119 protein-coding genes and 1 riboswitch (1 of these 120 only partly in view) are annotated in these 115,343 nt (G+C 38.0%); of the genes, 94 read left to right on the top strand and 25 right to left on the bottom strand.

From position 1 onward, the window contains the following. The 3 genes in view from AC1VNJ_RS05985 to AC1VNJ_RS05975 are tightly spaced (at most 39 nt apart) and all read left to right on the top strand, a layout consistent with a single transcriptional unit that may run on beyond the window. On the top strand, positions 1–5 hold the 3' portion of the coding sequence (locus AC1VNJ_RS05985) for an urease accessory protein UreF (RefSeq protein ID WP_482640454.1). It extends 682 nt beyond the left edge of the window; the window shows 5 of its 687 coding nt (coding positions 683–687); its start codon lies beyond the left edge, outside the window; the stop codon is at positions 3–5. Positions 6–44: 39 nt separating this feature from the next. After that, positions 45–659 (top strand): urease accessory protein UreG, encoded by a 615-nt coding sequence (gene ureG / locus AC1VNJ_RS05980; RefSeq protein ID WP_028412821.1) that lies wholly within the window; start codon positions 45–47, stop codon positions 657–659. Continuing rightward, positions 656–1,465 (top strand): urease accessory protein UreD, encoded by an 810-nt coding sequence (locus AC1VNJ_RS05975; protein ID WP_328141255.1) that lies wholly within the window; start codon positions 656–658, stop codon positions 1,463–1,465. The genes ureG and AC1VNJ_RS05975 overlap by 4 nt, the downstream gene beginning before the upstream one ends. Before the next feature lie 254 nt (positions 1,466–1,719). Here the strand turns inward: AC1VNJ_RS05975 and AC1VNJ_RS05970 are convergent, their stop codons facing one another. Further along, on the bottom strand, positions 1,720–2,358 hold the full coding sequence (locus AC1VNJ_RS05970) for a HoxN/HupN/NixA family nickel/cobalt transporter (protein ID WP_033579443.1): 639 nt from the start codon (positions 2,356–2,358) through the stop codon (positions 1,720–1,722). Positions 2,359–2,630: 272 nt separating this feature from the next. Between AC1VNJ_RS05970 and AC1VNJ_RS05965 the strand changes: the two genes are divergently transcribed. The 17 genes from AC1VNJ_RS05965 to AC1VNJ_RS05885 all read left to right on the top strand — a co-directional run bounded on the left by AC1VNJ_RS05965 (position 2,631) and on the right by AC1VNJ_RS05885 (position 19,427). Next, on the top strand, positions 2,631–3,092 hold the full coding sequence (locus AC1VNJ_RS05965) for a hypothetical protein (protein ID WP_033579442.1): 462 nt from the start codon (positions 2,631–2,633) through the stop codon (positions 3,090–3,092). A gap of 232 nt (positions 3,093–3,324) precedes the next feature. Beyond that, positions 3,325–4,092, top strand: coding sequence for a carotenoid biosynthesis protein (locus tag AC1VNJ_RS05960; protein ID WP_033579441.1), 768 nt, complete (start codon positions 3,325–3,327; stop codon positions 4,090–4,092). Continuing rightward, complete coding sequence (locus AC1VNJ_RS05955) at positions 4,089–4,802, top strand: lysophospholipid acyltransferase family protein (RefSeq protein WP_034266744.1); 714 nt, start codon at positions 4,089–4,091, stop codon at positions 4,800–4,802. The genes AC1VNJ_RS05960 and AC1VNJ_RS05955 overlap by 4 nt, the downstream gene beginning before the upstream one ends. After that, positions 4,778–5,905, top strand: a complete 1,128-nt coding sequence (locus AC1VNJ_RS05950; RefSeq protein ID WP_376185589.1) for a glycosyltransferase family 2 protein — start codon at positions 4,778–4,780, stop codon at positions 5,903–5,905. The genes AC1VNJ_RS05955 and AC1VNJ_RS05950 overlap by 25 nt, the downstream gene beginning before the upstream one ends. Continuing rightward, positions 5,902–7,362, top strand: a complete 1,461-nt coding sequence (locus tag AC1VNJ_RS05945; protein ID WP_482640453.1) for a phytoene desaturase family protein — start codon at positions 5,902–5,904, stop codon at positions 7,360–7,362. Before AC1VNJ_RS05950 ends, AC1VNJ_RS05945 begins: the two co-directional genes overlap by 4 nt. 132 nt (positions 7,363–7,494) lie before the next feature. Beyond that, positions 7,495–8,223 (top strand): hypothetical protein, encoded by a 729-nt coding sequence (locus AC1VNJ_RS05940; protein WP_028412829.1) that lies wholly within the window; start codon positions 7,495–7,497, stop codon positions 8,221–8,223. Positions 8,224–8,380: 157 nt separating this feature from the next. Next, positions 8,381–9,124 (top strand): sugar phosphate isomerase/epimerase family protein, encoded by a 744-nt coding sequence (locus AC1VNJ_RS05935; RefSeq protein WP_221818069.1) that lies wholly within the window; start codon positions 8,381–8,383, stop codon positions 9,122–9,124. Beyond that, positions 9,121–10,080 carry a sugar kinase gene (locus AC1VNJ_RS05930; RefSeq protein ID WP_482640452.1) on the top strand — a complete coding sequence of 320 codons (960 nt, stop codon included), beginning with the start codon at positions 9,121–9,123 and terminating at the stop codon, positions 10,078–10,080. Before AC1VNJ_RS05935 ends, AC1VNJ_RS05930 begins: the two co-directional genes overlap by 4 nt. A gap of 2 nt (positions 10,081–10,082) precedes the next feature. Then, entirely contained in the window at positions 10,083–11,363 is a 1,281-nt protein-coding gene (locus AC1VNJ_RS05925) for an MFS transporter (protein ID WP_013083743.1), read from the top strand. Positions 11,364–11,389: 26 nt separating this feature from the next. Further along, the gene (locus AC1VNJ_RS05920; protein ID WP_482640451.1) at positions 11,390–12,034 is read left to right on the top strand and encodes a bifunctional 4-hydroxy-2-oxoglutarate aldolase/2-dehydro-3-deoxy-phosphogluconate aldolase; all 645 of its coding nucleotides are present in this window, start codon (positions 11,390–11,392) and stop codon (positions 12,032–12,034) included. 101 nt (positions 12,035–12,135) lie between these two features. Continuing rightward, positions 12,136–13,146: a LacI family DNA-binding transcriptional regulator gene (locus tag AC1VNJ_RS05915; RefSeq protein WP_034266759.1), complete on the top strand. Its 1,011-nt coding sequence runs from the start codon at positions 12,136–12,138 to the stop codon at positions 13,144–13,146. Positions 13,147–13,248: 102 nt separating this feature from the next. Further along, complete coding sequence (hxlA, locus tag AC1VNJ_RS05910) at positions 13,249–13,884, top strand: 3-hexulose-6-phosphate synthase (protein ID WP_049165308.1); 636 nt, start codon at positions 13,249–13,251, stop codon at positions 13,882–13,884. Continuing rightward, positions 13,884–14,432: a 6-phospho-3-hexuloisomerase gene (hxlB, locus tag AC1VNJ_RS05905; RefSeq protein WP_033579433.1), complete on the top strand. Its 549-nt coding sequence runs from the start codon at positions 13,884–13,886 to the stop codon at positions 14,430–14,432. Before hxlA ends, hxlB begins: the two co-directional genes overlap by 1 nt. Before the next feature lie 336 nt (positions 14,433–14,768). Beyond that, positions 14,769–15,740: a DHH family phosphoesterase gene (locus AC1VNJ_RS05900; RefSeq protein WP_482640450.1), complete on the top strand. Its 972-nt coding sequence runs from the start codon at positions 14,769–14,771 to the stop codon at positions 15,738–15,740. A 21-nt stretch (positions 15,741–15,761) separates the two neighbouring features. Next, a complete protein-coding gene (locus tag AC1VNJ_RS05895) occupies positions 15,762–16,511 on the top strand; it encodes an SDR family oxidoreductase (protein WP_033579431.1) in 750 nt (249 codons plus the stop codon). A 270-nt stretch (positions 16,512–16,781) separates the two neighbouring features. Continuing rightward, a complete protein-coding gene (locus AC1VNJ_RS05890; RefSeq protein WP_033579430.1) occupies positions 16,782–17,429 on the top strand; it encodes a nitroreductase family protein in 648 nt (215 codons plus the stop codon). Between the two features lie 426 nt (positions 17,430–17,855). Next, complete coding sequence (locus AC1VNJ_RS05885; RefSeq protein ID WP_028412838.1) at positions 17,856–19,427, top strand: APC family permease; 1,572 nt, start codon at positions 17,856–17,858, stop codon at positions 19,425–19,427. A gap of 58 nt (positions 19,428–19,485) precedes the next feature. On the opposite strand, the gene AC1VNJ_RS05880 is transcribed toward AC1VNJ_RS05885, so the two are convergent. After that, positions 19,486–20,049, bottom strand: coding sequence for a YdcF family protein (locus AC1VNJ_RS05880; RefSeq protein ID WP_033579429.1), 564 nt, complete (start codon positions 20,047–20,049; stop codon positions 19,486–19,488). A 147-nt stretch (positions 20,050–20,196) separates the two neighbouring features. Continuing rightward, a riboswitch (cobalamin riboswitch) is annotated at positions 20,197–20,376 on the top strand. Positions 20,377–20,468: 92 nt separating this feature from the next. On the opposite strand from AC1VNJ_RS05880, the gene AC1VNJ_RS05875 reads away from it, so the two are divergent. The 3 genes from AC1VNJ_RS05875 (at position 20,469) to AC1VNJ_RS05865 (ending at position 24,540) form a co-directional block, all read left to right on the top strand. Further along, positions 20,469–21,995 (top strand): cobyric acid synthase, encoded by a 1,527-nt coding sequence (locus tag AC1VNJ_RS05875; protein ID WP_034266776.1) that lies wholly within the window; start codon positions 20,469–20,471, stop codon positions 21,993–21,995. A 206-nt stretch (positions 21,996–22,201) separates the two neighbouring features. Further along, complete coding sequence (locus tag AC1VNJ_RS05870; protein ID WP_028412841.1) at positions 22,202–23,260, top strand: FecCD family ABC transporter permease; 1,059 nt, start codon at positions 22,202–22,204, stop codon at positions 23,258–23,260. Further along, positions 23,257–24,540 (top strand): ABC transporter ATP-binding protein, encoded by a 1,284-nt coding sequence (locus AC1VNJ_RS05865; RefSeq protein ID WP_033579427.1) that lies wholly within the window; start codon positions 23,257–23,259, stop codon positions 24,538–24,540. The genes AC1VNJ_RS05870 and AC1VNJ_RS05865 overlap by 4 nt, the downstream gene beginning before the upstream one ends. 17 nt (positions 24,541–24,557) lie before the next feature. On the opposite strand, the gene AC1VNJ_RS05860 is transcribed toward AC1VNJ_RS05865, so the two are convergent. From AC1VNJ_RS05860 to AC1VNJ_RS05830, 7 genes are all read right to left on the bottom strand, one after another. Next, positions 24,558–25,376, bottom strand: a complete 819-nt coding sequence (locus AC1VNJ_RS05860) for a hypothetical protein (RefSeq protein WP_028412843.1) — start codon at positions 25,374–25,376, stop codon at positions 24,558–24,560. Between the two features lie 44 nt (positions 25,377–25,420). Further along, the gene (locus AC1VNJ_RS05855) at positions 25,421–25,846 is read right to left on the bottom strand and encodes an Hsp20/alpha crystallin family protein (protein WP_028412844.1); all 426 of its coding nucleotides are present in this window, start codon (positions 25,844–25,846) and stop codon (positions 25,421–25,423) included. Between the two features lie 89 nt (positions 25,847–25,935). Beyond that, positions 25,936–26,439, bottom strand: coding sequence for an Hsp20/alpha crystallin family protein (locus AC1VNJ_RS05850; protein WP_028412845.1), 504 nt, complete (start codon positions 26,437–26,439; stop codon positions 25,936–25,938). Positions 26,440–26,490: 51 nt separating this feature from the next. Next, the gene (locus AC1VNJ_RS05845) at positions 26,491–26,733 is read right to left on the bottom strand and encodes a spore germination protein (protein ID WP_013057626.1); all 243 of its coding nucleotides are present in this window, start codon (positions 26,731–26,733) and stop codon (positions 26,491–26,493) included. Positions 26,734–26,840: 107 nt separating this feature from the next. Next, complete coding sequence (locus AC1VNJ_RS05840; RefSeq protein ID WP_013057625.1) at positions 26,841–27,083, bottom strand: spore germination protein; 243 nt, start codon at positions 27,081–27,083, stop codon at positions 26,841–26,843. A 143-nt stretch (positions 27,084–27,226) separates the two neighbouring features. Further along, positions 27,227–28,006 (bottom strand): STAS domain-containing protein, encoded by a 780-nt coding sequence (locus tag AC1VNJ_RS05835; RefSeq protein WP_028412846.1) that lies wholly within the window; start codon positions 28,004–28,006, stop codon positions 27,227–27,229. A 182-nt stretch (positions 28,007–28,188) separates the two neighbouring features. Beyond that, positions 28,189–29,394: a TcaA 3rd/4th domain-containing protein gene (locus AC1VNJ_RS05830; protein WP_430052422.1), complete on the bottom strand. Its 1,206-nt coding sequence runs from the start codon at positions 29,392–29,394 to the stop codon at positions 28,189–28,191. A 198-nt stretch (positions 29,395–29,592) separates the two neighbouring features. Between AC1VNJ_RS05830 and AC1VNJ_RS05825 the strand changes: the two genes are divergently transcribed. The 3 genes from AC1VNJ_RS05825 (at position 29,593) to AC1VNJ_RS05815 (ending at position 32,331) form a co-directional block, all read left to right on the top strand. Then, complete coding sequence (locus AC1VNJ_RS05825) at positions 29,593–30,738, top strand: acyl-CoA dehydrogenase family protein (RefSeq protein ID WP_430052424.1); 1,146 nt, start codon at positions 29,593–29,595, stop codon at positions 30,736–30,738. Between the two features lie 90 nt (positions 30,739–30,828). Next, positions 30,829–31,383 (top strand): GrpB family protein, encoded by a 555-nt coding sequence (locus tag AC1VNJ_RS05820; protein WP_482640449.1) that lies wholly within the window; start codon positions 30,829–30,831, stop codon positions 31,381–31,383. A gap of 15 nt (positions 31,384–31,398) precedes the next feature. Next, positions 31,399–32,331: an alpha/beta hydrolase gene (locus AC1VNJ_RS05815; protein WP_033579421.1), complete on the top strand. Its 933-nt coding sequence runs from the start codon at positions 31,399–31,401 to the stop codon at positions 32,329–32,331. Positions 32,332–32,486: 155 nt separating this feature from the next. Here AC1VNJ_RS05815 and AC1VNJ_RS05810 read toward each other — a convergent pair whose 3' ends face one another. Continuing rightward, positions 32,487–32,639 carry a YflJ family protein gene (locus AC1VNJ_RS05810; protein ID WP_080754441.1) on the bottom strand — a complete coding sequence of 51 codons (153 nt, stop codon included), beginning with the start codon at positions 32,637–32,639 and terminating at the stop codon, positions 32,487–32,489. A 149-nt stretch (positions 32,640–32,788) separates the two neighbouring features. Here AC1VNJ_RS05810 and AC1VNJ_RS05805 point away from each other — a divergent pair, with 149 nt between their 5' ends. The 14 genes from AC1VNJ_RS05805 (at position 32,789) to AC1VNJ_RS05740 (ending at position 48,505) form a co-directional block, all read left to right on the top strand. Beyond that, positions 32,789–33,652: an alpha/beta fold hydrolase gene (locus AC1VNJ_RS05805; RefSeq protein ID WP_033579420.1), complete on the top strand. Its 864-nt coding sequence runs from the start codon at positions 32,789–32,791 to the stop codon at positions 33,650–33,652. 434 nt (positions 33,653–34,086) lie between these two features. Beyond that, entirely contained in the window at positions 34,087–35,430 is a 1,344-nt protein-coding gene (locus tag AC1VNJ_RS05800) for a hypothetical protein (RefSeq protein ID WP_033579419.1), read from the top strand. A 106-nt stretch (positions 35,431–35,536) separates the two neighbouring features. Then, on the top strand, positions 35,537–36,499 hold the full coding sequence (locus AC1VNJ_RS05795) for a class F sortase (protein WP_033579418.1): 963 nt from the start codon (positions 35,537–35,539) through the stop codon (positions 36,497–36,499). Between the two features lie 230 nt (positions 36,500–36,729). Continuing rightward, positions 36,730–38,268, top strand: coding sequence for an AbgT family transporter (locus AC1VNJ_RS05790; RefSeq protein ID WP_328141245.1), 1,539 nt, complete (start codon positions 36,730–36,732; stop codon positions 38,266–38,268). A gap of 264 nt (positions 38,269–38,532) precedes the next feature. Next, on the top strand, positions 38,533–39,759 hold the full coding sequence (locus AC1VNJ_RS05785; RefSeq protein ID WP_028412855.1) for an ammonium transporter: 1,227 nt from the start codon (positions 38,533–38,535) through the stop codon (positions 39,757–39,759). Between the two features lie 14 nt (positions 39,760–39,773). Then, a complete protein-coding gene (locus AC1VNJ_RS05780) occupies positions 39,774–40,136 on the top strand; it encodes a P-II family nitrogen regulator (protein WP_013057611.1) in 363 nt (120 codons plus the stop codon). Positions 40,137–40,302: 166 nt separating this feature from the next. Beyond that, positions 40,303–40,440 (top strand): hypothetical protein, encoded by a 138-nt coding sequence (locus AC1VNJ_RS05775; protein ID WP_168760963.1) that lies wholly within the window; start codon positions 40,303–40,305, stop codon positions 40,438–40,440. A 488-nt stretch (positions 40,441–40,928) separates the two neighbouring features. Next, on the top strand, positions 40,929–42,104 hold the full coding sequence (locus AC1VNJ_RS05770; RefSeq protein ID WP_033579416.1) for a branched-chain amino acid ABC transporter substrate-binding protein: 1,176 nt from the start codon (positions 40,929–40,931) through the stop codon (positions 42,102–42,104). 81 nt (positions 42,105–42,185) lie between these two features. Beyond that, entirely contained in the window at positions 42,186–43,172 is a 987-nt protein-coding gene (locus tag AC1VNJ_RS05765; RefSeq protein ID WP_033579574.1) for a branched-chain amino acid ABC transporter permease, read from the top strand. A gap of 9 nt (positions 43,173–43,181) precedes the next feature. After that, positions 43,182–44,468, top strand: a complete 1,287-nt coding sequence (locus AC1VNJ_RS05760) for a branched-chain amino acid ABC transporter permease (RefSeq protein ID WP_482640448.1) — start codon at positions 43,182–43,184, stop codon at positions 44,466–44,468. A 12-nt stretch (positions 44,469–44,480) separates the two neighbouring features. Then, the gene (locus AC1VNJ_RS05755; RefSeq protein WP_033579414.1) at positions 44,481–45,278 is read left to right on the top strand and encodes an ABC transporter ATP-binding protein; all 798 of its coding nucleotides are present in this window, start codon (positions 44,481–44,483) and stop codon (positions 45,276–45,278) included. Next, positions 45,275–45,982, top strand: a complete 708-nt coding sequence (locus AC1VNJ_RS05750) for an ABC transporter ATP-binding protein (protein WP_049165268.1) — start codon at positions 45,275–45,277, stop codon at positions 45,980–45,982. The genes AC1VNJ_RS05755 and AC1VNJ_RS05750 overlap by 4 nt, the downstream gene beginning before the upstream one ends. A 527-nt stretch (positions 45,983–46,509) precedes the next feature. Then, positions 46,510–47,190, top strand: a complete 681-nt coding sequence (locus tag AC1VNJ_RS05745; protein ID WP_223546143.1) for a hypothetical protein — start codon at positions 46,510–46,512, stop codon at positions 47,188–47,190. A gap of 217 nt (positions 47,191–47,407) precedes the next feature. Then, positions 47,408–48,505: an acyltransferase gene (locus tag AC1VNJ_RS05740; RefSeq protein WP_482640447.1), complete on the top strand. Its 1,098-nt coding sequence runs from the start codon at positions 47,408–47,410 to the stop codon at positions 48,503–48,505. Between the two features lie 134 nt (positions 48,506–48,639). Here AC1VNJ_RS05740 and AC1VNJ_RS05735 read toward each other — a convergent pair whose 3' ends face one another. Beyond that, complete coding sequence (locus tag AC1VNJ_RS05735; protein WP_028412858.1) at positions 48,640–48,927, bottom strand: hypothetical protein; 288 nt, start codon at positions 48,925–48,927, stop codon at positions 48,640–48,642. 222 nt (positions 48,928–49,149) lie between these two features. On the opposite strand from AC1VNJ_RS05735, the gene AC1VNJ_RS05730 reads away from it, so the two are divergent. The 3 genes from AC1VNJ_RS05730 (at position 49,150) to AC1VNJ_RS05720 (ending at position 50,805) form a co-directional block, all read left to right on the top strand. Further along, positions 49,150–49,638, top strand: a complete 489-nt coding sequence (locus AC1VNJ_RS05730; RefSeq protein ID WP_482640446.1) for a GyrI-like domain-containing protein — start codon at positions 49,150–49,152, stop codon at positions 49,636–49,638. Positions 49,639–49,731: 93 nt separating this feature from the next. Beyond that, entirely contained in the window at positions 49,732–50,022 is a 291-nt protein-coding gene (locus AC1VNJ_RS05725; protein WP_013057601.1) for a hypothetical protein, read from the top strand. Between the two features lie 324 nt (positions 50,023–50,346). Further along, positions 50,347–50,805, top strand: coding sequence for a hypothetical protein (locus AC1VNJ_RS05720; RefSeq protein WP_033579407.1), 459 nt, complete (start codon positions 50,347–50,349; stop codon positions 50,803–50,805). 41 nt (positions 50,806–50,846) lie between these two features. Here AC1VNJ_RS05720 and AC1VNJ_RS05715 read toward each other — a convergent pair whose 3' ends face one another. After that, a complete protein-coding gene (locus AC1VNJ_RS05715; RefSeq protein WP_033579406.1) occupies positions 50,847–52,067 on the bottom strand; it encodes a DUF418 domain-containing protein in 1,221 nt (406 codons plus the stop codon). 165 nt (positions 52,068–52,232) lie between these two features. Between AC1VNJ_RS05715 and AC1VNJ_RS05710 the strand changes: the two genes are divergently transcribed. The 6 genes from AC1VNJ_RS05710 (at position 52,233) to odhB (ending at position 60,573) form a co-directional block, all read left to right on the top strand. Continuing rightward, positions 52,233–53,129 carry an NAD-dependent epimerase/dehydratase family protein gene (locus AC1VNJ_RS05710; protein WP_154992094.1) on the top strand — a complete coding sequence of 299 codons (897 nt, stop codon included), beginning with the start codon at positions 52,233–52,235 and terminating at the stop codon, positions 53,127–53,129. Positions 53,130–53,250: 121 nt separating this feature from the next. Then, positions 53,251–53,697 carry an OsmC family protein gene (locus AC1VNJ_RS05705; RefSeq protein WP_033579404.1) on the top strand — a complete coding sequence of 149 codons (447 nt, stop codon included), beginning with the start codon at positions 53,251–53,253 and terminating at the stop codon, positions 53,695–53,697. Positions 53,698–53,836: 139 nt separating this feature from the next. After that, positions 53,837–55,381 (top strand): MDR family MFS transporter, encoded by a 1,545-nt coding sequence (locus AC1VNJ_RS05700; protein ID WP_028412865.1) that lies wholly within the window; start codon positions 53,837–53,839, stop codon positions 55,379–55,381. Between the two features lie 66 nt (positions 55,382–55,447). Continuing rightward, positions 55,448–56,035, top strand: coding sequence for a PadR family transcriptional regulator (locus AC1VNJ_RS05695; RefSeq protein ID WP_028412866.1), 588 nt, complete (start codon positions 55,448–55,450; stop codon positions 56,033–56,035). A 364-nt stretch (positions 56,036–56,399) separates the two neighbouring features. Beyond that, positions 56,400–59,261, top strand: a complete 2,862-nt coding sequence (gene sucA / locus AC1VNJ_RS05690; protein WP_033579402.1) for a 2-oxoglutarate dehydrogenase E1 component — start codon at positions 56,400–56,402, stop codon at positions 59,259–59,261. A gap of 16 nt (positions 59,262–59,277) precedes the next feature. Beyond that, on the top strand, positions 59,278–60,573 hold the full coding sequence (gene odhB / locus AC1VNJ_RS05685) for a 2-oxoglutarate dehydrogenase complex dihydrolipoyllysine-residue succinyltransferase (RefSeq protein ID WP_014459542.1): 1,296 nt from the start codon (positions 59,278–59,280) through the stop codon (positions 60,571–60,573). A gap of 41 nt (positions 60,574–60,614) precedes the next feature. Here odhB and AC1VNJ_RS05680 read toward each other — a convergent pair whose 3' ends face one another. Beyond that, positions 60,615–61,223 carry a TetR/AcrR family transcriptional regulator gene (locus AC1VNJ_RS05680; RefSeq protein WP_482640445.1) on the bottom strand — a complete coding sequence of 203 codons (609 nt, stop codon included), beginning with the start codon at positions 61,221–61,223 and terminating at the stop codon, positions 60,615–60,617. Positions 61,224–61,416: 193 nt separating this feature from the next. On the opposite strand from AC1VNJ_RS05680, the gene AC1VNJ_RS05675 reads away from it, so the two are divergent. From AC1VNJ_RS05675 to AC1VNJ_RS05640, 8 genes are all read left to right on the top strand, one after another. Next, entirely contained in the window at positions 61,417–62,592 is a 1,176-nt protein-coding gene (locus AC1VNJ_RS05675) for a YhgE/Pip domain-containing protein (RefSeq protein WP_482640444.1), read from the top strand. 35 nt (positions 62,593–62,627) lie between these two features. After that, positions 62,628–64,139, top strand: a complete 1,512-nt coding sequence (locus AC1VNJ_RS05670; protein ID WP_482640443.1) for an FAD-dependent monooxygenase — start codon at positions 62,628–62,630, stop codon at positions 64,137–64,139. A 152-nt stretch (positions 64,140–64,291) separates the two neighbouring features. Further along, on the top strand, positions 64,292–64,483 hold the full coding sequence (locus AC1VNJ_RS05665) for a hypothetical protein (protein WP_165573212.1): 192 nt from the start codon (positions 64,292–64,294) through the stop codon (positions 64,481–64,483). A 121-nt stretch (positions 64,484–64,604) separates the two neighbouring features. Next, a complete protein-coding gene (locus AC1VNJ_RS05660; protein WP_028412871.1) occupies positions 64,605–65,297 on the top strand; it encodes a response regulator transcription factor in 693 nt (230 codons plus the stop codon). Next, the gene (locus tag AC1VNJ_RS05655; RefSeq protein ID WP_028412872.1) at positions 65,294–66,763 is read left to right on the top strand and encodes a sensor histidine kinase; all 1,470 of its coding nucleotides are present in this window, start codon (positions 65,294–65,296) and stop codon (positions 66,761–66,763) included. Before AC1VNJ_RS05660 ends, AC1VNJ_RS05655 begins: the two co-directional genes overlap by 4 nt. Positions 66,764–66,788: 25 nt before the next feature. Beyond that, positions 66,789–67,856, top strand: coding sequence for a TolB family protein (locus AC1VNJ_RS05650; RefSeq protein WP_028412873.1), 1,068 nt, complete (start codon positions 66,789–66,791; stop codon positions 67,854–67,856). 156 nt (positions 67,857–68,012) lie between these two features. Next, complete coding sequence (locus AC1VNJ_RS05645) at positions 68,013–68,774, top strand: M15 family metallopeptidase (protein WP_155017362.1); 762 nt, start codon at positions 68,013–68,015, stop codon at positions 68,772–68,774. 115 nt (positions 68,775–68,889) lie between these two features. Beyond that, positions 68,890–69,561, top strand: a complete 672-nt coding sequence (locus AC1VNJ_RS05640; protein ID WP_482640442.1) for a DUF421 domain-containing protein — start codon at positions 68,890–68,892, stop codon at positions 69,559–69,561. A gap of 28 nt (positions 69,562–69,589) precedes the next feature. Here the strand turns inward: AC1VNJ_RS05640 and AC1VNJ_RS05635 are convergent, their stop codons facing one another. The 3 genes from AC1VNJ_RS05635 to corA form a co-directional block, all read right to left on the bottom strand. Then, positions 69,590–70,324 (bottom strand): polysaccharide deacetylase family protein, encoded by a 735-nt coding sequence (locus tag AC1VNJ_RS05635; RefSeq protein ID WP_482640441.1) that lies wholly within the window; start codon positions 70,322–70,324, stop codon positions 69,590–69,592. A gap of 83 nt (positions 70,325–70,407) precedes the next feature. Next, on the bottom strand, positions 70,408–71,685 hold the full coding sequence (locus AC1VNJ_RS05630) for a polyamine aminopropyltransferase (RefSeq protein WP_482640440.1): 1,278 nt from the start codon (positions 71,683–71,685) through the stop codon (positions 70,408–70,410). A gap of 431 nt (positions 71,686–72,116) precedes the next feature. Then, positions 72,117–73,079 carry a magnesium/cobalt transporter CorA gene (corA, locus tag AC1VNJ_RS05625; RefSeq protein WP_033579393.1) on the bottom strand — a complete coding sequence of 321 codons (963 nt, stop codon included), beginning with the start codon at positions 73,077–73,079 and terminating at the stop codon, positions 72,117–72,119. A 130-nt stretch (positions 73,080–73,209) separates the two neighbouring features. Between corA and AC1VNJ_RS05620 the strand changes: the two genes are divergently transcribed. The 15 genes from AC1VNJ_RS05620 to AC1VNJ_RS05550 all read left to right on the top strand — a co-directional run bounded on the left by AC1VNJ_RS05620 (position 73,210) and on the right by AC1VNJ_RS05550 (position 81,793). Next, positions 73,210–74,085, top strand: coding sequence for an STAS domain-containing protein (locus tag AC1VNJ_RS05620; RefSeq protein ID WP_482640439.1), 876 nt, complete (start codon positions 73,210–73,212; stop codon positions 74,083–74,085). Positions 74,086–74,303: 218 nt separating this feature from the next. Beyond that, positions 74,304–75,374, top strand: coding sequence for an FMNH2-dependent alkanesulfonate monooxygenase (gene ssuD / locus AC1VNJ_RS05615; protein ID WP_033579391.1), 1,071 nt, complete (start codon positions 74,304–74,306; stop codon positions 75,372–75,374). Positions 75,375–75,495: 121 nt separating this feature from the next. After that, the gene (locus AC1VNJ_RS05610) at positions 75,496–76,269 is read left to right on the top strand and encodes an alpha/beta hydrolase (RefSeq protein WP_482640438.1); all 774 of its coding nucleotides are present in this window, start codon (positions 75,496–75,498) and stop codon (positions 76,267–76,269) included. Positions 76,270–76,348: 79 nt separating this feature from the next. Further along, a complete protein-coding gene (locus AC1VNJ_RS05605; RefSeq protein WP_013057578.1) occupies positions 76,349–76,549 on the top strand; it encodes a DUF6501 family protein in 201 nt (66 codons plus the stop codon). Between the two features lie 279 nt (positions 76,550–76,828). Then, the gene (locus AC1VNJ_RS05600; RefSeq protein WP_013057577.1) at positions 76,829–77,068 is read left to right on the top strand and encodes a YiaA/YiaB family inner membrane protein; all 240 of its coding nucleotides are present in this window, start codon (positions 76,829–76,831) and stop codon (positions 77,066–77,068) included. A gap of 124 nt (positions 77,069–77,192) precedes the next feature. After that, a complete protein-coding gene (locus AC1VNJ_RS05595) occupies positions 77,193–77,714 on the top strand; it encodes a hypothetical protein (protein WP_028412881.1) in 522 nt (173 codons plus the stop codon). Between the two features lie 109 nt (positions 77,715–77,823). Beyond that, the gene (locus AC1VNJ_RS05590) at positions 77,824–78,042 is read left to right on the top strand and encodes a spore germination protein (RefSeq protein WP_013083687.1); all 219 of its coding nucleotides are present in this window, start codon (positions 77,824–77,826) and stop codon (positions 78,040–78,042) included. A gap of 8 nt (positions 78,043–78,050) precedes the next feature. Then, a complete protein-coding gene (locus AC1VNJ_RS05585; protein WP_028412882.1) occupies positions 78,051–78,284 on the top strand; it encodes a hypothetical protein in 234 nt (77 codons plus the stop codon). 155 nt (positions 78,285–78,439) lie between these two features. Beyond that, positions 78,440–78,781 (top strand): DUF1033 family protein, encoded by a 342-nt coding sequence (locus tag AC1VNJ_RS05580; protein WP_013057574.1) that lies wholly within the window; start codon positions 78,440–78,442, stop codon positions 78,779–78,781. An 89-nt stretch (positions 78,782–78,870) separates the two neighbouring features. Next, positions 78,871–79,410, top strand: coding sequence for an RNA polymerase sigma factor SigY (gene sigY / locus AC1VNJ_RS05575; RefSeq protein WP_482640437.1), 540 nt, complete (start codon positions 78,871–78,873; stop codon positions 79,408–79,410). Beyond that, complete coding sequence (locus AC1VNJ_RS05570) at positions 79,407–79,727, top strand: YxlC family protein (RefSeq protein ID WP_028412884.1); 321 nt, start codon at positions 79,407–79,409, stop codon at positions 79,725–79,727. The genes sigY and AC1VNJ_RS05570 overlap by 4 nt, the downstream gene beginning before the upstream one ends. Continuing rightward, entirely contained in the window at positions 79,727–79,930 is a 204-nt protein-coding gene (locus AC1VNJ_RS05565) for a transcriptional regulator (RefSeq protein ID WP_098625794.1), read from the top strand. The genes AC1VNJ_RS05570 and AC1VNJ_RS05565 overlap by 1 nt, the downstream gene beginning before the upstream one ends. Continuing rightward, entirely contained in the window at positions 79,927–80,145 is a 219-nt protein-coding gene (locus AC1VNJ_RS05560; RefSeq protein WP_482640436.1) for a PLD nuclease N-terminal domain-containing protein, read from the top strand. The genes AC1VNJ_RS05565 and AC1VNJ_RS05560 overlap by 4 nt, the downstream gene beginning before the upstream one ends. Next, the gene (locus AC1VNJ_RS05555) at positions 80,130–81,020 is read left to right on the top strand and encodes an ABC transporter ATP-binding protein (protein ID WP_098625791.1); all 891 of its coding nucleotides are present in this window, start codon (positions 80,130–80,132) and stop codon (positions 81,018–81,020) included. Before AC1VNJ_RS05560 ends, AC1VNJ_RS05555 begins: the two co-directional genes overlap by 16 nt. Further along, positions 81,017–81,793, top strand: coding sequence for an ABC transporter permease (locus AC1VNJ_RS05550; protein WP_482640435.1), 777 nt, complete (start codon positions 81,017–81,019; stop codon positions 81,791–81,793). Before AC1VNJ_RS05555 ends, AC1VNJ_RS05550 begins: the two co-directional genes overlap by 4 nt. A gap of 27 nt (positions 81,794–81,820) precedes the next feature. On the opposite strand, the gene AC1VNJ_RS05545 is transcribed toward AC1VNJ_RS05550, so the two are convergent. Continuing rightward, positions 81,821–82,624, bottom strand: coding sequence for a lipid II flippase Amj family protein (locus AC1VNJ_RS05545; protein ID WP_482640434.1), 804 nt, complete (start codon positions 82,622–82,624; stop codon positions 81,821–81,823). 108 nt (positions 82,625–82,732) lie between these two features. Continuing rightward, complete coding sequence (locus AC1VNJ_RS05540; protein WP_014459567.1) at positions 82,733–82,879, bottom strand: YuzK family famiily protein; 147 nt, start codon at positions 82,877–82,879, stop codon at positions 82,733–82,735. 251 nt (positions 82,880–83,130) lie between these two features. Between AC1VNJ_RS05540 and AC1VNJ_RS05535 the strand changes: the two genes are divergently transcribed. From AC1VNJ_RS05535 to AC1VNJ_RS05510, 6 genes are all read left to right on the top strand, one after another. Next, positions 83,131–83,778: a VC0807 family protein gene (locus AC1VNJ_RS05535; RefSeq protein WP_050690556.1), complete on the top strand. Its 648-nt coding sequence runs from the start codon at positions 83,131–83,133 to the stop codon at positions 83,776–83,778. A 160-nt stretch (positions 83,779–83,938) separates the two neighbouring features. After that, positions 83,939–84,613, top strand: coding sequence for a GntR family transcriptional regulator (locus AC1VNJ_RS05530; protein ID WP_028412889.1), 675 nt, complete (start codon positions 83,939–83,941; stop codon positions 84,611–84,613). Then, complete coding sequence (locus AC1VNJ_RS05525) at positions 84,610–85,302, top strand: DUF2848 family protein (protein ID WP_049165214.1); 693 nt, start codon at positions 84,610–84,612, stop codon at positions 85,300–85,302. The genes AC1VNJ_RS05530 and AC1VNJ_RS05525 overlap by 4 nt, the downstream gene beginning before the upstream one ends. Then, positions 85,299–86,081, top strand: a complete 783-nt coding sequence (locus AC1VNJ_RS05520) for a carbon-nitrogen family hydrolase (RefSeq protein WP_482640433.1) — start codon at positions 85,299–85,301, stop codon at positions 86,079–86,081. Before AC1VNJ_RS05525 ends, AC1VNJ_RS05520 begins: the two co-directional genes overlap by 4 nt. A gap of 38 nt (positions 86,082–86,119) precedes the next feature. Then, positions 86,120–87,415 carry an MFS transporter gene (locus AC1VNJ_RS05515; RefSeq protein ID WP_049165211.1) on the top strand — a complete coding sequence of 432 codons (1,296 nt, stop codon included), beginning with the start codon at positions 86,120–86,122 and terminating at the stop codon, positions 87,413–87,415. 191 nt (positions 87,416–87,606) lie between these two features. Continuing rightward, the gene (locus AC1VNJ_RS05510) at positions 87,607–87,879 is read left to right on the top strand and encodes a hypothetical protein (protein ID WP_482640432.1); all 273 of its coding nucleotides are present in this window, start codon (positions 87,607–87,609) and stop codon (positions 87,877–87,879) included. 57 nt (positions 87,880–87,936) lie between these two features. Here the strand turns inward: AC1VNJ_RS05510 and AC1VNJ_RS05505 are convergent, their stop codons facing one another. Further along, positions 87,937–89,637: an L-lactate permease gene (locus AC1VNJ_RS05505; RefSeq protein WP_048019064.1), complete on the bottom strand. Its 1,701-nt coding sequence runs from the start codon at positions 89,635–89,637 to the stop codon at positions 87,937–87,939. Between the two features lie 382 nt (positions 89,638–90,019). On the opposite strand from AC1VNJ_RS05505, the gene AC1VNJ_RS05500 reads away from it, so the two are divergent. The 7 genes from AC1VNJ_RS05500 to AC1VNJ_RS05470 all read left to right on the top strand — a co-directional run bounded on the left by AC1VNJ_RS05500 (position 90,020) and on the right by AC1VNJ_RS05470 (position 99,597). Then, positions 90,020–91,345, top strand: a complete 1,326-nt coding sequence (locus AC1VNJ_RS05500; protein ID WP_049165207.1) for an FAD-binding oxidoreductase — start codon at positions 90,020–90,022, stop codon at positions 91,343–91,345. Continuing rightward, a complete protein-coding gene (locus AC1VNJ_RS05495; RefSeq protein WP_028414362.1) occupies positions 91,346–92,707 on the top strand; it encodes a (Fe-S)-binding protein in 1,362 nt (453 codons plus the stop codon). Then, positions 92,691–94,142 carry an FAD-linked oxidase C-terminal domain-containing protein gene (locus AC1VNJ_RS05490; protein ID WP_033579382.1) on the top strand — a complete coding sequence of 484 codons (1,452 nt, stop codon included), beginning with the start codon at positions 92,691–92,693 and terminating at the stop codon, positions 94,140–94,142. The genes AC1VNJ_RS05495 and AC1VNJ_RS05490 overlap by 17 nt, the downstream gene beginning before the upstream one ends. Positions 94,143–94,313: 171 nt before the next feature. Then, the gene (locus AC1VNJ_RS05485) at positions 94,314–96,491 is read left to right on the top strand and encodes a malate synthase G (protein ID WP_028412896.1); all 2,178 of its coding nucleotides are present in this window, start codon (positions 94,314–94,316) and stop codon (positions 96,489–96,491) included. 106 nt (positions 96,492–96,597) lie between these two features. Beyond that, a complete protein-coding gene (locus AC1VNJ_RS05480; protein ID WP_034268931.1) occupies positions 96,598–97,374 on the top strand; it encodes a fumarylacetoacetate hydrolase family protein in 777 nt (258 codons plus the stop codon). 52 nt (positions 97,375–97,426) lie between these two features. Continuing rightward, the gene (locus tag AC1VNJ_RS05475; RefSeq protein WP_034268928.1) at positions 97,427–98,221 is read left to right on the top strand and encodes an IclR family transcriptional regulator; all 795 of its coding nucleotides are present in this window, start codon (positions 97,427–97,429) and stop codon (positions 98,219–98,221) included. A gap of 143 nt (positions 98,222–98,364) precedes the next feature. Then, entirely contained in the window at positions 98,365–99,597 is a 1,233-nt protein-coding gene (locus AC1VNJ_RS05470) for an aminopeptidase (RefSeq protein WP_033579379.1), read from the top strand. Between the two features lie 123 nt (positions 99,598–99,720). On the opposite strand, the gene AC1VNJ_RS05465 is transcribed toward AC1VNJ_RS05470, so the two are convergent. Then, positions 99,721–99,855: a hypothetical protein gene (locus tag AC1VNJ_RS05465; RefSeq protein ID WP_265589388.1), complete on the bottom strand. Its 135-nt coding sequence runs from the start codon at positions 99,853–99,855 to the stop codon at positions 99,721–99,723. 80 nt (positions 99,856–99,935) lie between these two features. Beyond that, the gene (locus tag AC1VNJ_RS05460) at positions 99,936–100,427 is read right to left on the bottom strand and encodes a hypothetical protein (RefSeq protein WP_028409022.1); all 492 of its coding nucleotides are present in this window, start codon (positions 100,425–100,427) and stop codon (positions 99,936–99,938) included. Between the two features lie 407 nt (positions 100,428–100,834). On the opposite strand from AC1VNJ_RS05460, the gene AC1VNJ_RS05455 reads away from it, so the two are divergent. The 3 genes from AC1VNJ_RS05455 to AC1VNJ_RS05445 all read left to right on the top strand — a co-directional run bounded on the left by AC1VNJ_RS05455 (position 100,835) and on the right by AC1VNJ_RS05445 (position 103,049). Then, entirely contained in the window at positions 100,835–101,254 is a 420-nt protein-coding gene (locus AC1VNJ_RS05455) for a hypothetical protein (RefSeq protein ID WP_028412901.1), read from the top strand. A gap of 72 nt (positions 101,255–101,326) precedes the next feature. Next, positions 101,327–102,343 (top strand): glycine-rich domain-containing protein, encoded by a 1,017-nt coding sequence (locus tag AC1VNJ_RS05450; protein ID WP_482640431.1) that lies wholly within the window; start codon positions 101,327–101,329, stop codon positions 102,341–102,343. A 127-nt stretch (positions 102,344–102,470) separates the two neighbouring features. After that, positions 102,471–103,049, top strand: a complete 579-nt coding sequence (locus AC1VNJ_RS05445) for an HAD-IA family hydrolase (RefSeq protein WP_033579376.1) — start codon at positions 102,471–102,473, stop codon at positions 103,047–103,049. Positions 103,050–103,051: 2 nt separating this feature from the next. Here the strand turns inward: AC1VNJ_RS05445 and AC1VNJ_RS05440 are convergent, their stop codons facing one another. The 3 genes from AC1VNJ_RS05440 to AC1VNJ_RS05430 all read right to left on the bottom strand — a co-directional run bounded on the left by AC1VNJ_RS05440 (position 103,052) and on the right by AC1VNJ_RS05430 (position 107,951). Then, positions 103,052–103,648: a mechanosensitive ion channel family protein gene (locus AC1VNJ_RS05440; RefSeq protein ID WP_028412904.1), complete on the bottom strand. Its 597-nt coding sequence runs from the start codon at positions 103,646–103,648 to the stop codon at positions 103,052–103,054. An 847-nt stretch (positions 103,649–104,495) separates the two neighbouring features. Then, a complete protein-coding gene (locus tag AC1VNJ_RS05435; RefSeq protein ID WP_482640430.1) occupies positions 104,496–105,518 on the bottom strand; it encodes a hypothetical protein in 1,023 nt (340 codons plus the stop codon). 969 nt (positions 105,519–106,487) lie between these two features. Continuing rightward, positions 106,488–107,951, bottom strand: coding sequence for a hypothetical protein (locus AC1VNJ_RS05430; protein ID WP_028409018.1), 1,464 nt, complete (start codon positions 107,949–107,951; stop codon positions 106,488–106,490). 313 nt (positions 107,952–108,264) lie between these two features. Between AC1VNJ_RS05430 and AC1VNJ_RS05425 the strand changes: the two genes are divergently transcribed. The 5 genes from AC1VNJ_RS05425 (at position 108,265) to AC1VNJ_RS05405 (ending at position 114,254) form a co-directional block, all read left to right on the top strand. Then, the gene (locus AC1VNJ_RS05425) at positions 108,265–109,146 is read left to right on the top strand and encodes an HAD family hydrolase (RefSeq protein WP_028412906.1); all 882 of its coding nucleotides are present in this window, start codon (positions 108,265–108,267) and stop codon (positions 109,144–109,146) included. 505 nt (positions 109,147–109,651) lie between these two features. Beyond that, positions 109,652–110,476, top strand: a complete 825-nt coding sequence (locus AC1VNJ_RS05420) for a pyruvate, water dikinase regulatory protein (RefSeq protein ID WP_482640429.1) — start codon at positions 109,652–109,654, stop codon at positions 110,474–110,476. 120 nt (positions 110,477–110,596) lie between these two features. Continuing rightward, positions 110,597–112,099: a malate:quinone oxidoreductase gene (locus AC1VNJ_RS05415; RefSeq protein ID WP_482640428.1), complete on the top strand. Its 1,503-nt coding sequence runs from the start codon at positions 110,597–110,599 to the stop codon at positions 112,097–112,099. 250 nt (positions 112,100–112,349) lie between these two features. Next, positions 112,350–113,009 (top strand): 2OG-Fe(II) oxygenase, encoded by a 660-nt coding sequence (locus tag AC1VNJ_RS05410; RefSeq protein ID WP_482640427.1) that lies wholly within the window; start codon positions 112,350–112,352, stop codon positions 113,007–113,009. A gap of 420 nt (positions 113,010–113,429) precedes the next feature. Beyond that, positions 113,430–114,254 (top strand): thermonuclease family protein, encoded by an 825-nt coding sequence (locus tag AC1VNJ_RS05405; RefSeq protein ID WP_482640426.1) that lies wholly within the window; start codon positions 113,430–113,432, stop codon positions 114,252–114,254. A 66-nt stretch (positions 114,255–114,320) separates the two neighbouring features. On the opposite strand, the gene AC1VNJ_RS05400 is transcribed toward AC1VNJ_RS05405, so the two are convergent. Continuing rightward, a complete protein-coding gene (locus tag AC1VNJ_RS05400) occupies positions 114,321–114,464 on the bottom strand; it encodes a hypothetical protein (protein WP_482640425.1) in 144 nt (47 codons plus the stop codon). 159 nt (positions 114,465–114,623) lie between these two features. Between AC1VNJ_RS05400 and AC1VNJ_RS05395 the strand changes: the two genes are divergently transcribed. Then, complete coding sequence (locus tag AC1VNJ_RS05395) at positions 114,624–115,178, top strand: GNAT family N-acetyltransferase (protein WP_025751319.1); 555 nt, start codon at positions 114,624–114,626, stop codon at positions 115,176–115,178. The last annotated feature ends 165 nt before the right edge of the window (positions 115,179–115,343 follow it).

The following is a 115,343-nucleotide window of genomic DNA, read 5'->3' as shown; positions in this document are numbered from 1 at the left end:
CATAAAAAAGGAGGGAAGGCCTTCGAATGATGAAGGCAGAAAAAATGGATGCAATTAAAATTGGAATTGGTGGACCTGTTGGTGCAGGAAAAACAATGTTAGTAGAACGATTAACGCGTGCGCTAGAAGGGCAGCTCAGTATGGCAGTCATTACAAACGATATTTATACAAAAGAAGATGCACAGTTTCTAGTAAAAAACAGTATTTTGCCAGAAAATCGTATCGTAGGAGTAGAAACAGGAGGATGTCCTCATACAGCTATTCGAGAAGATGCATCCATGAACTTTGCTGCAATTGATGAGTTAGTGGAACGTCACCCCGATGTTGAACTTATTTTTGTAGAAAGCGGAGGAGATAATTTAGCCGCAACGTTTAGCCCAGAGCTCGTTGATTTTTCAATTTATATCATCGATGTAGCACAAGGAGAAAAAATCCCGCGTAAAGGCGGTCAAGGAATGATTAAATCTGATTTATTCATTATCAACAAAACAGATTTAGCCCCATATGTAGGAGCCAGTTTAGAAGTAATGGAAAAAGATACAATCCAAGCGAGAGGGCACAAGCCTTTTGTTTTCACCAATTTAAAAGAAGATAAAGGGCTCAATCAGGTGATAGAATGGATCAAAAAAGAGGCCTTTTTAATCGGCCTTGAATCATGAGCTACACGGGTTATTTAGAGCTTCGTGCAGAAAGAAAGAGTGAGCGAACGGTTATTAAAGATACTTATCATTACGGGGCTTTCAAAGTTGCCAGACCTATTTACATGACTCCTGAATCACCTTTTGTTTATATGCTTCACGTAGGCGGGGGATACGTGAGCGGAGACAAATACAAAACGATGATAACGGTCGAGAAAAATGCTCAGCTGACTGCTACTACTCAATCTGCGACAAAGGTGTACAAAACACCGAACGCAGCTGTTTTACAAGAAACGTGCATAACCCTTGAAGAACAATCCATCATGGAATATATACCAGACCCGCTTATTTTGTATGAAAATGCTGCATTTGTCCAAGAAATAACGGTTCATATGGCAGAAAACGCTGCTTTGTTTATGTGTGACAGCATCACCCCGGGGTGGTCGCCGGATGGGCAGCTGTTTCAATATACCTCTATGCGTTCCAAGCTGAAACTGTATGTAAACAAGCAGCTGAAGGTATACGATCACTTATACTTGAAGCCAGAAAACCATCTGCGCGGCATGATGAAAATGGAAGGGTATACTCATTTTGGATCAATTATTATTGTTCATCCAAACGCCGACGACGCATTTATAGCGAAAGTACATCAGCTGTGCGAAGAGGCAGGCTGTAAAGCAGGAGCTTCCGCACTTCCGATTTCCGGATGTGCTATTCGAATACTAGCTGCTAGTACACAAGAAGTGGAAGAGATAATCGTCAAAGTATACGGATTGTTCCGGCAGGAGTTATTAAAAGCTGAAGTATCACTTTTGCGTAAGTATTAAAGTGCCTGTACAAAAGTATAGTAGTTAAAGAAAAATCCGAACGAGCTGAACTCTTGATAGAGAATCAAATTCGTTCGGATTTTTTATTGGTAGGGTGAACGTAGGTTTCCCGTATGTAGTTCGTTCTAGCCGTTGATTAGAGGACAAAGCGAAGTCTTGCACAGAAATCAACAGCTGTGGAACAAGCAGTCCAGATCATTTATCCTACTTATTCGTCTTTAGATTGAATTATTTTCATTATGTTTTATTCTCTGTTAGAACCACAGACTAAATAATCCGTCGCTTACACCTAAATTATACATATAATAGAGGCCAAATATAATGCTGACAGCACCTGTTACCTGCATCAAACAGCGGTTTAACGTCACTTGCTTTTTAGTTGTAACGAATGGAATTCCAATAACCGTCGTAAATAACAGCATGCCAAGACAAGTGCCGATTCCAAAAATGATAATGTACAGCGCACCTTGCCATACGTGAGTAACGGTGCTCATCGTTACTACAACCATCGCTGCGCTTCCGGCTAGTCCATGAACAAAGCCAATGCCTAATGACTTTAAGTAAGACGTTTTTTCGTGATGCGTATGCACTTGTTTTTTGTAAGACAGAAACGATGTAAAACCGAGATAAACGAGCATAATGCCCACTAAAAATTCAAGTGACATGCTCATACGTTCAGAAATACTGCTTTTTAACACTATTAAAATCATGCCAAAAATAAACAGCGTAAGCGTATGACCAATCCCCCAGTATACTCCTGCAAGCGAAGAGCGCCACAGCTTTTTACTTTTTGAAGCAATGGTTGATACAGCGATAATGTGATCTGGTTCTAGAGCATGCTTGATTCCTAAAAAAAATCCTAGTATTAAAATTGAAAAAAAACTTGTTTCCATGTCAGCTTTCTCATCCTTTCGTACGTATAAAACTAGTATATCGCACGCTTTTGTTTTAATAAACAGAAAATTCTAAACGAAAATGTCTGGTTGAATAGCTAAAACATTTATCAATTTACAATAAGTTACAAATATTAAAGGAGATGTAGTATAAAAATTTTACATTTACAAAAACTATAAGTAAATTATTGTGAGGTTGATAACTATGGACAAAATTTCTACTGATATCATGCTGTGGAGTTCTTTTATACGTCAAAATGTTGGGATAGAACGTGACTAGACTAGAAGCTCTTTTATGGAGCATTGCGTTGCCAGGCTTTGGACAATTACTAAACAAAAAACATATAAAAGGAATTTTGTTTATTGTACTTGAATTTCTCATTAATATGGGCGCAAATTTTAATGAAGGCATTCGCTTAAGCTTTTTGGGGGAAACAAAGCAATCCCTCGAGGTAATGAACATGCAGTGGTTAATGTTTTATCCATGTTTATATTTTTTTGCAATTTGGGATGCTGTTAAAGAAGCAGAAAACGGCGCATCGAGATTTACATTTATTCCTTTTGTCTCCTGTGCTTATTTTGTTACAGTAGGCATTATGTATTCCTCAGTGACAACCATCAACGGTGTTTTTATAGGCCCAATTTGGCTCCCTATGCTGTCTGTTGTACCGGGACTGGTTATTGGACTCATTGCCAAAAAGCTATTAGAAGTGTATATACATAAGAAAAAATAAACGTCATTTCAATCTATACATCCGTAGATTTTAATGGACGTTTATTTTATTTTTGTTTATAAATAAGTAATAAAGTCTCTTATTTAGGGAACGTACTAACAGTGGCTATTTTCACATAATCTTAAGAGAGTGTGTTCTACTCATAGAAAAGAGCACATTGAAAATGGAGAGAATGTGTACAAGCTTATATAATAGCAATTTGATAAAAAGAAGCTGGAGAGAAGGTGAATCGATGATCACAAATGGTATTTATCGTTTTTTTCTTATTTGGTACGTATGCGGAGTCGTTTTGCTTTCATTTGATTTGCTGCCTTCATGGTTAGAATGGGCAAATGCTGTTTTTTTACACTTGAGCAGTCTTCTTGCTCTTATTTATCTAGCTAAAGCCTATGGAGTAAGGCGGGCACTGGTCGTTGCCGTATTTGTGACAGGCGCATCTATTTATGTCGAAAGTCTAGGTGTTAAACATGGGTTTTTGTTTGGATCCTACGATTATGAAAAAGATTTTGGCGCTAAAATCTTAGGAGTTCCTCTAACCATTGGATCGGCTTGGTTTATGGTCGTAATCACAAGCAGAATATTAGCTCTCGGAATTATGAAGCGCATGGAGCTGCCGTTTATTGTCCATGGAATTGCCTATGCGGTCATTAGTTCGCTATTTGCTGTTATTATGGATTTGGCTATTGATCCCGTTGCCTATGTTGTTAAACAATATTGGGTGTGGGAAGGGGACAGCTTTTATTATAATATTCCTTTATCCAATTTCTCCGGCTGGTTTTTACTGTCTTTCTTCATTCAGCTGGTCGTATATTTCTTTTTAGCTAAGGTTCCTAAAGAAGAAGAGCCGGTATGGGAAAGAAGAATGGTGTTTTTGTATAGTGCAGTCGTCATGATGTTTGTAATTGTAGCATTAGTAAATGGCCTGTGGCTTGTGGTATGGCTGACGATGATTCCTTTTCTTATTCTTTATATTGTGTATAAAAAGGAGACTCGCTTATGATTTATCCGAAGAAAAACTCAATATTTGAGCGCTTTTTTCAACTGTTTGTCACATATCAGCTCAAAAAACAGTTTTATCGTATTCATTTACATATAGAAGAGCTCCCAAAAGATAAAAAAATGTTATTAATTGCTAATCATTCCAGCTGGTGGGACGGTTTAGTGACATTTTATTTAAATAACGCGGTATTGAAAACAGATCTATACGCTATGATGTCTGAACAAGGAATGAAGGATTTTCCTTTTTTTCAACGAATTGGGGCTTTTTCAGTAAATGCAGCGTCTCCGAAGCATACGGTGGAATCGTTAAGGTTTGCCAGTAGGCTGTTAGAAGATAAAAAAGCGGTGCTTGTTTTTCCTCAAGGAAAAGAAGAGCATCTTGAGAAAAGACCGTTAGCTTTTTCTGAAGGACCTGCTTTTCTTCTAAAAAAGCAATCTGACGTTGAAGTTATTCCCATTACATATTATTATACGTTTCGCCATGATCAGCGACCTGAGCTTTTTATCTGGGTAGGGCAAGCTGTTTTTTACGACTTAGCCAATGCAAGAGAAGATATAACCAAAACGCTAGCCGCTGCAGTCACTGCTCAGCTCGATCATCAAAAACAAAACATCATTCAAGAAAACGATGAGGAATTTACGGTTTTATTAAAAGGACGAAAGACGCTTAGCGAGTGGTTAACGTGGTGGAAAGCGAAGGTGAAAGAATGATTTACTATATGCTTTTATTTATTTTGATGCTGCTTCTGACCATTGTAAATATTCAAGCAATGCCTAAATTAAATAGATACAAGTTGAATTCAAAAACACCTCAGCCTCTCATTTCTATTTTGATTCCAATGCGAAACGAAGAACGAAATGTAAAGCGAATCATTTCTTCTGTTAAAGGATTAACGTACAGCAATCTAGAATGTGTCATACTAGACGATCAGTCCACAGATGAAACACGAACACAGCTGTGGAAAGAAATTCAAGGGGATTCAAGGTTTACCATCATAGAAGGAAAAGAGCTGAAAGAAGGGTGGGTAGGAAAAGTTCATGCCTGTCACCAGCTGTCACAAGCTGCAAATGGAGACTATTTATTGTTTGTAGATGCCGATGTACAGCTCAAAGAACGCACGCTAGAACATACTTTAGCCACCGCACAAGCGACAAAAGCAGCTCTTTTAACAGGATTTCCTCGTTTTCCCGTAAAAACGTGGTTAGAAGCATTGGTTGTTCCGCTTCAGCATGTGGTTGTTTTTAGCTATTTACCGGTTGTGGTAGCGAACCGTAACAAGGTGAGCAAAGCTTCAGCAGCTCACGGTGCTTTTATGTTTATAAAAAAAGAAGCTTATGAGATCGCAGGAGGACATGAAGCTGTTAAAACTTCACTAGTAGAAGATGTGCATCTAGCTCAGCTTTTTAAGAAAAAGAAACAGCGCGTTATTTTAGCCAATATTACGTCTCACGTTAGCTGTTATATGTATGAAACAACTGAAGAAGTATGGAATGGGTTTGCTAAAAATATCTTTGTTGGTCTAGGCCGATCCGCTAAAGCAGTTTGGATACTGAGCGTTTTTTTTACCTGTTACTATGTGCTGCCGCTTCCTTTGTTTATAGCAGGAATATTCACAGGCAACATACTTTGGATTCTTCCTTTTTGCATTATGCTTTTTCAGCGGTTTTTAATTGACCGGTCGGCTCAGCAAAAAGGGCTTTTGTTTCTTACTATGCCGGCGTCGGCAATTGTGCTGATGCTGCTCATGAACCATTCTATGAAGCGTGAACGAAAAAAGCAGGGATATGAATGGAAAGGAAGGCATTATCAATGAAAAAAGTACTAATTGTCGGGGCAGGATTAGGCGGATTAGCTGCAGGAGTTCTTCTTCAAACAAAAGGGTTCGATGTCACAATCGTTGAAAAAAACGAGCACGTAGGCGGAAAAATGATGCCTGTGCAGCTAGGAGAATATTCTTTTGATTTCGGGCCTAATACCATTACAATGCCAGAAGTTTTTCAGTGGTTATTTGAGCAAGCGGGCGAACGTGCAGAAGACTATATGCCTCTTGTTAAACTAACGAATCATACAAATAATTTCTTCACCGACGGTTCACAATTTTCCATGTCTATCGACGAACGAAAAATGATTGAGCAGCTTGAACGTCTCGACCCCTTTGCTGCTAAACAATACCCGGCCTATTTAAAAGAAGTAAAAAGAATATATGACATTGCAAAAAGTCAATTTTTCTACCGGACATTTTCGTCATGGAAAGATTACACAAACCCTTCTCTATTAAAAGCACTGCTGCAAGTAAGGCCGTTTGAAACAGTAGATACGTTTCATCAGCGCTTTTTTCGAAATGAAAACATTCGAAATGCATTTAATCGATACGCAACCTATATTGGATCTTCACCTTATACATCGCCCGCTACCTTTTCACTGATTGGACACTTAGAAATGAATGACGGGGTGTACTATGTAAAAGGAGGAAATACTAGAATTGCAAAAGGGCTGGGGCATGTGTTCCAAAAAGCTGGAGGAAAGCTGTACACAAACTGCAGCGTGACTGAAATAGTAGTAAAAAATAAGCGGGCTGTCGGAGTGGAAGTGAATGGAGAAGAAAAGATAGACGCGGATATCGTTATTGTAAACGGGGACTTGCTAAAAGCCTATCCGGCACTCGTAAAAGAGCAGGATAGACCTCATTTTAAAAACAAAAAAGCAGCTGAGTTTGAGCCTTCCATATCAGCCTATGTAATTATGGCAGCAGTTAAAAAGCGCTTTTCTCAGCTGATTCATCATCAAGTGTACTTTTCTCAGGATTACAAGCAGGAATTCTATGAACTATTTCAGCAAAAAACGCTTCCAACCGACCCTACCATTTACGTTTGTAATTCTTCGTATACCGATAACACGGTAGCTCCGGGTGATAATTTATTTATTTTAGTGAATGCCCCTGCTGTAAAAGAAGCGAATCAAGAAAAAATGAAATCTTACAGAGAGGTTGTCTATCGCAAGCTTTCTCAGTTTGGTTTAGATATTGAGCCCTCGCTTGTACATGAACGAATTGTTACTCCATGTGAAATTGAACAAACCTTTGGTGCATTTAAAGGCGCTTTGTATGGAGTGAGTTCAAATCGGAAAATGGATAGTTTTCTTCGTCCAAGCAACGTCTCAAAAGATGTTAAAAACTTATATTTTGTAGGAGGAACGACTCACCCAGGCGGGGGATCTCCTATGGTCACAATTAGCGGTATCAATGTAGCTACGCTTATTTCATCTTCCTAATTGATAAATCAGGATTGTCAAAAAGTTTAGTTTTTTGGTACTATAAGAAAGGACAGAGGCTGTTAACCACCTGTTCTCGCGGATGGAAAAAAATGTTACATAATGAAGTTGAAAAGGTGATTACATAACTATATGATTGTATTTACGTGTCTTATTATTATCATAAGCATTATTCGTCCGTACTTGGAGAGCGTGACTGTTAAGCGAATTGCTTCAGAAGGCAAAAAAATTCGCTACTACAAAGAACAGTTCTTTTTTTATGTGCTAATTTTACTATTTTATATTGCGGTGATGGTATACCATGCGGTTCCACTTTCTATGTTAGGATTGCAGGGAGTATATCTAGATACGATTCACCGGACGGCTCCGTATCCAGCGTGGATTGAATATCTGCTGCTTTTAATCTTTGCAGGTTTTATTATTATTTCCATTATGATCCAATGGATGAAAGATCATGGAGAAACGGTTTTTGTGGAACAGGAGATGCCCACGTCAATTGAGGCAACCGTTCCTAAAACAGAAAGAGAGCAAAAGTGGTGGCTTGCATACAGCGGTATTTCCAGCTTCGTAGAAAGCACCGTCTATTTTCCTAGCTTTTATTTATATAGTCACTATGTATTAGCCATTCAAAATACATGGGTGTTGGCTATTTTAATTGGTATTGGTTATTTCCTATCACAGCTAGCTTTTCAGCGAGACCGTTTGAGTGTCCAGACGCTGTTAGTTGGTATCGGGCTAGGCGCTTTATTTATCATGACAAAGTCAGTTGTAATCATGGTCTTGTACTATGGTTTTAGTTTCTTAATCTATGATATTTATCAACAAGATCGCAATTTAGTAAAAAGCACAGAAGATCACTAAGAAACAACACGGCATAACGCCGTGTTGTTTCTTTTTTTTATAATTTATAAAAAAAGCTTGAAAAGCGCTTTCAATAGTCTTATAATTTAGATAAATCGATTTACTAAACCGGTTTAGTAAGTGGTTAGCTAGTATAATAAGAAAGGTAGGTCGATTTATGAATCATATCATTATTCCTTTAAATGCATTTGAAACGACAAGCTCTCAGCACACCATGATTGGGAAAATATATGAACAGCAAGTACATGGAGTGGAAATTCGAAGAGAGTTAATGAAAAAAGTAGATCAAGAGATTGAGCTTATTGCCGAAGAATTAAAAAGATATCCGCTTTTTACAGTATATTCGGCTCCAATCGAACTGTGGAAAGAAAGTGGAGAGTTAAACAAACAAGAATTAAAATCTATTCTTGAAGAAGCCGTATCACTTGGCGCTCAGTGGGTAAAAGTTTCTCTTGGTTTTTATCAGCCACAATCACCTATAGGGGAATTGCAGGAGCTATTGCAGGCATTTCCAGCTTTACATCTATTTGTGGAAAACGATCAAACCAGTTATGGAGGCAACATAGCATCTTTGCACGCATTTTTTGATAACGCTTACGAAATTCCTGTTTCCATGACGTTTGATATTGGTAACTGGCTTTATGTACAGGAACGACCCCAGGAAGCAATCAAAAAGCTAAGGTCATTTGTAAGCTATATTCATATTAAACACGTAATAAAGAATAGCGGAAAGCTAGTAACAACCTCTATATCAAACGATTCAAATGAAATGTGGAAAGATATTTTGAAAGGGTTTTCTCATTCGATTTTTAAAGCTTTAGAGTTTCCAATCGATGAACCGGAACAAATCCCCCGCTTCATTTCATTGGTGCAAGCAGCAGAACAGGAGGAAGTGCAATGAATTCATTAGACGTTATTACCTTCGGAGAAGCAATGGCGATGTTCATGGCAGAACAACCAGGACCGCTGTATGAGATTAAGCATTATACAAAAGAGCTAGCCGGAGCAGAAACAAATGTAGCAATTGGTCTCGCTCGTCTCGGTCTGCACGCAGGGTGGGTGAGCAAAGTCGGCAATGATCCTTTCGGTACGTTTATTATGAAACGGCTACAAGAGGAGTCGGTCAACACCGATTGTGTACTAGTAGATAGCGAACATTCAACAGGCTTTCAAATTAAATCAAAAGTGGAAGTGGGAGATCCGGAAGTTTGTTACTTCCGAAAAAATTCGGCAGCCAGTCACTTGCACCCACGCGATTTTAATCGAAACTATTTTTTAGCGGCAAAACACATGCATATGACAGGAATACCGCTTGCTGTGTCAGCAAGCATGCGTGAATTTGCTCTACACGCTCTTACCTCGATGAAAGCAGCTGGCAGAACGGTTTCCTTTGACCCGAACCTGCGACCGACTCTTTGGACATCGAAGGAAGAAATGATTTTTACAATCAACGAAGCTGCTAAACAAGCAAACTACGTTCTGCCAGGCATTGAAGAAGGGAAAATTTTAACCGGATACGAAAACCCAGAAGACATCGCTTCTTACTATTTAGATGCAGGCGTAGAGCTTGTCGTTATTAAACTAGGTGAACAAGGAGCCTTTTTTAAGACGGCTAAAGAGCAAGGAATGGTTGAAGGAATAAAAGTCAAACAAATAGTGGATACAGTCGGTGCAGGAGACGGCTTTGCAGTAGGGCTGTTAAGCGGACTTCTTCAACATGATTCTCTTACTCAATCTGTCATGAGAGCAAATGCTATTGGGTCATTAGCTGTACAAAGCCCTGGAGATAACGACGGATATCCAACTGAACAGCAGTTGCAAAGATATATGGAATCCCAAAAACAAGGAGTGAAGTGATAATGAAACAGCAGCTAGCAAAAAAAAGATGGCTTCGGTTAATTCCTATCGTATTTATTACGTATAGCCTTGCATATTTAGACCGTGCAAACTATGGGTTTGGAGCAGCGGCAGGGCTAGCAGAAGATCTTCATATTACGCCAGGTATTTCGTCTTTATTAGGATCGCTCTTTTTCTTAGGTTATTTCTTTTTCCAAATTCCAGGCGCTCACTACGCTGAAAATAAAAGTGCCAAAAAGCTGATTTTTTGGTCTTTGATTTTATGGGGAGCACTTGCTACAGCTACAGGTATGGTAAGCCACGTCGGATTTTTGTTTGTTATTCGATTTGCTTTAGGAGTAGTGGAAAGTGCCGTTATGCCTGCTATGCTCGTTTTTTTAAGCCACTGGTTTACAAAAGCAGAACGTTCTAGAGCCAACACGTTCTTAATTTTAGGAAACCCGGCAACGGTCCTTTGGATGTCAATTGTTTCTGGATATTTGCTAGAATCATTTGGCTGGAGATGGATGTTTATTTTAGAAGGTTTTCCAGCTGTTATTTGGGCGTTTTTATGGTGGAAACTAGTAAACGATGAGCCAAAAGATGCAGGCTGGCTGTCGAAAAAAGAAAAAGCAGACTTACACGATGCGCTGCAAAAAGAACAAGAAGGAATTAAACCTGTTAAAGGCTATAAAGAAGCTTTCAAAAATCGTACTGTCATTTTATTAAGCATTCAATATGCTTTATGGAGTATTGGCGTCTACGGATTTGTTATGTGGCTGCCGTCTATTATTAAAGCAGCGCCTAACATGAGTATAGTGAAGACAGGGTGGTTAGCGTCCGTTCCTTACGTATTAGCAGTCGTATTAATGTTAACGGTTTCATATCTATCAGATAAGTTTTTAAAACGAAGCGCATTTGTATGGCCGTTCTTATTGGTAGGAGCTCTTGCCTTTTACGGATCTTATTTAGTTGGCACAAGCAACTTCTGGCTTTCTTTTACTTTACTCGTTATCGCCGGAGGAACGATGTATGCTCCGTACGGACCGTTCTTTGCGATTATTCCTGAAATTTTACCGCGTAATGTTGCCGGAGGAGCGATGGCTTTAATTAATAGCATGGGGGCACTTGGTTCATTTGCCGGTTCTTATATTGTAGGATTTTTAAATGGATCAACAGGAGGGTTTGGCGCTTCCTATATCTTTATGGCTGGATCATTATTCCTTGCGGCAGTTTTAACCATTGTCGCAACGAAAAAGCCAAGAGAAGTTCAGAGTGTGAAGCCAGTTGAAACAACGGCTTAATGTAATGATAGAAAAGGAGAATTGAGATGCATATTGAGAAAATTACAAGTAGCGGTATTGTAGCGGTCATTCGAGGAGCAAGCGCTGAGCGAATTATTCCGCTTGCCTACGCGTTAAAAGAAGGCGGAGTAACAAATCTAGAAATCACAATGGAAAACCCTGCTGCCGTAGAGGTTATTAAAGAATTGAAAAATGAATTTGACGATTCGATGTTTATTGGAGCAGGAACTGTTCTAGACGAAGAAACAGCACGAATTGCCATTATGGCAGGAGCGTCATTTATTTTTTCCCCTACGGTGAACAAACGAACAATTAAAACGGCTAAAAGATACGGAGTCATTAGCGTTCCGGGTGCTTTTACACCTACTGAAATTTTAACAGCCTATGAATGCGGCGCAGATATGATTAAAGTCTTCCCGGCAAGCGTAGTAGGCCCCGCTTATTTTAAAAATATAGCAGGACCGCTTCCTCATATTCCGTTAATGCCAACAGGCGGCGTTACGGCTGAGAATGCGGGAGCTTATATTAAAGCCGGAGCAGCTGCTATTGGAGCAGGAAGCACATTAGTAGATGGCAAGCAGCTTCCAACTCCTGAATACTTACTTCAAGTAACAAGGGAAGCAAAACGTTTTACTCATGAAATTCAAGAAGCTAGGCTTGCGTACGCTTAATAAATAAAGCCTTCTGCTAGCAAGAAGGCTTTTCCTTTTTCGTTTTTTTCGTTTACACTAGGAGTAGCATAATTTTAGGGATTGAATGAAAAGGACGGATCATGATGCAAAAAGTTACTATGCTGGACGTTGCAAAAGCAGCAAATGTCTCCAAAAGCACCGTATCACAATACATTAACAAGCGATACGAATATATGGGCGAAGAAACGCGAAAGAAAATTAAAGAAGCGATTGATACACTGGGCTATCAGCCCAACTATCTAGCACGAAGCTTAAAACAAAAGCGAACGTCGATGATTGGGATTATTGTTGCCAATATTATGCACAGATTTTCTACGGAAGTCATTCGTGCCATTGAAGACTATTGCCATTCGCAAGATATACATGCCATCATTTGCAACGCAGATGATGACCCTGATAAAGAAAAGAAATATATTAATATGTTAAAAGCAAAGCAAGTAGATGGCCTTATTTTATTTCCAACGGGTGCCAATACTTCTCTTTATGAGCAGATGATCAAAGAAGAATATCCGGTTGTTATTATGGATCGTAAAATTCATGATGTAAAAGGAAAAATTCCATCCGTAGTGGCGAACAACCAAGAAGCCACAAAACAGGCTATTTTGCATCTGCTGGAGCTTGGACATAAGCATATAGCGATTATTACAGAACCATTAACTATTACACCCCGGATTGAACGTGTAGAAGGGTACAAAGAAGCGTTAACATCAGCCAATATGCCTGTAAATGAATTTATGATTATTAACTGCAAAAAAGCGGACATGCAAAAAGCGCTGGAGAAGCTATTTGCAGCCGATAATCCGCCGACAGCGCTGCTGGCTGGAAACGATTTAGTGTTCATTGAAGTGCAGAAATTTATTAAACAACACGGATTTAATATCCCGAATGATTTATCTTTAATTGTTTATGATAATATTCCTTACGCAGATGTAGCAACGCCTGCCGTTACCACGATTTCGCAGCCTGCTTTTGACATGGGAACAAAAGCAGCAGATTTACTTATTAAACAAATTTTGAAAGAAAAGATAGCTTATGAAGAGTACCAGTATGAATGTGAATTAATTATTCGAGAAACAACGTTGTCGCATTAAGCTAAAAAGAGCGCCTATGGCGTGCTCTTTTTAGCTCATCAAAATATTCGTTTTTTTTACGCTGTTACTAAACCGGTTTAGTAGAAAGTGAGGAGAAGAAAGATGAAGATACAATTAGCATTAGATCGCGTCACAATTGAAGAAGCTATTATCCTTGCCAAGCTGGCAGAACCCTATGTTGATTGGATTGAAGTAGGTACATCTCTTATAAAAGAGTATGGAATTGAAAGCATTTATAAAATCAAACAGGCATTTCCGCACAAGACGATTGTAGCAGATATCAAAACGATTGATAACGCAGAGTATGAGTTTACCATGTGCTATCAGGCAGGAGCAGATATAGCAACAGTAATGGGCGTATCACCTTTACCCACGATAGAGACGTGTGCAAATGTCAGCGAAAAATGGAATAAAAAAATGATGGTTGATTTATTAAACACGTCAAGCGGCTCGCAAAAGCAAGTAAGTATTTATAGAAACGCTATTTTCTGCCATCATATCAGCAAAGATGAGCAAGAAAAAGAAGGAAAATCGCTGAGTCAAATAAATTTGCGGCAGTATTTTCATTCAGATGCGCAAATAGCAGTAGCAGGAGGAATTAATCCAGCCTCAGCAGCGTCATTACTTCAAATGAAGGCGGACGTCGCGATTATTGGATCAGCGATTACAAAAAGTGCAGATGTGGCAAAGGCATCTGCTGAATTTCAAGACTTATTTATGAGCAGGGGGAACGTATAATGACAAAAACACAAACGATTTTACATGAAATTACGACCGTAATGAATCACATAAAAGAACCGCAAATAGAAGAAGTAGCGTTTTCACTTTACCAAGCAAAACGAATTTTTGTTATAGGCGAAGGTCGCTCCGGGTTAATGGGCAAATCATTTGCGATGAGACTGATGCATTTAGGTGCAACAGTATACGTTGTAGGAGAGACTATTACTCCTTCGATTGCAGCGGGTGACGTATTGGTGGCTGTATCTGGTTCAGGAAAAACACAGCAAGTGGTGAGCGTAGCTAAAAAAGCCAAAGAAGTAGGATGTTCAGTTATCGGCATTTCAGCTAGTACAGAATCACCATTAACTGCTCATACTGATGAGCTGCTGCACATTCCCGCTGCAACCAAATACCGAAGCGAAAATGAAGCCGCTTCTATTCAGCCGCTTGGTTCATTGTTTGATCAATGTGCTCATGTTGTGTTTGATACGATTTGCTTAGAATACGGGAATTTGAACCAAACGGATCATGAACAGGCGTTTAAGCAGCACAGCAATTTAGAGTAAGTGGAAATAGGCTGAAACAAAAGTAGGTTGGTTAAAAGAAAATCCGAACGATGAGTCAAGATTCTTGATGGAGAATCACATTCGTTCGGATTTTTTTATTGGTATTGGTGAGCGTAGGTTTCATGTGTGTAGTTGCTTCTAGCTGTTGATTGGATCGATGTAGTTATGTCTCACTCTCTTTTGATACAGGTAAGTCTAAACGTTTACTTCACTTTTGTTTATTGCGAAGATATTCCTTCTCTTCAAAGTAAATAACAGCATTTTTATGTTGAAATTGCTATAATATACAAGCCGGTACATATACTAAGGCGACTGAAAATAAAGGAGTTTTGATTGATGACAAAAATAAAATTAATTTCACATAACGATTTAGACGGGGTAAGTCCAGCACTGTTGGGTCGGTTAGCGTTTGGCGACGACAACTTTGATTACAGCACGGTAAGCATTGGCCGCATCAATGACACAGTGACGCATTTTATTGAAGAAGAAAACGATGGAGACACAGCTTTATACATAACGGATATTAGCGTAAACGATGAAGTAGCGGAAAAATTAAATGAACTGGTAAAAAAAGGCCGGAAAATCACTCTTATTGACCATCATATCTCTGCTCTTCCACTAGCTGAGAAATACGATTGGGTTCATGTTATTGCAGAAGACGAAAACGGTAAAAAGACAGCAGCTACATCTCTTTTCTACGACTACTTAGTGCGCAACAACATGCTTCAAAAAACGGAGTTGCTTGATGAATATGTAGAACTTGTGCGCTTATTTGATACGTGGGACTGGTTTCATGAAAATAATGTGAAAGCAAAGCGCCTCAATCACCTATATTATCTAATCCCGCATGAAGAATTTAAAGAGACCATTCTAGAAACGCTTCGTGAATCGTACCATACTGAAAATCAAGAATTTACGTTTACGGACAAACACGAAATTTTACTAGAAGCAGAAGAAAAAAAGATTGAAAAATATATTTACGACAAGCAAAAACAAATCATAAAAGAAAGTGTTGAAATTGCTAAAACAGCGTACAACGTAGGCATTGTATTTGCAGATACATATCAGTCTGAGCTAGGAAATGCACTGTGTCTAGAAAACGAAGATATCGACTTTTCCGTTATGGTGGACATGGGACGCCAAAAGATTGGCTTCCGTGCAGTAAAAGACGAAATCAACTTAGCCGAAATTGTTGGGCACCTTGGAGGAGGAGGTCACCCAAAAGCTTCTGGATGCAAGTTAACGGCTGAAACGTTTGCTCTTTTCGTCACGGATCACTTGTTTAAAGACGAAGAAAAAAGTGAATAAAGCGTATAAGGAGGAGATGCTATGTCATTTAAAGATTTAGTTGTTGTTGTTACGGGAGCTGCGAATGGAATAGGAAAAGATGTATCACGCGCATACGCAAAACAAGGAGCAAAAGTGGTATTGGCAGATGTGGACGAAACCGAAGGCGAGCGTCACGCAGAAGCTATTCAAAGACAAGGCGGAGAAGCCATTTTTGTAAAAACAGACGTCCGAAAAGAAAGCGACATTTTACATCTCGTTGAAAAAACGGTCAGTACGTATGGAACGATACATATTTTGATTAATAATGCAGGCGTTTCCCGCTGGAAATCACCGTATGAGCTAACCGTTGATGAATGGGATGACATTATCAATACGAACCTGCGCAGCGTGTTTCTATGTTCTCGCGAAGCAGCTAAAGTGATGAGGAAAAACGAAAGCGGAGGCTCCATTGTAAACTTAGCTTCTACAAGAGCTTCAATGTCTGAACCAGATACAGAAGCCTATGCTGCTACAAAAGGAGGAATCGTTGCTTTAACTCATGCACTTGCCGTTTCGCTTGGTGATGACAACATCACGGTAAATGCTATTTCTCCAGGATGGATTGAGACATCTGACTACGATGGCCTTCGTGAAATCGATCATACGCAGCACCCGTCTAATCGGGTAGGAACGCCAGCGGATATCTCAAGAGCGTGTATGTACTTAACAAACGTCGAAAATGATTTTGTAACAGGAGCTAACCTCGTAGTAGACGGGGGAATGACGCGAAAGATGATTTATGAACATTAAGCATCTACGAAAAAAGACTGCCGTATTTAGCAGTCTTTTTTCATATAATCAAGAAAAGAAAAAGATAATAATTTTCGCTTGACAGAACAAAATAATCATTGTAAAGTAAGTTACATAAAGTAATTAAATTTCAATTAATATTTTTTTGGTTTAATATCTCGAATTAGAGATATAAGAATTCATTATATCTTGTTTATCTCCTTTTATCAGGGGGAAGGGTATAAACATGCAATTTAAGCTTAAAAAAACAAACAATTAGGAGTGTGGAAAATGGGTTTTTTAGATAAATTATTTGATAAATCAAGTGATCAACAACAGGTTGGAAAAGATTTTTATGAAGCAATTAAAAACCGACGTTCTATTTATGCAATTGATAAAAATGTAAAAATGTCAGAAGAAAAAATTGAAGAAATTATTAACTTTGCGGTGAAACATACTCCTTCAGCATTTAATTCCCAAAGCGCACGCGTAGTCGTTTTATTTGGCGAACAGCATGATAAAGTGTGGAATATTACGAGAGAAACGCTTCGTAAAATTGTTCCAGCTGAAAATTTTTCAGATACGGATCAAAAAATGAACTTATTCGGAAGCGGCTATGGAACAGTTCTTTTCTTTGAAGATCAAGAAGTAGTTGAAGGGCTGCAAAAGCAGTTCGCATCTTACAGCGAAAATTTCCCGGTTTGGTCTAACCAATCATCAGGCATGCTGCAGCATGTGATCTGGACAGCTCTTGAGCTCGAAGGCCTAGGAGCAACTTTACAGCATTACAATCCATTGATTGACGATGAAGTAAAAGCAGCTTGGAATATTCCAAGTTCATGGAAGCTGATTGCTCAAATGCCATTTGGTAATCCCGTGTCACCAGCGGGAGAAAAAGAATTTCAACCACTAAGTGAACGTGTAAAAGTATTTAAATAAGCAAAAAAAAGAGGCACGGGCAACATTATTTTAATTAAAGCAAAATCCGAACGATGAATCGTTCGGATTTTTTTATTGGTATGGCAAGCCTAGGTGTTGCGTATGTAGCTGCTTCTAGCGGTTGATTTTGTTATATCTCAGACCTTTTTTTACGGTAAATAGTTTGAATATTCTTTTATGTTTAACCTAAGAAAAATGCGGTTAAATAGGAGGAGTAGTCCTCAAATCTTCTGTGGAATTTATGCGCTATACATAAGCAATTCAACGATGTTTTACAAAAAAATAAAGTTTTTAACTTGGTTTTTTAGAGAATATTTGTTAACATATCCACTTGTGAGGTCTTAGTAAGAGGAGGATGATGTAAAGAATCCCATATCGGACGCAAGGGCGTAGATATGTGGAGTGGAAATTTTAAAGGAGGATATTATGTCTGATCAAGGAAATCAAGGAAAGTTTAAAAAATCAATATCGTTACTTGACCTAACGTTAATTGGGATGGGAGCTATTTTCGGTTCCGCCTGGTTATTTGCGGTTAGTAACGTAGCGTCAAAGGCTGGTCCAGCCGGAAGTTTTTCGTGGCTGATTGGCGGAGTCATTATTTTACTTATCGGTTTAGTGTATGCTGAACTTGGAGCAGCGCTGCCGCGTACCGGTGGAATTATCCGTTATCCGGTTTACTCACATGGTCATTTAGTGGGTTACTTAATTTCATTCATTACCATTATTGCTTATACAAGTTTGATTGCCATCGAGGTAACGGCTGTACGTCAGTATGTTGCGTTTTGGCTTCCTGGTCTAACTAAACATGGTTCTGAATCGCCTACTACAATCGGCTGGTTATTTCAGTTCGCGTTATTAACGCTATTTTTTATCATTAACTACGTAAGTGTAAAAGCATTTGCTAAGTCAAATGTTATTATATCTGTGTTCAAATATGCGGTTCCTCTTACAATTATCGTCGTGTTAGCTTATCACTTTAAATCAGCTAACTTTACAACTGGCGATTTTACTCCGTTTGGTTTTAATGGTATTCAAGCAGCCATTTCAACAGGTGGCGTTATGTTTGCTTACCTAGGACTTCACCCTATTGTTTCTGTAGCCAGTGAAGTTAAAAACCCGCAGCGTAATATTCCAATCGCGCTCATTATCTGTATTGTACTTTCAGCGATTATTTACACAGCACTGCAAGTATTGTTCATTGGTAACATTCCGGCTGATATGCTATCAGGAGGATGGGGAACAATTCAAGAGCAATTCTCTTTACCATTTAAAGATATTGCACTTATTTTAGGCCTTGGCTGGTTAGTAACGCTTGTTATTTTTGATGCTATTTTATCACCAGGCGGTAACGGGAACATCTTCATGAATACAACTTCTCGTTTAGTTTATGCTTGGTCTCGTAATGGAACACTATTTAAACGTTTCTCAAAAGTAGATAAGAAAACAGGAATTCCACGTGCGTCACTATGGCTATCGTTTGGAATGTCCGTATTCTGGACACTGCCATTTCCTTCTTGGGAAGCGCTAGTAAACGTATGTTCAGTAGCACTTATTCTGTCTTATGCGATTGCGCCAATTTCAGCTGCTGCATTCAGAGTAAATGCAAAAGACCTTAAAAAGCCTTTCAAATTAAAAGGCATGAGCGTTATTGCTCCTGTGTCATTTATCTTCTGTTCATACATCGTATATTGGTCAGGATGGACGACAATTTCTTGGCTTCTAGGATCACAGCTTCTAATGGTTGTTATCTACGTAGCATTTAAGAAATACGTACCAACTGACGTTGTAAAATTTGCACAGCAGCTTAAATCTGCTTGGTGGCTAGTTGCTTATTATATTATTATGCTTGTTATCTCTTACCTAGGCTCATTTGGTGGAGGACAAGGTGTGCTAAGCAACCCGCTTGACTTAATTTTAATTGCTCTTGTTTCAATCGGTATTTTCTACTGGGCGAAATACACGGGTTTACCAAAAGCAGTTATCGATACGGATGATTAATAAAAAACACGGCATGAATTCATGCCGTGTTTTTCGTTTGTATAGGGGTGTACTCTATTTATTTATCAAACAGCCACGTTTTTAAGATAGCAGCATACTCACGAAAGTAGGCTTGAAGTTTAATTGAATTTGGTGTCTTTGCACCTAAAGGATAAACGTCAAAACCTTGACGCTTGGCAATAATAGAGGCGCGAAATAAATGAAAATCACTGCTAACAAGCACGACTTTTTTGTGTTGAATATCAACTTTCTTTTTAGTGAAAGTGAAATTCTCAAAAGTAGAAGTTGACTGATCCTCTTTTATCATTCGATTCTTTTTAATTCCTTCTTTTCGTAGAAAACGATAGGCTGCTTCTGCTTCAGAAATTTCTTCATCGGATCCTTTTCCACCCGTTACGATAACTTTTGTTTGTTTATGAGTCTTTAAATAAGATAAAGCCGTTTTTGCTCGTTCTTTTAAACTAGGAGACATTTGATCTCCGTCTACTTTCGAACCTAAAATGAGCACATAATCTGCTTTTTGCGGAACAGGCTGATGAGCGGTTTGATACATACAAAAAGACATGATTGCTATGTAAAGAACAAGCAAACTAATAAAGATATAAATGATTTTTTTCTTCAACTACGAGCACCTTCCTAGCTATTTCATAAGATGTTTGGAAAATAATTGTTATTATAGCATACGAGACCCAAATAAGTATAAACACAGTAATATATAATAATAGAAGAAAATCGTTATTGTGAATGGTTATAAAATTCGTTACAATAAAGAATAAATGATTTTAAAAGTGCCTCTAAGGAGGATAATAGGGAAATCGGTGTAAATCCGGTGCAGCCCCCGCTACTGTAAATGTGGATGAACCTGCAAAGACCCACTAGTCAAACTAGGAAGGATGCAGAAGTAAAATGAAGCATAAGCCAGGAGACCTGCTTTTAAAAACCCCTTATTTTTCGGTGGGAGAAATAAGTCAAGACAATGTGTTAATGAGCGCATGACCAAACCTTGACTTTTACAGTTAAGGTTTTTTTATGTGATAGGGAGTGGAAAAAGTGAAAAAAGGAAAACCTCTTATGATTCAAGGAACGCACTCAGACGCTGGAAAAAGCATGATTGCTACAGCGTTTTGCCGTATTTTTAAAGAAGACGGCTATCAAACTGCACCGTTTAAATCGCAAAATATGGCGCTTAATTCATACATTACAATGGATGGAAAAGAAATTGGAAGAGCGCAAGGAATTCAAGCTGAAGCGGCTGGAGTAGAAGCAACAACCAATATGAATCCTATTTTAATTAAACCAACTCGTGATCATGAATCTCAAATTGTCGTTCATGGAAAGCCGCTTCGTAATATGTTTGCTTTTCAGTATCGGCAAGAATTTTTTAATGAAGGTTTGAACGTTATCACGGAGTCTTATAAAGAGCTTGCCAATCATTATGATCGAATTGTGATTGAAGGTGCTGGAAGTCCTGCTGAAGTGAATTTGAACGATCGGGAACTGGTAAATATGCGCGTAGCAAAGATAGCCCAAGCCCCTGTTGTGTTAGTAGGAGACATTGATAAAGGAGGGGTTTTTGCGAGTCTGGTGGGTACTCTTCAATTGCTTCCAGATGAACATAAACCTAGAGTAATTGGAGTGTTAATCAATAAATTCCGAGGAGACTTAGAGCTTTTAAAACCGGGGTTGAAGTGGTTTGAAGAATACACGGGAGTTCCGGTACTAGGAGTCATTCCTTATATGCACGACGTGGAAATTGACGCTGAAGATTCGCTATCACTCAGAAATTACTCAACGCTTGTAAATCCGTTAAAAGAAATCGATATTGCGGTTATCTCGTATCCTCGCATCTCAAATTTTACAGACATTGATCCTCTAAGCTTAGAAGAAGACTGTCATGTGAGACTTGTAACCAAGCCATCACAACTAGGTACGCCTGATTTAATTGTTTTACCAGGAAGCAAAAATACGATTGAAGATGCGCAATTTTTACAAGAAAGCGGCCTGGCTCTAGCCATTAATCAAGTCTTGAACGCAACGAACGCTCACGTTATTGGCATCTGCGGGGGATATCAAATGTTAGGAGAGACAATTACGGACCCCGATGCAGTAGAGTCCCGGATTGAATCTATTAAAGGGCTGGGTTTGCTTCCAGTGGAAACCGTTATGACAACCAGCAAAAAAACAGAAAGAGTTTCTGGATATGTTCAGTTAGAAAGTGAGAAGGTTTCGATTGAAGGCTATGAAATTCATATGGGAAAGACGGTTTCTAAAAGCATGACGAAAGCCTTTGCGGTGGTAGATGATCAAAAAGAAGGAACGGTTAAAGACAACATCATTGGCACGTATGTTCATGATGTGTTTCATAACGATGCTTTGCGCAGAGCTTTGCTTAATCAAATTCGTAAACATAAAAAATTGCCGCCTATTACGGATACATTCAACAGTCGCCTGCAAAAAGAGGAGTCTTTTTCAAAAGCAGCAGCATATGTGAGAGAAGCTATAGATATGGAAAAGCTGTATCATTTAATAGACAACTATAAAAGCCCGGAGCAAACACAAAAAGTGTAGCTTGTAGAGGTTTTCGCTTGTTTTTTCACCGAGAACTTTAGTACGCTATTCTACGTTGCCTAGTTCAACAGTCTAGCACTCGTAACAAATAAAAGATGATTTGTTTCCAATACTATGTAGGATGGAAACATGGTTTATGGACAGGAAAATGAATGGTTAATGTAATGTAAAACATCACGCCTCGTTTCCTAGAGGAGCTGAAAGTATTGATTTTTAAACGTATTTTTTTAAACAAAGCATCTATTTTATACATAGTCAGTTTATTTATTGTATGTACTTCGGTGATTATGGGAGTATTTATTGGTACAGTTTCGTTAACCGTAGGAGATACAATCAAAATTATTATTGGCCACCTTACCGGACTATCCTTATATCACGGTCCGGAAAACATGGATTTAATCATTTGGCAAATTCGTTTTCCAAGAGTACTGGTGGCATTTTTAGTAGGAGCTTCGCTTTCAATAGCAGGGGCTGCCTTTCAAGGGCTATTAAGAAACTCTCTTGCGGATCCTTACACGATCGGAGTTTCCTCAGGTGCAACCCTTGGCTCTGTCATGGCAATTTATTTTCACTGGAGTATTTTTGGTTTGTCTATCTTCACGCTGCCTGTAGTCGGCATCGTATCTGGTTTTATTACTCTTCTTTTAGTTTTTGGTATTACGAAACTCGCAAGCGGCAATTTGGCCAATGAAACCATCATCTTAGCGGGGATTATTTTATCATCCTTTATGAGCGCGCTTATTTCATTAATTGTAGCTCTTTCTCCTGAAGAAGATGTAAGGCAGGTTTTATATTGGCTAATGGGAAGCGTATCAATGAGAGGATGGTCGCATATTCAAATTTTAGGGCCGTTCTTTTTAGTCGGTACGATTATGCTGCTGTTACATGTGAAAGAGCTGAACGGCTTAGCATTTGGCGATCAATCCGCTCAATTTATGGGGATAGACGTAAAGAAGAAAAAAAGAATGATTTTAATAGGTGCATCCGTATTAACCGGGGCTGCGGTATCAGTATCTGGGGCAATTGGATTTGTTGGCTTAGTTATTCCCCACGTAGTGCGTCTCGTAGCGGGAGCTAATCATAAGCATGTACTGCCGCTTTCTATTTTAATCGGAGGAAGTTATTTGGTTTTAGCCGATTTATTAGCAAGAACGATATTAGAACCTCGTGAACTGCCGATTGGAGTCGTAACCGCCTTAATTGGTTCGCCAATTTTTACGCTGCTGCTTGTAAAAGAACGTATGCGGAAAAGAGGAATATCATGATTGAACTATATAATGTGACGGGAGGATACGATAAACAGAAACCGACCGTTCGTGACATCACGTTCACCGTAGACAAAGGTTCTTTTGTTGCTTTACTAGGACCAAATGGAAGCGGAAAAACAACGCTTATTCGCTTAATTATGAATGTATTAACCACTCAATCAGGAGAAGTGAAGGTAGAAGGGAAGTCAGTGAAGGCTTATTCACCAAAACAACTGGCGCAAAAAGTTGCAGTCATGACGCAAGAAAATCAAATTGGATTAGAATTTACGGTTCAAGAAATTGTTTCACTGGGACGTTATCCTTATCAGGCAAAAGGTTTGTTTAGCACTGTATCAGCACAGGATGAAGAAGTGGTAGAAAGCGTGATGAAATTAACAAACGTCTGGCACTATCGAAATCATACCTTTCAATCGCTGAGCGGTGGAGAAAAACAGCGGGTGTTACTTGCTAAAGCACTGGCGCAAGAACCTGACTACTTACTTCTTGATGAACCAACGAATCACTTAGATGTAAAACATACGATGGAACTGCTTCAGCTGTTAAAAACGTTACAGCAGGAAATGAGCTTGACGGTTCTGGCCATTTTGCATGATCTCAACATTGCCTCGCTGTTTGCAGATAATGCCGTATTATTGAAAGATGGAAGAGTAGAAGAAACGGGGATGGATGCCATTTTTCAGGATGCAGCTACGTTAAAAAGAGTATATGGCGTTGATTTGCATGTATTTCACCATCCCGCTGTGAACAAGCGGCAAATTGCTTTTGTGCCGCCGTATCAATATCCAGAGACGGACTTCCATGAGTTGTATCAGTTGCAAAAGGAACCGGGCAAGCTATGTTTATCCTTTGCTCGTCCTTTGAGAACTCTTTCACTGGGTTCCAATGAAACAGGTCTAGACTGGTGTCAAGAAATTGTTCAACAGCAAAGCAGTTCTAACACGGCGTGGAAATCTGCGTCTTTATCTAGTCATGAAGTTCGCTTAAAAGACGATAAAGGTTACTCGTGGCTGACTGTACTGACACATGGACAAAAAGAGAATGAAATGAATATTGTTCTACTAACAAATACACCGCTTTCGGACGCGAACCTACTTCATGCTGCGATGAAGGTAATTGAATACCGGGCTTTCTTAGGAAAAACAGGCCGTATTGTTGTAGCATCATCTCATCATAAAGAAGAAAATCAAGAAGAAATTTCAGCGTTCTTAATGGAACGCCTACAGAAAGAATTACAACTATTTATGGAAACAAAAATGACCGACAATTGCTTTAAATAAGCAGTAGCGGTCATTTTTTATTCTTCGGAGTGATCAGGCTTTTCTGTTTCACCTCCTGAACTCATCGTTGTCTCAGTTGTATGTTCATCAATCTTTTTTTCTTTTAGCTTAACAGAGAATAAGTCTTTGACTTCTTCATCCACTTGATCAGAGTCAGCGCTGTAAGTTGTACCAATGTTTAAGTGGCCGGTCAAATCTTTAATTCCTAGCTGGCCAAAATTATTACTAAGGTCAATTTTGTCTAACAATACTTTTTCCACCATAATTTTTTCAACAACAATGGACTGCTTTGGCTGAGTTACTTCATCAATCTTTTTGTCAAGAGTTTTCACCATCTCATATAAAGCTGTATTGGACGATTCTTCCTTTAACGCAGAGAGCTGATTTTGAATGTCTTCGAAATTAGGAGCTGACTGCATAGCCGAAAGTAAATGAGCTGTTTGCTCGTGCAGTTGAGACAATGATTGAATAAGATGAGCTGATTCATGTAATTGCTGATGAAGCTCTTCTATTTTAGGAATCGCGTCGGTTAAACGCGTCACTTGATCAATAATTCCCTGCAGGTTCAGCGCTGAATCTGACGAATGAACAGGTTTTGTGAATTCAACTTCATCAGATGTCTTAGGCTCCGTTTGGCTCGGCAACTTCTTTGGCTGCTGAGGGGGTTTCTTTAGATTAGACTGTTTTTTAGTTTTCATCTTTTCGGGTAATTCTTTCCGCTTTTGATTAGAGCTTTGGTCTATGGGACTTACTTTTTTTTTGGTTGGAAGGGAAGACGGATTTATTTTGCGGACTGTTTCAATTTTAGGCGATTGTTTAAACCACTTAGAAAACATGAAATTCCCTGCCTTTCATGCTACGTATAGTTCTGCACAATAAATTACAAATCAAATTTCACGTGCAATAGACCATCTTTAAATGATGCGTGACACGGCGCTTCCCCTACAGCAGGTGGAAGGATGATTGATCGTTGAAACGTTCCTTCACGTCTTTCTTTGTGAAGAACATTTGCATCCTTCATCGTTAAAAGAGATGAACCGGATATGTGTAAAGTATTTTCATGCATGGTCAATTCGACGTCTGTTCGTTTAGCACCGGGTATTTCAATCACAACTAACAGTTGATTTGCCCATTCGTATACATCAATTAAAGGATAATCTCGATACTCATTTACAATTTGAGGAGAAGCATCTGCTTCCGTATCATTCTTTTCTTCAGGATCATCGTCAAAAATCTTTTCCCAAAATTTTGTATGGTTTTCTTCTTGTAACGTTTCTGCCCACTTTTTAAACTTTCCATGATTCATATTTGTCACCTTCTTTAAAAAAATAAAACAAGGCCTTTTGCCGCTTTCTATTTTATATGTATGCATGAAAACAGAAAAAAACGTCCACTTTAATCTAAATCGTGGACGTCTATTTGAGACATAGGAATATTAACATGTTTAGGCATCCGGATTTCCAACACCCCGGAACGATATACGGCGCGTGTACCTTTTTTGCGAACCGAACAAGGAAGCTGAATTTCTTCTTTGAAGGATTCTTCTCCATCTATTCCTTCAATCGTACACACGTATGGAGTATGATAGACTTTAATGCTTGATACAATATCGCGGTTAGGAATTTTTAACTGAACAATGCATTCGTCTAATGTATTAATGACGTTTGAATCAAATCTTCTTAGCTGTTGTCCATGACCTTCATTTCCCACATCCTGCTGTTCTTTCATCATGTCTTGGGCCTGCTTAAAGAATTCATTTCCTTGCATAAAATCCGGAAAAGAATGGGACATCGTAGAAGAAATCATTTGCTGAATATATTTATTCATGTCTTTAGATGCCATTCCTTTTGGGATATTTTCCATCATTCCTTTAAACGGAGACTTTCCAAATGGAAACATATTTACACACCTCCTTGTAATGTGCCAAGTAAAACGACAAAATCGTTAAATCTAAATTTGATTTCCAATTGGAGCTGAAGGGTTTGCAATTTGATCTTGATCGCTTACGTCAGGATCTAACACGCCCGTATTCATTTGAGAGCAAGTAGGAGAGAAGTTACCTAAAGAGAAATTTGCGCCGTTAAACTTTGAGTTCGCCGTGTGACTGTTTTGAATGGTGGAACCGAAATCAATATTTGCGTTTTGTGTGACACCGTTTGTTACGATATTAAAAACGTTAATTTGAAGAGGCATAAAGAGACTCCTTACTGTTTTTATTCATTCTACTCCAACGGCCTATTGCGTTCAGAGAGAATGTATTCACCGTTTGTCGTCATGCTGTTGACAAGCATTGCCCTATATCACTGCTGATAACCATTGACATGATCAACGTTTGCAATATCTGTTTGGTCATTTGTATCAGGATCGATATAAATGTTTCGCATTTTCGAGGAAGCAGGTGAGACATCGCCATAAGAAGAGTTCGTACCAGTGGATTTTGAATGAGCCGTGTGACTGTTATGGAGTGCTTCGCCAATGTTGACAGAACCGTTGCTTGAGATACTGTTGATCTTTAAATTATAAATGTTAATAACACTTGGCATAGGCTCTCACCCTTTTCTATGGTTGATTAATGTATCCTATGATGATAAGTGCCTAAACGTTCACAATTCCTCATAACTAAAATCGCCTTTTCCGATTGAAGGAAAAAGCGATTGAGAGAGGATTACTTAATGATATGATGGGCTTATGAAATGGGTGCAATACGACAATTCTTTTTTTCTAAAATGTAAGAGATGCTTTGTTGGACAGTGGAAAATGTTCGCCAATTAAACTGAGAATCTACAAGCGACAGAGCCATTTTTGAAGAAAGACCAACAATAAGGCAAGTGGTACCAATCAAACGCAAAGCATCGTGGAGCGTGTTAATATAATAACCGTGTTCTTCATCTAATGAATGAAGGGAAGATAAATCAATAAGCAAATAGCGCGCCTGTTCTTTTACAACTGCCTCCAATACCGTTTCAGTTAGCTTCTTTCCACGTTCTATATCCATCTTACCGGTAATGGGCACAGCTAAAACCTCGTCCCATATCTTTAATAAAGGAGTGGACAAATCCTCAATTAACCGTTCTTTTTCAAGCTCTGCTTCGGCTTGATCTGTAAAGTCTAATAGCATAAGCAAGTAGCCATAACGCTCGCCGTCTTTTGTATCAATGGGGTGAATCACAGCTTCTGCTACGTATTGACTGCCAATCGTTATACGCGTTCTGTAGGTTGTATGAAGAGAGGTGAGTAAATTTTCCGCTTCTTCAGAATTGGAATGAAAGAAGTCCATATGCTTTCCAATTAACTCTTCGATATGAGATAACTGGTAGATTGGGAGTACTGGCTGAAGTGTTTCAATTGCTCTTGCATTCATCCACTGCACACGATAGTCTTGATCTGCAATGATCATGGTTTCTTGAATATTTTCTAAAATCAAATGTCCATTAAGCTTTTGTGGAAGTCGTCCAATTCCATTCATTCTCCATCTCTCCTTATGCGTGTAGTAAGTTTATGTACATCTACTTTATATTTTACAGTGAAAAGAATGAAGAAGGCTATAAAAAATTTATTAACGTATGTAGGGATCATGGTATGTAAAAAAACGTAGGAGTAAGCACTCGCTTCAATCAAAAAACTCCCCTGGGTAAAGGGGAGTTCACTTTATTCATATGATTTAATAAAATCAACGTTATATTTTTCAACGCTTGATAAGTAGGAGTCTCTAAATGATGAATCAGGCGTATACCATGACTTTTCATAAAAATAGGCTTGAAGATCTTTCGATTTAAATACATACCCATGCCGCGCATAGATTTCATTTCGAGCTAGCCTTCGTTCACTCGAGCTCAAACTGCTAATATCACCATAACTTAATTTGTAAGAATCCGAACCCGGAAGAATATAAGAGCTTGAAGTAGCATAAGAGCGCGGCCCAGGCACGATTACTTCTCGTTCTTTTATGACGGTTTTTTCCTTTTCAAGGGGCGGCGTTTGTATATTTAATATAATACTTTCTTCACTTTGAATGGTGTAAGGACTGCTTTTGAACGTGGTGCCGCCTTTTTGCACTTCTGCATGAACAGTGACGCTTCCATCCGTGGCAACAGGCCCTATTTGTGATGAGCTATTCACCTGAAGCCCCGTGCTTTTTCCGTTTACGAATAAAATAGCGTTATCTCTATTCGATGAGATTGTAACGTAAGCTCCTTTAAATACAACAGATATATTTTCTTCTTTTTGACGGTGAAAGTTTACAGTGGTTTGGTCTGTAAGCTTTCCGTAAGAGCTTTCATAAGAAGCTGTAAGCGGGTAATTTCCAATCATAAAAGGCCCTATTTTTTGCGTTTGATTTTTGGATATGGATTGTTTTGTATCATTGACTGTAACCGTTGCATCCTCTGGCGTGGTGAGGGAGATATAATATGATGACGGCACAACCACGTACTGTTTTTTGAAGAGTGGTGAATGTTTCTGTTCTTTTATTGTAAAGTAGATACTCGATTTATTTTTCAAATCATTTTCAACGTCTCGTAAAATAGAACCATCGGAAGTTGCATCCAACAGAGCTTGAATAGATGTGTCATTAATAACTATAGTAGACTGCGAAGAGTCTAATAACTCTCTTAACACAGCTGTATCTTTCGATTCCAATGCCTCAATAAAGCGGTCAGCCGTTTTTTCTTCTGAACCAGAGAAAAAGAAATAAAATACAAAAGTTAAAAGAAGTATAAGCACAATACCCCCGCCAATATACCAGCTCTTTTTATGCTTAGCTGCAGCTGGCGACACGGTGAAAGAAAAGCCGCAGTTATTGCAAAATAATTGATCTGTGCTTGCACTGGCACCGCATTTTGGACATTGATTCATTCACACCATTCCCTTCTTTTTATTCCATTAAATGTATGGAACGTGTAGGTAAAACAGACCATTAAATTGGAAAAAGAATAGATTTAACGAGAAAGATAAACACACCAAACATGCACAGAAAAGATGAGGTATGCTATGATAAGAACTATATATTAATCCGATAGGGACACTCTGTCATATAAAAAGGAGATGAAGCAAATGAGTGTTTCATTTGTAAATAAAAATCAAAAGTCTACGTACGAAAAACTGCTACCTCTAGTCGAAAAATTTAAGAAACGAGCTTTTAAAATAGATGAAGAAGGTACGTTTCCGTTTGAAAATATTCAAGAGTTAAAAGAAGCTGGCTATACACGTCTTTCTCTAGAAAGCAACTATGGAGGAGATGAATTACGCCTTTATGATTTTTTATTATTTCAAGAATTAATTGCTCAAGGGGACGCTTCTACGGCTCTTAGTATTGGATGGCATATGGGGATTACAATGGACTTGCGTGAAAAACAGCCTTGGAGTCAGCAAATGCTCGATTTTATTTTTAAAGAAATAGAAAAAGGTGCACTTATTAATACCGCTGCTACTGAACCGAAGACAGGAAGTCCTACTCGAGGAGGCAAACCGGAAACGCTAGCTGTAAAAACAAAAAAAGGCTGGCGAATCAATGGCCGAAAAACATTCACCACGATGTCTCCAGTGTTAAATTACTTCTTAGTAAAAGCAAGCATTGAAGGTGAAGAAGAGATCGGCTTATTTTTAATTCCTCGTGAAACAACCGGACTTTCAATAGAAGAAACATGGGATATGATTGCAATGCGCGGGACAGGAAGTCACGATCTTGTGCTAGAAAATGTCGATATTGAACAAGACTTTCTTGTTGAACGCCTAGGTGGCTTTAAAAAGAATGAGCCAAGCGGCTGGTTGCTTCATATACCAGCTTGCTACATGGGTACAGCCATCGCAGCAAGAGATTATGCTGTCGCATTTGCTACAGAATATTCGCCTAATAGTATTGAAGGAACGATTAGCGAGTTGCCAAATGTGCAGCGTTTAGTCGGAGAGATGGAACTTGAACTCATGCAGGCGCGTCACTTTATGTACAGCGTGGCAAATAAATGGGATGAAACAAGCGACCGAGCAGCATTAGCGGGAGAATTAGCAGCTGTCAAACACGTAGTGACCAATAGTGCCTGTACGGTTGTTGACAAAGCCATGCGCATAGTAGGAGCGCGTAGCTTGCAGCGCAGTAATCCGCTGCAGCGCTATTATAGAGACGTGCGTGCTGGGCTCCACAACCCTCCAATGGATGATATGACGGTTGTTAATTTAGCGAAGCAGGCGTTTGTTAGATAAAACTTAATAACATGTTAAATGATGAAAAACTGCTTATTATAGGCTATTCTATAGTAAGCAGTTTTTTCGTTACAAAAGGAGGAATTGAAGATGAAGTCCGTAAGAGAAATTCAGCTGACACCTCATAATATCGCGTGGGAAAAGGAATTTTCAAAAGAAGCTGCCACCTTAACAACTATAATGTCAGCTCAAGTTTTAGAGGTTCATCATATCGGAAGCACTGCTGTTCCCGGCTTAAGCGCAAAACCCATTATTGATTTACTTATTGAAGTGAAAGATATAAAAAAAGTAGATACATATAATCAAAAGATGGAACAGCTTGGATATGAAGCAAAAGGTGAAAACGGCATAAAAGGAAGACGATACTTCCAAAAAGGTGGAAATGAAAGAACCCACCACGTTCATATTTATGAAAAAGGCCACCCAGAAATTAATCGGCATATATGGTTTCGAGATTATCTGCGTACTCACCCTGATGCAGCAAAAGAATACGAAACGTTGAAAACAGAACTAGCGCATCGCTATCGCTTTGAACCGGAAAAATATGTGGAAAATAAAACGAATTTTATTCATAAAATAGATGGGCTAGCTTTAAAATGGAGAAAGGAAAGCAGCAATAAGAATAGGAAAGATGATCTTAGATAAAAAGGAGGAACGAGCTTGACTCCAGTTCTAAATCGACAGACAAATACAGGTAAAAAGAAAAAAACAATATGGATCAGCCTGATATCCTTTGTTATTCTTTGTTTTGTACTTTGTACGGCCATTTCTCTTTATGTAGGCATAAGCCTGACAAAACTAGATAAAAATCCTGCTGTGAAAAATCCTAGTGATTACGGCATGCACTATAGCAATCAAGTATTTTTGAGCAAAGACGGAATAACCCATTTAAAAGGATGGATGATTGAACCAACGGAACAGCCAAAAGCGACCATTATTATGTCACATGGATACGGAAATAACCGTGAAGCACAAGGAGCGGGCTTTCTGCCGCTGAGTAAAGAATTTGTAAAAGCGGGATATCGAGTAGTCATGTTTGACTTTAGAGATTCAGGAGACTCAGAAGGAAATCAAACGACGATTGGTGTAAAAGAACAGCTCGATTTATTAGGCGTTATTCAGAAAATGAAAGAAACAAAAAAAGAGCCAATTGTGCTCTACGGCATTTCAATGGGAGCAGCCACTTCTTTATTAGCAGCCTCTCAAGATGACGACGTAAAAGCAGTGGTAGCCGATAGTCCTTTTAGTGATTTAACCTCTTATTTAAAAGAAAATCTATCTGTATGGTCTCATTTACCAAATTTTCCATTTACACCGCTAACCATTGCTATTCTTCCTGTTATTGCAGATGTAAATCCTGTTGAAGCTAGTCCTATTAAAGCAGTCGAGCATATTTACCCTCGACCAATTTTATTTATACACAGCACAGGAGATACAAAAATCCCTTACACTGAAAGTGAAAAAATGGCTAAAACACACCCGGATGCTTTTTCCTTCTGGAAAACTGATAAAGCAGAACACGTTCAAAATTATCATGTATACAAAAAAGAATATGTAAAGCGGGTATTATCTTTTATTGAGCAATCCCTGTAAAAAAAGTGGATGGGACAAAAATATGTTAGACGAAATGTAAAACGAACCATTGATCAAAACTTTTGATTAGTGGTTCGTTTTTTTGTTAAGACAAACGTAGATTTCATTTGTGTAAATCTTTAGATGGGATTCATTTCGTTATGTCTCAACCTCTTTTAGCCGTCGATTTTACCTTGTTCTATAAGCTCAGCATATAAATTACGAAGAATATAGGTTTTATAACTTTCTAGCTTTCTTCCATCAATTTTAGAGATATTGGCCGCTTTTAACTGCTGAACAAACCAGCCCTTTGAATAGATATGAGCCATTGTTAATCACTCCTTCAAAAAAATCCACTCTAAATAATTAACTATATTCATAAAAAGAACTAAAAAGAAGTGAACGAAGCAAATGAATTGACGTTCATTTTTTACAGCGTTATACTGCTCTACAGCTACATAAAAGGAGGAAATGAACAATGAGCAAACAGTATATAAACGTAAATGGCGTTAATTTGCACTACATAAGCAAGGGACAAGGAGAGCTTATGCTATTTCTTCATGGGTTTCCTGACTTTTCGCATATTTGGCGACACCAGATAGATGAATTTTCTAATGATTTTCACACAGTTGCTCTGGACTTAAGAGGATATAACTTATCTGAAAAGCCAAGCGGACTAAAATCATACGAGATTGATGTATTAGTAGAAGATATTCGCCAAGTGATTGAAGGCCTAGGATATAGCTCCTGCACGCTAGTTGTACACGACTGGGGAGCAGGAATCGGATGGACATTCGCTTATCGCTACCCGGAATATGTACAAAAATTAATTGCTTTTAACGGTCCGCACCCTTATACATTTATGCGTGAGCTTAGAACAAATAAAAATCAGCAAAAAGCAAGTGAGTATATGAAATGGTTTCAAAAACAAGAAGCACAGGACTATATGGAACGAGACAACTTCTCAGGTTTGCGTAAGCTTGTGATCGACCCAGGTGTAAAAAAAGGATACCTAACAGCTGATGATGTTCAAGCATACATGAACTCTTGGGAAAATGGCTCTGTGCTGTCCATGCTAAGTTATTACCGCAATTTAAAGATTTTCACGGAAGAAGACCTTCGAAGAAAATCTTTGTTTCCGTTAGAAGAAGAAGTGTTAAACATCCCGGTACAAATTATTTGGGGAAATCAAGATCCTACTTTTATGCCTGAAAACTTAGATGGTATTGAAGAGTATGTGCCAAACATATCTGTTCACCGATTAGCTGAAGCATCTCATGCCCCTCAGCATGAAAAGCCTCAAGAAGTAAACAACGTGATGTGGAATTTTTTAAATAAGTAAAGAGAAAAAGAAAGGTTTCCTTTAGAAACCTTTCTTTTTCTTTTGAATTTAAAATAATTTTTAAAAAAGTGATCCAACAGAATAAGGTGATCGTTAGGTAAGTAGAAAAGGAAGTACTTCTTGAAAAAAAGCGGTTAAAAACTTTTTCAAAAAAAGTGATCTAGCTGAACAAAGCGTTCGTTAGATAAGTAGAAAGGGAAGGAATTCTTGATGAAAATGACATCTTAAAAAAGTTTTAAAAAAGTGATCCAAGGTCATTCGCCAATCGTTTAGTAGATAGAAAGAGAATACTTCCTAAAAAGAGTCATTAAATACGGGAGAACATGAAGGTGAAATATAAAGAATATTCAAAATGTTCAATCTATTTAATGATTTAAGATGTAGTAAGAATGAAAAAAGTAGCGTACATCAACTAAAAATGAGGAGAGTGGAAAATGATGAAATTAAGCAAAAAGTTAATGATCCCTGTACTAGGAGCTTCACTATTGATGCCCACAATTGCAAACGCAGAGGAAGCACAACCAACGGCAGTAACAAAAGCTGCAGATTTACGAGCGAACTTAGACTACTTATTATCTGAACACTTTACGCTTGCCGTTGCCGCTATGACAACAGCCTATGACGGTTCTAAAGACGCTGACGCTGCGTTTAAAGCATTGGACCAAAATGCCGTTGACATGGAGCCTGCTATTGCGTCTGTCTATGGTGATAAAGGAGCAGCTGAATTTGAAAGAATTTTCAGAGAACATAACAATTACACAGATGATTTTGTAAAAGCAACAAAAGAAAATGACAAAGAAGCCATGGCTGAAGTAGATAAAGAAGTAAATCAATTCGTAAATGAATTTGCTAAGTTCTTAAGTACTGCTACGGAAGGCAAACTACCTGAAGATGCAGCAAAAGAAGCGCTTCGCGTACATGAAGACCAAGTAAAAGAAACATTTGAAGATTATGTAGCAGGTGACTACGAAGCGGCCGCTAAAACATACCGCGAAGGATATCAGCAAATGTTTGCCATTAGTAAAGCGTTATCAAATGCAATCGTAACGCAAATGCCCGATAAATTCGACAATACCAAAGTAGATACACCAGCAGCAGATTTACGTTCTTCATTAAACAGCTTAGCAGCAGAACATTTTGCTTTAGCAACAATGGGAATGGAAAAAGGGTTCAACGGTTCAAAAGATTACGACTATGTTAGCTGGTTAGAAAATGCTAACACAGCAGATTTTAAAGCTGCAATCGGTTCAGTATATGGCGATGAAGGGGCTGCACAATTCGAAAAAATTTGGCAAGGAGATCACATCAATGCCCAAGCTGAACTAGTAAGTGCACAAGTAAAAGGCGATGAAGCAGGAGAAAAAGCTGCTAAAGACAAGCTCCATAAATTCGCGCAAGAATTTGGTACATTCTTAGGAACAGCAACAGATGGAAACCTTCCAACTGCAGACGCACAGGCAGCTATAAAAGCACATGAAGATACGGTTATTAAAACATTTGAGCAATATGCATCCGGCGACTACGCTGGAAGTTATGATACGTACCGTGAAGGGTATAAATTAATGTTTGGTGTCGGCCAAGCTTTAGGTGAAGCGATTGTAAAACAAAATCCCGATAAGTTTGCTGAGACAGCTATGCCAACAGATATGCCGAAAACAGGTATGGGCGGGGCATCTGAATCAACGATGAACCCACTAACAGCGATCTATATTGCACTAGGTTCGTTAGCTGTATTAACAGCTGGAGTTATTTTACGCAAGAAACCAGTAAGTAAATAATATTTTTTCTCCTTTTCCTTATGAATTACAAGTCAAGAGTCCTAAAAAAAGAAGAGAGGTTGTTCTCTCTTCTTTTTTATAAACAGCTGTGAAACGAGGTGACGATGTGAAAAAAGCGATTGTTCTCGCCTACTGTATATTAAGTTTAGTCCTGCTTGTTAGCGGCGGACTATATTTTAAAGAACAAATGGTAGAAGCAAAAGAAATGAAGCAACAGAATGCAGCTAAGCAAAAAGAAAAAGAAGCACAATCAAAAGATTTAAAAAGCCGGGTAACGCTTGAAGAGGAATTTGCTGTATTAAAAAAGCATAAAACAGAAGCCAAACAGTTAAACAAAGAATTCAAAGGAATCATTCCTGCAAAAGTGTCCATTCCAGCTATTCATGTGGAGGCTTCAATTGAACAAGTAGGGTTATTAGACAGCGGTGAAATGGCAGCGCCATCTACAGAAAATGGAGTTGCTTGGTTTGAACCAGGAGCTAAACCTGGCGTAAAAGGAAATGCTGTACTAGCAGGACACGTAGACAGTAAAACCGGTCCTGCCGTCTTTTATAATCTAAAAAACTTAAAAAAAGACGATGAAATTACCGTAAGAGATGCACAGGGGACCACGCTTACCTTTGTTGTTAAACGTACAAAAAGCTATCCGCGAGATAAGGCACCTTTAAACGAAATTTTTGGGTACAGCAACAAACGTAATTTAAATCTAATTACGTGTACAGGCACGTTTGACCGTGCAGAAGGAACCCATCAAGAGAGGTTAGTTGTATATACAGAACTAAAAGCTGACCAAGCAAAAGAATTGGAGCGTGAAGCAACTGCACCACAACCTCCCACACATGTAAAGATGAGCGGTAATTTGCTTACGTGGTACGCGGTACGAGAAGGCAATATTATCGGTTACCGAATTTATAAAAAGAACCCAGGCGGAACATTTGTCCATATTGGCAGCGTTTCGGAATTTGAGCGAAAAAGCTTTGCCGACTCCGACGCATCTCAGTCTCGTTATTATGTAACAGCTGTTAACGAGTCAGGAAAAGAGTCTGCCCCATCTAGTATAGCGAAATAACAAAAAGCTCTCTTCAAACGGAGAGCTTTTTGTTATTTTTGATTGTCGATTCAAAAGATATCTTATGGCTTTCTATTTATCTAAATGCTATTAGTTTTAATAGATAAATAAAAATTCCTTAAAAATAATAATTGAATAATATAAATATTCAGATTATTATGTACTAATAGTCTTTTTGGTAATTAAAAGGAAAAAAACAAAAAGAATCTAAAAGAAAAGGGAGAGAAAGTATGGCACAACCTAATTTGCAAACAGAGCAAAAATCACATCCAACAACCTTACTAGACAAACTATTAGGAAGAGTAGAAGCATTCGGAAACAAACTACCTGATCCTTTTATTTTGTTTGTATGCTTAGCGCTTATTATCGTATTAGCGTCTGTTGCTATTAATAGTATGGGAGTAACAGTGGTCCATCCTGGTACTAATAAGACTCTTCCAATTAAAAGTTTGTTGTCGCATGAAGGCATTCAGTATATCTTAACATCGATGCTGACCAATTTCACTGAATTTAAGCCCTTAGGACTTGTACTTGCTATGATGCTTGGAGTCGGACTTGCAGAAAAAGTAGGTCTGCTTGAAGTGGCCATAAAGAAAACGATTTTAAATGCTCCAAAAGCTCTTATTACATACGCCATCATTTTTACAGGGATTATGGCCAACTTAGCCGCAGATGCTGCTTTTGTCATCGTGCCTCCGCTTGCCGCAATGATATTTTATACAGTAGGAAGACACCCGCTTGCTGGATTAGCAGCAGGATTTGCTGGGGTGGGATCAGGCTTTACAGCGAATCTTATTATATCCGGAACCGACGGATTGTTATCAGGCATTTCTACTGAAGCTGCTAAAACAATCGACCCAAGCGCTGCCGTCAGTCCTGCAGCGAACTGGTACTTCATGGCGGCTTCTGTATTCGTTTTAACTATTATAGGAGCGATCGTCACTGAAAAGATTGTAGAACCTAGACTGGGTAATTATAAAGGGAAAAAACGCAATGATTTTGGTGAAATCAGTGAGGTAGAAGCAAAAGGATTAAAAAACAGTATCGTTGCTACATGTATTTATGTCGTTGTACTAGCTGTTTTCTTATTTTGGCCCAACTCTCCTCTACGAAATGAAGACGGCGGAATTGTTCCATCTCCTTTTTTAGATGGTATCATTCCGATTACGCTGCTGTTTTTTGTGGTAGTTGGCTCTGTTTATGGAATAACAGTAGGGAAAATCAAAAGTTCTAGAGATATACCTTCTTATATGACTGATTCGATGAAAGATATGGCTAGCTATATTGTCCTTATTTTTGCCGCCGCTCAATTTATCGCTTACTTTAATTGGACTAATATTGGAACGTGGATTGCAGTAGAAGGAGCGGATGCATTAAAAGCACTAAATCTAACTGGACTTCCAGTTGTGGTTGGTTTTGTATTTTTAACTGTGGTTCTAAGCCTTCTTATTTTTAGCGGCTCTGCTCAATGGGCACTAGAAGCACCTATTTTTATTCCATTATTCATGCTGTTAGGATACAATCCTGGATTTATTCAAGCAGCTTACCGAATAGCGGATTCGTCTACGAATGTAATCACTCCTTTAAATCCATACATGATTGTCATTTTAGCCTTTATGAAAGAATACGAGCCGAAAGCAGGACTTGGAACCATCATTTCACTTATGCTTCCTTATACTTTAGCCTTCTTAGGAATTTGGATTGTAATGTTGATTGTTTTTGCTGTATTCGGTATTCCTTTAGGACCAGGTGTATATATGTATTTGTAAAAAAAATCCTCTTCTTGGAGTAGAAGAGGATTTTTTATGTCAGAAATTCTAACACACACAAAAAATATTGCAGCTTCTGTGTACATAGAAGAATAAATAACAAAAAGAAAAGAGTTTTAAAAACAAAAGTTTTCTGAATAAATTTGCAAAAAGTAGTTGCTAAATACATATAAATCAAATATGATAGTAAACATAACAATATATGTTATATAATCTAACATTGAATTTAGGGGTTATTTATTCGTACTTAAGGGGGAAATCATCATGCAAATGGGCGATTCAGTATTTATGTTTTTTTCGGCATTATTGGTTTGGATTATGACACCAGCTATTGCATTGTTTTACGGAGGCATGGTTCGAAGTAAAAACATGTTAAGTACCGCGATGTATAGCGTAGGTTCATTAGCTGTCATATCTGTTCTTTGGATAGTAGCTGGCTATTCTCTAGCATTTTCGACCGGTGGCAATGCTTTTATTGGAAACTTGGACTGGGTGGGATTAAAAGGCGTTGGATTCACTCCAAACGGGGACTACAGCGCAACGATCCCGCATAACATGTTTATGATGTTTCAACTAACATTTGCTGTGTTAACAGTAGCTATTATCTCTGGTGCTTTTGCAGAGCGCATGAAGTTTTCAGCATTTATCTTATTTGCTATCCTATGGTCATTATTTGTATATGCACCCGTTGCACACTGGGTTTGGGGAGTTGGCGGATGGCTTCGTGAACTAGGAGCTATTGACTTTGCTGGCGGAAACGTCGTTCACATTTCATCAGGTGTAGCAGGATTAATTCTAGCTCTTGTTGTTGGAAAACGAAAAAATGCCGATGCTGCAGCACCTCACAATTTACCGCTAACTCTTTTAGGCGGAATGCTGATTTGGTTCGGGTGGTTTGGATTTAACGTTGGAAGTTCCTTAACTATTAACAGCGTTGCAATGACGGCTTTCATTAACACGAATACAGCGGCAGCAACAGGAATTATCGGCTGGCTTGTAGTAGAGTGGATTATTAATAAAAAGCCTACGCTGCTTGGAGCCGTTTCGGGAGCGATTGCTGGACTTGTAGCTATTACACCAGCTTGTGGATTCGTTACACCGTTTGCTTCTATTGTAATTGGTTTTATCGGCGGAGCAGTTTGTTTCTGGGGTATCTTCTCACTTAAAAAGAAAATCGGTTACGACGATGCGTTAGATGCATTTGGTCTTCACGGTATTGGGGGAACATGGGGAGGTATCGCAACGGGTTTATTTGCCACAACTTCTGTAAATGATGCCGGCGCGAATGGTTTATTCTACGGAGACCCAAGTCTACTATGGAAACAGCTGGTGGCTATCGTAGCAACGTATCTATTTGTCGGCATCGCTACCTTCATTATTGTTAAAGTGGTTGGGTTGGTAGTATCTCTACGCGCAACACAAGAAGAAGAAACGCTCGGGCTTGATATTACGCTGCACGGTGAAAGAGCGTATCACGAATCGAATATGTAAAAGGGGTGGGCACAGTGAGTGATGTTTTAACAAAAATTGAAATTATTACGCGCCCTTCAAAGTTTGAAGAGCTTAAGCAAGAACTAGCAAAAATTGGCGTGAGCGGTATTACGGTTACAGATGCGTTAGGATGCGGATTGCAAAAAGGCATTACGGAACTTTACAGGGGGGTCAAAAAACAAGACAATATGCACGCCCGAATTAAAGTAGAAATTGTTGTGTGCGAAGTTCCCGTATCCGACGTTGTTGATAAAGCAAGAAAAGTACTAAATACAGGTCAGCCTGGGGATGGGAAAATATTTATCTATGAATTAAAGAATGCGATTAAGATCCGAACAGGGGAAGAGGGATCACAGGCATTACGAAACAATAGTTAAACTCGGGGAGAAGCGGAAAACAAAGGGTCATAAAAAGAGGCTGGGACAAAAGTAGTTTAGCCCAAGTGAAAAACGAACCACTCATCAACATATTTAATGAGGGGTTCGTTTTTTTTGTTTTTTGTGATGATGCCTATCGTTTTATTTGTTTCTGTCCTTCTAGCAGTTGATTGGAGGGCAAGGCGGAGACTCCTGCGGGAAAAGCGGGACAGGTGAGACCCAGCAGGAGCACAAGCGACGAGGAGGCTCAGCGGCCGCCCGCGGAAAGCGAAGCCCTGCACGGAAATCAACTGCGGTGTCATAAGCCGGCCAGCCCATGTATCTCATTTGTCCGTCTTTCGGTTAGATTCATTTCGTTATGTCTCAACCTTTTTTTAGGTTGAATAGTTACAAGGCATGTTTCCTTATGGTGACATGCTTTTTTGTTATATATACGGTCAAGGAGTATATCGCAAAAAACAAGTGAATATAATTAAAATTATTTTTATAAAATTAAGAAAATTATAAAAATATGTGTCATTATTACTGACAAGTTTGGTGAAATAGTGCTGTTTATCCTTTTATAATAGTAAAAAATGACTATAATTTTACTTTTATTAGTTTCTCTCTGTATAGGAGAGTGAATCTATTATGAAAGGATGTGACAATCAGTGTACATAAACAGCAAGCTTTTTTACCGTTTTCAGAAATGACATTTGCCGAAAAGATAAAAAGCGTTCTAGACGCGAACAAAGGGAGGGAAAATCGTTATAAAAGACTAGCCGCTATTACGCGTTTTATAACGATTACTACATGCTAAGTAAAAAAATGTTATCTATTTTAGCAACAACGGTCTTATCAGTAGGATTTGTAGCTGGCTGTGGCAGCAACAGTACATCAGGAGAAGATAAAGGCAGCAATGTTATTAAAATTGCTACGCAAAGCCCTTTGTCAGGAGGTAGTGCAACGTTAGGTGAAGCGATCAAACTGGGAGCTCAGCTAGCTCTTGATGAAGAAAAAGACACGTTTAAAAAATTAGGATATAAACTTCAGCTTGTGCCGTATGACGACCAAGGCGATCCTAAAAAAGGCGTAGCAAACGCTCAGTTAATCGGATCAGACAAAGCTGTCTATGGCGTAATAGGACATTTAAATTCAGGAGTTACCATTCCTTCATCTGAAACGTATGAGAAATACTCAATTCCAATGATTTCTCCTGCAAGTACAGCAACGGATGTAACAGACCGAAAGTTAAAAACAGTTAACCGCATTGTAGCCCGTGATGACTTCCAAGGGCCTGCAGGAGCGAAATATGCTGTTAAAGAGTTGAAAGCAAAAAATATTTTTGTCATTCAAGATAAAACAGCCTACGGACAAGGGCTTGCAGACGCTTTTAAAACAGCGGCTGAAAAAGAAGGGGCAAAAATTGTTGGATTTGAAGGAATTACAGTTGGAGAAAAAGATTTTAACGGTGTGTTAAATCAAGTCTCTAAAGAAAAGCCAGATCTCGTTTATTTTGGAGGGCTCTACGCAGAAGGCGGACTCTTAATTAAGCAAGCTCGTGACAAAGGAATTACCGCTAAATTTATGGGAGGAGATGGCTTAGACTCCTCAACTTTAGTTGATATTGCTGGAGATGCTGTAAAAGATACGTACCTTACGTCAGTAGCAGGAGATGCTTCCAAAACACAATTTGCTAAAGATTATGAGAAGAAATTCAATAAAAAAGTAGAGTCATATTCTGTATACGGGTATGATTCCATGAAGGTTATGCTTCAAGGTATTCAAAAAGCAATTGAAGACAATGATAAAAAGCTTCCTTCTCATGAAGCAGTGCGTGATGCTGTACGAGGTATTAAAGAATACAAAGGAGAACTTACGCAGGTAGGATTTGATGAGAAAGGAGACAATAAATACGCTAAAATCTTTATCTATAAGTTTGACGCTCCTTCATATCCAGCTAAATTAGAAGGGGAAATCTCACAGTAAACCTTAGAAAAGAAAGGTATGGATGTTCCGTACCTTTCTTTTCTTAAAATTGATTTTATAGGACGAAAGGGACGAGGTTATATGTTTGCTCATATTATACAAACGCTGCCGCAAGTGTTAATCGACGGACTAACATTAGGAGCTGTATATGCAATTATTGCCCTAGGTTATACGATGGTATATGGCATTTTAGAACTCATCAATTTTGCACACGGCGAAATTTTTATGTCAGGGGCTTTTATCGGAACCGCTATTTTAATAGGATTAACAGGCGTAGGTTGGATTGCAGCTTTTCCAGCTGTTGTGACGTTAATTTTAGTTCTTCTTATTACGAGTGTTGCGACTGGGTTTCTTGGTATGGGAATTGAAAGAGTGGCTTATCGCCCCCTGCGCAAGTCTTCTAAACTAATTACACTTATTACAGCTATCGGAATGTCGTTTCTATTACAGGATTTTGTGCGCTTCATTACGGAACTTAAGAATGGTAATTATATTGTTAATACCCCTGCTTTATTTTCAGGAAAAGTATCGGTTAACGCTTCTTCTCTTTCATCATCATTTGATGATGCTACATTTAAAGTAACGTTTATCGTAGTGTTAATTGTTGCTCTTTGCTTAATGATCGGACTCGAAATTTTCGTCAATCGAACCAAATGGGGAATGGCAATGAGAGCCGTAGCTCAAGATCCCGATACGGCTTCACTCATGTCCATTAATGTAAACAAAGTTATTTCTCTTACTTTTTTTATTGGTTCGGCTTTAGGGGGAGCAACCGGCGTGTTATTTGCGCTTCATTACGGAACAATTGACCCTTACATTGGTTTCATATTAGGATTAAAGGCTTTTACAGCAGCAGTTTTAGGAGGAATAGGCAATATACGAGGCGCAATGTTTGGAGGGCTAATGCTTGGCATTCTTGAAATGTTTGCAGCTGCGAATTTATCAACAATTACCGGCAATGTTTTAGGAGCAGAGTATAAAGATGTATTTGCATTTGCTATTTTGATTTTGGTGTTAATTTTTAAACCAGAAGGCTTATTTGGAAAAGCCGTTACAGAAAAAGTGTAGGTGATGACGATGAAAAAATTAATGAGTAGGCTTGAAGGAAACAAAAAGGTGCAAATCATTTTATTTTTTATATATGTAATTGCAACAAGCGGTAGTTTAATGCTTGCCCAAAAGTCCGTCGTCGCATTTTTACTTCTTTTATTTTCATTATTACTTCTGTACTTTATGTCTCTTTCTACTAAATTAAAATGGCTAATAGCAGGGGTCATTTTAATTGTGTTGCTTCCTTTTTCAGCTAGCCAAGGCCCTGCTTATGAATCATATATGGAAGTATCTACGCTAGTAGGCATTTATGTTGCTATGGCACTTGGGTTGAACACTGTAGTCGGATTGGCCGGATTATTGGATTTGGGATTTGTTGCTTTCTTTGCAGTTGGGGCTTACACGTATGGAATTTTCGCGACTAATCAAGCTGCTAATTTTATGCCTTTTGGTACGTACCCATTATCAGGAGAAAGCTTTTGGTTTTTTATCATTGCAGGGTGCCTAATAGCCGCTTTATTTGGAGTTTTGCTTGGTATACCTGTGCTGCGCGTAAAAGGAGACTATCTAGCTATCGTTACGCTTGGATTCGGGGAAATTATTCGAATTGTGTTTAACAATTTGGATAAACCGATCAATATTACAAACGGGGCAATGGGGCTGTCCTCCGTGACGCCGCCTTCTATTTTTGGGATTAATTTAGTATATCCAAGTCAGTTCTATTATGTAGTATTAGTCATCTTAGCTGCGGTTATTTTTATTGTACGGCGATTTGAATATTCTAAAGTAGGACGATCGTGGAAAGCGGTTCGTGAAAATGAAATTGCCGCTCAAGCGATGGGAATTCACCTTGTTAGAACAAAGCTGCTTGCGTTTGCTATTGGTGCATCATTTTCAGGCATGATGGGAGTTGTTTTTGCCGCGAAGCAAACGTTTGTCGATCCAACCAGCTTTACGCTGTTAGAATCTATTACGATTTTAGTGATGGTTATTTTAGGAGGAATGGGGAGCGTTCCGGGCGTCATACTTGGAGCAGCGGTTGTAACCATTCTTAATCTTCAAGTATTAACGGAGCTCACGGATTGGTTTAATCAGCTGAGCTTAAACGGAGTTATCTCTATACCGGATGCACTTTCGCCAGCTAAAATGCAGCGATTTATCTTTGGCGGACTTCTTATTTTATTTGCTCTATACAGGTCTCAGGGATTGGTTCCTGCTAAACAGCCTACGTTCGATTTGAAAGAGCTGAAAGAAGAAGCTGAAGAAGAAATACAGCCTGTGATTTCAACGGCTAAGAAAAACGTCAATCTATAGAGGTGAAAGAAATTGTCTATTTTAGAAGTGAAAAATGTAACCAAGACCTTTGGCGGTTTAGTTGCCAATCAAGACGTAACAATGGATATTCAAAAAAATTCAATAACAGCTGTAATAGGACCAAACGGCGCTGGAAAGACCACGTTTTTTAATATGGTGACAGGTGTTTATCAGCCAACCTCAGGTGATATTATGTTAAATGGTCAATCCATAACAGGGCTAAAACCTCACAGCGTATCAAAACAAGGGATTTCTCGGACATTTCAAAACATCAGGTTGTTTAGTAATATAACGGTTTTAGAAAATGTGTTAGTTGGGATGCACAACCATTTGAAAGCAACCACTTTTGAAACGCTGTTGAATTTACCTCGAGCAAGAAGAGCGGAAAAAGCAGCTAAAAAAGAAGCGTATAAGCTGTTGGAATACGTTGGGCTAGAAGCTTTATATAACGAAGTAGCCACTAACTTATCATATGGAGCGCAGCGCCGACTCGAAATTGCGAGAGCGTTAGCTACTAGACCCTCACTGTTATTATTAGACGAACCGGCTGCTGGTATGAATCCGCGTGAAACAAAAGAGCTGACGGATCTTATTCACACGATACGAAGAGACCGGGAAATAACCATTTTATTAATTGAGCATGACATGAAGCTCGTCATGGAAATTTCTGATCATATTATTGTATTAGATCATGGAATAAAAATTGCAGAAGGAAATGCTGAACATATCCGTACGCACCCGAAAGTGATCGAAGCCTATTTAGGAAAAGGAGCGGCAGAGGAGATAGAAAGGAAGGAGAAAAGCACATGACTCTATTAAAGTTAACTGAAGTTGACACCTTTTACGGAGGAATTCAAGCGCTTAAAGGAATAACGATTGATGTAGAAGAAGGAGAAATTGTGACTCTTATTGGAAGCAATGGAGCCGGTAAATCTACCACATTAAAGTCCATTAGCGGTCAAGCTCCTGTCAAAGCAGGTAGTATCGTGTATAAAGGCACCCACATCACGAAATTCCCTCCTCACCAAACGGCCCGGCTAGGAATAGCTCACGTACCAGAAGGAAGAAAAATTTTCCCTAAGATGACGGTAAAAGAAAATTTAACGATTGGAGCCTTCTCACTTTCTAATAAAAAAATAATAGAAGAAAATATGGGTAGAGTACTCACATATTTTCCGAGATTAAAAGAAAGGCTGACTCAAAAAGGAGGAACGATGAGCGGCGGTGAACAGCAAATGCTAGCTATCGGGCGAGCGCTTATGATGAACCCTTCTATGCTTATGCTAGATGAACCTTCTATGGGGCTTGCTCCCATCATTGTAGAACAAATATTTGAAATCATTATGGAATTAAATAAAAGCGGAATGACCATTTTGCTCGTTGAACAAAACGCTTATCAAGCACTGCAAATCGCGCACCGAGGCTACGTGATTCAAACGGGAGAAATTATTTTGCAAGGAAAAGGACCGGAATTAATTCACAATGAAAAAATAAAAGAAGCTTATTTAGCTTAAAAAACAAACCGCATCGCGTTTTAACGCTGCGGTTTATTTTTGTTCACAGGGGATGATTTGGATAAAGCAGGTAAGCATTGCTATTATCTGGTTTAGTTTCTTAATTAAGTAGGGAACGTTTAAAATAAGATTATTGAATAAGTGAGTAATTAGATAACCTCCTAGATGAAAGGAATGCTTCAATTTAAAGCTTTTTCATAAAAAACAAAAAAAGTTGAAACTTTTTTCATCAAAAAACGTTTATAAAGTAATAGAAAAAAATGGGTACGGTTATTTACACTCAAAAAGGAAGTGAGAGCGTGGCGACGCTGAAAACTAATTATTTGACTGACTTATGCTTAATCTATAGAGAAAGTCAATTTTATGTAATGCAAATACCTAGTTTCTACAAAAAAATGGCTAGCAAATACTTTCAGTTTCAGCCCCAAGAAAAAATAATTGCGTATTTACACAGCTCTTTTATAGCGGGCCTAGATAAAAGGGGAATTTGCTTTACAAATAAGGGGATTTACTGGAAAAGCAGAGGGATGAAAAAAGGAAAAATGTTATGGGAAGATTTCGCTAACATTCAATCCATTACCATTCGAAAAGAAGAAATGATTTGTTTTAATGACGTGGAGAAATTTCAAGTCAATCAAAACGATTACTCAGCTAGAAAGCTAGTATCTCTATTAAAAAAAATCAAGAAATTTATTCGCACTCATTCCCATGAATATATGTGTCAAGACTATATATATCCATGTGTATCCTCAAAAGAATTAACTTCTATTTGTTCATCTTTTCAAATTCATCAAACACCTGATCCAAAAGATGTGTTGTCGGTAGCAGGACAACTATGTGAAGAAGTTGAAAAAGAGATGCGAAACAGGCTCTATTTACCTGCAAAAGAAAAAATTGTAGCTCATTTAAATACATATCCTCTTCAAAAAACCGAGGGGATTACCGTTTGTTCTAAAGGAATTTATTTCTCAAAATCTTTTAAAACAGTTTATTACCCTTGGCACTTATTTCGCCACGTGAGTATTTCAGTGGAAACAGAGGAATTAAAAATTGCTAAAAAACATTCGTTATCTCTCAACTCAGCTGCCGTATCAAGCGGAGAAGTAATGCTATTTCTCAAACAAATTAAACAGCATGTGCAGGCTTTGCATGAAAAAGAAATCGATATTAAACAAGATAATAAGTTTGCATGGAAAATGTTAATTTAAAAAACAGGTTACCGGTAATCTGTTTTTTTGTTTTGTAGTTCTTTAGAATCATTTATTTGGAATATTGAAAGACATCATACAAGTAAACAAGACTAGAATATTGGAAGTTAAGAAAATTTTTCCATGACTATAAGGTTAATTTTACCAAAATGTCTTTTTCGTTTGGATAATTATGCTAAAATAGAGCTCGAGTTTATTTTAAGGAGCTGACAACAAGATGGAACGTAATTATTCAATTGATTTTATTAAGTTTTTTGCTACAGTGTTTGTGGTTTGTATTCATGTTAACCCATCACATGACGATTTCTTTTTAGGGAACCAGGAAAATGTGCTAGATGTCATTGTTGACACATTTGCACGATTCGCGGTTCCTTTTTTCTTTATTGTATCAGGGTATTTGTTTACGAATAAAATTCAAAAACATCCAAAACCTTCTGTATACTTAAAAAAATACACGTGGAATATTTCAAAGCTTTATGCATGTTGGTTCATCTTTTATTTATTGTTTGGTGTAGTTCTGCGCTTATTTCAAAACCACGGAACATTAGCAGAGCGAAAAGATGCAGTAGCTGATTATTTAACATCATCCATCACATTCAAAGATATCTTTTATTATGGAAGTGACACAAGCGGATTTCAGCTTTGGTACTTGATTGCGTTAATTTGGGCTGTTGTTATCGTTTTCTTATTTCAAAGATGGAAAAAGATCGGTTTATTAATGATTATCAGCACCGTATTATATGTAACTGGGTTATTTGGACAGTCTTATTCTTTATTTTTTCCACTTTCTTTTCAAACGAGAGATGCCCTGTTCTTTGGTTTGTTCTATACAGTATTAGGAGCTATGTTTGCCCTTTATGGTAAGCAAATTCTGTCAGTATTAAACGTAAGGCCCATGATTTATTTAGCCAGCTTTTTTGTGTTTTCAGCGTTAGAGATCGTCGAGCGCTACTGGTTGGTTAATATCCAGCACAGCAAGCCCGGAGACTATTTTATTTCTACGATCTTTTTATCAGCATCATTGTTTTTATTCGTATTAAGCAGTCCAAGCCTTGGCAAAAACTCGTTTTTCTCAAAGGTTGGGAAAAATTCAGTTGGCATTTATGTCGTGCATATATGTATATTAAATGAGACCTATCGATTGCTTCGTTCCATAGATTCTTCTTTCTTTACAAATAGTATCGTCGCATATGTACTTATCGTCCCAGCAGTTTTTTGGTGCTCGTACTATTTATACAGAGGGATTCAATGGACAAAGGGAAAATTACATGCAAAGCCGCACAAACATTCGTTTACAAAGCTACAGCATAAATAAGAAAAGCACCGGAGCAAGGGACAGCCCCCAAAGCTTCCGGTGTTTTTTTGATAAAAAATAAGTAATTTAAAACCTAATTGGCTTGAGCTTCGTCTAATGTATTGAAAAAGAGCTGGCTAACTAAGCCAGCTCTTTTATGATGCAATAGCATACAAAAGCTGCTTTTGCATTTTAGGAGATAAAGGAATATTTTGATACAATTCGTAAATATGATGTTCGTTCCGGTGATAACAAATCCAATCCTTGTACGTTCCTTTTAAGAAGATGCGAAAAAACACGATTCGCTTATTCGTGCCGCCTGTTTTTAATTCAATTTTCAAATCATCTGTTTCTAATGTATACTGTACTGTAGAAGAGGAGAGAGCAAGTTTAGTTGTTTTTTTACTTGTTTTAATGAATTCGGCAAGTTCAATGATCTTCATTTTTTTACCTCACTCTATTGTAAATTAGGGGTATCTTATACGTATGATGTGTACAAAGAAAATAGAATCGTTTTTTTTATAGTTTAGAAGAATGATCTTCAGCCCCTTCGTTAAGGGATTTGCATAAAAGGTTGACGTTTTCTTTGAATACAAATAAAATGCATATTAAGAAGTATTTCCCTCATTGTAACTACAGAAAAAGAAGAATTAAGGGGGCTCAATATGTTGACTGACTTAGTCGTAAGTCAAAAAGTAGTCAAGGTAAATGAATTTACTGTTGTAGGAGTGCCTATTCGAACAGATGAACCTGTGGAAGAAACGGGCACAGGTCTTATTCCTGAGCACTGGCAGACTTTTTATAAACAACAGTTAGCTAATAAAATCGCCAATAAAGTAAATGGTAATACATTTGCTCTTTATACAGAATTTGAATGTAATCAAAAAATGGATTTTACATTTGCTCTAGGATATGAAGTTTTACCTGGCGGCGAACTCAAAGATGATATGAGAGAGTTCATCATCCCAGAAGGTGAATATATGGTGTTTACAACAGCTGTTGGGCCAGCTAGACAGGTAGTAGTAGAGGCTTGGGCTTATATTCGCGAGTGGGCTAAAAAAAATCATCGTGCCTATAAAATAGACTTTGAATTATATGATGAACGCTGTATTGATCCTGAGTGCAGTCAAGTTGATATTTATGTTTCGATTTAATAGCTAGTTTTGCTAAGTAGTTAAGATGCAGATAAGCGTTTTTTGCTGCGTTCTTACTTTTGACGATAGGAATACAAAAGGGGTTTAGTGAGAGTGATCAGCAACGATTTATTACAAGCTTTAAAAGACGGATATAAACAGAGAATTAAATGGGTACTTATAAGTCAAATGGCACTGTTCATCACCGTAGCAGTCATACTTGTATCAAATTTTGTCACTAAATTTTCGTTTAACCAATTAAGCTTTATTTTTGTTTTGGTTAGTATAAGTTCGCTGTTATCAGGGGTAGAGCACGTATTGTTAAAACGTGAGAAGTGGCAATGGATTTTTGATTTTATTTTAGCTGCTTTTTTTATTGGTTTATCTATTTTTTTACACCGTTAAAGCGCCTGGTTCAGCGCTTTTTTATTTTGAACAGCTCAGCACACAAATTTCGGACCTTTCTAGTATAAACAAAACAAAAATAGGTATTTATGACGAAAATAGTCAGAAAATTTAGTAAAAAAGTCTTGTATCTTGTCTTTATTTCGATTATGATAAGTTTACACCCTTCGTATTCACTTCTTTGGATGTCAGTACCTCTATTTTTACACTACAGAAAAGAGGTGAAGCCATTTCTTCAGTTTTCCTGCTAGCCTGCATATTAACCCTTTTAGCTATTTTATTTAGTAGCAACTACCCTCAAAATTAAAGGAGAGATCCGCGCTTATGTCAAAAGCTCCTGTAAAAAACGATATTGAACTTCAACTATCTGAAACGCACTTTTTTCAACTGCTTGATTTAATTTATTTAGGTAACTGGATGGTCACAGCATGTTCTGGAGTGGAAGATGAGCATGCACAGGAATATACGGATGTAGAAAAACAAATGTTTTCACACGCAGAGCCTTTCCTTGAAAAAGGACCTTTTCACACGCTAAACAGTGAGGTTATGTTTACAGAAGAACATGAAGATTCTCTTCAAGATATTATTGGAGAATACGATAACGAAGTGTTTTGGGAAGCGCTAGCCTATCGCATGGCTAAACGAGATGTGATAGAGCAAATAGGACCCACTAAAGAAATAAAAAATGAAGTTTTTATGCAAATTTTTCATCGAGAAATGGATTATATACGAGAGTTTGAGACAAATGGAATTAAACGAATAACTATACCGCCTTTGCAGTAAAGGAGACAAATCGGCTTTCAACCTTGAAGGCCGATTTGCTGTTAAGCTGAAGCTTTTCTATTCCGCCTGAGAGGCGGGAGAGATCGGTATGTAAAGCTCCGCCATAACCATTCACACGGACCGTAATAGAAATAATAAAGCCACCACTTATTAAGAAAAAGCTGGAGTGTATAGATGATGAGACAAATAACCGTGCTTTCCATTAAGGTAAGAGTTCCGTATAAACCAAAGACTCGAACCATCCACAGGCAAATTAAAGTTTGGCTAAGGTAAGTTGTTAATGCCATTGTTCCACTATACTTAAAAAGACCCAGCATTGAAGCGTAAGGAGAAAATTGCAGGAATAACAGTAAGGTGGTAAGATAAAAAAAACATAGAAAAATGCCGCTCAAGCTTGTAAAAAGGTGAATGGCCGCCTGCTGATAGAGTTCGTATCTTAAAATCTCTGTTTTTAGCATGGCCAGAATAATAGTTAAAGTGAAACCTGCTGCGCCTGTTATTGACTGAATTTTCTTGAAAAAAGAACGATTTTGTTCGATATTATGTACCAATCCTTTTTTAGCAGTATATAAGCCAAATAACAACATAGAAAATACGGGAAAGATAGAAAACGGTAGATTTAATAGCATAGGCACCACTTCAACATTCAAACGATAAAACAGCCAAGATAAATAGTCTGCTTGCCTGTAGGTGGATAAATATTGGGTTAAGACATGTTCATGTAAAGCTTTATACTCCCACTGAGCCTCCTGCAAGACGTGTGCTGGAATAAAAAACTGCATACAAGCCAAAAGATAAAAAAAGCATAGCAAGCCTATTGCCCACAGCAAAATCGTCTTAGCTTTTCGATTGTAAAAAAAGAATAATAAAAGACCGCCAATAGCATACACATGCAAAATGTCTCCATACCAGAAAAAGACAAGATGAAAAAGCCCGATTAATAGCAAAGCAGCCATTCTTCTTGACCATAAAGCAGCGGCAAAGTACTGCTTTTCTTCAGCTCTATGCAAAAAAATTCCGCATCCAAGTCCAAACAAAAAAGAAAAGATGGTAAAAAACTTCCCTTGGACAAACAGCTGCAAGAATAAATCAATATAAGCATCTATTCCTTCATACTTATAAGAAACATTGTACAGCTGAAAAATAAATATCGGAGAAGTAAAAGCCGGTATATTCACTAAAAAAATGCCCAGCAAAGCAATGCCCCGAATAATATCAAGAATAACAAGACGTTCATTAAGGGGAAGTGGAGAAGGATTCATCGCTGTCGCTCCTTTTGGTTAGATATGTACATCTTAACACGGCAGTGGCGAAAAAATAGGTGGAAGTACAAAAAAATAAGCGGAAAGATTCATAGCTTTATGGATGAAAAAGTTGGATAATAATGGTATGGTCACCCATATCAAATATGAAAGGTGGAGAAAAAGATGAAAACAGCACTTGTGTTAGGTGGAACGCGTTTTTTCGGAAAAAATTTAGTTCAGACATTGCTTTCTAAAGGAGTACAGGTTACGTTAGCAACGCGAGGTAAAACACCGGATGATTTCGGCGACCGAGTTGAGCGAATTTTTCTTGATCGTGTAGAAAAAGATTCTGTAATCGAAATGACAAGAGGAAGAAAATGGGATGTTATCTTCGATCAAATATGCTATTCTTCACACGGCGCAGCTGTTGCTGTTGAAGCTTTTCGTCATAGTACGAGTCACTATGTACTTACCTCGACTCTTTCAGTATATGGTTCTTTAGAAAAAACGTGTTATGAAGAAGATTTTGATCCATACAAGTATCCTATTTCATATACACGCCGTGAAAATATTTCCTATCAAGAAGGAAAACGCCAAGCCGAGGCAGTATTCTTTCAAAAAGCACCGTTTTCGGTAACAGCTGTCCGTTTTCCAATTGTTATGGGAAAAGATGATTATACGGACCGCTTGCGTTTTCACATAGAAAAAATTATGCATGGAGAAGAAATTGGTGTACCGGCTATTGAAGCAGAAATGAACTTCATTTCACAGGAAGAAGCAGGTGAATTTTTAGTTTGGTGTGCAGAACAGAAGCTAAAAGGGCCGATTAACGCTTGTTCAAATGGTACCATTTCACTCAAAAATTTATTTTCATATATTGAACAAGCAGCGGATAAAACAGCAAGAACAACCTCTCGTTTAACGGATGAAAATAGTTCTCCGTACGGAGTAGATCATTCTTGGACGATGAGCAATGAAAAAGCTAGCTTTTGGGGATATTCATTTACGAACCTGCAGGACTGGCTGCCTTCATTAGTCAAAACTGTCGTTGAAAGCGAAAAGAAAGTACCTTTAAGTTAGAGAACAACAAAGACTGCACGTTTAGCAGTCTTTTTGCTGTTACAAGCAGAACATTTTTATTTTATGAGCAAAAAAGGTACGCTAAGTATACATCATTATATAGAAGAAAGAAGGATACACTATGGCAAAACATCACTTTCATTTGCAAGCAAATTGGCCAGGAGGCCGAAATGAAGTGGGAACAATTGAAGCAGGGCAATTAAAAACAAACATTTCTATTCCACCAGAAATGGACGGGCCAGGAGCCGGGACAAATCCAGATGAAATGCTGCTAGGAGCAGCAGCCACCTGCTACATTATCACGCTTGCAGCGATGCTAGAAAGAAGTGGAATCCATCAGGAGGCTTTAACGATGGAATCAGAAGCTATCGTGGACGTAACGAATGGTGTGTTTACGTACGAAAAAATCATTCATAAACCTCACGTGATCGTCACACCTGAATTTGCGGCCCAAGAAGAGAAAATCAATCGACTTATAAAAAAAGCAGAAACGTCCTGTATGATTTCAAGAGCCATTCAAGGAAATGTAGAGATCGAATTAGAACCTCAGTTCACAGTAAAAGCGTAATGAATCCATTACGCTTTTGTTATGTTTATTTCTAAAAAATAGCACATTTAAGATTGTAAAATACTCAAATTTGAATATAATAATTTAAGTAGCTATCATTTCTGTTCATCAAAAAGATGACGCGAAAGGAGGAACTGAAATGGTTTCATCAGAAAAACATATTCGTTTTATCGTAGCAGGATTGCTGCTCGGTATTTTTATGTCAGCCATGGATAATACCATCGTAGCGACGGCTATGGGGAAAATCATTTCTGATCTAGGCGGATTAGATAAGTTTGTTTGGGTTACGTCCGCTTATATGGTTGCCGTGATGGCAGGTATGCCGATATTTGGTAAACTATCTGATATGTACGGCCGTAAACGGTTTTTTATTTTTGGGTTAACCGTATTCTTACTTGGATCCGCATTGTGTGGTTTAGCACAAAGCATTGTGCAGCTAAGTATTTACCGAGCGATTCAAGGAATTGGAGGAGGAGCGCTTCTTCCGATTGCTTTTACCATCGTATTTGATATTTTCCCTCCTGAAAAACGCGGGAAAATGACGGGATTATTAGGTGCCGTTTTTGGCTCAGCAAGCGTATTTGGTCCACTTCTCGGTGCTTACATTACGGAATACATCAGCTGGCACTGGGTGTTTTACGTGAACGTGCCAATTGGACTTTTATCGTTATTTTTTATTATGCGCTTTTATAAAGAGTCAAAAAGTCATAAAAAGCAAAAAATTGACTGGGCTGGTGCAGCCACTCTTGTCATTTCAGTAGTAAGTTTAATGTTTGCTCTTGAACTTGGAGGAAAAGAGTATGAGTGGTCTTCTCCGCAAATTTTATCTCTTTTTGCTATCTTTGCTGTGGCGCTGTCACTCTTCTTTTTTGTGGAAAAGCGCGCGCAAGAGCCGATTATTTCATTTTGGATGTTCAAGCGCCGTTTATTTGCAACATCACAAATTCTCGCTTTCTTATACGGAGCAACGTTTATTATTTTAACGGTATTTATTCCTATTTTCGTTCAAGCTGTCTACGGAGGTTCTGCTACAAATGCAGGTTTAATTTTAACTCCGATGATGTTAGGCTCAGTAGCAGGAAGTGCGATCGGCGGGATTTTTCTCACAAAAACAAGCTTCCGAAACTTGATGATTATGTCCGTTTTTTCATTTGCAGTAGGAATGTTCTTGTTAGGAACAATGGAACCTGATACACCTCGTTGGATGCTCACGGTATTTATGATTTTGACTGGATTTGGCGTAGGGTTTAGCTTTTCTCTTTTACCAACGTCGTCAACTCATAAGCTAGATCCACAGTTTAGAGGTTCTGCCAACTCAACAAACTCATTTGCTCGTTCTTTAGGAATGACGCTGGGAGTTACGATTTTTGGAACGATTCAAAGCAATACATTTACAAATGAGCTGCAGCGCAATTTTCAAGGTATGGGAAATGGATCACAAGGAGCATTTTCTCAAATAGGAGATCCGAGTGCAGTTTTTCAATCAAGTGCCCGAAACAGCATTCCGCCTCAAATATTAGATAAGATTGTTGATGCTATGTCTACATCGATCACGTATGCATTTATGCTTGCTCTTATTCCAATTGCAGTAGCTATTATTACTGTCTTTTTAATGGGAAATGAACGAGTGGAAGTTCCCCCTAAAAAGCGGGTAGAAGCTAAGGAACCGGCAGCTCAAAAATAGAAAAGGCACGAATTTATTCGTGCTTTTTTTACTAAATAAGATGCATATCAAGAGGTGAAAGGTGTTATGAGTGTTAAATTAGTCATACTGGGCTTATTAATGGAAGGAAATAAGCACCCTTATGAAATTCAGCAAACCATTAATGAAAGACAAATGAAGCACTATATTAAACTTGCAAGCGGTTCTTTATATTACGCTTTTGATACGCTCGAAAAAGATCAGTTGGTGAAAGTAGTCGATGTGATTCGAGAGACGAACAGACCTGAAAAGACCGTTTATTCTATCACAGATGCAGGAAGAGAAGAATTTGAACGCCTTTATTTTGAACAGCTGTTAAAAAAAGAGCATATGCATAGACCTGTTTATGCTGCTCTTTCATTTACTTCTTACGTGGATCAAAAAAAAGTGGCTTCTGCTTTAGAAAAAAAGATTGAGGAAACGGCAGCTTATTTAGAAAAAATGCAAAATTTGTACCAAGTTAAAAAGGTGGATCATTCCATTGCAAATCTGTCGATCATTATGCGCACGATTATGCATTTGAAAGTAGAACTAACTTGGTTCACTCATTTACTCGAAGCGGCGAAAAGCAGCAAGCTTACAGAAGTAGATGATGGTTATTTTAAAGACGTTGAAAAAATCGTAGATGAGTTTTAAAAAAAGAAGCAAAACACTGCTTCTTTTTTTAAATAGTCATAAAATATATTTCAAGCAATTTAATTTTGCCAAAAGCTAGGTCAATAACAATTAATTAACACCTGATTCGACCTTTAATCAGCTTTACTTATAAAACGCTTTCAAAAAGTAGTAAGACTATTAAAAAAGTAAAAAAAATTAAAGAAATATAGCGATTTCATTTTGATTGACGAGTAAAAGAGTGGTAAAATATAAGCAGATATCAGATACACACGCAGTGAGATTTATCACTCGTTGTAAAGATGTCAGACGATAAGGTAATCGACATTCAAAATGGAAAGATTGTTGAGTACGACAATTATTATAACTCGTTGGGGGTTTTATCATGGGTAACGAAACGTCGAATAGAGGGGAGCCTTGGCAAGGATTTTTGGGTCCGAACTATGGCTATGTATTAGAACAGTATGAGTTATATGAAGAGCAGTCAGATCTAGTAGATCCAGACTTAAAAGAATTATTTGATTATTGGGGTGCTCCTCCATTAAACGAAAGTGAGCAGGTTCAGCAAGCTGAATACGCACAGGCTGCACCTTCAGCTAACACATCTAAAATTGCATCGGCTATTAAGCTAGCGGAAAACATCCGTGCTTATGGTCATCTATACGCGTCAATTAAGCCTCTTGAAAGCGAGAAGAAAGATCCTGTCTTGCTTCACTTGGAAGATTACAATTTAACGCAAGAAGATTTAAAATCAATTCCGGTTGATATTTTATGTACGAATGCGCCATCACACGTCAAAAATGGTTTAGACGCAATTAACTATTTAACAGATGTCTACACAAAAACCATTGCGTTTGAATTCCATCACGTACATAACATGGAAGAGAATAAGTGGCTGACTGATATGGTCGAGTCAGGTGCTATTTTCCAACCTCTTTCAAATGAGAAAAGAACTTCTGTATTAAAGCGTTTAACAGAAGTAGAAGGCTTTGAACAATTTTTACACCGTACATTTGTCGGACAAAAACGCTTTTCTATTGAAGGCGTAGATATGTTAATTCCACTTGTAGATGAACTGATTGCACGCTCAGTGGAAACAAGCCCAAAAACGGTTAATATCGGTATGGCTCACCGTGGACGTTTAAATGTATTAGCACACGTATTAGGCAAGCCGTATGAAATGATTTTTGCGGAATTCCAGCATGCGCCTAACAAGGAATTAGTTCCTTCAGAAGGTTCAATCGGTATTAACTACGGCTGGACGGGAGACGTAAAATATCACCTGGGTGCCGACAAACAAATTAAAGCAGAGAACACAGTTCGAGCTCGTTTGACATTGGCTAGTAACCCTAGTCACTTGGAGTTTGTTAATCCGGTTGTGGAAGGGTTTACAAGAGCGGCTCAAGATGAGCGTGATGTGAATGGATACCCGAAACAAGATGTAAAAAAATCGTTCGCGATTTTAATTCACGGAGATGCTGCGTTCCCTGGTGAAGGTATTGTACAAGAAACGCTGAACTTAAATCAATTGACTGGTTATCAAACAGGTGGAACAATCCACATTATTGCTAACAACATGATTGGATTTACAACAGAAAGCGTCGATTCTCGTTCAACAAAATATGCAAGTGACTTAGCAAAAGGGTTTGAAATTCCAATCGTTCACGTAAACGCGGATGATCCGGAAGCCTGTTTAGCGGCTGCTTATTTTGCTTATGAGTATCGCAGACGTTTTAACAAAGATTTCTTGATTGATTTAATTGGATACCGTCGATTTGGCCACAATGAAATGGATGAACCGTCTGTAACGCAGCCGAAGATGTATGAAATTGTGACAAAACGTCCAACCGTTCGTGCTATGTATGCAAAGCAGCTCGAAGAACAAAACGTTATTCAAAGCGGTCAAGCAGATCAAATTAATGAAGAGTTACAAGCGAAGTTAAAAGCAGCTTATGAGAAAGTACCGCCAAAAGCTGAAAAACAACATAGAATTATGGAAATGCCACAAGCAGTCTTCAAAGGAATTTCAGATATTGATACATCTGTTACAAAAGAAGAGCTGTTTGAAGTGAATCAAGAGCTAGTGAAATACCCTGAAGGATTTAACGTATTTCCAAAACTTGATCGCATCTTATCTAAACGTGCCAAAGCGTTTGAAGAAAATGAAAGCGTGGATTGGTCATTGGGTGAGGCATTTGCATTTGCTACGATTTTAAGAGACGGCACGCCAATTCGTATTACAGGCCAAGATTCTGAACGTGGTACGTTTGCACATAGACATCTTGTTCTTCATGATCATAAGACAGGGGATGTTTACTCACCACTACACGCAATGAAGAACGTAAGCGCTTCCTTTGATATTCGTAACAGTCCATTATCTGAAGGTTCAGTGCTTGGATTTGAATACGGCTATAATGTATTTGCTCCTGAAACGCTTGTTCTTTGGGAAGCACAATTCGGTGATTTTGCCAATGCAGGTCAAGTTATTATTGACCAGTTTATTGCAGCAGGTCGTGCTAAGTGGGGACAAAAATCTGGAATGGTCTTATTGCTACCACATGGCCATGAAGGTCAAGGGCCAGAACACTCAAGCGCTCGTCTAGAACGTTATTTACAGCTAGCTGGAGAAAACAACTGGACAATCGCAAACGTAACAAGCGCTGCGCAATATTTCCACTTACTTCGACGACAAGCTGCCATTTTACAGCGCGAAGAAGTAAGACCGCTAGTAGTTATGACACCAAAAAGTTTGCTTCGTAATGCTTTTAGTGTGTCAAACCTTGAAGAGTTTACAAAAGGCTCTTTCCGCTTAGTAGTAGAACAGCCTGGATTAGGCAAAAAAGAAGATGCAGTTGAACGAATCGTTCTGTGCAGCGGAAAAATCAGCAGTGAGTTAACGGAACGCTTAAACAAAGCAGAAGATGATAAAGATTGGCTACACGTTCTTCGTCTAGAACAAATTTATCCGTTCCCAAGACGCGTAATTGCTGAAATCTTTGCTCGCTATAAAAATTTAAAAGAGATTGTCTGGTTACAAGAAGAGCCTGAAAACATGGGCGCATGGAACTATGTAGAAGATCGACTGCGTGAAGTAGCACCAGAAGGAGCTACTGTTGACTACATCGGCCGCACAAGACGCTCAAGTCCAGCTGAAGGAGATCCAACAGTTCACAGACAAGAACAAGAACGTATTTTACAAGATGCATTAACTAAAAATGAAATTGCTAACGACGTTGTTACACGATAAGGAAGGGGAATGAACCATGGGAGAGATTAAAGTACCGGAATTAGCAGAATCAATTTCTGAAGGAACAGTTGCACAGTGGCTAAAACAAGTAGGAGATTTCGTTGAAAAAGGCGATTATATCGTTGAACTTGAAACAGATAAAGTTAACGTTGAAATTACAGCTGAAGACTCTGGTGTGCTAACAGAACTTCTTGCTGGCGAAGGCGACACAGTGCAAGTTGGTGAAACAATTGCACGTCTTGAAGCGAAAGAAGGAGCTTCAGCACCAGCAGCACCAAAAGCTGAAGAAAAACCAGCAGAGGAAGCACCAAAACAAGAAGCTGCTCCAGCTCAGCAAAAAACAGTTGAAGAAGTAGCGCCAGCAGCTGAAGCGCCTCAACAAGGAAATCAAAAACAATGGCTGATTGCTTCTCCTGCAGCTCGCAAAGCAGCAAGAGAACGCGGAATCAAGCTAGATCAAGTACCAACTACTGATCCTCTTGGCCGTGTGCGTAAACATGATATTGATTCATATGCAGATCAAAAATCAAATGAGCAAAAACAGCAGGCACAAGCAAGTAAGCCAGCTAACCCGGTATCTCCGTCTCCAGCGGCAAGTGAAAATAGCGACAAACCTGTTGAACGCGAACGTATGTCACGTCGTCGTCAAACAATTGCCAAACGTCTCGTTGAAGTTCAGCAAACAGCGGCTATGTTGACAACGTTTAACGAAGTAGACATGACGGCTGTTATGGCTCTTCGCAAACGACGCAAAGACAAATTCTTTGAACAGCACGACGTAAGACTTGGCTTTATGTCATTCTTCACAAAAGCAGTAGTAGCAGCACTTAAAAAATACCCATTATTAAATGCTGAAATTCAAGGCAACGAGTTATTAATTAAAAAATTCTACGATATTGGTATTGCTGTGTCAGCTCCAGACGGTCTTGTTGTTCCAGTTGTACGTGATGCTGACCGTAAAACATTCGCTGGTATCGAAGGATCTATCGTTGATTTAGCGAAAAAAGCGCGCGACAACAAATTAGCATTAAAAGATTTACAAGGTGGAACGTTCACAATTACAAACGGCGGTGTATTCGGTTCATTAATGTCTACACCAATTTTGAACGGGCCTCAAGTTGGTATTTTAGGAATGCACAAAGTTCAGCTTCGTCCGGTAGCAATTGATGAAGAGCGTATCGAAAATCGTCCGATGATGTACATTGCACTTTCTTACGATCACCGTATCGTTGACGGCAAAGAAGCTGTAAGCTTCCTAGCTACTGTTAAAGAACTATTAGAAGATCCAGAATCTTTATTACTAGAAGGTTAATAAAAAGAACCTGCTATTCTCCGAGAGAATAGCAGGTTCTTTTATGTTCGCTTAATGCCTGCAACATAAGCAGGACCCAAAAAAGTCATGCTAGCGAGTGTCAGAGCCATTTCTCTAGGTGACTGCTTCATATCTTGTTCTAGCCAGTGCTGAATGACGCCAAGATGCGCTGACGTTACATAAGACATTAAATGTTCAAGTGGAACAAGCGGAGGCGTTTTATTATCCATGAGCTCTAATTTTTCCAGTATATTGGTTTTCATAACTTCTTTAAATTTAAGATGAAAGCCAGGGTTGCCTTTTGGACCAAGCATAACCTGCATAAAACGCGCATTCTCTTGAATATATTCAAAAAGCGCAATAATAAACGGCAAAGGCTGTTCTTTCAAATTAGCAGATACAATCTCATTTGGATTTGCTTTTTTGATAAATTCTTTTATCTCTTGAATGACTTCATTTTCACTTTTTTCAAGCAAATCGTATTTGTCTTGGTAGTGTAAATAAAAAGTTCCTCGATTAATATCGGCTTTTTTCGTCAGATCTCTGACCGTTACGCCTTCAAATCCTTTCTCTTCCATTAATTCTGTTAAAGCATCTCGGATAAATTTCTTCGTTCGAATAATTCTACGATCTGTTTTTGAATTCCCCACAGTTTTTAAACACCTACTTTTTTCTTTAATAATGAACAGTTATGTGTTTTGTGTTAAGTAAGCGACATTCCCATGATTATTGCATATTGAGAATGCAGGTAAATTTATTATAATTTACATAGTGATCACTAATCAACAGCATGTACATTATCTTTCCGTCAACGTGTATATGCTTAAAGAAGGGGATATCTATATGAAATTAAGTAATCAAAAGCTTATATATCTTTCACCAATTATAGTGGTAGCAGTTATTTTCATTTTTACCCTAACATTAATTCCTTCAGTAAGCCAAGCACCTAAGAATTTGCCAATTGCATTTGTAAATGCCGACGAAGGAATGACAGTTCCAGCAAAGGGTAAGGTAAATATAGGAGATCATATAAAACAAAATATGAAGAGTTCAAGCGCTGAACAGTCTTCGGTTAAATGGATTTTTGTATCAACTACTAAAGAAGTTGAAAAAGGGTTAAATAATCAAAAATACTACGGAGCGCTTATCATTCCAAAAGATTTCACCAAAAAGCAGGTGACTCTTCAGACGGCTCAGCCTGAGGCACCTGCTATTAGGTTGTTAGTGAATCAAGGAATGAATACAGCTGCTTCAACACTAGCCAGTCAGGTGCTAAACGGAGCAGTTGATCAGATGAATGAAAATATGCGCTTGCAGCTAGTGAAAAGATTTGAACAAAGCGGAACGCAACTAAGTGCAAACCAAGCATTAGCACTCGCTGCACCGATTCAAAAGACAGTGATAAACGTCAATAAAACAGGGACTCATAGTGTTAACGGAAATGCCCCCGTTTCATTATTTCAGCCGCTGTGGATGGCAAGCATAGCAGGGGCAGCAGTTGTCTTCCTCAGCATCCACAAAATCACGTTTTCTTCTCGCAAAGAGAAAATTGTTAACCAAGTAGGGTTCGTAATCATTGGTGCTACACTTGCTTTAGCTGCAGGTTTCGGACTAGCGTGGCTAGCTGAAGTAGTTGGAATAAGCGTTCCTTCATTTTTGGATACAGCACTATTCTTAGCTATTGCTTACTTCAGTTTTTTCACCTTGATATCAGCCGCACTTTCATGGTTAGGACTAAAGGGACTTCCGATTTTCGTTATTATTCTATTTTTTGGCGCACCGCTGCTTCCAATGGCCCCAGAAATTATGCCTGATTTTTATCGAGAGTGGATTTATCCATGGCTGCCAATGAGGTTTATGGTAGATGGCGTAAGAGAACTATTTTTCTTTGGAGAACATCTGACATGGAATCATTCTGTATCCGCTCTAGCTCTTATCTCTTTAATAAGTTTGTGTGCTCTGTTTGCTTCTGCTTTACCTGCATCTTCTGTAAAAAAAGAGACGTCTCGCTCAATATAAAAGATACTGCAACTGAATGAGAAGGAGAGATAATGATGAAGCCACAAATCCTAATCGTTGGTGCCGGACCTACTGGCCTTGTGATGGCCTATAATTTAGCAAGACATAACATTTCTTTTCGAATTATTGATAGAAACGAAGGGCCTGGGCAAGCCTCCCGGGCAATGGCTATTTTACCGCGAACCCTTGAATTTTATCAGCAGTTCGGTTTTGCAGATGAAGTCATAGACCGCGGGATTAAGATGGAAGATGTATACGTCCGAGTAAAGAATAAAATAAAAGCAAAAGTTCATCTAGGATCTTTAGGAGAAGGATTAAGTCCTTTTCCTTTTGTTCTTACATTTCCACAGGACGACCACGAGCGGTTTCTGCTTGAAAAATTAAAAAATCTTGGGATTGAAGTAGAATGGAAGACGGAGTTACTATCTCTAGCTGAACACGGAGAAGGGATAAAAACTTTATTAAAAGCCCAGCAAGAGGAAACCGCTTATTTTAAGTATATTTGTGGGTGTGACGGAGCGCACAGTACCGTTCGTAAACAAATGAATATAGAGTTTCAAGGAGAAAAATATAAACAGCATTTTTATGTGATGGATGTTCACGGCTCTGGTGAAGTGATGAAGAATCAAAAAATCAGTATTTCATTTAGCAATGAAGAATTTTTGATTTGTATGCCTGTTAGAAGTAAAGGAACGTATCGAATGATCGGCATTATTCCTTCAGCTCTTTTGGATCAAAACGATATAAAAGCTGAAAATATTCAAACTTTTCTTCAACAAACATTTGGTGCTGAGATTGAAAATATAAATTGGTTCTCAACATACAATATCCATCACAGAGTAGCAAGTCGTTTCCGACAAGGGCGTATTTTTCTAAGTGGAGATGCAGCCCATATTCATAGTCCTGCAGGCGGCCAAGGAATGAACACAGGAATTGGAGATGCAATCAACCTTTCATGGAAATTAGCAGCTGTCCTTCAACACAAAGCGGCACTTTCCATATTAGATACATACGAAGAAGAAAGGTTACCTTTTGCAGAGCTGCTTGTAAATACAACTGATCGCGCTTTCAAGCGAATGGTGGCAAGAGATAAAACGAGTCAATTTTTTAGAAAGCATATCTTTCCGCCTGTACTATCCTTTTTATTTCGCTTTCCTTATCCCCGTCACAAAGCATTTACAATTTTATCTCAAATCCGCATTAAATATCGAAATAGTAACCTAAGCAGCGGACAAGGGACAAATGTGCAAAGTGGTGATCGGTTACCTTATGTGGAAGGGAATTTTGAATCTTTACGGTCCTTAAACTGGCAAATACACGTCTATGGAACAGCAGCACAGAAGCTAAAAAAGAGCATGAGAGAAAAAGGCTTCTCTTTGCATGAGTTTTCTTGGAACCCCTATATGAAGAAAGCAGGGCTTCAAAAAGATGCACTGTATGTTATTAGACCGGACGGGTATATCGGTTTTATTAGCAGCGAACAGCGTATAGAGCTTCTTTATCAATATTTGAATACTCATAAAATCCTTCCTTTTACAAATGAATAATAACTAACGCTAATAAAAAGCTAAGACAACATGATTTTAGCTGAAAGAAAATTGGATCGATGAATCGAGACTCTTCAAGGAAAATCAACTTTATTCGGATTTTTTTATGGTCATGTAAACGTAGATTTCATCTGTTTAGTTTACTCAAGCGGTTGATTGGAGGGCAAGGCGCAGACTCCTGCAGGAAAAGCAGAACAGGTGAGACCCCGCAGGAGCGCAAGCGACGAGGAGGCTCAGCGGCCGCCCGCGGAAAGCGAAGCCTTGCACGGAAATCAACCGCGGTGTCAAAAGCGCTCCATACTAAGCCTCCTTTATCTCATTTGTGCGTCTTTAGATTGAATTGATTTTGTTATGTCTCAATCTCTTTATTTTTGTTTACAATTTCGAAACAACTTGGAGATGTTTTTGCTAAAGCTGTTTGATAAGATAGACGAAGAGAAATATCAAATGAAAGTACGTGATACATTGAATAAAAGGATTTTAGTAGTAGATGATGAAAAAAGTATTGCCACAGCGGTATCTTACGCTTTCAAGCGCGAAGGATATATTGTAGACACAGCATCTGACGGTGAAGAAGCACTTGAAAAAGTAAAAAGCTTTCGACCTGACGTGATGATATTAGATGTGATGATGCCAAAACTAACCGGCTATGAAGTATGCCGAAAACTTGAGAATCGAAGAGGAATGGGGATTATCTTGTTAACGGTTAAAAATGATATCGTCGATAAAGTTCTAGGTTTAGAGTTAGGCGCTGATGATTACATGACCAAGCCATTTGATGTAAGAGAACTTGTAGCTAGAGCTAAAGCACTTGTTCGGCGAATAGAAAAAAATGAAGCTCCTGAAGCTGTGGGAGAAATCACGGTGGGAAAAGTGAAAGTGAACTTAATTCAGCGCACGTTACATGTTGCCAATGAGTTAGTTAAGCTTACACCAAAGGAGTTTGATCTTATTGCTTTATTGCTTGCCAATTTAGAGAGAGTGTACACACGAGAAGATTTACTAGATCTTGTCTGGGGAATGGATTATGCAGGCGGTACACGTACGGTAGATATTCACATGCAGCGCCTTCGAAAAAAAGTAGGAGAAGCAGAGCCTTATTTGCTTCAAACGGTATACGGGGTTGGATATAAAGCGACTGCAGGGATCAATGAATGAAAATCAGCCTAAAAGCTAAGATGGGACTCGTTCTTGCTTTTTTAATTATTTTAACAGTAACCGTACTGAGCGTACTCGTATTAAAAGGAATTGAGACCAATCAGCGTGATCAGCTAGAAAGTGAACTTATTCAAAAAAGCAAAGCAGCGGAGCAAACGATTCATCAAAGTTATGTAACAGGTGACCCGTCTCTGAATACAGATTCCTTTCTTCAGCAAAAAGGACAGCGCCTTGCATCTTCAATTGCATCACAAAGCGGAATGCAAACAGTCCTATATAATCAAAAAGGACAGGAAGCAGGAAGCTCTATTCCCATCGGCCAAAAAGATGTGGATGTTTCTGATACCCTTAGCTATGCTTTGAAAGGAAAAATAGCCTATCAAATCTCGGGTTCTTCCCTTATTTACTTTGCACCTGTGTCAATCGAGAATCAATTTATTGGAGTCCTTCGTTTTGACCATTCCCTAAAAAATAATCAGCAGTTTATAGCTGACATTAGGCACTTATTTCGTATGGGGGGAACGATTGCAGCGGCAGCAGCTTTTTTAATTGGCTATGCTTATTTTTATCGCATTGCTTCTCTCATCGCTACGCTTCAAAAAACTTCACAGCAGATTCGAAAAGGCCATTATTTAACTGATGTGCCCTTCAAACGGCGCGATGAACTCGGAGAGCTCAGTCAAGGCTTGTTTTTTATGAGTACGTCGATTGAAAAAAACATCGATCAAATGAATAAAGAAAAAAGAAAGCTTGAGTTCGCCATTTCGAAACTGCAGTCTCTCGAACAGCAGCAAAAGCAGTTTATCGGTAACATCAGCCACGAATTTAAGACGCCTTTAACATCGATCAAAGCTTATGTTGACTTACTTGATATGTATCGAGATGATCCTCAGCTTATGGAAGACGGTGTGCAAAACATTCGTAAAGAAACGAATCGCCTCCATGAAATGGTGGATAAAATCTTAAAGCTTTCAGCACTTGAGAAATATGATTTCGAGCAGCGACCAGAGCAAGTTGAATTGAAACGGCTTCTAGAAGACATATGCGATCGTATGAAAGGAAAAGCTGCTAAATTTGATTTGACTCTTCATACAAATATAAAAGAAGCGGTTGTTTGGGCTGATCGCGAAAGCTTAATACACATTTTTATTAATTTAATTGACAATGCTATTAAATATAATGAACCCGGAGGAAAAGTGGAAGTAGCATCTTATACTTTAGAGAATTCTATCATTGTAGATGTAGCCAACACCGGAATAGGAATTCCACCCGAAGCAGAAGAGAAATTATTCCAACCATTTTTCACCGTAAATAAAGATCGGTCGCGTTTATCCGGAGGAACAGGTCTTGGCTTAGCATTAGCCAAAGATTTAACTGAAAAACAAAACGGTGTTATCAAGCTGCATCATTCTGACTCTACATGGACAACTTTTAAAGTGTCGTTTCCTTTAAAAAACGAGAACTGAGTTAGCTAAAAGGAGTGAACCGTTATTGAAACGGTATAGATTAATGATATATATCGCAAGCACTTTTCTTATTTTAGCATCATGCGGCCAAGGAGAAGGTCATAGAGAAACGGTTGAAAAACCAGACAAGAAAATTACTGTATTGGACCACGTAGATCAAGATGGAAAAATAGAAGTGAAAGACGTTCAAGATATTAACGGAGTAAGAGCGTTTCAATTTTTGAATGAAAACACAGTGATTGTTAGTCAAGAAAATAAACAATTTCGGTCGCACGATTTCGGTCCCAAAGAGGTATATGCGCAGAATTTAGCTACTTATAATCTAAAAAACAAGTCTACTTTTGTGTTGCATCCAAGCAATGAAATTCAACATGCGGCGAAGCTTTCTCCAAATGGCAAATATCTTTTTTATAAAGTGGCAAAAGGCGAAGATACATTTGGTTATATAATGAACGTTCAAACAAAAAAAACAGTTGAAATCAAGAATGTTCTTCTCTACCCATCAAGCGGAGAGTGGCTTAATAATTCAGAAGTAATGTTTATTACAATGGAAGGAAAGCTTTCTAAAGCAAATGTAAAAGGAAAAGCAGAACCTCTATTGCACAGAGACGATCGAATCTTAGATGCAGTTAAAGGGATAGGTGGCATTTATTATATTGGTGTAAACAACCAGCTTTTTTTTCTTCATAACGAACAGACGGACCCTGAAAAAATCCGAGATAATGTGGTTTCTATTATCCCGTCTCCAAATGGAAAGCAATTAGCGCTCGTTCAGCAAAAAGATGCTCAAACGAGAACGCTGTCTATCACAGATTTAAAAGGATCAGAGGCCTTTCAGCTTGCTCTGTCCACTCAAATTTTTGGTGTCAGCTGGTCTCCCGACGGTTCGAAATTAGCTTATAATTTTATTTCTGAAAAAGAGGGAGATAAAGGGATATTCATAGCAGATGGATTAACAGGAGATGTTACACACTTAAACGTAAATTTAGACTATGCCGCTGATCAGCTTGCCTGGAGTCAATCAGGAAATAAACTAGTTGCATCGAGCTTTACGCAAAATCAAGTTCATACGTATATTATCTTTTTGAAATAGACTGCTTAGGCAGTCTTTTTTTTACGCATACTAAACTTCTTTAAGAGTGTTTACAAGTTTGAAACAACTGAATAAAAGACAGAAACATTTATGTTTTATTCTTTCTTTACAGGCTTTTATAGCGTATCAAAAGCCATGTGAAAGGAGTAAGACATCATGAAATACTTTTTATTTATTTGTTCTTTAGCTTTTGCGCTGATGATAGCAGGGTGCGGCACAAGCAATTCTTCATCAAAGCCTGCCGGAGAATTCACAAAAAATGGACAGGCTCAAAAACTAGAAAGCTCATCAGCTTCTTCATCTTTAATGAAATCTAATGTAGACGAAACAGTGGTAATAGCCAATCCAGAATCGGTTACGGCTTTAGTTAATAAAAAGCATCAGCTTCCTGAATCTTACCAGCCTTCCGATTTAGTCTATGCCGACGTTCCGTTTATCTTTAACGAAAAAATAGAAAAACGAATGCTTAGAAAGCCTGCGGCACAAGCGCTTGAAGAACTTTTTCGAGACGCGGAAAAAGAGGGGATCAGCTTACTTGGCGTATCTGGTTATCGATCTCACGAGCGGCAAAAAGAGCTTTTTGCATTTTACGCAAAACGAGACGGTGAAGAACAAGCACGCACCTATAGCGCCTACCCAGGAACGAGTGAACACGAAACGGGACTAGCAATCGATGTCACAGGAGGAAAGGGAATATGTGCTGCGGCAGACTGCTTTGCTGATACACTAGAAGCTCATTGGCTTTCAAAACATGCGTATCAATACGGATTCGTTATTCGATATCCTCAAGGTGAAGAAGAAGTTACCGGTTATAAATACGAACCATGGCACCTTAGATATGTAGGAAAAAAAGCAGCCGCATCCATTTTTAATCAATATATAACGTTAGAAACCTATGCAAGTAAGACAAAAGCTTAATCAAAAGTTCTATAGTTGGAAAACGAAGGAAAGAAAAATGAAAAGTCAGGTTTATCACTCTCACATATGATACAAACTGATACTATAACATGCTTGCTATAGAGGAAGGGTATCGATGTATAAAGATATTGCGATTGAACTGATATGTGGATTTTTAGCGCTATTTATTATGCTGAAGCTTTTAGGTAAGACACAGTTTGCTCAAATTACTCCGTTTGACTTTATTACAACGCTTGTCCTGGGAAATATTGTGGGGGATGCAGCTCTTGAAAAAGGAGTAGAATTAACTGAAATTCTTTATAGTGTTTTGATTTGGGGGGTTCTGATTTACGCAGTGACAAAGCTATCTCAAACCTTTACAGGATTTAGGGGAGTTCTTGAAGGCAAGCCTTCAATGATTATTTATAAAGGGAAAATTCATTATAAAGAGCTTAAGAAAAACAACTTGGATTTGAATCAGCTTCAGCATCTAATGAGACAGCAAGGGTATTTTTCACTGTATGAAGCAGAATATGTCATTTTAGAAACGAATGGAGAGGTGAGCGTCGCTCCTAAACATGAATTCGGCCCTCCGACGAAAAATGATTTAAACATCCCTTATTCTCAAACTAATTTACCTATTGCTTTAATCATGGATGGAAAAGTAGTGCCTGGCAATTTGAAAGAAGCAAACGTAGATGAAAAGTGGTTAAAAAAACAGCTGGCAATCAAGAAAATAAAGGAATACAGCGAAGTTTTTTATGCTGAATGGCAGCAAGAGCGAGGACTAGAAATAACAAAATTCTAAAAACCCTTTCCTTTTAAGGAAAGGGTTTTTAGCTTTCTTTTAATAGCTTAGCAAAATCTTCAATCGCTGTAGAATACGTGACGTACAGACGGGGAATAAGATAGTTTTCATTTTTTTGTCCACTTTCAGTAAAAAATTTTGGAATCGTTGAAAGACCAAATGTATAATTCTTTTTTGTTTCTTCGACTACGCGGCTATTGACCTTTCCGTAAGGGTAAGCAAGAGCAATAACGGGCTGGCTCGTGATGGCTTCAATTTTCAGCTTTGATTCAGCTAGCTCATAGGATAAATTTTTCGTCTTAGTTAAATCCGGATGAGTAGCGGTATGAGACTGAATAGAAAAAAATCCTGAATCAACAAATTTTTTTAGATCCGCTGGAGACAAACGGTTGGGACGGCCAATAAAATCTGAAATCACAAAAATTGTAGCCGCTGGATGAAACTGAGGGCTGGCTGCTCTTTGAAAAATAGGCAAGATAGTAAGATTATTTTTATATCCATCGTCAAATGTGATAAATATAGGCTTTTTTACACGCTTCAGCTCCTGCCATTTTTCAAATGTTAGCGGCGTATATCCTTGCTTTTTAAGATAAAGAAGCTGTTTCTCAAAATTTTCAGGTGTCACATACAGTTCTTTTTCCCCGTGGCCTGTGTAGGAATCAATAGAGTGGTAAATCAGTATAGGTACTTTCACTTGGCTAAAAGCGGGGGAAGGGAAAATAACAGTTAGCAATAAGATAACAAAAACCGAAATTTTTCTCATAACAATCCTTTCTAACGCGCAGTGATGACGAGACTATCTTAGTATGTCAAAAGAAAAGGAATGTATAAGCCAAGCTTTCTTTTTTACAAATATAAGCCTTCTTTTTTAAATATTTTATGCAGAACCAAGTGCTCAGCAGAGTTCACAATGGCAAACTGTTTTTTAGAAAGAGAATGAGGAGAAAAACGCATTAACTTAGTAAAGTCTGATGGCAGCGTAGTAGATGAAACATCAGTAGAGAGTATAGGGGCAGACAAAGATGTTTTCGAGCCGATGTGAAAACCCCAATCTCCAAAAGAGGGAATAATGGTGTGGTAGCTCAACGTATAAAACTGAGAAGCTTTCATCGTCTTATTAATGCTCCAAAAAACGATAGGTGTGTCTCTAGGAGAATTTGACTGACACACGACCAAGCCGCTGCGCGATAGTGAACGTTGGAGAAGTTCGTAAAATTCTTTTGTATAAAGAGCACTTATTTTTTTGTTAGTAGGATCTGGAAAGTCGACAATGATAATATCATAAAACGCTGAATTCAAAGAGAGGTAGTCAACAGCATCTTGAATATGAACGGTGACACGAGAATCTTCAAATGAGCGTTGATTTAACTTCTTTAATTCTTTTATATTCATCGCAGCATTTACAACGTCAGCATCTATTTCCACAAGGTCTATTTCTTTAACTTTCTTATATTTAAGGACTTCTCGTAAAGCTAAACCATCTCCACCGCCCAGAATAAGAATGCGACGAGGACTTAAGGAAGCTGCAAAGATAGGGTGTACAAGAGCTTCATGGTACGCATGTTCATCCAATGAACTAAATTGCAGCTGTTCATCCAAATACATTCGAATATCAGATGCTTTAATCAGCTGAATATCTTGAATACTGTTTTTCTGATGAAACAAAATGTCATGCTGGCCTGATAAGATCTGCTGTAGACTAGCGTGATCTGAGTCATCTCCACGATCGAGAAGACGAGTGCTTTCAGCATGCTGACGATTTTTTGTTAGAGTTTCGGCGTGTTGAATTCCGCGAGAAATTGAATATACAACAGCTTTTTTTGAAGCTAATTGCTTCAGCAACGCATAACCAATTTCAATTATTTCTTTGTCTCCGCACGTATAAAAATCTAATGAAGCGTAGTTTTCCTCCGGCCAAGTATGAATAGACAAGTGAGAGGTAGCTAATACGAGAATGCCTGTAATGCCGTGGGGCGTAAACTGGTGAAAATAACAGTGCAAAACTTCCATCTCTGCATCTAGTGCAGCTTCAATAAGAATTTGCCTTAAAAGTGAGGGATCATTTAATATCACTTCATCGCATTCGAACGCATCCATTAGCAAGTGTTCGCCTTTAATATCCACTACTTCAGCCTCCTTTCTGAGCATTATTTTCACTATCTTATGAAATTTTTTAGAAAAAGGAAACGCAAGCACGTTAGTTTATAAATATTTTTGGGAAATAACTAGTTATCATCGCATAGAAAGGCGGTTGAGGCAAACATATTTTCGTTGAAGGAAGAGCCGAACAATGAATCCATACTCTTAGTAGAAATCGAAACCTTTCGAATTTTTTCATTGATAGGATGAACGTAGGCTTCATGTAGGCAGGATTTCTAGCGGTTGATTGGAGAGCAAGGCGAAGACTCCTGCAGGAAAAGCGGAACAGGGGAGACCCCACAGGAGCGTAAGCGACGAGGAGACTCATCGGCCGCCCGCGGAAATTGATAGCACTAGCTCACTTATCCAATTTATTCATCTTTACATTGGATTGATTTCGGTATGTCTCAATCTTTCTACTCTTTATCAGCATTAAACCAGCCTTTTCGCTTGAACCATAGAATTAAACCAAGCGTTATCAATCCCATGAAGCCAAGCACAAAGAAATAGCCATAGTGCCACTTTAGCTCAGGCATATTTTCAAAATTCATTCCGTATACGCCAACGATAAAGGTAAGGGGAATAAAGATAGATGAAATAACAGTCAGTGTCATCATAATTGAATTCATCCGGTTTGAATTAAGAGAAAGATAATTATCGCGCATATCAGACGTCATTTCCCGGTTTGATTCAATCATATCGGCTAATTTTAATAAGTGGTCATAGACATCTTTAAAATACCTTTTTTGTTCAGGATGAACATCTAAGCGTTCAGAATTTATAACACGGTACAATAAATCGCGCATAGGCAAAATGGTTCTTCTGATTTTTAGCAAATCACTTCGAAGTTTAAATACATCTTCCATTAAAACAGAGATGGATTTTTTTGCGTCTATGTTTTCTATATCATTCAGCTCATCTTCAATTTGATATACAGTGGGAAAATATTCATCTACCACTTTATCCATCACAGAATACGCAAGGTAGCTTATTCCTTTTTCTTGAATCGAAGGTGTATGAAGCAGCTTTTCCCATACTTTATCAATTGCAGCTGACGGGTGAAAATGAAAAGTAACCATATAATTATCGCCGATAAAAAGATCAACTTCTTCAGCTTCTAACGTTTGCCGATTTAACGAATGAAGGACAAAAAAACTGTATCCTTCATAATAATCGAGTTTTGGACGCTGCAGAAAATGAAAGCAATCTTCAATCGCTAACGGATGAAAGTGAAAGGATGATTGAAGCAGCAGCGCTTCTTCTTCAGAAGGGCAGTTAAAGTCAATCCAATAGTACTGAATAGCGGGATCGTGAATCTGATCTAATTGTATATGTTTCACAAGTTTGTTATCGTTCGTAAGAGCTAACGTTCGTATCATTTGAAAACTCCTTTGTGTTTTTATAGCTATTTTCAATGTAGCATAAAACCACAAAATACACGTATTTTTTAAAAAAATTTTCTTTCTTCTCTTTTTATAAAACTAGTAAGGGTGAAAAAGTTGAATTATAATGATAGTAATAGCTCGTATGGAAAGGGGAATCGTTTTGAATAAAAATGAAGCACTTCGAATGTTTTTTTTAAAACATGCAGATCAACTAACGGAAGAATGGTATGAAAGCCTTGAAGACAATGACCCAGAATCGGTTTATGCATCTACTCATCCAGAAGTCATTTCAGTATTAAAAGGTCAAAATAATGAATTTCATTTATACATAGCCGATGTATTTATAAAAAGTGAAAAAGAATTTTTTGATTCATTTGAAACGTGGATTTTAAAGATTGCGGAAGACGGAGAGCATGTAAGAACGCCTATTCATTATATTATTCGAGAATTTTTCCGAGTTAGAAAACAGTATTTAACGTATTTAAATCAATTTGTAGAAGAGTACGAGCAAGGTATTACGCAAGAAGAACTAGACGAATGGAACGAATTGATTGTACGCGTGTTTGATATCACCGTTTATAAATTTGTAGAAGAGCACCATCAGCATTCAAAGCGGTTGCTTGAAGCACACAAAGAGCTGATTAATGAGCTGAGCTCGCCAGTTATTCCATTAAGTGATCATATTGCGATTCTTCCGCTTGTTGGGGATATCGACACAGCAAGAGCGCGCCGAATTTTAGAGAATACGTTAACTCGCTGCGCTGAACAGCAAGTGAATCACCTTTATATTGATATTTCAGGAGTAGTTATTGTTGATACGATGGTTGCTCATCAGATTTTCCAGCTGATCGATGCCTTAAAATTAATAGGCGTAGAATCAACTATCTCTGGGGTACGTCCTGAAATCGCGATTACCGCTTCTCATTTAGGTTTATCGTTTGAAAATATATCAACAAAATCAACTCTTGCTAATGCGATGGCTTCACGTATGAGGAAATAAAAAAACAAGAATTATTTTTAATTCTTGTTTTTTTATTTCAATTCATACTTGACATATAGGTTAAACAGGTATTATGATTTTACTAATTTAATAAATAAAAAGAGTAGTATTACATACGCTAATATAAAAATGCACCTCTGTAATTAGCGAACAAGAATTGAACAAACAATATGAAAACGCTTTATATAGAATGCGAGAATATTTAGGAGGAAATAGAAATGAACATCTTATGGTTTTTCCCTACAGCAGGCGACGGACATTATCTAGGCACAACCGAAGGAAGTAGAACAAGTGATATTCACTACTTAAAGCAAATCGCACACGGGCTGGATTATCTAGGATATGACGGTGCTTTGTTGCCTACTGGTTCAAATTGTGAAGATTCATGGGTGATTGCATCGGCACTTGCTTCCGTTACGAATCGACTGAAGTTTTTAATTGCACTTCGCCCGGGTGTAATGTCTCCCACACTTTCAGCACGGATGGCTTCGACATTTGATCAAATGTCAAACGGCCGACTTATGTTAAATATTGTGACGGGAGGAGATCCCGTGGAACAAGCAACGTACGGTAACTATTTAAGCCATGATAAACGCTACGAGTTAACAGATGAATTTTTAACGATTTGGCGAGATGTAATGGAAGGAAAAAAAGTGGACTATAAAGGAGAACATCTTGATGTAACAGGTGCGTACATTCCGTCGCCTCCTGTCCAAAAACCGTATCCTCCGCTGTACTTTGGCGGGTCTTCTCCAGCAGGAAAAGAAGTAGGAGCAAAGCATGCAGACGTATATTTGCTGTGGGGAGAGCCTCCTGCAGTGATCAAGACGAAAATTGATGAGATGAAAGAAAAAGCTGCAAATGAAGGCAGGGACATTCGCTTTGGTATTCGACTGCACGTTATTGTAAGAGAATCGGAAGACGAAGCGTGGGAATCTGCAGATAAATTAATTAAACATGTTAATGATGATACGATCAAAGCGTTTCAAGATAAGTTTGCGTCATTTGACTCCACTGCCCAAAAAACACAGTCAAGTTTGCACAGCGGCACAAAAGATCGAGGTGCGTTGGAGATTGCTCCGAATCTATGGGCTGGAATCGGCTTAGCACGAGAAGGAGCTGGAACCGCTCTTGTTGGAAGTCCTGAAATTGTAGCGGATCGTTTAAAAGAGTACAAAGAGCTAGGAATTGATACGTTTATTTTATCAGGATACCCGCATCTAGAAGAAGCATATACGTTTGCTGAGCTAGTATTTCCACATATTCAAAAAGAACGAAGCAAGAGATAATTCTTGCTTCGTTCTTTTTGAATCGTAAAAAAATAAATAACCCAGTTGACTTATAGGAATTATAGGTGTATTATAAAGGTAGTTCATTTAGTCAGAAAATTTGTGATAAAGGGTGAAGAAAATGGAACGTTATGACGTAATTCAAGGCGCAGAATCTTTTTATTATAAAGGCAACGACATTGGTATACTTGTTTCTCATGGATTTATGGGGACCCCTCAAAGTATGGAATATATCGGAAAAGAATTAGCTAAAAAAGGTTTTACTGTGTACGGTTTGCGACTAACGGGACATGGTACTCACTACTATGATATTGAACAAACAACGTACGAGGAATGGAAGCAGGACTTTTTAAATGGGTATCAGCGTTTGAAGCAAGAATGCCGTCATGTATTTATCTTAGGTCAGTCCATGGGAGGCACTCTCACCTTTCATACAGCAAGCCAAGGATTAGATCTTGACGGAGTTATTGCAATCAATCCGGCTATGACGTCCATTCCTTTAATGGAGCCTTACCGCTCTCGTCATACGCCTCGTTATTTAAAAGAAGATCATCCTGATATTAAGGATCCAAACGTACATGAAATTACGTACGACAAAGTACCAGTGCGCTCTATGCGTGAGCTGCTTTCTTTAATGGACGAAACAAAAGAACGCTTATCTTATGTAACATGCCCGGCTTTAGTACTAACATCAACCGTTGATAACGTAGTACCGCCTGAGAATTCAGCTTATATCTTAAACCATATTCAATCAGCAGAAAAAAGACAGCACATGCTTCGAAACTCTTACCATGTTGCGTCGATGGATTTTGATAAAGACACAATTGTTGCACAAACGGCACAGTTTGTACAAGCAACAGTTGCCAAAAAAAAAGTGCATGAGCGAATTTTTTAATTTTTAAATTCGCTCCGTTTCTTTTTTACTTCAAGTAAGATAAAATGAATCTTGAATGAAAACAAAGGAGTGTACATACATGATTCATTTAGAATGGAACGATCGTCCAACAATTAAACAAGTAAAATGCATACATACAGATGCAAAAAAATTCGTGGTTGAAAATGTTTTAACAGCAGGAAAAACATATGATGTAAAAAACGAAACAGAAGAATTTTATTTTGTTGTTGATAACACTGGCCAAGTCGGCGGCTTTTATAAAGAATACTTTGAAGGCTAAACAAAAAAATCATCGTCTCGGCGATGATTTTTTTATTGCAATAATTAAATGGAGCTTTCCTTAATGAAAACGAATGAACATACTTTTAAAGAGAAATTCCATATATCTCATCATTTCGAAAAAAAGCTTTATGATAAAAATAGGATGTAAGACCTAAATTCTTCCGTTTCTTGTTCTGATTAAAAGGGTAACTGACTATAAATACCCATGACAACAATTATTTTACAATGTAAAATGAAAGCGACGCTTAACAGAAAAAGGAAAAGAGGAGGTCATACGATGAAAAAGCGTAATACAGCAGCTTTTACATTTTTAGCATGGACAGCTTTTATTACAGCACTATTAGCTATGTTTATAGGAATTTATACCTTAGATGCATCATTACCGGTAAAAGGTTATTATGCTGTTGGAACATTATACTTAACGATGTCCGCTTTTGTGCTCCAAAAAACCATTCGTGATAACGAAGAAGATACGGCGCACGAACGTAAATACGACAAAGCAGAAGAAGAATTGTAGAGCTAAAAAAAGCATTTTTCTAGCTCTTTGAAAAACATCCCCATTTTTGGGAGATGTTTTTTTATATAAAAAAACAGGGAACTTGTCACTCCATGTCGTATTAATAAAGAAGGAGGCGATTGAATTGACACAACTAATGATTAATAACGTAAATTTTCACGTTGATATGTTTGAAGAAAAAATGATTACTGATGCGAATACAGGTGAAGAGTTGAAAAGGCTAAACTTTTCTTTTTCGGTTGTAGGCAAAGCAGCTTATGATAAATATGATGCATTTTTTGAGGATCCGTACTTTGAAGTAACAAATATGGAAACAAAAGAAACGCTAACACTAAAAAACATTTCGCATAGCACATTTTATCAGTCACCTGAAATTACAGATCATACAAATATTGTTTTCAGAGTGAAGCTGCAGCAAGAACCTGTTAAAGAAAAAGAACAAGTGAAAAATGAACGTCCAACAGAGAGCACGGTCAACGAAATGCTTTTATCTAGAATAAAGTTTAAGGCTCTTGTCGAAATACTTGAAGAAAAAGGACTTCTAACAGAGAATGAGTTGTATACTAAAATTGAAGAAGTAGCAGAACGAGATTTTGATATTCTTCGAGATGAATTAAGTCATTCTAAAAAAGAGGTAAAAGCGTAAAAATACCCCACTCTGCAGGGGGATTTTTTATTTATATCCATTAATTTATAACCCTTTTGATAAATTATTCATATATTACATCACGATGAAAATAAAAAGGGTGAGGATAATGCCGATTGTTATTAATCATGTAGTGATTCCAAATGTTACAGGAGGAGTCGTTACATTTGGCGACACGTACTATGTTTCTCCAAAAAGTAACAGTAAAACTGCGCAAGGTTCAGGGTCTTCAAATACAGGAATTTGTGTAAATACAAATTCGGGACTTTCTAATACAAATACGCTCGATCCGGATGGTTCTGACCAAAACGGCTTCGGAAACGGATAAGGAAAGAGATGTTTTACTCTTCTTTCTACACGCCTTTTCAGTATTCGTTTTATCCGTATTTTATGCCTTCTTTTGCACGTCCAATTGGATTTGTCGTGTCACCTGATGGAGCGATGGATAACTGGTGGGGCAAAAAACCATCTTGGTGGGGGAAAATCACGCCTTCAGCCGGCGTTTTCCCTCCTGTTACCCAGTATTATACGGGCAGTTTAGTTCCTTATAGTTTAAGGGGCTATTACTAATATAAAAAAGAAGTTCAGATTAAGCCAACTTGTTAGCGCCTATTTCCTAAAAATAGGCGTTTTTTTCCGTTTTACTTGATTCAAAGTTATTTTTGCTGAATAATAAGGAAAAGAGAATTTTTAGAAGTAAGCTGTAAGTAAGGAGATGTTCAATCATGACAGATAAATGGAGAGTTCATAAAATAAAAAGTGATTGTGAACCTTGGCTTTTTTTAGAAGGCTGGGAAAAAGATATTATTGAAACCATTGAATTTGAAAAAAAAGAAGAAGCGCTTCGCTACTACGCGATGATGATTTATGAATTTCATCAAAAATACGCAAGCGTGCGAAGTGATGAACTAGCGCTCTTTAGCTTTTGGAACGAAGGCGAAAAGGAATTTTGTGAAGCCTGTGATGATGATCTTCAAATCTTCCACGGTGTTTTATTCGCTAAAAACGATGAAGTCTATTCATTAGAAGAAGATGAAGAAGGATTAAAAATGCTTCGTACTAAATAAAAACGTCCTGCGGGGCGTTTTTTTTTATATAAAAAATGAACGATTTCAATCGCTCAAGCGTCATATAGGTGATGAAACAAAAAGGAGGGGTGACCGCTTTAGAACAAGATGATTTCATCCTTGTCCAAAAAGCATTACAAGGTGATGATGATGCCTTTTCATTATTATTTCAGCGCTATCATTCATTTTTATATAAATACCTTTTAAAGCTGACATTAGATGAGGACTTATGCAGTGAATTGTGTCAGGAAGCAATGATGAAGTGTTACGTGAATCTTTCTTCATACAAAAATGAAGCAAAGTTTTCGACTTGGATGATATCCATTGCTTCAAGACTGTACATGGATTATTTGCGTAAGCAAAAACGTGAAAAAAGCAGTCTTCAGCGAATAAAGCAGGCTTTATCGCATCAGCTTCAGTGGAAAGCTAAATACAAAGGAGTGGAGTGGAGCGAGATGTTTTCCGATTTTAATGAACTCGATTCACGCTTTCGAATTCCTGTCTTGCTTCGACATTATTACGGATATACATACGATGAGATTGCCCATATGCTGAATATGCGAGCAGGAACGGTCAAATCAAGAGTAAATAAAGGAGTAAATATACTGAGAAAGGAGTGGAAAGAATGAGGGAAGAAAATGACAATCAGTCCTTACATTCTTTAAAAAAAGATTGGGAGCAGCTAGAGAGTTTAGCAAGTCATGAACGTATTTCTCTTCATACAATTCAAGAACAGCTTCTCATTCAAAAACAAAAGCAGAAAAAAGCTTTCCGGAAAGAGTTATGCTTATTTACATTAACAGCACTTGTTATTTTAACGGTAATGGCAACGGCTATTTTACAAATACCTGCCTTATTTATCGCCATTGAGGTAATTGGCATCATTGTTGCGCCTCTTTCTTTTATCGTTTTTCACTATAAACGAAAAAAGGAGATGTTTTTATAATGAATGAAAAATGGATTATTGTGCTGTTTATTTCACCATTTCTCCTTCTTCAAAGCTTTCTACTTTTTATCAATGCAAAAAAACGCGGCGCCCATCCATGGTTTTGGGGAATATGGGGACTGATTCAAATTCCAATGCCAACGCTTTTTTATTGGTTTTTTATTATTTGGCTTCCAGCACGAAAAAAAGGGGGATGTAAATGAAGGACATTAACTGGTTGTTAATTGCTCCAATTCTATTCTTACAATTGCTTTTAATGATTCCAGCGTTAATAAGCTGCATAAAGCAAGAAGAGACAAACGGACCAAAATGGTTATGGGGACTCATCATTTTATGTGTAAGTACAGTCGGTCCCGTTTTATATTTTGTTTTAGGACGTAAAAACAGTGAGGTGGAGCGAAGATGTTTATGCAAGTAGAAGGACTGACAAAAACGTACCGTAATATAACCGTTGTAGATAACCTTTCATTTAATCTCGATAAAGGAAAATGTGCAGCATTGTTAGGCCCTAATGGTGCAGGTAAGACGACTACTTTGCATATGATTGCAGGTCTTACTGCATCTAATAAAGGGAAAATTTCTTTTGAAGATAAACAGCATCAAGACGTACGATCATTTATTGGCTTTCTGCCGCAGCATCCTACGTTTTTTAATTGGATGACGCCTCAGCAGTATTTAACTTTTTTAGGCCTTTTATCTAACATTTCAAAAAATGTGCTTTCTCAACGAATAGATGAAGTACTTGAAACGGTAGGTTTAAAAGGAAAGGAAAAGCAGAAAATTGCTGGCTTTTCTGGAGGAATGAAACAACGTTTGGGCTTAGCTCAAGCCTTGTTACATAAACCTGAACTGCTAATTTTAGATGAACCCGTTTCGGCTTTGGATCCTGAAGGCAGAAAAGATGTCCTAATGATTATCGAAACATTAAAAAAAGATACGACCATCCTTTTTTCAACTCACATTTTGCATGATGCAGAACAAATATGCGATAACATGATTATGATTAAAAACGGACGCATGAAATGGAATGGAACAAAGAGTTCGCTGCGCCAAGAGTTTGCGGATCCTGCTTTTACGATTGAAACAGAAGAAAGGCTCCCTGCATCATTTAGCAGTCTGCCAAGTGAACAGGTGCTGTTTCATTCTCCTTATAAAGCCACTGTAAGTGTAAAAGATACATCTCAGCAGCAGCAGCTGCTTCAACTGCTTGTTGATCAACAAGCAAATCTGGTTTTATTTGAACGAAAACAGCATTCTCTCGAAGATGTGTATCTAGAGGTGATGAATAAATGAATATATTTAGAGTCTTATTTAAAAAGGAGCTGCATGAATTATTTGCGAACGGCAAAGCAATTTGGCTACCCATCTCTCTAATTTTGCTAGGCATCACACAGCCTTTAACGAATTATTATATGCCACAAATCATTGACATGGCAGGAAATTTGCCAAAAGGAGCCATTATTCAACTTCCTACGCCAAGCGGTCAAGAAGTATTGCAAGGTGTCCTTTCACAATATAGCACAATAGGAATCTTATTGATTGTACTAGCAAGCATGAATATGATTTCAAATGAACGACAAAATCATGCGGCTGTACTTGTTATGATGAGACCGGTGAGCGTCATTCAATACATTATGAGTAAATGGGCTGCGCAAATCGTACTGGTTATTGGCTCAATGTTTATAAGCTATATAGCAGCGTGGTATTATACAAATCTTTTATTTTCACATGTGGATTGGACTCATATGATAGTTAGCTTTCTTTTATACAGCCTGTGGCTGATTTTTATCTTGTCCGTGCTAGTGGCAGCTGGAACCTTTCTTTTACAAAGCGGAGGAATTGCTGGAGTAAGAATTTTGATTATTGCGTCACTTTCATTTTTAAGTACTTTGTTTACGAATCAATTAAAGTGGAGTCCTGCGGCGCTGTCACAATACGCCGGTCGTATACTTGAACAATTGCACTGGTCACAAAGTGTCACCTATACCGTAGTTGTTACATTAGTGAGCTGTTTTCTTCTTTTAATTGCTGCTGTTTATAGATACAAAAAAGTAGAATATGTATAAAAAGACTTCTGAAACGAAGTCTTTTTTCTAGGGAATTAATTTGCAAATCCACGCAATATAAAGAGCAGCGGGGACTAAGAGAATCTGGGCACATACTGTCCCGCATAAACGAGAGATGACGAGTATACCAACCATTTTATTCATAGATTGCTTAGTCGATTCACCTTTCATTACCTTTTCAGTTAGAATGGCTACTTGCGGATCTACAAACACTGCAAGGGTAATCATCGCTAGTCCGTTAATAAGACCAGAAGACATCAGAATCGATTTAGAAAGAGTAGGCTCGAGCGTAGAAGCATAAAGAGTGGAAAGAACACCTACTGTATAAATGGTCGTAGCCATTAAATTTAAAAGAAGCAATCGCTTGGGCACTCCGCCTATTCGCAGCTGAGACAGCATAATCCACCTAGGACGCTTCACGTGTTTTTTTGCTTTTTCCAGCGTATGTATGGAAGTAATGTTTTTCATCATTTTGGGTACAGATCCTGCTACTTCTAAGTGTGAAATCATGCGAGAGAAGATTGATACAAAGCTAGGAATTAAAAGAGCACCTGCGATTGTCCCAATAGAGGCCGCGAGCAAGATAGTTTGAAGCTGATGAAGTAGAAGGGACAAATCTTCTTTAGACTGGACCGCATCTCCTAATTTGCCGGTCAGCGGAGCTTGCACCATATTAGCTGTTCTTGACACAATGACAATAATATTAAAAAGAGATAGGGCCACGACTAGTTTTCCAGTTTTCAAGCCCGCGAGTCTCACAGAGTAGGCTAGTGTTTCAATCATGTGAATAATTCCTACAAATACACAAATAATCAGTAATTTTTCCATCATAATAAGTAAGTTCCTTTCTTTGATACACGCACTTCCTTATTATGTATAATTTTGGTTCATTTGTAAATAAAAAGCCGTTTGCTACCAAGAGTAGCAAGCGGCTTTTTATTATCGATGCTGGTTAATATCACGAAGTATATCTTTGCTAGCCTGATAATCTTTTTCCCGTTCTTTTTCCACCTGTAGACGTTTGTCTAGTTTACGGCTATATTCAGCATACCCCACGCCGTGAGAAAGCTGCATGGCCTTTTCCATTTCTGACGTGTACGTTAGGTGAAGTGCGATAATGAATCAATCCTTTCAGCATTTTTCACTTGTGGCACATGTATTGCTGCTCAAGTGTTTCGATGTTTATAATTCTTGAAGTCTTTCTAGAAATCGTTTTCCCTGTCGCTTTGGATCTAAACATAAATGATTAAAATTTCATAACATTCCAGGTAAAAGCCTTTTTTTCTTGCGTAGTATCCCATATAATAGCAGGAACAACGTTTTTAAAGGAGTTATATATGAACAATACAAAACGAGTATGGTTTGATTTACTTTTTTATATCGCTATTCCTTACCTAATATGGAATCAGGGAAAAGACATTATTGGTGATTACTATGCCATTTTGCTTTCAACAGCACCAGCGTTTGTGTATACCATTTATACATTTATTAAAGATCGCCAGTTTAACGTAACAGGATTGTTCATTGTCATTACGCTGCTGGCACGTACCATTATTGATTTAATTTCAGGAAACGCAGCAACGATGTTAAACAATCAAGTATATTTTATGATTGGACTGGCTGTAGTTGTTCTGTTTACCATTATGATAAAAAAGCCAATTGGTTTGTACTTTTTTGTAGATACGGCTTACTTAATGGGCTATAAGAGAGAAGACTCTCTAAAACTCTTCCACCAGCCCGATTTATTCAAAATGATGAACTGGCTTACAGTACTGTTCGCAGGTCGCTATGTATTTTTAGCAATTGTAAAATACGTATTGATTCAAAAGTACGGAGTAGAAGGGTACGGGAACATGATTGTATTCCGTCAGGCCGTTACGTGGGCATTCTCCATTTTAATTGCCGTCTACACGTATTTTATCTATAAAAAAATTCAAGATAAAACAGGGATGGATAATCCAATGAATCCAAATGTAAATGAATAAAAAAGAAGCGTGCGTTTAGCTAACGTACGCTTTTTTAATGCAGAAACAAGTTTGTTAAATTTTCTGACAAATATGTTGTAAAGAGATTCTTTCATGTATATACTAAAAATAAGAAGCAACTGGCATGCCACATGCCAAAAGAATCAAAGGAGATAAAATTATGAGTTTATCAAAATTAACACAGCCGTTATCACTAAAGCAGCAGGCGTATGAAGGAATTAAAAACGCTATTATCGATCATACCATTGCTCCTGGAGAAGTCTTGTATGAAAGAAAATTAAGTGAAGAATTAGGAATCAGCCGTACGCCAATTCGTGAAGCTATCCCGCTTCTAGAATTAGAAGGGTGGGTTACATCAATTCCGAGAAAAGGAACGCTAGTGAGCAGTATTACCGCAAAAGATGTAGAAGAAGTCATTCAAATTAGACGTGGTTTAGAGGTTTTGGTAGTAGAGCTACTTATTCCGATAATCTCAGAGGAACAAATTTCAATGATTGAACAGCTTTATCAGCAGCAGGTAAAACTCCAAAAAGAAAATAAACTATTTATTTCTACAGATAAAGACTTTCATATCTTTTTAGCAGAATTAAGTGGAAATAGAAGATTAGTTAATCTAGTGCAAACTGTCAGTGACCAAATGCGCTGGTTTGGAATTAGCGCTTCTTACTTACCTAATCGAATAGAAGAGACGTTAAAAGAACATTCAGCTATTATTGATTGTTTAAAAGAAAAAGACGTCGACAAAGCAAAGAAAGCTGTACTTAATCATATTGATCTTACTCGAGAAGCTGTACTCGCCAGTCTAAAAAATAAAGAAGGAGATGTCAGTAAATGAAAAAAGTAACCGTTTATGTGGAAAGTGTAGAAAAGGTAATAAAAGAGGAAGACATTCATATAAAAGATGTTCTTGTTGTTGGCTATGGTGGTAGAGATCTTAAAAAAGTTCAGGAGCACATTGACGAGTTGGCGGAAATTGGTGTCGCACCGCCGTCAACTATACCAGCTGTTTATCCAATGCAACTATCTAATCTGTCTTTTGAACAAGCAATTAACGTTGCAAGAAAAGAAACGTCGGGGGAAGCAGAATATGTTTTATTTCATAATGGAACAGAATGGCTAATTACCCTTGGAAGTGACCATACGGATCGATTTCTCGAAATTGAAGATATTCAACTTTCAAAAGAATCTTGTCCTAAGCCTCTTGCGACTAAGTTTTGGCGTTTAGAAGACGTTCAAAATCATTGGGATCAGCTATATTTACGATCTTGGATTACAGATGAACAAGGGAGACGAAAATACCAGGAACATGACCTAACTTCTCTGCTCAGTGTTAATGATCTTCTCAATAAATTAGAGGGATTTGGTTATAAAGATATCTCAAATACAGTCATTTTTTCAGGAACAGTTCCAACATTAGAAGGCTTTGTATATGGGAGTAAATTTGAATATGAGCTTGCTGATCCGGTGTTAAACCGAAAGATTGAAAGCAGTTATTCAATTGCTATACAAGAGGTGAGAGTATGAAGATTGCGCTCATTCAATTAGATGTTCAAATTGGTGAACCAGATTGGAACTATCAGTATGTTAAAACGCTTATGTCCAAGGCAATGAAAGAAAAGCCAGATATAATTGTGCTGCCTGAAATGTGGAATACAGGCTATGCTTTAGAGCGTGCACAAGAGTTAGGAGATAGAAACGGTGTACTCACAAAAGAACTGTTATCCTCATTTGCTAAAGAGCATAATGTAACGGTTGTTGGTGGAAGCATTTTAAATTGTCGATCCCACAGACAGGAAGTAACCAATACTATGCTAGTTTTCAATGGACAAGGAGAACAAGTACTGGAGTACGATAAAATCCACTTATTTCGTTTGATGGATGAAGATAAATTTTTAAAAGCAGGAAATCGGTTTGGGCTGTTTTCTTATCAAGATATAAAAATAGGTACTATGATATGTTACGACTTGCGCTTTCCGCAGCTGTCTCGAAAGTTAGTAAATGATGGCGCCCAAATGTTAATTAACGTTGCACAATGGCCAACAGCGCGAGTAGATCATTGGAGAAGCCTATTAATTGCAAGAGCAATTGAAAATCAATGTTTTGTTATAGCTGTGAATCGCTGCGGGGAAAGTGAAGGAACTCCTTTTCCAGGAAATTCAATGGTAATAGATCCATTAGGTGAAATTCTGTTGGAGGGGTCTCAAGAAGAAGATATATATATTATTGAAGTTGACTTAGAGAAGGTGAAAAATGTTCGAGAACATATTCCAGTTATCACTGATCAACGGTTAGATTTATATTAAAAATACAGAATTTTCAAAAATATCGAGGAGGAAAGTAAATGGGGCAACCAGTTTATGAAGCAAATTCATCTGACAAAACACAGTCGAGAAAGGTCGTAGGGCTGCGTTGGTGGTTAGCACTTTTATTCTTTTTAATTGGTTTAATTGCTTACATGGATCGCTCTAACATCGCCATTATTGCTAAGCCAATGATGGAAGATTTAAATATGAATAAAGTTCAGTTTGGCATGCTAGCCTCTTTATTTTCACTAGGGTACGCCTTGTCTCAAATACCAGCTGGATTGCTGGCCGAGAAGTTCGGCGCTCGTAAAATTGTTTTCTATGCTTTAGTTTGGTGGTCTATATTCACAGGCTTAACGGCTTTAGTAAAGTCACACGGCTTAATCGGACTTGTTCGGTTTTTGTTTGGAGTTGGAGAAGGTCCCATGTATCCAGGAAACGCAGTATTTAATACGTACTGGTTCCCAAAGCAAGAAAAAGGAAGAGCTGCAAGTGCACTGCTTGCTGGTTCTTATTTTGGACCTGTTATCGCTCCCATTGTAACCGTTGCAATTTATCAATCTCTCGGCTGGAAAGCTGTGTTTTATATTTTTGCTTTAATAGGGTTACTTGTTGCATTCGTTTGGTATGCAATAGGCAGAAATCGCCCAGAAGAACATTCGTGGATTAGCAAAGAAGAGCTTTCATACATTATAGAGAATCGAACTGTTCAAAAAAAATCTAAGCAAACGGCCCCATGGGGAGAGTTTTTGAAAAATGGACGCTTCTGGGCTTTAGGTCTACAGTACTTTGTTGTATTATATATTGTAACTTTTTTCCTTGTATGGCTTCCCACTTATTTACTAGAAGCGCGTCAATTTTCTCTCAGCAGCATGGGATTCGCTGCAAGTTTACCGTGGCTATGCATTTTTATCACGGTTATGACTGGCGGGGCACTTTCGGATTCATTGTTAAAGAAAGGGAAATCTAAAATGTTTGCACGCGGTGCTTTAGCTATTGGCGGATTGGTTGTTTTTTCTATCTCCATGTATCTGGCAGCCTATGCAACTACACCTTGGATGAATGTCTTATGGTTAACCCTTGCTTTAGGTTCGCTCGGATTTCCTGTTGTGACATCATGGGCAGCAGCAGTTGACTTAGGAAATGAGTATTCAGGGTCTGTTTCGGGGTGGATGAACTTATGGGGAAATATTGGAGCATTTTTATCACCTATTCTGTGCGGATGGCTTGCTGAAACTATTGGATGGGAAGGAGCTTTACTAGTTAGTATCCTCCCAATTATTGTAGCTATTATACTATGGTTTGGAGTACGCCCGGATCGTTCTTTAACATAAGATTTTTTATATTATCTGGCATACCACATGCCAATATAAGGTAAGATAGCCATAGAACATTCCTACGGCTATCTTTTTTTACATAGAAACCTTTGTTACAAAACAGTGAACAATACACAAAACACTAACATCTCATTTAAAATTAATAGTAAAATAACGCTATTAGAAACGGGATGAAAGTAGGTCAAGAAATGAAACTATTATTAGCATGTCAAAAGCAGCCTTATCGGATCCTAGAAATGATTATGGTGTTTTTCACTTTAATTTTTGTCGTACTGTCGTTTTTTGATTACCGTCAGCTGTTTTTTCTCGTGTTTACCCTTGGAATTGTATTTGCTATTCGAGCGTTTGAAATGCAAGAAGGAGAGAAAAAGACGCAAGGGAACATCTGGATGCTTGTCGGTGTTGTCATGATTTTGCTAGACATAGTTTTATTTGTTGTATATGCCATTAATCGATCTTAACTAAAAGAAAAAGGCTTCCGTGCAGAGGTTCACCTCTAGCTGCGGAAGCTTTTTTGATTAAGGAATCATCCACGATAATACACTAGATTGTAAAAATGTTAATATGCAGACAATCAGCAGTAAAAATAAGCTGTGCTTCACCGTAAAACGAAGCAGATCGGATTCTTTTCCTGCCAGCCCAACCGCAGCACAGGCGACAGCGATGGACTGCGGTGAAATCATTTTACCGGTTACTCCGCCCGAAGAGTTTGCTGCAAGCGCAAGAAGCGGATCCATTCCAATAGACGTGGCCGTGATTTTTTGCAAGTTGCCGAACAATAAGTTGGCTGATGTATCTGACCCTGTAATAAAAACACCAAGCCAACCGAGTACAGGAGAGAAAAAGGGAAATAACGCGCCTGTTTTAGCTAACAGCAGTCCTAATGTTGTACTCATTCCAGAAGCATTTGTCACGTAAGCAAATGCCACAACGGACATAATCGTAAGCAGCGGCAGCGCTAATTCTTTACACGTCTCGTTAAACGTAATAAACCAGTCTTTCCAAGAGATGTTGACGATAAATTTTGTGACAACAGCAGACAACAGGATAGCTGTGCCCGCAGCGCCTAGTAATTCTAACTTATACACTGCCGCAATTGGTTCTCCATTTCCATTTAAAATTAAATTATTTAACCAAGGTACTTCTGGCATAAACGTTAAATAATGTCCGACGGAATTGATAGCGCTCAAAAAAGCGTTAGTTCCTTCATAATGTCCCGTCAGAGCGGTTTTAATTTGAGGAATTCCCCATATGGAAATAAAGATCGTTAAAATTAAAAAAGGTGACCACGCCTTTGCAATTTGAGCCCCCGTGAATGCGGGCTGACCTTGAGTTTCTCTTGGCTCAGCCGAAGCGGAAGCTACTTCATGTGCTGCTTTTTCAGATTGAAAGCGAAACGTTGTTTTCGGTTTCCAGAATTTTAAGAAAATAGCGAGCGCAAAAAGTGAAACGAGTGCCGATAAAATATCGGGAAGTTCAGGTCCTAAAAAGTTAGAGCTGACAAACTGTGTAAGAGCAAAAGAGACGCCGGATACTAAAATAGCAGGGAGTACTTCTACTGTTTTCTTAAATCCAGCCATTACAAAAACCAAATATAGCGGAATAAATACAGAAATAAAAGGAAGCTGGCGGCCTACCATTTTAGAGATTTCCATTGCCGCTACTCCAGTAGGACCCTCCATAGCCGTGATAGGAATACCGATTGCACCAAAAGCAACGGGTGCTGTATTTGCTAATAAACATAAGCCCGCGGCATACAGCGGATTAAAACCTAGGCCTACCAGCAAAGCTGCTGAAATCGCAACAGGTGCGCCAAAACCAGCAGCACCTTCAAGAAAAGCCCCAAACGAAAAAGCAACCAACAAAGCTTGAAGTCTGCGATCTTCTGTAATAGATACGACAGAGGTACGAATAATATCAAACTGACCGGTTTTTACAGTTAGTTTGTAAAGAAAAACGGATGTAATGATAATCCATCCAATCGGCAGTATACCGTATACAGCTCCTTGACTAGCTGACATAAAAGCCATGCTAGCCGGCATTTTATAGGCAAGCATCGCAACGGCAAGTGCGACCAGTAAGGTTGTAATCCCAGCCATATAACCTTTCATTCGTTTAATAGCCAGAGCCCAAAAGAAGTAAAGAATAGGAATCAAAGCGATTAATGAAGACCAAATGACGCTGTTTCCTACAGGAGTGAACTGCTGTGTCCATGTCATAACTAACACCTCATTTTCAAATTAGTGAACTACGAATTTAGTAAAACGAAACCATTAAAACTACGATGATAAGGTCATCTGATGACTTATGTGAAAATGAATTCGCTTACATTATATTCTAATACTTTCGTGATAGGCAAGTACTAAAAGAAACTTTTTTTCTAAAGAACGGACATTTTTTTGTTGATAAGAAGAAAATACTGGTTGAAAATCCCAAGAATAGGTGATTAAATGATTGTAAGCGCTTAAAATATATCTTTTTATCTATTCTACTAATTATTCTTCTTATTAATCTACTACTTTCAGTCGTATTATACATGGCACTTCTGTATGTTATTAGTGAAACGTTGTTTGCTATTACAAAACGAGAGGAGTCAATTTATTGAGTACGTTAGAACTTCCAGGTCATTTAAAATCCATTTTATCTCATCCTTCCACACTTGAAGAACAGCATATGAATCACTTCCTTGGAAATAACGGGTCCGTGCATGTTAAGCCAACTTCAGAACAAGAAATAGCAGCCGTTTTAAGGTATGCGGCGGAACACGGAAAAAAAGTCGTCATTGAAGGGAACGGTACCAAAAAAGGCTTTGGCGGGCTTATAGACACAGCAGATCTTTTGCTTTCGCTGACTGAATACAGCGGAATTGTTGAACATACAGTAGGCGATATGACGGTTACTGTAAAAGCTGGTACGCCGTTTGGAGAGCTGCAAACGTATTTAAAAACGTACAATCAGCAAGTTTCACTTGATCCAGCTCTAGGAGACTACGCTACAATCGGCGGAGTTATTGCAGCGAATGAAAGTGGCCCAAAGCGCTTGTCTTATGGATCAGCTCGAGATGCAGTAATCGGTATGAGAGTCGTATATTCAGATGGAACCATTGTTCGTTCAGGGGGAAAAGTCGTCAAGAACGTGGCTGGCTATGATATGAATAAGCTGTTTATTGGTTCAATGGGAACGCTCGGCGTTATATCCGAAATAACGTTAAAGCTGCGTCCGCTGCCCAAGTATCAAAGCGTTCTTTTTCTTTCTTTTTCAACAGGCAATATCGAAGAAGTTCATGCGTTTGTTAGCAAAGTCTTAGACTCCATGATAGAGCCCGTTTCCTTGGAATTATTAAATCCTTCTCTAGCTGAAGATGTAATAGGGCAGCATCTGTTTACGCTTGTAATCAGCTTTGAAGATGTGGAAAGTTCCGTTCATTATCAAGAGAATTACATCAAAAGCATTCAGCCGTCTGATACGATTTTAAAAGTGCTTCATGAAAAAGAAGCCGAAGTATTTTGGGGATTTTTTAGTAACATTAGTCCAAATGGTGCATGCTGTTCTTCCGAAGAGGAAACGGAAGCCACTTTAAAAGTCGGTGTACCAAATATGAATGTACTTGACGTGATAAACAAAAGTACTGCTTTAAAAACATCCCTTCCCATGCTGGTAAAAGCACATGGAGGAGTTGGACACGGTCTTTGCTCAGTCTACATAAAGGGCTCAGAAGAAGCCATTCTTTCCGTTATCACTTCATTTACTGAAACGGCTAAAACGTACGGAGGATATGTGGTCGTTAAACATTTGCCTTTTATACTGCGTCAAAAAGTCAATGTGTGGGGGGAAAAACCTTCTCATTTTCCGTTACTAGCAGGAATTAAAGCAAAGGTGGACGCTAAAAATGTGCTTAACTATAAACGATTTATAGGAGGAATCTAAGTGAATTCAGCGAAAGCGGATATCAAAGATGCTCCATGTCAAAGCGTTAGCAATTATTTGTGGAAAGACGCGCCAGACGAAAAAAAATGGGCGGATTGTGTACACTGCGGAATGTGCTTGGAGTCTTGTCCTACTTACGAAATAACGGGGCAAGAACAGCATTCACCAAGAGGACGCGTGCACCTTATCAAATCGGTAGCAGAAGGAAAGATAAGCGTGAATGAACAGTTTACAGATCCTGTATTTGCTTGTTTGGACTGCCGTGCCTGTACAACTGCTTGTCCTGCAAATGTAGACGTTGGCGGACTCATTGAAGAAGCTCGCGGCCAAATTCGTCAGGCGATGCCTTTGACGGGATGGAAAGGAATGATCAGCAAATTTTTTCTAAAGGAACTTTTTCCTCATTCCCATCGCTTAGAAGCTGCAGGAAGTCTATTAAAGTTGTATCAAAAAAGCGGGATGCAAAAAATGGTTCGCACAACAGGCATGTTAAATATGATGCCAACACATCTAGCAGAAATGGAACATGTAATGCCTAAAATTACCCGTTCTGTTCGAAAAAAATATAAAAAAGAACGCGTTCTAAAAGCAAAAGCCGAAAGAAAAGCCGAAGTTGCTTTTTTAACGGGCTGCATTATGGACGTCATGTTCAGTGATATTAACGAAGCGACTCTTAATGTATTAAGAAGAAACGGAAACGACGTTGTTATTCCTCATTCTCAGACGTGCTGTGGTGCTTTGCACGTTCATGCAGGAGACCGAGACATGGGAAGGCAGCTTGCCAAAAAAAATATAGAGGCGTTTCAGCATGCCGATACCATTATTGTAAACGCTGCGGGATGCGGCTGCATGTTAAAAGAGTATCCTGAACTATTTAGAGAAGAAGAGCAAGAGTGGCTTGAAAAAGCCGAAGTCTTTGCTAAAAAAGTCCAGGATATTTCAAAATACCTTCACGATACGGGATATCGCCCTCCGCAGGCGAAGCTGCATACGCGCATTACGTATCACGACGCTTGTCATTTAGCTCATGGTCAAGGAGTTAGAGAAGAACCAAGAGATATTTTGCTTTCTATTCCGGGAGTTGAAATGGTTCATATGGCTAACGCAGACAGATGCTGTGGAAGCGCAGGAATTTATAATTTAACAAACCCTGACATGGCGGGAGCCGTGCTTCAAAGTAAAATGGAAAATGTGCCCCCTGACGTAGAAATGATTTCAATGGGAAACCCAGGATGTATGCTGCAGATGGCAGTAGGAGTGAAAAAATATGGACGAAGTCAGCAAATTGTTCACACGGTACAGCTTTTGGAGTGGGCCTATCAAAAAGAAGAGGAGGAAGCGCATCGTGTTGAAGAAAAATAGAATAAAAGATCTTCACGTGAAAAATCTTTCTCAACTAGTAGATGCTCATTCTATTTTGTATCACAAAGAAGATTTACTTGCGTACGACTGCGATGGGTTTACTATTCACAGACACTTGCCTAAAGCGGTGTTATTTCCTAAAAATACGAAAGAAGTTTCTAGCATTGTTAAATACTGCAATGAACATGACTTGCCTTTTCTTGCAAGAGGAGCAGGCACAGGACTGAGCGGAGGAGCGATTCCGCTTAATAACGAAGTGATTATTAGTTTAGTAAAAATGAAGCGGCTGCTTAGCGTCGACTATGAAAACAGACGTGCCGTGGTAGAGCCCGGATTTATTAATCTTAAGTTAACTAATTCAATCTCTGAAAAAGGATATTATTATGCACCCGATCCTTCGAGTCAGTATTGCTGCACCATTGGTGGAAATGTAGCGGAAAACGCGGGAGGGGCACACTGTCTAAAATATGGCGTAACTACCAACCATATTTTAGGGCTAGAGGTGGTGCTTCCAAATGGAGATGTGATTGAACTTGGCAAGCAAGGTATTCCAGATGAACCGGGATATGATTTATTAGGACTTTTAACAGGATCAGAAGGGACGTTAGGAATCGTTACAAAAATTACGGTGCGCATTTTGAAAAACCCCGAAGCCAAACAAACGGTACTTGCCTATTTCGACCGCGTAGAAGACGGCAGTCAAGCGGTATCCGACATTATATCAGCCGGCATTGTGCCCGCTGCGCTTGAAATGATGGATAAAACCGCCATTGAAGGAGTGGAAGCTGCTGCGTTTCCAGTCGGACACCCTAGAGATATTGAAGCTCTTTTATTAATTGAAGTAGACGGCATTTCAGCCGGTATCGAAGAGCAAATTCTACGTATTTTAGACGTATGCAAAAAACAGAACGTACGGGAAGTGAAAGTAGCTGAAAGTGAAGAAGAGCGCGCCAGGTGGTGGGCAAATCGCAAAACAGGATTTGGAGCGATGGGAGCTATATCCCCTGACTACCTCGTACAAGACGGCGTTATTCCAAGAAGTAAACTGCCTCAAGTGCTGAAGCGAATCAACAAAATTAGCGAAGAATCTGGCCTTCGCATTGCCAATATTTTTCACGCTGGAGACGGGAACTTGCATCCGCTTGTATTATTTGATGCTAGAAAGCCGGGGGAAACTGAAAAAGCACTCGACGCCGGAAGCGCATGTTTGCAAGTATGTGCAGAAGTAGGAGGAACGATTACCGGCGAACACGGCGTGGGCATTGAAAAAAAAGAAGAAATGCGATTTGTTTTTAATGAAGATGAAATTCAAGCACAAACGAATATACGAGAAGTATTTAATCCTAAAAATCTATTAAATGCAGGAAAGCTTTTTCCAAGTCCGAGCCGCTGCGCTGAAGTCAAAAAAGAAAAGAAAAAAGTGGGTTATTTTTAGAAAATTCTTGAAAATACATTCGCTCGATGATATGATTTTTTTAACAAAAATAAAACGCTGTTTTGTAATAAGAAACAGTACCGCATATGTTCGTCTTAACCATTTTGGCAAAAAGAATTGAAAGCGCGTCCAAATTTAAAAATGTAAAGAAGTAAGAGGAGGAAACAGACGGTGACAAACTACAAACAAGTTGGAAATCTGAAAGTAGCTCCAGTTCTCTATCAATTTATTAATGAGGAAGCTCTCCCGGGCAGCGGCCTAAGTACAGAAAATTTTTGGTCTGATTTTGAAGCGTTAGTAACTGAGTTAACACCCGTAAATAAACGTTTGTTAGAAAAGCGTGATCAGCTTCAAGCTCAAATTAATGCATGGCATCAAGAAAATCCTGACGGTGACTTTAACGAATACAAATCGTTTTTAACGAGAATTGGCTATTTAGAAGACAAGGCAGAAGATTTTCTTATTGGTACAGAAGGAGTAGACAGCGAAATTGCCTATCAAGCGGGACCACAGCTTGTGGTACCAGTGAATAACGCTCGGTATGCTATTAACGCTGCTAATGCACGCTGGGGTAGTCTCTATGATGCACTTTACGGCACTGATGCAATCAGTGAAGAAAATGGAGCTTCGCGCACGAGTTCTTATAATCCAATTCGAGGAGAAAAAGTTATTGCGTTTGCAAAGAATTTTCTTGATGAAGTTATTCCGCTCGTTCAGTCTTCTCATGCAGAAGTGGTTCAGTACAGTCTTGAAAATGGAAAGCTTGTTGCTCAATTAAACGATGGCAGTTTAACAGAGTTACAGGAAGAAGATAAATTTGTAGGGTATCAAGGAGAAGAAGAAAGCCCTGATGCTCTTTTATTCAAAAACAACGGCCTGCATTTTGAAGTTCAAATTGATCGTACGGATTCGATTGGTAAAACGGACGATGCGGGTGTAAAAGATATTTTAATGGAAGCAGCTCTTACGACGATTATGGACTGTGAAGATTCAGTAGCGGCAGTAGACGCAGAAGACAAAGTAGACGTTTACCGCAACTGGCTGGGATTAATGAAAGGTGATTTGACGTCTACTTTTAAAAAAGGAAGTCAAAACATGACAAGGCGTTTAAATCCAGACCGTACCTATATTTCTCCCCACAAGGAAAAGATTTCACTGTCTGGCCGTTCGCTTATGTTTGTTCGAAACGTTGGGCATTTAATGACAAACAGCGCTGTTTTAGATCGAAATGGCAACGAAATCTATGAAGGTATTTTAGACAGCGTGATTACTAGTTTAATTGCCAAACACACCTTGCTTAAAAACGGTACGTATCAAAATTCTAAAAAGAGCTCTATCTATATCGTTAAACCGAAAATGCACGGCTCCAAAGAAGTGGCTTTTGCCAACACGTTATTTAATTCAATTGAAGATATGCTAGGGCTTGAGCGTCATACGATTAAAATTGGCGTAATGGACGAAGAGCGCCGCACAACGCTTAATTTAAAAGCGTGCATCAAAGAAGTAAAAGACCGAGTGGCGTTTATTAATACTGGATTTTTGGATCGAACAGGTGACGAAATTCACACTTCTATGGAAGCAGGCGCTGTTATTCGTAAAAATGATATGAAGGCGTCTAAATGGCTTCAAGGCTACGAGCAGTCTAATGTAAATGTGGGGTTAGCAAGCGGGTTCCAAGGCCGCGCTCAAATCGGAAAAGGAATGTGGGCAATGCCGGATATGATGGCCGAAATGCTGAAACAAAAAGTGGGGCATTTAAAAGCAGGAGCGAATACGGCATGGGTGCCTTCACCAACCGCAGCAACGCTTCATGCTCTTCACTATCATCAAATTGATGTAAGAGATGTTCAAAACGAATTGCTTACTAAGTCCACTGATTTACAAGATGACATTTTGCAAATTCCTGTGGCCGAAAAACCAAATTGGAGCAAAGATGAAATCCAGCAGGAGCTAGACAACAACGCTCAAGGAATACTCGGCTATGTAGTAAGATGGGTCGACCAAGGAGTAGGGTGCTCAAAAGTACCGGATATTAATAATGTAGGGCTAATGGAAGACCGGGCAACGCTTCGTATTTCCAGTCAGCACGTAGCCAACTGGCTTCATCATGGGATTTGTACAAAAGAACAAGTAACGGAAACGCTAAAGCGAATGGCAAAAGTAGTGGATCAACAAAATGAAAATGATCCTCTGTATCAGCCAATGTCATCGAACTACAGCGCATCCATTGCTTTTCAGGCAGCCTGCGATTTAGTATTTCAAGGCTATGATCAGCCAAACGGCTATACGGAGCCCATTTTACACCGCCGTCGTATCGAAGCAAAGGCAAAAGCAGCTATAAAACAGTAAAAAAACGGCCTGTCAGCATAGAGATGGCAGGCTGTACTTACATCTTAAGAACCTGACTACCTACGATCCTTATTAAAACAAAGCAAATGGGAAAAGGAGTTATGTCATGAAATTTGTAAGGTTTGCTATACAAGATAGCCGTCATACAGGTGTACTAAAAGAGGATACGATCAGCGTTATTGAAGGAAATATATTTGAGAAGTGGGACTATACAGGGCAGACTTTTTCACCGAGTGAAGTAAGGCTTTTGGCTCCTTTAGAGCCGAATCAAATTATTGGAATAGGCGCTAATTATGCAGCTGCAAAGTCGGAGCTGCCAAAAGAAATGCCTTCTATTCCTGTCTTCTTTTTTAAGCCCACATCCTCTGTGATTGGTCCAAACGAAGACATTGTCATTCCAACTGCCATTAAGCACGTCAAGTTTGAGTCTGAGCTTGCGGTTATTATTGGAAAAGAAGCGAAGAACATCGCAGTAGAAGACGTACAGGACTATATATTTGGGTATACAATTGGAAACGATGTAACGGCTCCGGATTATTTTCATAAAGACGGGCACTGGACCATTGGAAAATCCTTTGATTCATTTACGCCTCTTGGCCCCGTAATCGAAACAGAGCTTGATCTTAAGTCCATTCATGTAAAAGCGTTTTTAAATGGTGTTGAAAAACAAAACAGCTCGACAGATTTAATGATTATTTCGGTTGGAGAAATGATTGCTTACCTATCTACTGTTATGACCCTTAAGCCGGGAGATGTGGTTTTAACAGGAAGTCCGGTCGGCGCGGAACTGGTGAGCGCAAACGATGTTATTGCATGCACCATCCGAGAAATTGGGACCCTCCAAAATCCGTTTGTTGCAGAAAAAGAACGTGTAAACGTATAAAAGTGATAAAAAATGCCCGGCAGTAAAATGACACATAGAGGAGAGAGGAAAAATGGAGCGAGAAAATATGGTTAAGTCTGTAAGCCGGGCATTGGACATTGTCACAATTGTCAGCATGGAAAGAGAAGGGGTAGGGGTCACAGAAATTGCAAAGCAAATGGACATTAATAAAAGCTCCGTATACCGTATTCTAACTACTCTTGCTCAGTATGGCTATATTGAACAAGATCAAGAAAGCGGGCGGTACAAGCTTGGGTATAAGTTTTTAGAAGTAAGTTCAAAGCTTTTAGATTCTATTGATCTACGAACGGAAGCAAAGCCGTTTTTGCAAGAACTTGAAAGTGAGACAAATGAAGTTATTCATCTTGTTGTCTACGATCAAGGTGAAGTAGTGTATATTGAAAAGCTAGAAGGAAATCAGACGCTGCGCATGCACTCAAAAGTGGGGAAAAGAGCGCCTATGCACTGTACGTCTGTCGGTAAAGCTATCCTAGCTTTTTTACCGCTTAACACGGTAACAAGCATTCTTGAAAGAAAAGGCTTACCAGCTCATACCGATCACACCATTACAGATGAAGAAAGCTTTCTCCGGGAACTTTCAGAAGTGAAGCAAAAGGGATATGCGCTGGATTTAGAAGAAAATGAATACGGAATTACTTGCATCGCAGCCCCTATTTTTGATCACCTTGGTCAAGTCGTTGCTGCAGTCAGCATTTCCGGTGCTACGATGCGTATGACCAATGAGCGATTAACGTACCTTCAAGAACGCATGGTTGATATAGGCAAGAACATTTCGGAGCGGCTCGGCTACAAAACGGAATCTGTGAAAGACAAAAGTTTGTTCTGATTCTTAGAGAACAAACTTTTTCTATATAATAATCTGTAAAATAACGTAATTATATTATGTAAACTATAGGCTAGGATTTTTAATTGATGTTTTATTCATGATACAATAAAGTTGTTAGAATATATACGTAAAGGAGATAAATTATGGAACAGTTTGAGCGCAATATTGAAAAGTACGCCGAGCTAGCTGTAAAAGTCGGTGTAAACATTCAAAAAGGGCAAGTATTAAACATTAATGCTGATATTTCTTCCGCTGATTTTGTTCGTGAAATTGCGAAAAAAGCGTATGAAGCCGGAGCAAAGTCTGTTGATGTAGACTGGCATGACGATCATTTAGTTCGTTTGAAATATGAAAAAGCGGATGAATCTGTATTTAATGAATTTCCTGCTTGGAAAGCTCAGGCAAGAGAAGAGCTTGTGAAAAACGGAGGCGCTGTTTTATCTGTAATTTCAAGCGGTCCTGACTTACTAAAAGGAGTAGACGGCAAACGTATTGCTGCGTTCCAAAAAGTAAGCGGAAAAGCAATGAAAAAATTCCGTGAAGCGATCCAATCTGATAAAATCAGCTGGTCCATCGTAGCTGTTCCTTCAAAAGACTGGGCAGCTAAAGTATTTCCTGACGTTCCAGAAGAACAGCAGCAAGAAAAACTATGGGAAGCTATTTTTAAATCTGTGCGCGTAGACCAAGAAGATCCAGTGGCCGCATGGGAAGAGCATAATGCTTCATTACATACAAAAGTAGACATTTTAAATGAAAAAAGATTTTCTAAGCTTCACTATAAAGCGCCAGGAACAGATTTAACAATTGAACTTCCTGACAAACATATTTGGGTTGGAGCAGGCAGTGTTAATGAAGACGGCAACTCGTTCATGGCCAATATGCCAACAGAAGAAGTATTCACACTTCCGAAAAAAGACGGCGTAAACGGTCAAGTAACGAGCACAAAACCGCTTAGCTACGCAGGAAACTTAATTGAAAACTTCACGCTAACATTTGAAAACGGAAAAATTGTTGATGTAAAAGCAGAAGAAGGCGAAGAAACGTTAAAGCACCTAATTGAAACAGATGAAGGTGCCAAATACTTAGGAGAAGTAGCCTTAGTACCGCATCAATCGCCAATTTCTCAGTCAAACATCATCTTCTACAACACGCTGTTTGACGAAAATGCATCGAACCACTTAGCGATCGGCAGCTCGTATTCCTTCTGTTTAGAAGGTGGAAAAACGATGTCTAAAGAAGAGCTATCACAAAACGGAGCAAACGACAGCATCACCCACGTTGACTTCATGATTGGCTCAGCTGAAATGGACATCGACGGCATCAAAGCTGACGGTACAAGCGAACCTGTGTTTAGAAAAGGGAACTGGGCGTTTTGAATTAAATAAATAACAATGATAAAAGCTTCTGCGCTACATCCGCAGAAGCTTTTGTTGTGATACCTAACTTTCAACCACAAAATGTGAAGTACACGTGCCTGGAAATAAAAAACAAGGTGAACGTTAATCAGTTCCACCTTGCTGTGATTCTTCTTTTTTAACCGCAGCGTCACGCTTGAACATGTGATAGTAGGTAAACCCTAAGCATAGAGCGCCGGCGATTGAACAAAAATATTGCAAAAAACGGACGAAATCCATTGGAATGACCTCCCATTTTCAGTTTCGCTTCTAGTATGTACAGGGAAGTGAAATAATATGTGAAAAAGGGAGGTTTTCTCTTATAGTTCGTATGGTTCTTGAAGAGTAAGGTAAGGCTGCTGATCTTCAAGACCAAGACGCTTATTTAATTGTCTTTTCATTAAATCGTACTGGTAGATGAGGTGAAATTGATTTTTTTTCGGTGTTTCACAGCGAATGTAGGTTTCTTGCCCGTTCTTGTCTGTGAAATGAATGGTTAACTCACCGAAATAGCGTTGAACAGGAGCTCCGTGAAGGCCTTTTTCATTTTTGACAACCTTTGAAAATTCTGCTCGTTGAATACGGTTAAATGGAATAATAGCTACTTGATTGATAACAAGACGCTGATCGTACATGTCAATTTTAGATATGGAAATTTGATTAATTCCTTCTGCAAATTTAACATGCCCGTTTACAGAAACAAGCGGTTTGCGATCCTCAGGATCAACAGCGCCTTGAGGTCGCTTAATGACGTAGAAGCTAGCTACGCCAAGTGCTACGATACCAACCACAACAATAAGTGCAAACATCATTTTGCATTCCACCTCCTGAGTATAGATGTGTAATCTGAATTTAACAGCAAGCTGTTTCAGTTGCCATATTGCCTCAACAATGAGGATAGAGAAAAGCAGTTCGGCAGTTCATTATAAGTATATACATACGTTCGACAATATGGTGTGATATTCCTTCTTATTATGACTTTTTTACGACAAAATGGGCAAAACTCTTTCCGAAAATGAAGTGAATCAGTTACAATTTAAGGATAAGGTACCAAATTTCTTTTCTATCTCAAAAAAGTGCAGAAAAGCGTAAAAAATTCTAGGTACTTTCTCATATTTTTACTATTTTTATAGAATTTATTCCAATTTCTAATCCTTTATCGTGTATAATCTCTTGTGTGCAGCATGATATACATAAAGGTGTAAGGAGGCACAGTTCATTGTCTTTATCAGCAAAAAAGATATTATTATTAGTTTTAGTAGTTATATGTTTAGTGTTAGTTGTGATGCAATTCATAAATCGATCAGCAGAGCCGACTTCTGGACAGGCCCAAGAAACACTGAGTAAGCTTCCTGAACAAGAAACCGTTAAAGAAAAAGCGAAAGGCGACGAGGAAGCGCACAAATATCGAGTGTATTATATTACTATTGAAAAAATCGAAAATGGTACATACAGCGGAACAACAAAAGAAGGAACGGGCATTAAATTTTCCGATAAAAATTTAAATGAACCGATTCCAAGCAATTTGAAAAAAGGGGATATCGTTAAAGCATATTTTGATCTTGAATATAGCACGAAAGGTCTAGTCAAAGTAGAAAAGGTAGACGAGATACCCGATGATGACGAGAGCTCAAGTTAATTGAGCTCTTTTTTTGTGTTTTACGAATGTGGTAAAATATTGAATATATAGATACGATACAGGGGGAAGAAGATGATAGCAGCCATTATAGTAGGAGCGGTAATTCTTTTAGCTTTGATTATTAAAGGGATTGTAAAGTCGAGAAGATTTCGCTTGTATAAAGAGGAGCTTCCAGATGAGCTCGGAATACATAAAGATCAAGGGTTTGAAGATATTGTTCATTCACTAGAAGATTCTTTACCGGCAGCCTATGTTCAGCAAGTGAAACAGCGCATGAAAGGAAAAAATACAAAAGACGATGAAGTGGAATGGACGTTTTTTGAGATGAAGCGCTACTTTTTATTAAATGCAGTCATCAAAGACGTACCGATGTTTAGTGCAAAAGTGGATGAAGTATGGCATGAAATGATTATGTTTACAGTAGATTATGAGCGTTTTACAGAACACTTTTTCAACCGCTTTTTGCATCACCAGCCAAATGTAGAAACAGCTCCATCCCCACAGCCGGATAAGCGAGCGTTCTTCGATTGGATGTATGCTCATTTGTTTGACATAACGGGTAACAGCCGACTGCTTTGGGGGAAGTTTTTTCAGCATCCGCTTGATAAAAGTACGCTTCAAGATTTTCAAAGGTTATCAGAAGATGAATTACTAGATCGCTATTTCTTAAGAAACGGCAAATGGGACACACAACAGAGGCATTTGATTCAAACATTAAAAGAAGAAGTCACTGCTGCACGAAAAAGAAAAAAAACGGGCGGATCAACTTATTTTAAAAAAGCGGCTAAAAAAGGAAATGTATCAAACGAACTTCTTCTTCAAGGCTTTGTTTTTTATTCTCTCTACAAAGCCACCAACTTTTCAAGCCATATGAATGAACTGTTGCTATATAAAAAGACGATGTATGCGGGAGAGACAGCCTCTTACAGTGGGTATAGCTGTTCAAGCCCCTGGGAAGACAACCGCCACCATCACCACAACGATGGAGGTCATCACCATCATGACAGCGGCAGCAGCTGTTCGAGTTCAAACTGCAGCAGTTCAAGCTGTTCAAGCTCTAGCTGCGGGAGTGGGTGCAGCAGCAGCTAATAAAGTAAAAAAACTCGTTTTATACGAGTTTTTTTACTTTAAATGCAACGACGACAAAATGATTCACTGACAAGCAGTGAAAAATTTGGTATAATCGTTACGTTTTTAAAAAGGAGAGACAGCGAAAATGAATATTTTATGGGACTTTGATGGAACCATCTTTGATACCTATCCGACTATCGTGAAAGCATTCAAAGAATTACTAACAGATCAAACGATCTCAGAAGATGATATTTTAAAACAAATGAAAATATCTTCTGACGTAGCAATCAAGCATTTTGATATTGAAAAGTCTTTGTTTGATAAACACTTCCATGTGCTCGAACAAAAAATCAACCCTAAAGATAAGCCTGCTTTTTCTCACGTAGAAGACGTACTGAGCTTTGCGGATACAAATGTAATTGTTACGCACAAGTCTAGACAATCTACGCTTGATATCCTGGCATTTTTTAATATGGAGCACTACTTCACGGAGATTATTACAAAGGATGATGGCTACAAACGAAAGCCTGATAGCGGAGCTTATGCCTATCTTCACGATAAGTATCAGCTCGATTTAGTAATTGGGGATCGCGAACTCGACTTAAAACCTGCCCGTGAACTGGGAATTAAAACATGTGCATTTCAAAATAACGATATTGAAGCAGATTATCACCTTACATCATATGATCAATTCTTTACAACGGTCGTAAATAAAAACTCGTGAAGCTATTCTTCACGAGTTTTTATTTGTTCAGGTGTATGTATTTCGGGGATTTCACCGAGCGTGTAGTTCGCTACTTTTGTAATGTTACTATTAGCAAAAAAATAAAACTCTCCGTCGACTCCGCGAATTTTTGTCGTGCGCAATCCAATTTCTTCAACAGTTCCTTTCGTATCATTTATAGATACGTGATCTCCTACTGAGAATTGATCTTCAAATAGAATAAAAAACCCATTTAAAATATCTTTAATCAAATTCTGTGCACCTAAGCCTGTAATAAACCCTGCTACGCTAATACCAGCTAAAAGTGCTTTCATATTAATTCCGATTGCCTCTAAAGACGTAATAAGTGCAATAAAATACACAACGTACATGACAATGCTCAGACAAAGTTTTTTCAGCGTTATTTCTTTTCGTTCGTTGTACCTCAGCAGTTTAGTTTTAAATCTGAAATCAAAGATTTTATTAATGACACTGCGAGCAAACCGGATGACAATTTGAGCAATGATAAAAATGAGGATAATCTTTATGATTACTTCACTAATGTCAATCCATCTACCGGTATTAAATAAAGTTTGCTGTACCCACTGTATGTATTTCATGACTAAGTCCCTTTCTTGCTTTATAAATTTTTTTCTACTGAATAGTATAATTTATTTTAAAAAATATACTACTAGAATTTATTAAGAGGCGTTTGAACTATTGTTTTATTTTATTTTAATTTATTTGTATTTGGTATATGTAATGAAAACTCCTTAATTTAGAAAAAGTGAAAATTCTCAGGTATAGATATTTTTAAAACATTTCTTTATACAAATATTAAATAAAATCTTATAGCAGAGATTAGTATAGATCTTATTAGCAAACATTATATACAGATATTAAAGAAAGAAAAATCCTCTAAAAACCCAATGATATCAAGGGTTAGAAAGAAAATAGTATTTCAATAAATAACTGTGTGGAAAATAGCCCTTTTTTGTGAACAGCATCCTTTGGCTAAAGGATGTTTTTTATAACAACAGATATGGAAACTATCTTATTGACTACGTTTTTTCTTCTGCAATAGACGGATTTTAAAATTCATAGTATGAAGATTGCTGTTAAAAGTATGAATTATTTCCACTGTGGATAAAAGTAGTTATATTAAAGAGTAAATAACCTGGAAATTATCGTTAATAAAAAAATAAAAGGGATGTTTTTATTAATAAAGAGGATGATATAACAGTCATTGAATATGTTTTCTTTCTTTTGTGGATAAGTATGAAGGTGTTTTTTTAGTAATATTCCATAGTTATACACAAGAAATATCATTTATTTAAACTCATTACGTTTATATAGATAAGATAATGAAATTTGAGAGCTGAAAAAATGGGTGTTTGTTTGTACTATTTGTATCAAAAAGAGAGGAGAAGGGATAGAAAATAAAAAAAGGTATGCCAAAGAAGCCCCTTATGAAGCTGTAAGTTCGGCAGGGACTTGATCTTGAAGATTTTTTGAAAGCTCTTTTCGAATGAGCGTACGGATTTTCCCACCGTAATTTTCAACGACTTGAGCATCATGGCTGAAGAAGGCCTGTTCAATCAGAGAATAAAGGGCAGACTTCACTCGTTCAATACCATATTCAAAAGAAAGCTGAACCAAATCAGCGATGTCTTCGTTTTGGAATGAAGACATAACAATTCCTGTAGAATCTGTGCTGTGTCCAGATAATTTTACAAAAGTCTCTTCAATAGTACGTCGAATCGCCGCATCGTATTGATCTTTCTTTTCTTGTTTTGACAACTTGCCATTTTTAGCTCCGTCTTTTAAAACAAAGAAAATAGTAGATCCTTGAACAACGGTTTTAAATGCGCTCGTCTGCGTTTCAGCTATTTTTTGCATCATACCCTTATAGTGAGTATATTTCGGCGTAAAAATTTTATAGTCATTAAAGCTAATTTTTGAAGTGTTTTCTCCAGGATTAAACTGACGCTTAATCGTATCGTTGTCATAAACCAATTCTTTGCGCAGCTCTAAGCGAAGGGCATTTACGTTTTCAATTAGAATAAGTTCTTCAAAGCGAGTATATTCTAATTCCATAAACCCAAAGCCGTGTTCTTCAAAATATTGAGGGTAGGGAACAATACAAATATTGATTCCTTTGCCGCTGCGAGAATAGGAAATTAATTCTGTTTCTGCTAATACTACATTGTTGTTGCGAACTGTTCGAACTGTACAATTCAAAGCGGCTGCAATCTCTTTTTCAGAAACATCACAAATAATACCTCTTTCATCAACGTGAAGGAAGTGATAAAAAATTAATTGTGAAATTTGAGATTTAGATAAACGGTGATGTTCTGCCACTGTTTTGATTGTAGGGTTCCCATGAGCGTCTAGGTCCATGTGATCTTCAATATCTTTATATTTTTCTACGGTGCTAGACAATTGGCGAATAATTTGTTTTCCAATTTTCGCAAATTCTTTTTTTATCATGAGAATCCCTCCAATCTATTTCATATCAACAATAATTTATTAGGGTAAAATAACAAAGAATACCTTGTGAAAATTATATCAATAAGAAACAGAATCGCAAACGAACGAGTAGTACGCGAAAAACGGCAAAAGGCTCAAAGAATGCTGTCATAGCAAGGGATTCAGCGTATAGGTTTTTTAGTACGACAAAAACGGCAAAAGCAAGCAAGCGCCGGTAGAACAGTGTTTGTTACGATCAGTAAAAATCAAAAAAAACTTTATGCGTTTTAGTACGTAAAAAACGGCAAAAGGCTCAATATAGTACGCCGAAAATAGCAAAAGTGAAGAGTGGTACGCCAAAAACAGCAAAAGTGATCTCGATTCACCTAAAAAAAGGGAAAAAAATCACTTCTCTGATCGCTGTAAATAACACAATGAATTTCAATAGTACGTCAAAAATGGCAAAAGCTATTTTTAGTACGTGAAAAACGTCAAAAACGACCTGGTAGTACGCTAAAAACAGCAAAAGTTATCGTTTGGTACGTCAAAAATGGCAAAAGCTTTATATATGCTGCGAAAAAAATAAAAAATAGGGTTTGAAAAGGACATAACAAAGGGAAAAGCAATGTTTAGTACGCAGAAAACGGCAAAAGTAGTGAAGGAGTACGTCAAAAATGGCAAAAGGTAGGATTGTTTTACGAAAAAAAGAGAATAATTAACAATTAATAAGTGATGACGAGTAAATAAAATGAATTTAGTACGTCAAAAACAGCAAAAGAAGCAAAGTAGTACGTCAAAAACAGCAAAAGACAGTAATTAGTACGCAGAAAACGGCAAAAGAAGCGGAGGAGTACGTCAAAAACGGCAAAAGCTTTTGTGTAGTACGTTAAAAATGACAAAACTTCCAAACTATGAAATGAAAATAGAGGGAGATTTTGCATCAAAAAGACGAAAATGGCAAAATGTCAAATAAAAAAGGAAGGGAATGATTTACCCTTCCAATGTTTCTCTATGTTCTCCTCCAAAATAGTCTTGAATTTCATAATTTTGAAGAGGAATAAAAGAGATTTCAAATCCTTGAAGTTTTTGCTGATAACTTTGGATCAGTACTTGATTGCTAACAAATTCTGCTAGAGATTCATTAATTAATTTTAGGTTTACATCAATTTTCTTTGAACGAAAACGAACTTTTGAAGCAAAATATTGATACGGGTAAAAATGAGTGTAAGACTTTTCTTGTAAATAACAGTCTAAACGCTCTTTTTGAAATGCATAAAGCAGTAAAGAAGACAGCGAGTTATCTTTAAACTTTTTAATAACATCACTGTAAATTTGTACAAACTGCTGATTTAAAAAGCCTTGATGCGTATCATCGCTAAATACAATCGTTGCATATCGTCTGCCCGTTACTTCATCGGTTTCAATAACAGCCTTTTGAAAGAAGTTGATCGCAAATTTTGTATCTCTGGAATTTTTCTTCTTTGCTACACCTTCTACGTGATATCTGGCAATTTTCATAATGCGGGCTTCAACGGCTTCATAGTTTTTTACACCTTTTGAATTATAAATTTCTTTCACGATATCCGCTAAATCAAGAGTCACCGTTTTTTCTTTATAAAACATCTCGTCGCGCTGTGAAAGAGCAAACTGGATAATTTGGGAATCTTTTGGGTCTAAAACCATATTTCGTTTGGAAAGAACCGTTTGATTATCATTCACAGGGATAATGGTGCGAATGAAATATTCTTCATCAACTTTATAGTCATTATATAAAACGACTTCTTGGGAGTTTGTTTTAACTTCCATATTGGTTTTAAGAGAATGACTTTCGTTTGAGAAGATAGGCGCCTCTACCCACGAATTTAATCGTTTATCAATCCAGTTGCTTAAATTTCCATTGTATTTTTCTAAGATGATTTCCGCAATTAAAAAAGTAAAGTCCGTGTGAAATGCTTTCTCTATTTGATAATTCATTTTTGAATCTAAATAAGGAAAATCGGTAATGTTTGTTTTTTTGCTTTTAGCCCATGTCTCTACTTCTTTTAACTTTATCTTTAAAATATCTTCAGGTTTTTCCACGCCAAACAGCTTTTTTAAGTGTTCGGTATCCACTTTTTTATCCATCACTTTTTTGGCTAATTCAATGTCTTCAAAAATAGGATTAGGCTTTTCTGCTTTAATATCTTTTTTTAATGTTTGCAGCCAGTTTTTCTTATTTGATTGTCTTCTTTTGTAGGCTGGGTTTCGTATTTCCTTAGGATTTATTAATTTATTCTCTAAAACAAACGTATCTTGCAATATATTTAAAATGTAGTCTTCTATAAAATCTTTTTCATTCGAAAAAAACGAATGAGAATCATATAAAAAGTCTATGCACTTTGCTTTGATATTGTCATCGATCGCATCGCTGATTTGTTTAATAAGGTAAGGAGAAAAATTGGATGGTTCGTTCATGTTGACCTCCTCTGTATGTATTTAATCTGTAACACTCTTATTATATCTTTTTTGAACGATACTCTAAAGGCTAAAAGGAAAATTCGTTTTTGTGAATGCTGTTTTATATCAAATTAGCCTAACCAGCTATTAGTATATAAAGGCTTATTGCAAATCTAAAATTCTTTCTTTATAGCGCTTGTACAATTTTAGATGTAAGGAGAGTATTATAGTAGCTTTATAAAAGAGAAAAGCAAAGTACATTCATTGAGTTTGAAAATGGAAAAGTTTATACTTGCCAAGTACACTCTTTTTACAAATAGGGGGAATAAATATGTTGTTAAAACCTAAAGCAATTTTTTTAGATATGGACGGTACGATATTAAATCGCTCCAACAAAGTAAGTATTCAAACAAAAGAAACCATTGACGAATTACGAAAACAGGGAATTTTTGTTTTTATTGCTACGGGAAGAGCGTTTGATGAAATAGAAGAGTTAGTTCCTGAAGGCTTTCAAGTAGATGGATTTATCACATCAAATGGTATGGCAGGATACGTAGGAAAAGAATCAGTCTTTCAGCATTCGCTTTCACTTCAATTGGTGGAAACTATTATTGAAAAAGCAAGAGCGAACAAGGTATACTACGAGCTTTTCCCGTATGGCACACCTCGCGTGACGTTAAAACAAGATCAGCCGTATGTTGAAAATGAAATTAAAGAGCCAAAGCCAGACAGTGTGGAAATTAACGAATGGCTTTCTCGTAAACAAGCAATTAAAGAAGAAATTGACTGGAAAGATTCCGTAGAAGGAAGTGAATTTTCAAAGTTCTATTTCTTTGCAAGAACGCACGAGCATATCGATAAATGGAAAGAAGAGCTTGAAAAACTCAAGCAAGAAACAGACTTTACAACTTCTACTTCATCTAAACACAATGTCGAAGTGATGGTGGCAAACGTAAATAAAGCAACGGGAATTCAGCAAATGCTAAAACATTTTAATTTGCCCGAGCAAGACATTCTAGCAATTGGCGACAGCAACAATGATTTACCAATGTTTCAGTTTGCCAGCTATGCCGTAGCGATGAAAAATGCGCCGGATCATATTAAAGAAATTGTCGATGACGTAACGGAATTTAACTGTGACGAAAACGGCGTATCTCATTATCTTTCTAAATTTTTATTGCAAAAATCTACTAGAAGTAATCCCGTTTTATAAAAATGAATCTATTTCACGACAATGCATTATAACCAGCTCTTCAAAACATCGTCTTTTAGGCGGTGTTTTTAGTATACATAAGGTGAAAAGTAAACCGTTCATTATTTTTAGTTATAAACAACATAATTATATAACTATCCTCGTAGCTATCCCTTCAAAACACCTCTCAGCCCTGATGAGTGCCACCATGCCAAAGTATAAAACATTTTAAAATCTAAACTTTTTCTTTCTTCAAACTTTTTATAAAATGCGCAGAAAAGGGATTGTATCTCCGTATATTTAATGCTAATATAACATTTAATGAAAATAGTATAACATATTTAGGTTTATTTTATAATTAGTATGACATAAATTCTTAATTTAATCGTTTTGTTAAAGTGTTTATAATCACAGTGACCAGCATATTTATCTATTCATTACTATTAAATTGTGTATCGTGTAAGCTGCTAAATAAAAAATACTAGCGTTATTAAACTATTAAAATCAAAGAATAGGAAGATTTAATGTGAATAAAAGAAAAATTGTCTATATAGTTTCCGACTCAGTAGGTGAAACGGCTGAGCTGATGGTAAAAGCAGTTTTAACTCAATTTAGTGGAGAAGATATTGAAATTCAAAATACTTCTTACGTAGAAAATGAGGGAAATATTGATAATATCATTGCTGAAGCAAGGTGTAACGAGGCCATCATTGCGTATACTATCGTCATCCCACCTTTAAAACAGTATCTTGACCAAACGGCACAAGAAGAAGGAATTGTAGCCATTGATTTAATGACCCCTCTTATGAGTGCCTTTAGCCAAACCTTTAATAAAGAACCTAATCTTCAACCGAGATTAACGAGAAAATTAGACGATAACTATTTTCGAAGAGTAGAAGCAGTTGAATTCGCTGTTAAATATGATGATGGACAAGACTTCAGAGGCATCAAGCGAGCTGATCTAGTGTTGATTGGTGTTTCGAGAACATCTAAGACGCCACTTTCTATGTATTTAGCTCATAAAAGCCTTAAAGTAGCGAATATACCGTTAGTTCCAGAAGTGACGCCTCCTGATGAACTTTTTACTATTCCAAAAAATAAATGTATTGGTTTAGTTATTACACCGGATAAGCTCAATGAAATCCGAAAAGAACGATTAAAAAATTTAGGTTTAGCGTCTCAAGCCAATTATGCCAATGTAGATCGAATCCTTGAAGAGCTGGACTATGCTGAGAAAATTATGAAGCGCATTGGCTGTCCTATTGTTAATGTCTCAGGTAAAGCAGTTGAAGAAACCGCTGAAGTGATATTGAGCATGTTAAAAAAGGACAAGATGAAAGGGTATGTATAAAAACTCCCATTATGTAAGACAGACAACTTGTCAGACATACTTAATTTATAGAGAGTCAGGTAGAACAGGCGTGTTGCTAAAAGGTGCTTTTTTAAAATATAAAAGATAAGGAAGATTGTGATGAGCAATGTATATAAAAAAACAGACGTTATCTTAATTGGGGCCGGAGTGATGAGCGCAACGCTGGGATCTTTACTAAAAGAGTTAGTGCCGGAATGGGAAATCAAAGTATTTGAGAAACTCGCAGATGCAGGAGAAGAAAGCTCCAATGAATGGAATAATGCAGGGACTGGGCATGCTGCCCTGTGCGAGTTGAACTATACATCTGAACAAGCTGACGGATCTATAGATATTACGAAAGCAGTGCGAATTAATGAACAGTTTCAGCTTTCAAGGCAATTTTGGTCGTATCTTGTAAGCAGTAATTTAATTCATCCTCCGCAAGAGTTTATTATGCCAATCCCTCATATGAGTTTCGTACAAGGAGAAAAGAACGTATCCTTTTTGAAAAAACGTTTTGAAGCGCTATCAAATAATCCGTTGTTTCAAGGGATGGAGTATTCGGATCGTCCTGAAAAGTTAAAAGAATGGATGCCGCTTGTTATGAAAGGCCGTACATCGACTGAAGCAATTGCGGCAACCAAAATTGACTCAGGAACGGACGTGAACTTTGGAGCTTTAACTCGTATGTTGTTTACACATTTAAAAAGTAAAAGCGTAGAAATAAACTATAACCACAGCGTTGAAAATCTGACACGTACCGCAGACGGCTCGTGGGAAGTAAAAGTACATGATATTCGTAGCGGCAAACAGGAATATCACACGGCGAACTTTGTTTTTATCGGAGGAGGAGGCGGAAGTCTGTCTTTACTCCAAAAAACGGGTATTCCTGAGTCCAAACATATTGGAGGGTTCCCGGTAAGCGGATTATTTATGGTATGCAATAATCCCGAAGTTGTAGCGCAGCATCACGGGAAAGTGTACGGAAAAGCAAAGGTTGGCGCTCCGCCGATGTCGGTTCCACATCTTGATACACGCTATATCGACCGCAACAAAACACTGCTGTTTGGACCTTTTGCCGGATTTTCACCAAAGTTCTTAAAAACGGGTTCAAATTTGGATTTAATCAATTCTGTAAAATCGAATAATATCTTAACGATGTTAGCAGCAGGCGTCAAAGAGATGGGCTTAACGAAATACTTGATTCAACAGGTGCTATTGTCAAATGAAAAGCGTATGGAAGAACTTCGCGAATTTATTCCAAACGCAAAAAGCGAAGACTGGGATATCGTCGTAGCGGGTCAGCGTGTACAGGTAATCAAAGATACGGAAGCCGGAGGTAAAGGAACTCTTCAATTCGGTACAGAAGTTGTGAGTTCAGCGGATGGTTCCGTTGCTGCATTGCTCGGGGCCTCGCCAGGCGCTTCGACTGCCGTTCATGTTATGCTTGAAGTGCTAGAAAAATGTTTCCCGCAGCATATGCAGAAATGGGAATCAAAAATAAAAGAAATGATTCCTTCTTACGGCTTATCTTTGGTAGAAAATCCAGCGCTTTTTAACGAAATTCATGCTTCTACAGCACAAACGCTTGATTTAAGTAAAAAAGAACTTGTGTACCGATGATTTTAGGCAGCCTTTGATACGTATTCTTTAGATTAAAAGAATTTCTTATAAGCTGTTGTAAAGTATTCAAAGTATAGGTGAAACATATAAGAAAAAATGAGGGAGCTTCGTTCTATAACGGGCTTCTTTTTATTTATTTCCGTTGCTAGCAGAATTTACTTCGTATACATGATATAATTCTTATTAGTAAGCGTTTACATATAATGGAGTGAAGAATTGGAAAATAGCTATTTCGAGGAGCCGATAAAAGATGATTACAACTAATACATCTTTACTAACAAAAGAACAAACGATTTTTAACCATTCAGGGAATAAAATTAAATTAGAAGACAGAGAGATTAATATTGTTGCTCGATTTGAAGAGCCTCTTGTTCTAGTTTTAGGAAATGTCCTAAGTAACGAAGAATGTGACGAACTTATACAGCTATCCAAAGATAAAATGCAGCGATCAAAAATTGGTGCTGCACGTGAAGTAAACAGTATTCGAACGAGCAGCGGCATGTTTTTTGAAGAAAGCGAAAACGAGCTTGTACATCAAATCGAAAGAAGACTTTCTAAAATAATGGGACCATCTATTGAATATGCTGAAGGTCTTCAAGTTTTAAAATACTTGCCTGATCAAGAATACAAAGCACATCACGATTATTTTACTTCTGCAAGTAAAGCATCTAAAAATAACCGTATTAGTACATTGGTTATGTACTTAAACGATGTCGAAGAAGGAGGAGAAACTTATTTTCCTAAGCTGGGTCTTTCCGTATCTCCGACAAAAGGAATGGCCGTGTACTTTGAATATTTTTATAGTGATGCTGAACTTAATGACCGTACTCTCCACGGGGGAGCTCCTGTTATAAAAGGAGAAAAGTGGGTCGCTACCCAGTGGATGCGCAAACAAAAAATTCGATCGTAAAAACAAAGGTTTGAAGAGCCCTATTAGCTAGTTTTAATAAGGGCTCTTGTTTATGTCACAAAAAAATAGCAATCATGGTAGCTAGTTATTATATTGAAATATTCACACTTATTCTATTTGTGCGGCTATTCCTTATTCTTATAAGCCGGTAGACGATAAATGTATTTGTAGTGTAAAATATCCTCATGATTAAAAATCTGGATACACAAAAATGAAAAATGTGTTCATGAGATAAAAATAAAATAGATGCTATTTAAAATAATGACTTTAAAACAGGTAACCAATTTTTATAACAGTTGCACGAAAAAACTCGTGAAAGGTATTTTCACGAGTTTTTGTTTTTAGGTGATTTACACTATTTATAAAATCATTTTACTTTTATATAGTAGATAGGGAACGTGTTAAAGGAGGACCCGGGTTTTGAAAGAAATAAAAGCAATTATTTACGCAATGCTCGCAACGTTTATGCTGCTTCTTACTGGATGCAGCGATGAGCAGGCAAGTCATTCAACGACATCTTCTACCGATGCAAAACAAGCAGTTCAAGTAGAAGGTTCATCAGATCAAGAAGACGATCATAGTCCTTCTAAAGCAAGTCGTGGAGATGTAGTAGGTGAGGCAGCTACGGTAGAAAGAGTAGTGGACGGCGATACGCTCAAAGTGAAAATGCTGAACGGAAAGACGGATCGAGTGCGACTACTTCTTGTTGATACCCCCGAAACAAAGCACCCCAAACTAGGCGTACAGCCCTTTGGACCAGAAGCATCTGCTTACACCAAAAAAAGGCTAGAAGGACAGGAAATTACCCTTGAATTTGATGTGCAAGAGCGTGATCAATATGGACGTTTGCTTGCTTATGTATGGATAGACAATGAGCTGTATAATGAAGAGCTGCTAGCAAAAGGGTTAGCCCGCGTAGCAGTATTTCCTCCTAATACAAAGTACGTAGATGAATTTAAGAAAACACAGGAGCAGGCTCGAAAAAGCGAAAAAGGCATCTGGAGTATTGAAAACTATGCACAAGAAAAAGGATATAACACGGATGCTGTAAAAAATCAGTCTTCTTCTACACAAAAGGATACTCAGTCTGCTAAAAGCTGTGAAGGTAAAATAAAAGGAAATCAAAACTCTAAAATTTATCACGTGCCAACAGGGGCACACTACAGCCAAACCATGAATAACGTCATTTGGTTCTGCACAGAAAAAGATGCACAAGAAGCAGGATACACAAAAGCAAAAAACTAAAAAAGAAATTCAGTAGCTGCTGAGTTTCTTTTTTTGTGAGTTCCGTAAGTACGTGTATAGGATTGGCTAAATACCATCCAACAAAGAGCGACCAATCCGTATAAGAAGACGCAGTGGCCATATGAGCAGCTGAGGCACTTGTAAAAGAGTTTCTGCTAAAACTTCCCATCCACTTACCGTAGTATCTTTCTGCTGACAGCGTTTTTTCATAGTCATCATCCATTCATTTGAAAATATACATTAATTATACAATGAAAGGAAGATTAGGAGTTAATTTTTTCTTTCTTTTCTTTTTCGTGTTAAAGTAGATAGGTAAGAAGTTTTGCTACAAATAACGCAAGCGAAGAGAATAAAGGGAGTTTGAAAATCGTGAAAATAAGGAAAGCAAGAAAAGAAGATGCTTCTGCTGTAACGGAATTACTTTATGACATGCTTGGGAGTATTGCACGCTCTCATACGGCGGCTACAACGAATGAAGAAGCGCTTTTAAGACTTAAAGCGTTTATTCTGTCTGAGAAGAATCGCTATAGCTATCATCATATTACAGTCGCAGAAGTCGATGAAAAGGTAGTTGGACTTATGCTTTGCTACGAAGGAAGTATGTTACAAACGCTTTATGAACCAGTTAAGCGTTTTGTGCGTGCGAAACTTAATAATCCAGCGTGGGAAATTGATATAGAAACTGAACATGGAGATTATTATATTGATTCTCTATGTGTAGATGAAGCTTACCGTGGAAAAGGGATAGGAACGGCTCTTTTAAATGTAGCCAAGCAAGAAGCCAAAAAGCGTAAGATGTTTTTATCGTTAAACGTTGAATACAATAACATAGAAGCCAAAAAATTGTATCAGCGTATAGGCTTTCAAGAGCACAAAACCATTTTTATTGATAAAAAACCATTTTTTTATATGAAGACTGCCTGATCATCTTTACGGTAGTATTTTTTGTGATAAAATGGATATATAAGTAAAATAATAAGAACCAACAGCTCAGCACTTTTGCTGAGCTTTCCTGTAAATCGCGTAAACGTATCAAAATGGAAAGAATCCTACATCCAATGGACCATAAGCAAGCGGTCATGAAAGTAT

Source organism: Priestia sp. 3CA3 (assembly GCF_056836725.1).
This window is presented reverse-complemented; position numbering and strand designations above follow the sequence as displayed.

Bases quoted from the DNA above. Each gene is read 5' to 3' on its own strand.
- ureG (WP_028412821.1), top strand. From the start codon at position 45: ATGGATGCAATTAAAATTGGAATTGGTGGACCTGTTGGTGCAGGAAAA.
- AC1VNJ_RS05975 (WP_328141255.1), top strand. From the start codon at position 656: ATGAGCTACACGGGTTATTTAGAGCTTCGTGCAGAAAGAAAGAGTGAG.
- AC1VNJ_RS05970 (WP_033579443.1), bottom strand. From the start codon at position 2,358: ATGGAAACAAGTTTTTTTTCAATTTTAATACTAGGATTTTTTTTAGGA.
- AC1VNJ_RS05960 (WP_033579441.1), top strand. From the start codon at position 3,325: ATGATCACAAATGGTATTTATCGTTTTTTTCTTATTTGGTACGTATGC.
- AC1VNJ_RS05955 (WP_034266744.1), top strand. From the start codon at position 4,089: ATGATTTATCCGAAGAAAAACTCAATATTTGAGCGCTTTTTTCAACTG.
- AC1VNJ_RS05945 (WP_482640453.1), top strand. From the start codon at position 5,902: ATGAAAAAAGTACTAATTGTCGGGGCAGGATTAGGCGGATTAGCTGCA.
- AC1VNJ_RS05940 (WP_028412829.1), top strand. From the start codon at position 7,495: ATGATTGTATTTACGTGTCTTATTATTATCATAAGCATTATTCGTCCG.
- AC1VNJ_RS05935 (WP_221818069.1), top strand. From the start codon at position 8,381: ATGAATCATATCATTATTCCTTTAAATGCATTTGAAACGACAAGCTCT.
- AC1VNJ_RS05930 (WP_482640452.1), top strand. From the start codon at position 9,121: ATGAATTCATTAGACGTTATTACCTTCGGAGAAGCAATGGCGATGTTC.
- AC1VNJ_RS05925 (WP_013083743.1), top strand. From the start codon at position 10,083: ATGAAACAGCAGCTAGCAAAAAAAAGATGGCTTCGGTTAATTCCTATC.
- AC1VNJ_RS05920 (WP_482640451.1), top strand. From the start codon at position 11,390: ATGCATATTGAGAAAATTACAAGTAGCGGTATTGTAGCGGTCATTCGA.
- AC1VNJ_RS05915 (WP_034266759.1), top strand. From the start codon at position 12,136: ATGATGCAAAAAGTTACTATGCTGGACGTTGCAAAAGCAGCAAATGTC.
- hxlA (WP_049165308.1), top strand. From the start codon at position 13,249: ATGAAGATACAATTAGCATTAGATCGCGTCACAATTGAAGAAGCTATT.
- hxlB (WP_033579433.1), top strand. From the start codon at position 13,884: ATGACAAAAACACAAACGATTTTACATGAAATTACGACCGTAATGAAT.
- AC1VNJ_RS05900 (WP_482640450.1), top strand. From the start codon at position 14,769: ATGACAAAAATAAAATTAATTTCACATAACGATTTAGACGGGGTAAGT.
- AC1VNJ_RS05895 (WP_033579431.1), top strand. From the start codon at position 15,762: ATGTCATTTAAAGATTTAGTTGTTGTTGTTACGGGAGCTGCGAATGGA.
- AC1VNJ_RS05890 (WP_033579430.1), top strand. From the start codon at position 16,782: ATGGGTTTTTTAGATAAATTATTTGATAAATCAAGTGATCAACAACAG.
- AC1VNJ_RS05885 (WP_028412838.1), top strand. From the start codon at position 17,856: ATGTCTGATCAAGGAAATCAAGGAAAGTTTAAAAAATCAATATCGTTA.
- AC1VNJ_RS05865 (WP_033579427.1), top strand. From the start codon at position 23,257: ATGATTGAACTATATAATGTGACGGGAGGATACGATAAACAGAAACCG.
- AC1VNJ_RS05860 (WP_028412843.1), bottom strand. From the start codon at position 25,376: ATGTTTTCTAAGTGGTTTAAACAATCGCCTAAAATTGAAACAGTCCGC.
- AC1VNJ_RS05855 (WP_028412844.1), bottom strand. From the start codon at position 25,846: ATGAATCATGGAAAGTTTAAAAAGTGGGCAGAAACGTTACAAGAAGAA.
- AC1VNJ_RS05850 (WP_028412845.1), bottom strand. From the start codon at position 26,439: ATGTTTCCATTTGGAAAGTCTCCGTTTAAAGGAATGATGGAAAATATC.
- AC1VNJ_RS05845 (WP_013057626.1), bottom strand. From the start codon at position 26,733: ATGCCTCTTCAAATTAACGTTTTTAATATCGTAACAAACGGTGTCACA.
- AC1VNJ_RS05840 (WP_013057625.1), bottom strand. From the start codon at position 27,083: ATGCCAAGTGTTATTAACATTTATAATTTAAAGATCAACAGTATCTCA.
- AC1VNJ_RS05835 (WP_028412846.1), bottom strand. From the start codon at position 28,006: ATGAATGGAATTGGACGACTTCCACAAAAGCTTAATGGACATTTGATT.
- AC1VNJ_RS05830 (WP_430052422.1), bottom strand. From the start codon at position 29,394: ATGAATCAATGTCCAAAATGCGGTGCCAGTGCAAGCACAGATCAATTA.
- AC1VNJ_RS05825 (WP_430052424.1), top strand. From the start codon at position 29,593: ATGAGTGTTTCATTTGTAAATAAAAATCAAAAGTCTACGTACGAAAAA.
- AC1VNJ_RS05820 (WP_482640449.1), top strand. From the start codon at position 30,829: ATGAAGTCCGTAAGAGAAATTCAGCTGACACCTCATAATATCGCGTGG.
- AC1VNJ_RS05810 (WP_080754441.1), bottom strand. From the start codon at position 32,639: ATGGCTCATATCTATTCAAAGGGCTGGTTTGTTCAGCAGTTAAAAGCG.
- AC1VNJ_RS05805 (WP_033579420.1), top strand. From the start codon at position 32,789: ATGAGCAAACAGTATATAAACGTAAATGGCGTTAATTTGCACTACATA.
- AC1VNJ_RS05800 (WP_033579419.1), top strand. From the start codon at position 34,087: ATGATGAAATTAAGCAAAAAGTTAATGATCCCTGTACTAGGAGCTTCA.
- AC1VNJ_RS05790 (WP_328141245.1), top strand. From the start codon at position 36,730: ATGGCACAACCTAATTTGCAAACAGAGCAAAAATCACATCCAACAACC.
- AC1VNJ_RS05785 (WP_028412855.1), top strand. From the start codon at position 38,533: ATGCAAATGGGCGATTCAGTATTTATGTTTTTTTCGGCATTATTGGTT.
- AC1VNJ_RS05770 (WP_033579416.1), top strand. From the start codon at position 40,929: ATGCTAAGTAAAAAAATGTTATCTATTTTAGCAACAACGGTCTTATCA.
- AC1VNJ_RS05765 (WP_033579574.1), top strand. From the start codon at position 42,186: ATGTTTGCTCATATTATACAAACGCTGCCGCAAGTGTTAATCGACGGA.
- AC1VNJ_RS05760 (WP_482640448.1), top strand. From the start codon at position 43,182: ATGAAAAAATTAATGAGTAGGCTTGAAGGAAACAAAAAGGTGCAAATC.
- AC1VNJ_RS05750 (WP_049165268.1), top strand. From the start codon at position 45,275: ATGACTCTATTAAAGTTAACTGAAGTTGACACCTTTTACGGAGGAATT.
- AC1VNJ_RS05745 (WP_223546143.1), top strand. From the start codon at position 46,510: ATGAAAAAAGGAAAAATGTTATGGGAAGATTTCGCTAACATTCAATCC.
- AC1VNJ_RS05740 (WP_482640447.1), top strand. From the start codon at position 47,408: ATGGAACGTAATTATTCAATTGATTTTATTAAGTTTTTTGCTACAGTG.
- AC1VNJ_RS05735 (WP_028412858.1), bottom strand. From the start codon at position 48,927: ATGAAGATCATTGAACTTGCCGAATTCATTAAAACAAGTAAAAAAACA.
- AC1VNJ_RS05730 (WP_482640446.1), top strand. From the start codon at position 49,150: ATGTTGACTGACTTAGTCGTAAGTCAAAAAGTAGTCAAGGTAAATGAA.
- AC1VNJ_RS05720 (WP_033579407.1), top strand. From the start codon at position 50,347: ATGTCAAAAGCTCCTGTAAAAAACGATATTGAACTTCAACTATCTGAA.
- AC1VNJ_RS05715 (WP_033579406.1), bottom strand. From the start codon at position 52,067: ATGAATCCTTCTCCACTTCCCCTTAATGAACGTCTTGTTATTCTTGAT.
- AC1VNJ_RS05710 (WP_154992094.1), top strand. From the start codon at position 52,233: ATGAAAACAGCACTTGTGTTAGGTGGAACGCGTTTTTTCGGAAAAAAT.
- AC1VNJ_RS05705 (WP_033579404.1), top strand. From the start codon at position 53,251: ATGGCAAAACATCACTTTCATTTGCAAGCAAATTGGCCAGGAGGCCGA.
- AC1VNJ_RS05700 (WP_028412865.1), top strand. From the start codon at position 53,837: ATGGTTTCATCAGAAAAACATATTCGTTTTATCGTAGCAGGATTGCTG.
- AC1VNJ_RS05695 (WP_028412866.1), top strand. From the start codon at position 55,448: ATGAGTGTTAAATTAGTCATACTGGGCTTATTAATGGAAGGAAATAAG.
- sucA (WP_033579402.1), top strand. From the start codon at position 56,400: ATGGGTAACGAAACGTCGAATAGAGGGGAGCCTTGGCAAGGATTTTTG.
- odhB (WP_014459542.1), top strand. From the start codon at position 59,278: ATGGGAGAGATTAAAGTACCGGAATTAGCAGAATCAATTTCTGAAGGA.
- AC1VNJ_RS05675 (WP_482640444.1), top strand. From the start codon at position 61,417: ATGAAATTAAGTAATCAAAAGCTTATATATCTTTCACCAATTATAGTG.
- AC1VNJ_RS05670 (WP_482640443.1), top strand. From the start codon at position 62,628: ATGAAGCCACAAATCCTAATCGTTGGTGCCGGACCTACTGGCCTTGTG.
- AC1VNJ_RS05655 (WP_028412872.1), top strand. From the start codon at position 65,294: ATGAAAATCAGCCTAAAAGCTAAGATGGGACTCGTTCTTGCTTTTTTA.
- AC1VNJ_RS05645 (WP_155017362.1), top strand. From the start codon at position 68,013: ATGAAATACTTTTTATTTATTTGTTCTTTAGCTTTTGCGCTGATGATA.
- AC1VNJ_RS05640 (WP_482640442.1), top strand. From the start codon at position 68,890: ATGTATAAAGATATTGCGATTGAACTGATATGTGGATTTTTAGCGCTA.
- AC1VNJ_RS05635 (WP_482640441.1), bottom strand. From the start codon at position 70,324: ATGAGAAAAATTTCGGTTTTTGTTATCTTATTGCTAACTGTTATTTTC.
- corA (WP_033579393.1), bottom strand. From the start codon at position 73,079: ATGATACGAACGTTAGCTCTTACGAACGATAACAAACTTGTGAAACAT.
- AC1VNJ_RS05620 (WP_482640439.1), top strand. From the start codon at position 73,210: ATGATAGTAATAGCTCGTATGGAAAGGGGAATCGTTTTGAATAAAAAT.
- ssuD (WP_033579391.1), top strand. From the start codon at position 74,304: ATGAACATCTTATGGTTTTTCCCTACAGCAGGCGACGGACATTATCTA.
- AC1VNJ_RS05610 (WP_482640438.1), top strand. From the start codon at position 75,496: ATGGAACGTTATGACGTAATTCAAGGCGCAGAATCTTTTTATTATAAA.
- AC1VNJ_RS05605 (WP_013057578.1), top strand. From the start codon at position 76,349: ATGATTCATTTAGAATGGAACGATCGTCCAACAATTAAACAAGTAAAA.
- AC1VNJ_RS05600 (WP_013057577.1), top strand. From the start codon at position 76,829: ATGAAAAAGCGTAATACAGCAGCTTTTACATTTTTAGCATGGACAGCT.
- AC1VNJ_RS05590 (WP_013083687.1), top strand. From the start codon at position 77,824: ATGCCGATTGTTATTAATCATGTAGTGATTCCAAATGTTACAGGAGGA.
- AC1VNJ_RS05585 (WP_028412882.1), top strand. From the start codon at position 78,051: ATGTTTTACTCTTCTTTCTACACGCCTTTTCAGTATTCGTTTTATCCG.
- AC1VNJ_RS05580 (WP_013057574.1), top strand. From the start codon at position 78,440: ATGACAGATAAATGGAGAGTTCATAAAATAAAAAGTGATTGTGAACCT.
- AC1VNJ_RS05570 (WP_028412884.1), top strand. From the start codon at position 79,407: ATGAGGGAAGAAAATGACAATCAGTCCTTACATTCTTTAAAAAAAGAT.
- AC1VNJ_RS05565 (WP_098625794.1), top strand. From the start codon at position 79,727: ATGAATGAAAAATGGATTATTGTGCTGTTTATTTCACCATTTCTCCTT.
- AC1VNJ_RS05560 (WP_482640436.1), top strand. From the start codon at position 79,927: ATGAAGGACATTAACTGGTTGTTAATTGCTCCAATTCTATTCTTACAA.
- AC1VNJ_RS05555 (WP_098625791.1), top strand. From the start codon at position 80,130: ATGTTTATGCAAGTAGAAGGACTGACAAAAACGTACCGTAATATAACC.
- AC1VNJ_RS05550 (WP_482640435.1), top strand. From the start codon at position 81,017: ATGAATATATTTAGAGTCTTATTTAAAAAGGAGCTGCATGAATTATTT.
- AC1VNJ_RS05545 (WP_482640434.1), bottom strand. From the start codon at position 82,624: ATGATGGAAAAATTACTGATTATTTGTGTATTTGTAGGAATTATTCAC.
- AC1VNJ_RS05540 (WP_014459567.1), bottom strand. From the start codon at position 82,879: ATGGAAAAGGCCATGCAGCTTTCTCACGGCGTGGGGTATGCTGAATAT.
- AC1VNJ_RS05535 (WP_050690556.1), top strand. From the start codon at position 83,131: ATGAACAATACAAAACGAGTATGGTTTGATTTACTTTTTTATATCGCT.
- AC1VNJ_RS05530 (WP_028412889.1), top strand. From the start codon at position 83,939: ATGAGTTTATCAAAATTAACACAGCCGTTATCACTAAAGCAGCAGGCG.
- AC1VNJ_RS05525 (WP_049165214.1), top strand. From the start codon at position 84,610: ATGAAAAAAGTAACCGTTTATGTGGAAAGTGTAGAAAAGGTAATAAAA.
- AC1VNJ_RS05520 (WP_482640433.1), top strand. From the start codon at position 85,299: ATGAAGATTGCGCTCATTCAATTAGATGTTCAAATTGGTGAACCAGAT.
- AC1VNJ_RS05515 (WP_049165211.1), top strand. From the start codon at position 86,120: ATGGGGCAACCAGTTTATGAAGCAAATTCATCTGACAAAACACAGTCG.
- AC1VNJ_RS05510 (WP_482640432.1), top strand. From the start codon at position 87,607: ATGAAACTATTATTAGCATGTCAAAAGCAGCCTTATCGGATCCTAGAA.
- AC1VNJ_RS05505 (WP_048019064.1), bottom strand. From the start codon at position 89,637: ATGACATGGACACAGCAGTTCACTCCTGTAGGAAACAGCGTCATTTGG.
- AC1VNJ_RS05480 (WP_034268931.1), top strand. From the start codon at position 96,598: ATGAAATTTGTAAGGTTTGCTATACAAGATAGCCGTCATACAGGTGTA.
- AC1VNJ_RS05475 (WP_034268928.1), top strand. From the start codon at position 97,427: ATGGAGCGAGAAAATATGGTTAAGTCTGTAAGCCGGGCATTGGACATT.
- AC1VNJ_RS05470 (WP_033579379.1), top strand. From the start codon at position 98,365: ATGGAACAGTTTGAGCGCAATATTGAAAAGTACGCCGAGCTAGCTGTA.
- AC1VNJ_RS05465 (WP_265589388.1), bottom strand. From the start codon at position 99,855: ATGGATTTCGTCCGTTTTTTGCAATATTTTTGTTCAATCGCCGGCGCT.
- AC1VNJ_RS05460 (WP_028409022.1), bottom strand. From the start codon at position 100,427: ATGATGTTTGCACTTATTGTTGTGGTTGGTATCGTAGCACTTGGCGTA.
- AC1VNJ_RS05450 (WP_482640431.1), top strand. From the start codon at position 101,327: ATGATAGCAGCCATTATAGTAGGAGCGGTAATTCTTTTAGCTTTGATT.
- AC1VNJ_RS05445 (WP_033579376.1), top strand. From the start codon at position 102,471: ATGAATATTTTATGGGACTTTGATGGAACCATCTTTGATACCTATCCG.
- AC1VNJ_RS05440 (WP_028412904.1), bottom strand. From the start codon at position 103,648: ATGAAATACATACAGTGGGTACAGCAAACTTTATTTAATACCGGTAGA.
- AC1VNJ_RS05435 (WP_482640430.1), bottom strand. From the start codon at position 105,518: ATGATAAAAAAAGAATTTGCGAAAATTGGAAAACAAATTATTCGCCAA.
- AC1VNJ_RS05430 (WP_028409018.1), bottom strand. From the start codon at position 107,951: ATGAACGAACCATCCAATTTTTCTCCTTACCTTATTAAACAAATCAGC.
- AC1VNJ_RS05425 (WP_028412906.1), top strand. From the start codon at position 108,265: ATGTTGTTAAAACCTAAAGCAATTTTTTTAGATATGGACGGTACGATA.
- AC1VNJ_RS05415 (WP_482640428.1), top strand. From the start codon at position 110,597: ATGAGCAATGTATATAAAAAAACAGACGTTATCTTAATTGGGGCCGGA.
- AC1VNJ_RS05410 (WP_482640427.1), top strand. From the start codon at position 112,350: ATGATTACAACTAATACATCTTTACTAACAAAAGAACAAACGATTTTT.
- AC1VNJ_RS05400 (WP_482640425.1), bottom strand. From the start codon at position 114,464: ATGAAAAAACGCTGTCAGCAGAAAGATACTACGGTAAGTGGATGGGAA.